The organism is Bradyrhizobium sp. 138 (genome assembly GCF_023074075.1).
Lineage (GTDB): Bacteria > Pseudomonadota > Alphaproteobacteria > Rhizobiales > Xanthobacteraceae > Bradyrhizobium.
Map to the genome: position 1 here is coordinate 56125 of NZ_JADPKT010000084.1, position 112796 is coordinate 168920.

Annotated in this window: 106 protein-coding genes and 1 pseudogene (2 of these 107 only partly in view); 55 read left to right on the forward strand and 52 right to left on the reverse strand. The window is 65.2% G+C overall.

What is annotated here, in order from left to right:
- From IVA79_RS28190 to IVA79_RS28210, 5 genes are all read left to right on the forward strand, one after another.
- Positions 1-139, forward strand: partial view of an ABC transporter ATP-binding protein gene (locus IVA79_RS28190; RefSeq protein ID WP_247559184.1) — the 3' portion only. It extends 947 nt beyond the left edge of the window; only the last 139 of its 1086 coding nucleotides appear in the window; the start codon falls outside the window, past its left edge; its stop codon occupies positions 137-139.
- Complete coding sequence (locus IVA79_RS28195; protein WP_247559186.1) at positions 139-1113, forward strand: sugar ABC transporter permease; 975 nt, start codon at positions 139-141, stop codon at positions 1111-1113. The genes IVA79_RS28190 and IVA79_RS28195 overlap by 1 nt, the downstream gene beginning before the upstream one ends.
- Positions 1113-1919: a carbohydrate ABC transporter permease gene (locus IVA79_RS28200; protein WP_194406557.1), complete on the forward strand. Its 807-nt coding sequence runs from the start codon at positions 1113-1115 to the stop codon at positions 1917-1919. The genes IVA79_RS28195 and IVA79_RS28200 overlap by 1 nt, the downstream gene beginning before the upstream one ends.
- An 11-nt stretch (positions 1920-1930) precedes the next feature.
- Positions 1931-2260 carry a DUF2160 domain-containing protein gene (locus IVA79_RS28205; RefSeq protein ID WP_247559189.1) on the forward strand — a complete coding sequence of 110 codons (330 nt, stop codon included), beginning with the start codon at positions 1931-1933 and terminating at the stop codon, positions 2258-2260.
- A gap of 130 nt (positions 2261-2390) precedes the next feature.
- Positions 2391-4133, forward strand: coding sequence for an ABC transporter substrate-binding protein (locus IVA79_RS28210; RefSeq protein ID WP_247559717.1), 1743 nt, complete (start codon positions 2391-2393; stop codon positions 4131-4133).
- Between the two features lie 217 nt (positions 4134-4350).
- Here IVA79_RS28210 and IVA79_RS28215 read toward each other — a convergent pair whose 3' ends face one another.
- The 5 genes from IVA79_RS28215 to IVA79_RS28235 form a co-directional block, all read right to left on the reverse strand.
- A complete protein-coding gene (locus IVA79_RS28215) occupies positions 4351-5451 on the reverse strand; it encodes an alkene reductase (RefSeq protein ID WP_247559191.1) in 1101 nt (366 codons plus the stop codon).
- Between the two features lie 177 nt (positions 5452-5628).
- Positions 5629-6132, reverse strand: coding sequence for a DUF1993 domain-containing protein (locus IVA79_RS28220; RefSeq protein WP_247559193.1), 504 nt, complete (start codon positions 6130-6132; stop codon positions 5629-5631).
- A gap of 108 nt (positions 6133-6240) precedes the next feature.
- Positions 6241-7536 carry a lytic murein transglycosylase gene (locus tag IVA79_RS28225; RefSeq protein ID WP_247559195.1) on the reverse strand — a complete coding sequence of 432 codons (1296 nt, stop codon included), beginning with the start codon at positions 7534-7536 and terminating at the stop codon, positions 6241-6243.
- 118 nt (positions 7537-7654) lie between these two features.
- Positions 7655-9592, reverse strand: a complete 1938-nt coding sequence (locus IVA79_RS28230; RefSeq protein ID WP_247559719.1) for a glycosyltransferase — start codon at positions 9590-9592, stop codon at positions 7655-7657.
- Positions 9592-10938, reverse strand: a complete 1347-nt coding sequence (locus IVA79_RS28235) for an HlyD family secretion protein (RefSeq protein WP_247559197.1) — start codon at positions 10936-10938, stop codon at positions 9592-9594. Before IVA79_RS28235 ends, IVA79_RS28230 begins: the two co-directional genes overlap by 1 nt.
- A 286-nt stretch (positions 10939-11224) precedes the next feature.
- On the opposite strand from IVA79_RS28235, the gene htpX reads away from it, so the two are divergent.
- The 3 genes from htpX to IVA79_RS28250 all read left to right on the forward strand — a co-directional run bounded on the left by htpX (position 11225) and on the right by IVA79_RS28250 (position 13544).
- Positions 11225-12160, forward strand: coding sequence for a zinc metalloprotease HtpX (gene htpX / locus IVA79_RS28240; protein ID WP_247559199.1), 936 nt, complete (start codon positions 11225-11227; stop codon positions 12158-12160).
- A gap of 137 nt (positions 12161-12297) precedes the next feature.
- Positions 12298-12939 (forward strand): tetratricopeptide repeat protein, encoded by a 642-nt coding sequence (locus tag IVA79_RS28245; RefSeq protein WP_247559201.1) that lies wholly within the window; start codon positions 12298-12300, stop codon positions 12937-12939.
- A gap of 212 nt (positions 12940-13151) precedes the next feature.
- A complete protein-coding gene (locus IVA79_RS28250) occupies positions 13152-13544 on the forward strand; it encodes a DUF3551 domain-containing protein (RefSeq protein ID WP_247559203.1) in 393 nt (130 codons plus the stop codon).
- Positions 13545-13784: 240 nt separating this feature from the next.
- Here IVA79_RS28250 and IVA79_RS28255 read toward each other — a convergent pair whose 3' ends face one another.
- Positions 13785-14132: a hypothetical protein gene (locus IVA79_RS28255; protein ID WP_247559205.1), complete on the reverse strand. Its 348-nt coding sequence runs from the start codon at positions 14130-14132 to the stop codon at positions 13785-13787.
- A 163-nt stretch (positions 14133-14295) separates the two neighbouring features.
- Positions 14296-15096 (reverse strand): hypothetical protein, encoded by an 801-nt coding sequence (locus IVA79_RS28260; protein ID WP_247559207.1) that lies wholly within the window; start codon positions 15094-15096, stop codon positions 14296-14298.
- Between the two features lie 229 nt (positions 15097-15325).
- Here IVA79_RS28260 and IVA79_RS28265 point away from each other — a divergent pair, with 229 nt between their 5' ends.
- Complete coding sequence (locus IVA79_RS28265; RefSeq protein WP_128955371.1) at positions 15326-15619, forward strand: antibiotic biosynthesis monooxygenase; 294 nt, start codon at positions 15326-15328, stop codon at positions 15617-15619.
- 165 nt (positions 15620-15784) lie between these two features.
- Here the strand turns inward: IVA79_RS28265 and IVA79_RS28270 are convergent, their stop codons facing one another.
- Positions 15785-17230 (reverse strand): short-chain fatty acyl-CoA regulator family protein, encoded by a 1446-nt coding sequence (locus tag IVA79_RS28270; protein WP_247559209.1) that lies wholly within the window; start codon positions 17228-17230, stop codon positions 15785-15787.
- Positions 17231-17460: 230 nt separating this feature from the next.
- On the opposite strand from IVA79_RS28270, the gene IVA79_RS28275 reads away from it, so the two are divergent.
- The 3 genes from IVA79_RS28275 (at position 17461) to IVA79_RS28285 (ending at position 20074) form a co-directional block, all read left to right on the forward strand.
- Positions 17461-19095 (forward strand): isocitrate lyase, encoded by a 1635-nt coding sequence (locus tag IVA79_RS28275; RefSeq protein WP_247559211.1) that lies wholly within the window; start codon positions 17461-17463, stop codon positions 19093-19095.
- Between the two features lie 30 nt (positions 19096-19125).
- Positions 19126-19335: a hypothetical protein gene (locus IVA79_RS28280; RefSeq protein ID WP_028134831.1), complete on the forward strand. Its 210-nt coding sequence runs from the start codon at positions 19126-19128 to the stop codon at positions 19333-19335.
- A gap of 184 nt (positions 19336-19519) precedes the next feature.
- On the forward strand, positions 19520-20074 hold the full coding sequence (locus IVA79_RS28285; RefSeq protein WP_247559213.1) for a hypothetical protein: 555 nt from the start codon (positions 19520-19522) through the stop codon (positions 20072-20074).
- 136 nt (positions 20075-20210) lie between these two features.
- Here the strand turns inward: IVA79_RS28285 and IVA79_RS28290 are convergent, their stop codons facing one another.
- Entirely contained in the window at positions 20211-21092 is an 882-nt protein-coding gene (locus IVA79_RS28290) for a metallophosphoesterase (protein ID WP_247559722.1), read from the reverse strand.
- Positions 21093-21199: 107 nt separating this feature from the next.
- Between IVA79_RS28290 and IVA79_RS28295 the strand changes: the two genes are divergently transcribed.
- The 4 genes and pseudogenes from IVA79_RS28295 (at position 21200) to IVA79_RS28310 (ending at position 23459) form a co-directional block, all read left to right on the forward strand.
- Complete coding sequence (locus IVA79_RS28295; protein ID WP_247559215.1) at positions 21200-21691, forward strand: NUDIX domain-containing protein; 492 nt, start codon at positions 21200-21202, stop codon at positions 21689-21691.
- 48 nt (positions 21692-21739) lie between these two features.
- Positions 21740-22236, forward strand: a pseudogene (locus tag IVA79_RS28300) (glycosyltransferase).
- Between the two features lie 55 nt (positions 22237-22291).
- A complete protein-coding gene (locus tag IVA79_RS28305) occupies positions 22292-22807 on the forward strand; it encodes an N-acetyltransferase (RefSeq protein WP_247559217.1) in 516 nt (171 codons plus the stop codon).
- 397 nt (positions 22808-23204) lie between these two features.
- A complete protein-coding gene (locus IVA79_RS28310; RefSeq protein ID WP_247559219.1) occupies positions 23205-23459 on the forward strand; it encodes a hypothetical protein in 255 nt (84 codons plus the stop codon).
- 233 nt (positions 23460-23692) lie between these two features.
- Here IVA79_RS28310 and IVA79_RS28315 read toward each other — a convergent pair whose 3' ends face one another.
- From IVA79_RS28315 to IVA79_RS28340, 6 genes are all read right to left on the reverse strand, one after another.
- Complete coding sequence (locus IVA79_RS28315) at positions 23693-26062, reverse strand: TonB-dependent receptor (protein ID WP_247559221.1); 2370 nt, start codon at positions 26060-26062, stop codon at positions 23693-23695.
- Positions 26063-26202: 140 nt separating this feature from the next.
- Positions 26203-26619: a DUF2946 family protein gene (locus tag IVA79_RS28320; RefSeq protein ID WP_247559223.1), complete on the reverse strand. Its 417-nt coding sequence runs from the start codon at positions 26617-26619 to the stop codon at positions 26203-26205.
- Positions 26620-26761: 142 nt separating this feature from the next.
- Entirely contained in the window at positions 26762-28825 is a 2064-nt protein-coding gene (locus tag IVA79_RS28325; protein WP_247559225.1) for a hypothetical protein, read from the reverse strand.
- 67 nt (positions 28826-28892) lie between these two features.
- Positions 28893-31706 carry a DUF4159 domain-containing protein gene (locus IVA79_RS28330; RefSeq protein ID WP_247559227.1) on the reverse strand — a complete coding sequence of 938 codons (2814 nt, stop codon included), beginning with the start codon at positions 31704-31706 and terminating at the stop codon, positions 28893-28895.
- Entirely contained in the window at positions 31703-32647 is a 945-nt protein-coding gene (locus IVA79_RS28335; protein ID WP_247559229.1) for a DUF58 domain-containing protein, read from the reverse strand. The genes IVA79_RS28330 and IVA79_RS28335 overlap by 4 nt, the downstream gene beginning before the upstream one ends.
- Positions 32647-33645, reverse strand: a complete 999-nt coding sequence (locus IVA79_RS28340) for a MoxR family ATPase (protein WP_092261549.1) — start codon at positions 33643-33645, stop codon at positions 32647-32649. Before IVA79_RS28340 ends, IVA79_RS28335 begins: the two co-directional genes overlap by 1 nt.
- A gap of 274 nt (positions 33646-33919) precedes the next feature.
- On the opposite strand from IVA79_RS28340, the gene IVA79_RS28345 reads away from it, so the two are divergent.
- Genes IVA79_RS28345 through IVA79_RS28365 form a run of 5 tightly spaced genes read left to right on the forward strand, consistent with a single transcriptional unit; the run spans position 33920 to position 37493 of the window.
- Entirely contained in the window at positions 33920-34531 is a 612-nt protein-coding gene (locus tag IVA79_RS28345) for a DUF1285 domain-containing protein (protein WP_247559232.1), read from the forward strand.
- Positions 34528-35199 carry a CoA pyrophosphatase gene (locus IVA79_RS28350; protein WP_247559234.1) on the forward strand — a complete coding sequence of 224 codons (672 nt, stop codon included), beginning with the start codon at positions 34528-34530 and terminating at the stop codon, positions 35197-35199. The genes IVA79_RS28345 and IVA79_RS28350 overlap by 4 nt, the downstream gene beginning before the upstream one ends.
- Positions 35196-35459 carry a DUF6111 family protein gene (locus IVA79_RS28355; protein WP_247559236.1) on the forward strand — a complete coding sequence of 88 codons (264 nt, stop codon included), beginning with the start codon at positions 35196-35198 and terminating at the stop codon, positions 35457-35459. The genes IVA79_RS28350 and IVA79_RS28355 overlap by 4 nt, the downstream gene beginning before the upstream one ends.
- A 10-nt stretch (positions 35460-35469) precedes the next feature.
- Positions 35470-36726: a CCA tRNA nucleotidyltransferase gene (locus tag IVA79_RS28360; RefSeq protein ID WP_247559238.1), complete on the forward strand. Its 1257-nt coding sequence runs from the start codon at positions 35470-35472 to the stop codon at positions 36724-36726.
- Positions 36723-37493 carry a sulfite exporter TauE/SafE family protein gene (locus IVA79_RS28365; protein WP_247559240.1) on the forward strand — a complete coding sequence of 257 codons (771 nt, stop codon included), beginning with the start codon at positions 36723-36725 and terminating at the stop codon, positions 37491-37493. The genes IVA79_RS28360 and IVA79_RS28365 overlap by 4 nt, the downstream gene beginning before the upstream one ends.
- A gap of 66 nt (positions 37494-37559) precedes the next feature.
- On the opposite strand, the gene IVA79_RS36855 is transcribed toward IVA79_RS28365, so the two are convergent.
- A complete protein-coding gene (locus IVA79_RS36855) occupies positions 37560-37694 on the reverse strand; it encodes a hypothetical protein (RefSeq protein ID WP_256465664.1) in 135 nt (44 codons plus the stop codon).
- Between the two features lie 207 nt (positions 37695-37901).
- Here IVA79_RS36855 and IVA79_RS28370 point away from each other — a divergent pair, with 207 nt between their 5' ends.
- Positions 37902-38144 carry a hypothetical protein gene (locus IVA79_RS28370; protein ID WP_247559242.1) on the forward strand — a complete coding sequence of 81 codons (243 nt, stop codon included), beginning with the start codon at positions 37902-37904 and terminating at the stop codon, positions 38142-38144.
- Between the two features lie 64 nt (positions 38145-38208).
- The gene (locus IVA79_RS28375; protein WP_247559244.1) at positions 38209-38556 is read left to right on the forward strand and encodes a hypothetical protein; all 348 of its coding nucleotides are present in this window, start codon (positions 38209-38211) and stop codon (positions 38554-38556) included.
- Positions 38557-38577: 21 nt separating this feature from the next.
- Here IVA79_RS28375 and IVA79_RS28380 read toward each other — a convergent pair whose 3' ends face one another.
- The 6 genes from IVA79_RS28380 to IVA79_RS28405 all read right to left on the reverse strand — a co-directional run bounded on the left by IVA79_RS28380 (position 38578) and on the right by IVA79_RS28405 (position 42735).
- The gene (locus IVA79_RS28380) at positions 38578-38994 is read right to left on the reverse strand and encodes an SRPBCC family protein (protein WP_247559246.1); all 417 of its coding nucleotides are present in this window, start codon (positions 38992-38994) and stop codon (positions 38578-38580) included.
- Positions 38995-39281: 287 nt separating this feature from the next.
- On the reverse strand, positions 39282-39482 hold the full coding sequence (locus IVA79_RS28385) for a DUF2158 domain-containing protein (RefSeq protein WP_247559248.1): 201 nt from the start codon (positions 39480-39482) through the stop codon (positions 39282-39284).
- Positions 39483-39855: 373 nt separating this feature from the next.
- On the reverse strand, positions 39856-40614 hold the full coding sequence (locus IVA79_RS28390) for an HAD family hydrolase (protein ID WP_247559250.1): 759 nt from the start codon (positions 40612-40614) through the stop codon (positions 39856-39858).
- The gene (gene hemF, locus IVA79_RS28395; protein WP_247559252.1) at positions 40605-41492 is read right to left on the reverse strand and encodes an oxygen-dependent coproporphyrinogen oxidase; all 888 of its coding nucleotides are present in this window, start codon (positions 41490-41492) and stop codon (positions 40605-40607) included. Before hemF ends, IVA79_RS28390 begins: the two co-directional genes overlap by 10 nt.
- 133 nt (positions 41493-41625) lie before the next feature.
- Complete coding sequence (queE, locus tag IVA79_RS28400; protein ID WP_247559254.1) at positions 41626-42258, reverse strand: 7-carboxy-7-deazaguanine synthase; 633 nt, start codon at positions 42256-42258, stop codon at positions 41626-41628.
- An 18-nt stretch (positions 42259-42276) separates the two neighbouring features.
- Positions 42277-42735, reverse strand: a complete 459-nt coding sequence (locus IVA79_RS28405; protein ID WP_247559724.1) for a tRNA (cytidine(34)-2'-O)-methyltransferase — start codon at positions 42733-42735, stop codon at positions 42277-42279.
- Positions 42736-43013: 278 nt separating this feature from the next.
- Between IVA79_RS28405 and petA the strand changes: the two genes are divergently transcribed.
- The 5 genes from petA (at position 43014) to IVA79_RS28430 (ending at position 49810) form a co-directional block, all read left to right on the forward strand.
- Positions 43014-43544 (forward strand): ubiquinol-cytochrome c reductase iron-sulfur subunit, encoded by a 531-nt coding sequence (petA, locus tag IVA79_RS28410; RefSeq protein WP_018323306.1) that lies wholly within the window; start codon positions 43014-43016, stop codon positions 43542-43544.
- A gap of 62 nt (positions 43545-43606) precedes the next feature.
- Positions 43607-45679 carry a cytochrome b/c1 gene (gene fbcH, locus IVA79_RS28415; protein WP_247559256.1) on the forward strand — a complete coding sequence of 691 codons (2073 nt, stop codon included), beginning with the start codon at positions 43607-43609 and terminating at the stop codon, positions 45677-45679.
- A gap of 274 nt (positions 45680-45953) precedes the next feature.
- Positions 45954-46628 carry a dienelactone hydrolase family protein gene (locus IVA79_RS28420; protein ID WP_247559257.1) on the forward strand — a complete coding sequence of 225 codons (675 nt, stop codon included), beginning with the start codon at positions 45954-45956 and terminating at the stop codon, positions 46626-46628.
- A 467-nt stretch (positions 46629-47095) separates the two neighbouring features.
- Positions 47096-49261, forward strand: coding sequence for an anthranilate synthase component I (locus tag IVA79_RS28425; RefSeq protein WP_247559259.1), 2166 nt, complete (start codon positions 47096-47098; stop codon positions 49259-49261).
- Between the two features lie 9 nt (positions 49262-49270).
- Positions 49271-49810 carry an adenine phosphoribosyltransferase gene (locus IVA79_RS28430; protein ID WP_018323310.1) on the forward strand — a complete coding sequence of 180 codons (540 nt, stop codon included), beginning with the start codon at positions 49271-49273 and terminating at the stop codon, positions 49808-49810.
- A 12-nt stretch (positions 49811-49822) separates the two neighbouring features.
- On the opposite strand, the gene IVA79_RS28435 is transcribed toward IVA79_RS28430, so the two are convergent.
- The 11 genes from IVA79_RS28435 to IVA79_RS28485 form a co-directional block, all read right to left on the reverse strand.
- On the reverse strand, positions 49823-50155 hold the full coding sequence (locus tag IVA79_RS28435) for a GIY-YIG nuclease family protein (RefSeq protein WP_247559260.1): 333 nt from the start codon (positions 50153-50155) through the stop codon (positions 49823-49825).
- An 83-nt stretch (positions 50156-50238) separates the two neighbouring features.
- Positions 50239-50907 (reverse strand): hypothetical protein, encoded by a 669-nt coding sequence (locus IVA79_RS28440; protein ID WP_247559261.1) that lies wholly within the window; start codon positions 50905-50907, stop codon positions 50239-50241.
- Between the two features lie 60 nt (positions 50908-50967).
- The gene (locus tag IVA79_RS28445; protein WP_247559262.1) at positions 50968-51720 is read right to left on the reverse strand and encodes a hypothetical protein; all 753 of its coding nucleotides are present in this window, start codon (positions 51718-51720) and stop codon (positions 50968-50970) included.
- Between the two features lie 219 nt (positions 51721-51939).
- Entirely contained in the window at positions 51940-53181 is a 1242-nt protein-coding gene (locus tag IVA79_RS28450) for a M48 family metallopeptidase (protein ID WP_247559263.1), read from the reverse strand.
- 32 nt (positions 53182-53213) lie between these two features.
- Positions 53214-53774, reverse strand: a complete 561-nt coding sequence (locus IVA79_RS28455; RefSeq protein ID WP_247559264.1) for a LemA family protein — start codon at positions 53772-53774, stop codon at positions 53214-53216.
- Positions 53775-53911: 137 nt separating this feature from the next.
- Positions 53912-54889, reverse strand: a complete 978-nt coding sequence (locus IVA79_RS28460) for a small ribosomal subunit Rsm22 family protein (RefSeq protein WP_247559265.1) — start codon at positions 54887-54889, stop codon at positions 53912-53914.
- 32 nt (positions 54890-54921) lie between these two features.
- Positions 54922-58386: a chromosome segregation protein SMC gene (smc, locus tag IVA79_RS28465; RefSeq protein ID WP_247559266.1), complete on the reverse strand. Its 3465-nt coding sequence runs from the start codon at positions 58384-58386 to the stop codon at positions 54922-54924.
- 217 nt (positions 58387-58603) lie between these two features.
- A complete protein-coding gene (locus IVA79_RS28470; protein WP_247559267.1) occupies positions 58604-59260 on the reverse strand; it encodes a DsbA family protein in 657 nt (218 codons plus the stop codon).
- Between the two features lie 140 nt (positions 59261-59400).
- A complete protein-coding gene (locus tag IVA79_RS28475; RefSeq protein ID WP_247559268.1) occupies positions 59401-59892 on the reverse strand; it encodes a DciA family protein in 492 nt (163 codons plus the stop codon).
- A 9-nt stretch (positions 59893-59901) separates the two neighbouring features.
- The gene (locus IVA79_RS28480; protein WP_247559269.1) at positions 59902-60225 is read right to left on the reverse strand and encodes a HigA family addiction module antitoxin; all 324 of its coding nucleotides are present in this window, start codon (positions 60223-60225) and stop codon (positions 59902-59904) included.
- Entirely contained in the window at positions 60197-60481 is a 285-nt protein-coding gene (locus IVA79_RS28485) for a type II toxin-antitoxin system RelE/ParE family toxin (RefSeq protein WP_247559270.1), read from the reverse strand. The genes IVA79_RS28480 and IVA79_RS28485 overlap by 29 nt, the downstream gene beginning before the upstream one ends.
- Before the next feature lie 83 nt (positions 60482-60564).
- On the opposite strand from IVA79_RS28485, the gene mutY reads away from it, so the two are divergent.
- Positions 60565-61665, forward strand: coding sequence for an A/G-specific adenine glycosylase (gene mutY, locus IVA79_RS28490; protein WP_247559271.1), 1101 nt, complete (start codon positions 60565-60567; stop codon positions 61663-61665).
- Between the two features lie 68 nt (positions 61666-61733).
- Positions 61734-62153, forward strand: coding sequence for a PaaI family thioesterase (locus IVA79_RS28495; RefSeq protein WP_247559272.1), 420 nt, complete (start codon positions 61734-61736; stop codon positions 62151-62153).
- Between the two features lie 117 nt (positions 62154-62270).
- Here IVA79_RS28495 and IVA79_RS28500 read toward each other — a convergent pair whose 3' ends face one another.
- Positions 62271-63551 (reverse strand): flavin-dependent oxidoreductase, encoded by a 1281-nt coding sequence (locus IVA79_RS28500; RefSeq protein WP_247559273.1) that lies wholly within the window; start codon positions 63549-63551, stop codon positions 62271-62273.
- A 126-nt stretch (positions 63552-63677) separates the two neighbouring features.
- Between IVA79_RS28500 and IVA79_RS28505 the strand changes: the two genes are divergently transcribed.
- Entirely contained in the window at positions 63678-64298 is a 621-nt protein-coding gene (locus IVA79_RS28505; protein WP_247559274.1) for a glutathione S-transferase family protein, read from the forward strand.
- 155 nt (positions 64299-64453) lie between these two features.
- Here the strand turns inward: IVA79_RS28505 and IVA79_RS28510 are convergent, their stop codons facing one another.
- Complete coding sequence (locus IVA79_RS28510) at positions 64454-65371, reverse strand: LysR family transcriptional regulator (RefSeq protein WP_247559275.1); 918 nt, start codon at positions 65369-65371, stop codon at positions 64454-64456.
- Between the two features lie 90 nt (positions 65372-65461).
- Here IVA79_RS28510 and IVA79_RS28515 point away from each other — a divergent pair, with 90 nt between their 5' ends.
- From IVA79_RS28515 to IVA79_RS28525, 3 genes are all read left to right on the forward strand, one after another.
- Entirely contained in the window at positions 65462-65905 is a 444-nt protein-coding gene (locus IVA79_RS28515) for a nuclear transport factor 2 family protein (RefSeq protein WP_247559276.1), read from the forward strand.
- Between the two features lie 4 nt (positions 65906-65909).
- Entirely contained in the window at positions 65910-66125 is a 216-nt protein-coding gene (locus IVA79_RS28520) for a DUF1127 domain-containing protein (RefSeq protein WP_247559277.1), read from the forward strand.
- A gap of 309 nt (positions 66126-66434) precedes the next feature.
- The gene (locus IVA79_RS28525; protein ID WP_247559278.1) at positions 66435-68444 is read left to right on the forward strand and encodes a methyl-accepting chemotaxis protein; all 2010 of its coding nucleotides are present in this window, start codon (positions 66435-66437) and stop codon (positions 68442-68444) included.
- 57 nt (positions 68445-68501) lie between these two features.
- Here the strand turns inward: IVA79_RS28525 and IVA79_RS28530 are convergent, their stop codons facing one another.
- The 3 genes from IVA79_RS28530 to IVA79_RS28540 form a co-directional block, all read right to left on the reverse strand.
- A complete protein-coding gene (locus IVA79_RS28530; RefSeq protein ID WP_247559281.1) occupies positions 68502-69188 on the reverse strand; it encodes a glutathione S-transferase N-terminal domain-containing protein in 687 nt (228 codons plus the stop codon).
- Between the two features lie 145 nt (positions 69189-69333).
- Entirely contained in the window at positions 69334-69660 is a 327-nt protein-coding gene (locus IVA79_RS28535; RefSeq protein WP_247559283.1) for a hypothetical protein, read from the reverse strand.
- 193 nt (positions 69661-69853) lie between these two features.
- Positions 69854-70984 carry a site-specific DNA-methyltransferase gene (locus IVA79_RS28540; protein WP_276577539.1) on the reverse strand — a complete coding sequence of 377 codons (1131 nt, stop codon included), beginning with the start codon at positions 70982-70984 and terminating at the stop codon, positions 69854-69856.
- A gap of 426 nt (positions 70985-71410) precedes the next feature.
- Here IVA79_RS28540 and IVA79_RS28545 point away from each other — a divergent pair, with 426 nt between their 5' ends.
- Both IVA79_RS28545 and moaB read left to right on the forward strand, forming a co-directional pair.
- Positions 71411-72346, forward strand: coding sequence for a neutral zinc metallopeptidase (locus IVA79_RS28545; RefSeq protein WP_247559287.1), 936 nt, complete (start codon positions 71411-71413; stop codon positions 72344-72346).
- Between the two features lie 223 nt (positions 72347-72569).
- Complete coding sequence (gene moaB, locus IVA79_RS28550) at positions 72570-73133, forward strand: molybdenum cofactor biosynthesis protein B (RefSeq protein ID WP_247559289.1); 564 nt, start codon at positions 72570-72572, stop codon at positions 73131-73133.
- Positions 73134-73288: 155 nt separating this feature from the next.
- Here the strand turns inward: moaB and IVA79_RS28555 are convergent, their stop codons facing one another.
- Both IVA79_RS28555 and IVA79_RS28560 read right to left on the reverse strand, forming a co-directional pair.
- Positions 73289-74248 (reverse strand): bifunctional helix-turn-helix transcriptional regulator/GNAT family N-acetyltransferase, encoded by a 960-nt coding sequence (locus IVA79_RS28555; RefSeq protein ID WP_247559292.1) that lies wholly within the window; start codon positions 74246-74248, stop codon positions 73289-73291.
- Between the two features lie 62 nt (positions 74249-74310).
- Entirely contained in the window at positions 74311-74886 is a 576-nt protein-coding gene (locus IVA79_RS28560; RefSeq protein ID WP_247559295.1) for a glycosyl transferase, read from the reverse strand.
- Between the two features lie 323 nt (positions 74887-75209).
- Here IVA79_RS28560 and IVA79_RS28565 point away from each other — a divergent pair, with 323 nt between their 5' ends.
- Positions 75210-76049, forward strand: coding sequence for an RMD1 family protein (locus IVA79_RS28565; protein WP_247559297.1), 840 nt, complete (start codon positions 75210-75212; stop codon positions 76047-76049).
- A gap of 129 nt (positions 76050-76178) precedes the next feature.
- Here the strand turns inward: IVA79_RS28565 and IVA79_RS28570 are convergent, their stop codons facing one another.
- Both IVA79_RS28570 and IVA79_RS28575 read right to left on the reverse strand, forming a co-directional pair.
- Positions 76179-77372 (reverse strand): acetate/propionate family kinase, encoded by a 1194-nt coding sequence (locus IVA79_RS28570; protein ID WP_247559299.1) that lies wholly within the window; start codon positions 77370-77372, stop codon positions 76179-76181.
- Positions 77373-77374: 2 nt separating this feature from the next.
- Positions 77375-79789, reverse strand: a complete 2415-nt coding sequence (locus IVA79_RS28575; protein ID WP_247559301.1) for a phosphoketolase family protein — start codon at positions 79787-79789, stop codon at positions 77375-77377.
- A 210-nt stretch (positions 79790-79999) separates the two neighbouring features.
- Between IVA79_RS28575 and IVA79_RS28580 the strand changes: the two genes are divergently transcribed.
- The 4 genes from IVA79_RS28580 to IVA79_RS28595 all read left to right on the forward strand — a co-directional run bounded on the left by IVA79_RS28580 (position 80000) and on the right by IVA79_RS28595 (position 84329).
- Positions 80000-81178: a PA0069 family radical SAM protein gene (locus IVA79_RS28580; protein ID WP_247559303.1), complete on the forward strand. Its 1179-nt coding sequence runs from the start codon at positions 80000-80002 to the stop codon at positions 81176-81178.
- 21 nt (positions 81179-81199) lie between these two features.
- A complete protein-coding gene (locus tag IVA79_RS28585; protein ID WP_247559305.1) occupies positions 81200-81655 on the forward strand; it encodes a VOC family protein in 456 nt (151 codons plus the stop codon).
- 75 nt (positions 81656-81730) lie between these two features.
- On the forward strand, positions 81731-82579 hold the full coding sequence (locus IVA79_RS28590; protein ID WP_247559307.1) for a ribonuclease HII: 849 nt from the start codon (positions 81731-81733) through the stop codon (positions 82577-82579).
- 241 nt (positions 82580-82820) lie between these two features.
- The gene (locus IVA79_RS28595; RefSeq protein ID WP_247559309.1) at positions 82821-84329 is read left to right on the forward strand and encodes a glycosyltransferase family 39 protein; all 1509 of its coding nucleotides are present in this window, start codon (positions 82821-82823) and stop codon (positions 84327-84329) included.
- Between the two features lie 122 nt (positions 84330-84451).
- Here IVA79_RS28595 and IVA79_RS28600 read toward each other — a convergent pair whose 3' ends face one another.
- Positions 84452-85258 (reverse strand): uracil-DNA glycosylase, encoded by an 807-nt coding sequence (locus tag IVA79_RS28600; RefSeq protein WP_247559312.1) that lies wholly within the window; start codon positions 85256-85258, stop codon positions 84452-84454.
- 134 nt (positions 85259-85392) lie between these two features.
- Between IVA79_RS28600 and IVA79_RS28605 the strand changes: the two genes are divergently transcribed.
- The 3 genes from IVA79_RS28605 to IVA79_RS28615 all read left to right on the forward strand — a co-directional run bounded on the left by IVA79_RS28605 (position 85393) and on the right by IVA79_RS28615 (position 90070).
- Positions 85393-87054: an electron transfer flavoprotein-ubiquinone oxidoreductase gene (locus tag IVA79_RS28605; protein WP_247559314.1), complete on the forward strand. Its 1662-nt coding sequence runs from the start codon at positions 85393-85395 to the stop codon at positions 87052-87054.
- A gap of 305 nt (positions 87055-87359) precedes the next feature.
- On the forward strand, positions 87360-89156 hold the full coding sequence (locus tag IVA79_RS28610) for a tetratricopeptide repeat protein (protein WP_247559316.1): 1797 nt from the start codon (positions 87360-87362) through the stop codon (positions 89154-89156).
- Between the two features lie 29 nt (positions 89157-89185).
- Positions 89186-90070 carry a 4-(cytidine 5'-diphospho)-2-C-methyl-D-erythritol kinase gene (locus IVA79_RS28615; RefSeq protein ID WP_247559318.1) on the forward strand — a complete coding sequence of 295 codons (885 nt, stop codon included), beginning with the start codon at positions 89186-89188 and terminating at the stop codon, positions 90068-90070.
- A gap of 142 nt (positions 90071-90212) precedes the next feature.
- On the opposite strand, the gene IVA79_RS28620 is transcribed toward IVA79_RS28615, so the two are convergent.
- The 5 genes from IVA79_RS28620 to IVA79_RS28640 form a co-directional block, all read right to left on the reverse strand.
- On the reverse strand, positions 90213-91085 hold the full coding sequence (locus IVA79_RS28620; protein WP_247559320.1) for an alpha/beta hydrolase: 873 nt from the start codon (positions 91083-91085) through the stop codon (positions 90213-90215).
- Positions 91078-91710 carry a LysE family translocator gene (locus tag IVA79_RS28625; RefSeq protein WP_247559322.1) on the reverse strand — a complete coding sequence of 211 codons (633 nt, stop codon included), beginning with the start codon at positions 91708-91710 and terminating at the stop codon, positions 91078-91080. The genes IVA79_RS28620 and IVA79_RS28625 overlap by 8 nt, the downstream gene beginning before the upstream one ends.
- 89 nt (positions 91711-91799) lie before the next feature.
- Entirely contained in the window at positions 91800-93062 is a 1263-nt protein-coding gene (gene fabF / locus IVA79_RS28630) for a beta-ketoacyl-ACP synthase II (RefSeq protein WP_247559324.1), read from the reverse strand.
- 1 nt (position 93063) lies between these two features.
- Positions 93064-93579 (reverse strand): helix-turn-helix domain-containing protein, encoded by a 516-nt coding sequence (locus IVA79_RS28635; protein WP_247559326.1) that lies wholly within the window; start codon positions 93577-93579, stop codon positions 93064-93066.
- Between the two features lie 401 nt (positions 93580-93980).
- Positions 93981-94988 carry a polyprenyl synthetase family protein gene (locus IVA79_RS28640; RefSeq protein WP_026202916.1) on the reverse strand — a complete coding sequence of 336 codons (1008 nt, stop codon included), beginning with the start codon at positions 94986-94988 and terminating at the stop codon, positions 93981-93983.
- 133 nt (positions 94989-95121) lie between these two features.
- Between IVA79_RS28640 and IVA79_RS28645 the strand changes: the two genes are divergently transcribed.
- The 6 genes from IVA79_RS28645 to glyS all read left to right on the forward strand — a co-directional run bounded on the left by IVA79_RS28645 (position 95122) and on the right by glyS (position 100940).
- On the forward strand, positions 95122-95349 hold the full coding sequence (locus IVA79_RS28645; protein ID WP_200495637.1) for a DUF2007 domain-containing protein: 228 nt from the start codon (positions 95122-95124) through the stop codon (positions 95347-95349).
- Complete coding sequence (locus IVA79_RS28650; RefSeq protein WP_247559726.1) at positions 95342-96106, forward strand: methyltransferase; 765 nt, start codon at positions 95342-95344, stop codon at positions 96104-96106. Before IVA79_RS28645 ends, IVA79_RS28650 begins: the two co-directional genes overlap by 8 nt.
- Positions 96107-96320: 214 nt before the next feature.
- Positions 96321-97229 carry a S49 family peptidase gene (locus IVA79_RS28655; RefSeq protein ID WP_247559328.1) on the forward strand — a complete coding sequence of 303 codons (909 nt, stop codon included), beginning with the start codon at positions 96321-96323 and terminating at the stop codon, positions 97227-97229.
- 106 nt (positions 97230-97335) lie between these two features.
- The gene (locus IVA79_RS28660) at positions 97336-97527 is read left to right on the forward strand and encodes a hypothetical protein (protein ID WP_247559330.1); all 192 of its coding nucleotides are present in this window, start codon (positions 97336-97338) and stop codon (positions 97525-97527) included.
- 243 nt (positions 97528-97770) lie between these two features.
- Entirely contained in the window at positions 97771-98709 is a 939-nt protein-coding gene (locus IVA79_RS28665) for a glycine--tRNA ligase subunit alpha (protein ID WP_247559332.1), read from the forward strand.
- Positions 98709-100940 carry a glycine--tRNA ligase subunit beta gene (glyS, locus tag IVA79_RS28670; RefSeq protein ID WP_247559334.1) on the forward strand — a complete coding sequence of 744 codons (2232 nt, stop codon included), beginning with the start codon at positions 98709-98711 and terminating at the stop codon, positions 100938-100940. Before IVA79_RS28665 ends, glyS begins: the two co-directional genes overlap by 1 nt.
- A 203-nt stretch (positions 100941-101143) precedes the next feature.
- Here glyS and IVA79_RS28675 read toward each other — a convergent pair whose 3' ends face one another.
- On the reverse strand, positions 101144-101497 hold the full coding sequence (locus IVA79_RS28675; protein WP_247559336.1) for a DUF1236 domain-containing protein: 354 nt from the start codon (positions 101495-101497) through the stop codon (positions 101144-101146).
- A 233-nt stretch (positions 101498-101730) separates the two neighbouring features.
- Here IVA79_RS28675 and IVA79_RS28680 point away from each other — a divergent pair, with 233 nt between their 5' ends.
- The 3 genes from IVA79_RS28680 to IVA79_RS28690 all read left to right on the forward strand — a co-directional run bounded on the left by IVA79_RS28680 (position 101731) and on the right by IVA79_RS28690 (position 106864).
- On the forward strand, positions 101731-101886 hold the full coding sequence (locus IVA79_RS28680) for a DUF3096 domain-containing protein (protein WP_008562090.1): 156 nt from the start codon (positions 101731-101733) through the stop codon (positions 101884-101886).
- 96 nt (positions 101887-101982) lie between these two features.
- On the forward strand, positions 101983-104907 hold the full coding sequence (ppdK, locus tag IVA79_RS28685) for a pyruvate, phosphate dikinase (protein WP_247559339.1): 2925 nt from the start codon (positions 101983-101985) through the stop codon (positions 104905-104907).
- Between the two features lie 490 nt (positions 104908-105397).
- Positions 105398-106864 carry a cell wall hydrolase gene (locus tag IVA79_RS28690; protein ID WP_247559341.1) on the forward strand — a complete coding sequence of 489 codons (1467 nt, stop codon included), beginning with the start codon at positions 105398-105400 and terminating at the stop codon, positions 106862-106864.
- Positions 106865-106907: 43 nt separating this feature from the next.
- Here IVA79_RS28690 and nadC read toward each other — a convergent pair whose 3' ends face one another.
- The 3 genes from nadC to nadA are packed head-to-tail and all read right to left on the reverse strand — an operon-like array spanning position 106908 to position 110515.
- A complete protein-coding gene (gene nadC / locus IVA79_RS28695) occupies positions 106908-107786 on the reverse strand; it encodes a carboxylating nicotinate-nucleotide diphosphorylase (protein WP_247559343.1) in 879 nt (292 codons plus the stop codon).
- 11 nt (positions 107787-107797) lie between these two features.
- Positions 107798-109399, reverse strand: a complete 1602-nt coding sequence (locus IVA79_RS28700) for an L-aspartate oxidase (protein ID WP_247559345.1) — start codon at positions 109397-109399, stop codon at positions 107798-107800.
- Between the two features lie 9 nt (positions 109400-109408).
- A complete protein-coding gene (nadA, locus tag IVA79_RS28705; RefSeq protein ID WP_247559347.1) occupies positions 109409-110515 on the reverse strand; it encodes a quinolinate synthase NadA in 1107 nt (368 codons plus the stop codon).
- A 337-nt stretch (positions 110516-110852) separates the two neighbouring features.
- Here nadA and IVA79_RS28710 point away from each other — a divergent pair, with 337 nt between their 5' ends.
- A complete protein-coding gene (locus IVA79_RS28710) occupies positions 110853-112109 on the forward strand; it encodes an MFS transporter (RefSeq protein WP_247559349.1) in 1257 nt (418 codons plus the stop codon).
- Between the two features lie 41 nt (positions 112110-112150).
- On the forward strand, positions 112151-112796 hold the 5' portion of the coding sequence (locus IVA79_RS28715; protein ID WP_247559351.1) for an MDR family oxidoreductase. Its footprint extends 341 nt past the window's final position; the window shows 646 of its 987 coding nt (coding positions 1-646); it begins with the start codon at positions 112151-112153; the stop codon falls past the right edge of the window.

Sequence of the window (112796 nt, forward strand, 5' to 3'; positions counted from 1 at the left end):
AGCGCGCTTCGGTGACGCCAAGCTCGCGGCGCGCGCGCCCGCGGGGTTCACCAGCTCGGACGGCATGGCCGGACTGAAATTCGATCCGTCGCATGTCCACGTCTACGCCGACAGCCTTCTGGTGGAGGGAGCCGTCTGATGGACAAGACCGTCAACCAAAAGGCCTGGTTCCTGGTGCTGCCGGTGTTCCTGGTCGTCGCCTTCTCGGCGGTGCTGCCGCTGATGACGGTGGTGAACTATTCGATGCAGGATACCTTCGGTAACAACCAGTTCTTCTGGAACGGGGTCGGCTGGTTCAAGGAGCTGCTCGATCCCTCGACCGATCTCGGCGGCCGCTTCCTTGCTTCCCTCGGTCGCAATCTGTTCTTCTCGCTCGTTATCCTCGCCATCGAGGTGCCGCTCGGCATCGTCGTCGCGTTGTCGATGCCGCGCCAGGGCTGGACGGTGGCGGCCTGCCTCGTCATCCTCGCGCTGCCGCTCTTGATCCCGTGGAACGTGGTCGGCACGATCTGGCAGATTTTTGGCCGGCCCGACATCGGCCTGCTCGGTTATGTGCTCAACGCCGCGGGCATCGACTATAACTACGTCTCCAACGACATCGACGCCTGGGTCACCGTCATCGTGATGGACGTCTGGCACTGGACCAGCCTCGTCGCGCTGCTCTGCTATGCCGGTCTGAAGTCGATTCCCGAAGCCTATTACCAGGCCGCCCAGATCGACGGCGCCTCGCGCTGGGCCGTGTTCAAGGCGATCCAGCTGCCGAAGATGAACCGAGTGCTCTTGATCGCCGTGCTGCTGCGCTTCATGGACAGCTTCATGATCTACACCGAGCCGTTCGTCGTCACCGGTGGCGGACCCGGCAATTCCACGACCTTTGTCTCGATCGAGCTCGTCAAGATCGCGCTCGGCCAGTTCGACCTCGGCAAGGCCGCGGCGCTGTCACTGGTCTACAACCTCATCATCCTGATCGTCTGCTGGATCTTCTACACCGTCATGACCAATGCGGGCGCCGAACGCAAAGTCCAGGCGGAGAGCGAGCCGGCAGTGGAGCCCAAGCCTTCGGTCGTGCTCAAGCCCGTGGCCGCGCTCAAGCCAAAGGAAGGAGTGGCCTGATGCACTCGATCCCCGGCCGCCGCCTCATCATGGGGCTGTTCCTGATCTTCCTGCTGCTGCCGATCTACTGGCTCGTCAACATGAGCTTCAAGACCAACGCCGAGATCGTCTCGACGATGACGCTGTGGCCGCACACCCCGACGCTGCAGCACTACAAGCGCATCTTCACCGACGAGAGCTGGTATTCCGGCTACATCAACTCGCTGGAATACGTCGTTCTCAACACCATCATCTCGATCTCGGTGGCGCTGCCGGCGGCCTACGCGTTCTCGCGCTACCGCTTCCTCGGCGACAAGCATCTGTTCTTCTGGCTGCTGTCGAACCGCATGGCGCCGGCCGCGGTCTATGCGCTGCCGTTCTTCAACCTCTATTCGGCGATTGGCCTGTTCGATACGCCCTGGGCGGTTGCACTCGCGCATTGCATCTTCAACGTTCCGCTGGCGGTGTGGATCCTCGAAGGCTTCGTCTCCGGCGTGCCGCGCGAGATCGACGAGACCGCCTTCCTCGACGGCTATTCCTTTCCGCGTTTCTTCATCAAGATCCTGGTGCCCTTGATCGCGAGCGGCATCGGCGTCGCCGCCTTCTTCTGCTTCATGTTCTCCTGGGTCGAACTCCTGCTCGCGCGCACGCTGACCTCGGTGTCGGCCAAGCCGATCGCGGCGATCATGACGCGCACGGTGTCGGCATCGGGCATGGACTGGGGCCTCTTGGCAGCCGCCGGCGTGCTCACCATCATCCCGGGCGCGCTCGTGATCTGGTTCGTCCGCAACTACATCGCGAGCGGTTTCGCGCTCGGTCGCGTCTAAAGGAGGCATCAATGGAATCCATCGCATGGATGGCCTGGACGCTGCCGACGGCGATCTTCTTCGCCGCGCTCGCCTGCACGCTTGCCGTGATGACGTGGCTTGCGGCGGTCTATCCCGAGGCTGAACGCGTCGGTGTGCTCAGTATTCCGACGACGCGCGGCGACCGCCTGTTCATTTCGCTGATATCAGCGGCGGTCATCCACCTTCTCTGGATCGGCTTCTTCGGCACCGATGCGATCGCAACGCTGCCGATCGGCGAGGAGGGCGTCGAAATCTCGCGCCTGTGGCTCGCAAGTGGAATTTCGCTGGTGACGGCCGTGCTCATATTCCGCACGGTCTGAAGCTCGCGAAGGGACGGCCAGGCCCGGGGGCAATCCGGGTCTGTATAAAAGTTTGTCGCTGCAACGGAGGAACAACATGCGACAGTTTAGGAGAAGGAAAGGTCCATTGACGAAGAGCAGTTTTCTGACCATGTCCAGCGTCGCCGCGATTGTCGCGGTGTCGTTCGCCGTCTCGGCGCCGGTCCGCGCCGCCGACGACGCCGTGATCCAGAAGTGGATCGCGGAATTCACGCCCTCGACGCTGTCGAAGGAAGACCAGAAGAAGGAGCTGGAGTGGTTCGCCAAGGCAGCCGAGCCGTTCAAGGGCATGGAGATCAACGTCGTCTCCGAGACCATCACCACCCACGAATATGAATCGCAGACGCTGGCCAAGGCGTTCTCCGAGCTCACCGGCATCAAGCTCAAGCACGACCTCATCCAGGAAGGTGACGTCGTCGAGAAGCTGCAGACCCAGATGCAGTCCGGCAAGAACGTCTACGACGGCTGGATCAACGACTCCGACCTGATCGGCACGCATTTCCGCTACGGCCAGACCGTCGTGCTGTCAGACTACATGACGGGCGAGGGCAAGGACGTCACCGACCCCATGCTCGACGTCAACGACTTCATCGGCAAGTCGTTCACGACCGGCCCCGACGGCAAGCTCTATCAGCTGCCCGACCAGCAGTTCGCGAACCTCTATTGGTTCCGCTACGACTGGTTCACCAACGCTGACTACAAGGCCAAGTTCAAGGCCAAATATGGCTACGAGCTCGGCGTGCCCGTGAACTGGTCCGCCTATGAGGACATCGCCGAGTTCTTCACCAACGACATCAAGGAGATCAACGGCGTCAAGGTCTACGGCCATATGGACTATGGCAAGAAGGACCCCTCGCTCGGATGGCGTTTCACCGACGCCTGGCTCTCGATGGCCGGCAACGGTGACAAGGGCATTCCGAACGGCCTGCCGGTCGACGAATGGGGCATCCGCATGGAAGGCTGCCGCCCGGTCGGCTCGTCGGTGGAACGTGGTGGCGACACCAACGGTCCGGCCGCGGTCTACTCGATCACCAAATATCTCGACTGGCTGAAGAAGTACGCACCGCCGCAGGCCCAGGGCATGACGTTCTCCGAGGCAGGTCCGGTGCCGGCGCAGGGCAACATCGCCCAGCAGATGTTCTGGTACACCGCCTTCACCGCCGACATGGTGAAGCCGGGCATCGCCGTGATGAACGCGGACGGTACGCCGAAATGGCGTATGGCGCCCTCGCCGCACGGTTCGTACTGGAAGGAAGGCATGAAGCTCGGCTATCAGGACGCCGGCTCCGTGACGCTGCTCAAGTCGACCCCGGCGGATCGCCGCAAGGCAGCCTGGCTCTATCTCCAGTTCATCATCTCCAAGTCGGTGAGCCTGAAGAAGAGCCATGTCGGTCTCACCTTCATCCGTGAATCCGACATCTGGGACAAGTCGTTCACCGAGCGCGCGCCGAAGCTCGGCGGCCTGATCGAGTTCTACCGCTCGCCCGCGCGCGTGCAGTGGACCCCGACCGGCAACAACGTGCCCGACTATCCGAAGCTCGCGCAGCTGTGGTGGCAGAACATCGGCGATGCGTCGTCCGGTGCGAAGACGCCACAAGCCGCGATGGATGCCCTCGCGGCGGCTCAGGACTCCGTCATGGAGCGCCTGGAGAAGTCCGGCGTGCAGGGCGCCTGCGGTCCGAAGCTCCACAAGAAGGAGAAGCCGGAATACTGGTTCGCGAAGGCCGAGAAGGACGGCACCATCGCGCCCCAGCGCAAGCTCGCCAACGAGAAGCCGAAGGGCGAGACGGTCGACTACGACACCCTGATCAAGTCGTGGCCGGCCACTCCCCCGAAGCGCGCGGAAGCGAAGTAAGCGGCGCGTAGCGTCATCAAATGCGAAAGGCCGGGAGCGATCCCGGCCTTTTTCTTTTTCGGTGAGTTCGTTGCGCTGTCTCCCCGCCGTCATTGCGAGCGCAGCGAAGCAATCCAGAGTCTCTCCGCAGAGGCAGTCTGGATTGCTTCGTCGCCAGCGCAAAATTGCTTCGCAATTTGTCGCGGGCTCCTCGCAATGACGGAGGAGAGAGCGGAAGTCACTCCGCCGGCTCGGCCGCCAGCGTCGGGTAGTCCGTGTAGCCCTTCGCGCCGCCGCCGTAGAACGTGGTCTTGTCCCAGTCGTTCAGCGCTACGCCCTGCTTCAGCCGCTCGACGAGGTCGGGGTTGGAGATGAACGGCTTGCCGAAGGCGATCAGATCGGCGGCGTTCGCGTCCAGCACCTTGCTGGCGAGATCGAAATCATAGCCGTTGTTGGCGATGTAGGCGCCGGAGAAGCGCTTGCGCAAGGACGCGTAGTCGAACGGCGCAATGTCGCGCGGCCCGCCGGTCGCGCCTTCGACGACATGGAGATAGACCGGCTTGAGCGCGCTGAGGCCGTCGACGATATGGTCGTACAGGGCCTGCGGATTGGAATCCGAGATGTCGTTGGCCGGCGTCACCGGCGAGATGCGGATGCCGGTGCGGTCAGTGCCGGCTTCGGCCACGACGGCCTTGGAGACCTCCAGCATCAGCCGGGCGCGGTTCTCGATAGAGCCGCCATAGGCATCCGTGCGCTTGTTGGTGCCGTCCTTGGCGAACTGCTCGAGCAGGTAGCCGTTGGCACCGTGGATCTCGACGCCGTCGAAGCCGGCCTCGAGCGCATTCTTCGTCGCGCGCTTGAAGTCGTCGATGATTCCCGGAATCTCGGAAAGCGCGAGCGCGCGCGGCTCGGAGACGTCGGCGAAGGTGCCGTTCACGAAAGTCTTGCCCTTGGCGCGGATCGCGCTCGGTGCCACCGGGGCTGCACCGCCGGCCTGCAGATCGACATGCGAGATGCGGCCGACATGCCAGAGCTGGATGAAGATCTTGCCGCCACGCTCATGCACGCGATCGGTGACCTTGCGCCAGCCGGCGACCTGCTCCTTGCTGTAGATGCCGGGGGTGTCCTGGTAGCCTTGCCCTTGCTGCGAGACCTGGCTCGCTTCGGTGATCAGAAGCCCTGCGGTGGCGCGCTGACCGTAATAGTCGGCGGCGAGCGGGCTGGGCACGAATGTGCCGGGCGCGGCGCGGTTGCGCGTCAGCGGCGCCATCACGAAACGGTTCGCAAGCGTGATCGGACCGAGCTTATAGGTCTCAAACAATTTGGTTGGACGGCTCATTGGCAATGTTTCCAGCGGTGAGAGGTGTGGAACAGTTGTGCATCGCGACATCAGGCGCAAGAGTGGAGCCATACTCAAAGTGCAGCCTAGCCACGCGGCAACGCCGCGTAGCATAATTCATGTGCAATTTCGGCCGCGGCAGGAGAATTCCGCTGCGCGGCCGTGCGATTTGGCAAATCAGTTCGCGCCCATGAAATCGCGCTTGCCGATCTCGACGCCGTTGTGGCGCAAAATGCCGTGGGCGGTCGCGCAGTGGAAATAGAAGTTCGGCAGCGAGAACGCGCTCAGGAATTGCTGGCCATTCATCGTGATGGATTTGTCCGGTCCGGCCGGGAAGGTGACGTCTTTGGTATCGGCGCCCTCGAACTGCTCCGGCTTGAACGACTTCACGTAGTCGATCGTCTTCGCCAGCCGCTGCTTCAATTCCGCGAAGCTGGTCTCGGTGTCGGGCGTCGAGGGCACCTCGCTGTGCGTCAGCCGCGCGCAGCCCTTGGCGGCGAAATCGCTGACGAGCTGGACCTGCTTCGACAGTGGCAGCATGTCCGGAAAGAGGCGCGAGCCGAGCAGGACGCTGGGGTCGATCTTCCTGGCCGCGCAATGCGCCTCGGCTTTGGTGAGCAGCCCGGTCACGCTGTTCAGCATTTGCAAATAGGCGGGGACGACCGCGTCGTAGAAGGACATGTGATGCTCGCTTGTGAATGGGAAATCTCAGGAGAAAACCTGAGCCACTCACATGGGAGCCTCATGGAAAAATACAATCGCGGGGACTGCTTGTGCAGTGCGAAAATTCTACCGCGCCGTCGCCTGGGGCTGTGCCAGCGCTGTGCCGCCGCGCATGCGGGCCAAGAGCTCGGCGGTCGGCCAGGAATCCGCAGGCAGGCCGTATTTGACCTGCATCGCCTTCACGGCGGCCCGGCTCTGCTGGCCCAGCACGCCGTCGACCTTGCCGACATTGAAGCCGGCGCGCACCAGCAGCTGCTGCAATTCCTTGAGTTCGTTGAAAGGTAATTGCGCGACCGGCGCCGGTGGCTTGCGCATCGGCGCGGCACCGGCAATGCGCGAGGCGAGATAGCCCGCGGTGGTCGAATAGATCAGCGAATTATTCCACTCGGTGTAGGCCGCGAAATTCGCATAGGCCATGAAGGCCGGCCCAAAGCGCCCCATCGGCAGCAGCACGGACGCCGGCAGATTGTCGTTCGGCAAGGGACGGCCGTCGGGATAGGTGACGCCGAGCTGCGCCCATGTCGAGCGCGGCTCCTTCACCGTGAGATCAGTCTTGTCCCACGGCAGGTTCGGCGGCACCTTGATCTCCTCCAGCCACGGCTCGCCGCGCCGCCACTTCAAGCCGTTGGCGATGTAGTTCGCGGTCGAGCCGATCACGTCGGCAGGCGAGCGCAACAGGTCGCGCCGTCCGTCGCCGTCATAGTCGACAGCGTAGTTGACGTAATGCACGGGCAGGAACTGGGTCTGCCCGAGCTCGCCGGCCCAGGAGCCGATCATCTCGTCGGGATGCAGGTCGCCGCGGTCGATGATCTTCAGCGCGGCGATGGTCTCGCCCACGAACATCTCGGAGCGGCGGCAATCATAGGCGAGCGACACCAGCGATTTCAGCGTCGGCAGATTGCCCATGTTGGCGCCGAAATCGCTCTCCAGTCCCCAGAACGCGGCGATCACCGCCGGCGGCACGCCATATTCCTTCTCGGCGCGCGCGAAGGCGGCAGCGTATTGCTTGATGTGCTGCTGGCCGTTCTGCATCCGATAGGGCGCGGCCATGCGTCCCGCGAATTCGGTGAAGAGCTGGCCGAACACGCGCTGGCCGCGGTCGCGGTTGACGATGCCCTGGTCGTAGACGAGATAGGGCGAGGTCTCCGCGATCGTCCGCTGCGACACGCCGGCAGCCACCGCCTGTTGCTTCACGTCGGCCAGGAAGCGATCGAAACTCGCGCCGTTGTGGCATGAGGCGGCGCGGGGCGAGGGCGCCTTGGGCGCTGCGGGCTTGGCGGGCGGTGGAAGCATTTGGGCGGAGGCGGAGGCGGCGCATGCGAGAAGCGCGACGGCCGCGATCAGAAATCGGGTCTGGACCATAGGGGTTCCGGCGGGGAGGGCAGGCGTGGATTCGCCCGAAGTTTAGGTGAAGTGATGGCCTCGGGCCATCCCTTCATGCTCTGCCAGCGCAGGAACGCAAGCGGATGTTGTGCGGGACCTAGCCGAACAGCCGCATCAGCAGAGCTTTCCCGACCGGGAGCGCCCTGACGCCCTGGAAGGCGCGAACATATTCGCCGGCATAGAACGCCCTGATCGCATGCACGCGCGTATCCATGCCTTCCTCGAACCGCACGGCGAAGCCGTCCGTGGTCCGCCGCACCACGATGGCCGCGATCGGGCGGCCATAGATCCGGCATTCGATCGTGCTGCCCGGTGCCGGCGGATCAGGATCGATCAGGCGGGCGCCGGTGATGGAGATGTCGGCGAGACGCGCGAGATGCGACCTGCCGTCCTGGCGCAGCAGGACCGGTTCATTGCGATTGAACCGCTCAGCCTTGCGCTTGCGCGGCTGCTCGATGCAGACGAAGCAGACCACGGTGAGGATGAGCGCGTTGTAGAGGCTCCAGGCCAGCGCCAGTCCGCCATACGCGATGTTCTCGCCGCGCAGATGCAGAATGAAGGCATAGGCGATGGCCGCGAGCGTGATGAAAAGTGCGCAGCCATAGATCCGCAGCAGCGGCCATTCGACGAAGCGCCTGTCGCGGTCGCCGCCTTTCGCGGTGACCTTGAACTTGTGTCCTTTCGGCTTCAGCAATCCGGTCGTCACCGCCTTGAGCACGGCGGGCGCGGCGATGAGCTGCGAGACGTCGGTCATCATCGCGAGCGAGCGACCGCGCGACAGCCACGCCATGCTGAGCCCGTTCCAGACATAGAATGGCAGAAAGACGCGCAACAGCTCGGTGAGATCGGCCCGGACCGCCTTGATGCCGAACAGCAGGAACAGCCAGGGCACCACCAGCCCCGCCACCTTCGAGGTGTAGACCGCGGACCAGCTCATGAAGGCGTCGACCAGCGAGAGCCGGTCGATGAAGGACAGCTTCGAACTCCGCGAGAGCGGTCCGCTGCGGCCGCGCACGATTTGCATCAAGCCGAGGCACCAGCGGGCGCGCTGCGTGATGTACTCCTTCAGCCCTTCCGGCGCGAGCCCGATTGTCAGGCGCTCATTGAGATAGATCGTGTTGAGGCCGTATTCCCTAAGGCGCAGCGTGACGAGATAGTCCTCGGTCACGGAATCGGTCGGAAACCCGCCGATCTGCACCAGCCCTGAATAGCGAATGAGGGACGAGGTGCCGCAGCAGAATGCGACGCCCCAGGCGTCCTTGGCCGGCAGCAGGATGTCGAAGAAGAAGCGTTGCTCGTCAGGCCAGACGTCGGTCGCGGCAAGGTTGGTCTGGATCGGGTCCGGATTGATGAAGTGCTGCGGCGTCTGCACCACGCCGACCGAAGCGTCATCCATGAGCGAGATGGTGCGTGCGAGGAAGTCGGGTCGCGGCACGAAGTCCGCATCGAGAATGGCGACGAATTCCGGCCGCTCCGGCAGCGCGCCGACGTGCTTGAGCGCGTGATTGATGTTGCCGGCCTTGGCGTGGTGGTTGTCGGGCCGCGTCAGATAATGGCAGCCGAGCTCGCCCGAAAGGCGCCGCAGCCACGGCCGCCTGCCGTCGTCGAGCACCCAGACGCGGTAATTGCCATACGCTATGCCGGTCGCGCCGATCATCGTGCGCTCGAGGATCGATCGCTCCTCGTTGTAGGTGCAGATGAAGACGTCGATCAGCGGCGCGCGCAGATCGCTGGCGCGGCCATCGATCCTCGCTGTGCCGGTGCGGTCGCGCGTCCGGCTCAGGAACAGCAGCGACAACGCGACCGCGATCAGCGAGGCCGCTTCCAGCAGCATGAAGGGATAGCCGATCACCGCATCCGCAGTCAGACGCAGCGGCGGAAGCGTCGACGTGATCCGCCAATGGAGATAACGCAGCAGCAAGGCCACCGTCACGATGGCCAGCAACGCGCGGGCCATCGTGCTGTCGCGCCGGAGCAGCGGCACGATCGCCATGAAGGCGCCGAGCGCGATCAGGCCGGGCGTCAGCGCCATCATCACGGCGCGGTCTCGTGCCGGGCAAACACGACACGGCCGGTGCGTCCGACGGTGCAGGCGCGGGCCGCGGCATCGCGCGATGCCACGGTCACGCGATAGGGCTCCTTGCTCAGTGCATCCGGATTGATGGCGAGATTGGCGGGCGCACCGGCGGCGCCGGTCAGGTTGACCACGGTGCCGGAGATCGGATCGCCGCCGTCATTCGGCTCGAACGTGGCGCGATCGCCGAGCTGCAGGCGGTTATAGACGCTCTCGGTGACGTTGGCGGTGATGACGGCGCCGCTGCAATCGAGCACCTTGAGCAGGGGCTGGCCGGCCTGCACGTCCTCACCGGGTGAGGTCATCATCTCCCAGACAGGTCCCGTGACGGGTGTCGTGATGTTGGCTTCGGACAGATCGGCGAAGCGGACCTCCTCGACGATGATTTCGTTGGCGAGCCAGGCGATCTCGGTGTCGATGCGCGCTAGATCGGCTTCGAGGTCGCCGGCCCGCTGACGCATCTCCTCCTCGCGCTGCACCGAGCTTGGCCGGTCATTGTAACTGTCGCCGAGGAACGAGCCGTTCCGCGCCGCGGTGAGCTCGACCTTGGCGGCGTCCAGGCGCTTGCGCGCGCCGAGCTCGGTTTGCTGTGACACGGAGAGCTCGCGCGTCAGCCGCGCCAGCTCGACGGTCGAGACATTGCCGGACTTGGCTAGCGAGGATGCGCGTTCGACGGCGGCACTGGCTTCGTCCCGCCGCGCCGCCGCCGCCTCGATCGAGGTCTGGATCTCGGCGATGCGGGCCTCGAGCTGGAGCACGCGTCCGTCACGGAACTGGGCCGCCTGCCGCGCCAGGTCCTTTTGCGCGGCCTGCGCCGAGGCGAGCTTGGCGGCAAGGCTCGGCCGCTCGTTCTCCAGGCGCGATTTCTGCCGCCGGAGATCATCGAGCCGGGTGCGATCGCCGCGCGAGTTGACGACGCGCAAGACGACGGTTCCGGCATCTAACCTGGCCTGATCGGTCAGGCGCTGGACGGCCGAGACGCGGCCACCGATGGGTGTGCGCAACGTGACGAGGCGGGAATTCAGCACGGCCTCGACGCTCGAATATTCCCAGATCGCGCGCAGCGGCAGCCAGCCAAATACGGCGAGGATGGCAAGTCCGATGGCAATCTTGGCGCCGCGCCGCAGGTGCGGCCACCGACGCCCTGGTTCCGGCGCCGTCTGCACATCGGACGCGCGCTCGGGCTCGTCATGGGCGAACAGCTGCTCATGCAGCGCCTCCTGCAGGCCCTTCGCGTCAGTCTTGCTCTCGCTGGGGGAGGAGGCGGATGCGGGGTCGACAGAGGCGGCGCGTGAGCGGTCCATCATGACGATCACCTTGCTGACGAGATGCCAACGGAACCGGTCAATGCACAAGAACCGTGCGACGTGCCCGGCTACCGCGGATTAAGCCGACGCTGCGCTTTCCAGGTTGCTAAGTGTCCACGTGTGTTTTTGCGTAAATCCCCGTCAAGGTTTAGCGGCGGCGGAAAGGCTGGCCGGACTGCCATGGATCTGCGGCCCGGCGACGCACGAACCTTGCGGTCGTCGGCGGCATCCATACTTCGGGGGAGCCGGCCAGAGGCTCGCCCGCGGCCGGTCCCAGGAGACGGCCATGAACTATCTTCGTACCGCAATGCTGCTCGCAGGCCTGACCGCCCTGTTCATGGGCGTCGGCTATCTGATCGGGGGCGCCTCCGGCGCCATGATCGCACTCGTCATTGCCGCGGCGACCAATCTTTTCACGTACTGGAACTCCGACCGCATGGTGCTCTCGATGTACGGCGCCCATGAGGTCGACCGCAGAAGCGCACCGGAACTGGTCGGGCTCGTCGCCGAGCTTGCGGGCCGCGCGGCCTTGCCGATGCCGCGCGTGTTCCTGATGGATGAGCCGCAGCCCAACGCGTTCGCGACCGGACGAAACCCGGAAAATGCCGCAGTTGCCGTCACCACCGGCCTGATGAACCAGCTCAGCCGCGAGGAGCTCGCCGGCGTGATCGCGCACGAGCTCGCGCATATCAAGCATCACGACACGCTGCTGATGACCATCACCGCGACCATTGCGGGCGCGATCTCCATGCTCGCGCAGTTCGGCATGTTCTTCGGCGGCAATCGCGACAACAACAATGGTCTCGGCATCGTCGGCTCGATCCTGATGATGATCCTCGCTCCGCTCGGCGCCATGCTGGTGCAGATGGCGATCAGCCGGACCCGCGAATATGCCGCGGACAACCTCGGTGCGCGCATCGCGGGACAACCGATGTGGCTGGCCTCCGCGCTGGTGAAGATCGAGGGCGCCGCGCATCAGGTGCCGAACTATGAGGCCGAGCGAAATCCCGCGACCGCGCACATGTTCATCATCAACCCGTTGTCGGGCCACGGTGTTGACAATCTGTTCGCCACCCACCCCTCGACCCAGAACCGCATCGCCGCGCTGCGCGAGCTCGCCGCCGAGCTCGGCACGCAGGCGGCGCCGTCGGTCGGAGCCAACGAGAACTATCCGCCCCGGGGCCCGTGGGGCCGCTCGTCTTCGCGCGGCCCTTGGGGCTGACGCGAAACCGCCTGGAATTTGCATCCCGCTTTGTGACCTGGCGCACACAGGATGGCCGGAGCCGGTGTTAACACCCCGGTGAGACCAATTCTTCGAAAGGGGATGCGTGGCCGGCCCAATGCCGACCACCGTCGAAGATGACCAGAACTGCCGTACCATTGCTGATCGTCCTGTGCGTACTTGTCGGCCTGTCCACGCACATGGTCGTCAATTGCGGTGACGAGGACGATCCCGACATCTGCTCGGCCGTGATCGGCTTCTCGCCGCTGCGCGGCTCGCTGATCGCCTTTGCCTATGAGGGGCGCGGACGGATCGCGCTGCGCCATGGCGACTTCAGGCGGGCGATGGCCGATTTCGACGAGGCCATTCACCTCAATCCCAACCGTGCCTCGCTCTATCGCGAGCGCGCGCTCGCTCGTCGTCAGAACGGCGACCTCGCGCTCGCCATCGCCGACTATGACGAGGCGATCGCGCATGATCCCAAGCTCGCTGCGCCCTATCACCAGCGCGGTCTCGCGCTCGCCGCCACCGGCGATCTCGATCGCGCCATCCTGAGTTACAACACGGCGATCCGCCTCGATCCCTCGGATGCCGTGGCCCGCCTCGACCGCGGCCTGGCGTTCCTCGCCCGCGGCCAGGCCGACGACGCGCGCGCCGATTTCGAGGCGGCGCTGGCGTTGCCCGTCGGCAAGGACGGCCGCGCGCACGAGACTGCGCGCGCAAAGCTGGTCGAGCTCGCGAGCGCCGAGCCGACGCAAGTCGCCGAGCCGCGAAGGTGAAGGGGTCTGGAGCAGCGTTGGCCGCCTGCAGTTCCTCGCTCCGCGTCGGAGAGGGGTGGTTCGCCCTAAAGCGGCGAGACGGGGGACGGATGCGGCCGATAACCCAGTCGCGGCCGCTCGCGGCGCGCGTTTGAAACCAATCCCCCAGAATTGATTTGGATCAATTCTGATTGCGGCCAGAGTGCAGCCGTGCGGACTTGGAGGAGGTTCCAATGCGGAAATGGGCCTTAACGATTTTGACGGTCAGTATCGCCCTGACAGCAGGGCACGCCCGGGCCCAAAGATACGACCCGGCTTTTCCGGTTTGCCTGTACGTCGTTTCCTTCGGAATGACCCCATACTATCGATGCAGCTACATGACGATGGACCAATGCAGGGCGTCGGCGAACGGTCAGATGTGCGTCCTCAATCCTTCTTACGCTGGTGCGGCGGCCAGAGAAAACAAACGGCGTCAGCATCGTCAAACCTACGCGCCACCTCAGCCGCCGGTCCACTACCGGGCCGCACCGTACAATCAATCATATGAACCGTATTATGGAGCGTCCCAAGGCTACGCGCCGGGCGAGAAGGAACGATTCCTTCAAAGTGTGAGGCGCTACATGTGACGTATGACGGATCGACAGCGTATTGACGCACGCATGCCAGCCCCAGGGCTGGGGTTGCCGCTTCGTACATCGCGGCCGATCCCTATCGCGGAGGACCTTCGGGAGCACGTCGCCCGGATGGCGAGATCGTAAGCGAACATTGCTGCGGTGGAGCGCGAGCCGATTACGCCGGAGACGACAAGAAAAGCCGGACGAGTTCTCCCGGATGACAAGCAGCGCCGGGAGCGGGAAGAGCAACGGCTACTTCGTCTTTTTCGCTTTGGTTTTCTTCGCTGCCTTCTTCTCCGGCTTTTCCTTCGCCTTCTTCTCCACCTTCACCGCAACGGGCGTGTTGGCGGCGATCCGCATCGAGCGCGCGTAGCTGTCGGCGACGTTGTCTGCGGACATCTGCAGGCGCTTGGCGGCGGCGGTGGCCTGCTCCAGGGTGGCCTTGGCCAACATCTTGAAGCGGTCGGCGGTCTCCTTGCTCTTGGCCTTGGCCGCCAGGCCGTTGAAGCGATCCCGCCGCTCCTTGGCGCGGGTCATCAGACCCGTATGCAGCTGTCTGGCCAGTTGCCGGATCACGACATCCAGGTCGGCGTCCGCCATATTCTCTTATCCCCTTCGAAAAACGGTATTGATGCGGGCGGGACTATGCAGATCGGACCCTGCCTTGGCAATTCCCGCCGGAGCGTCATCCGCAGCTTCCAGCTGATCAAAACTAAAAAAGCCGCGCATGTGGCGCGGCTTTTGAACGTTTCAGCGGGACGCCTCACTTCAGCGAGGCAACCGGGCCGTTTGCCGCCGTCGGCTCGGGGTCGAAGCCGAACACGCCGACCAGATATTTGTAATAGTCCGACATCTTCTCCTTGAGCGCCTCGCGCGACTTCGGGTCGTGGAATTCGCTCTTGCCGGAGAGGAAGATGCTGGCGGTCACGGCAAAGAACTCCATCGGGTTCTTCATCGCGTAGGACTCCTTCGGCAGCAGGTCCTTCGACTTGGCCAGGGCGTAATAGGCGATCACCCCCTTGTTGGCATAGCCGTCCGGCAACAGCCGCGCGTGGTAGGCGTGGAGGAGCTCATGCAGCAGCACGGCCTCCTTCTCGTAGCGCAGCATGTCCGGCCGCAGCATGATCACGCCGAGCCCGGAATCGACCGCGAGGTCGACGGCGTTCGGATTGGTCCAGCGCTGCTTGTTCGGGTCCCACACCGTGAGCGTCCGCGGCGCGGTGCGGTGAATCTCCGGCGTGACCCGGCCGTAGCACGCGGTCGCGGCGCCTTCGTCGAGGCAGGCCAGCTCGCTGGCGACGATCGGCACGGTATGGAAGAAGCGCAGCACGCGCGGCGAGAGGCCAGCGCCTTCGACGAGATCGATCTGCTGCTTCAGATTGTCGGTGAGCTTGTCGACGTCCTTGCGGTCGGAATTCTCCGACAGGTCGAACATGTAGCCGCGGTAGCTCTGGAAGCCCGGCGGCAGCGGCTGCGCCGCGCCGGCATCGAGCGATCCGGCATGGGATGGACTGGCGAAGAGCGCGCCGACGATGGTCGCCGTCAGCAGCAACGCAATGCGCATGATGAACCCCCTGATGTCACTTCGCCCGGCAGAATAGGGCACCGGTGTTTGCGAAAAGTGAGTGGGGCAAGACTAAGGCGCCGATGTTGAGGCGTGCTTAACCGTTGGTTGCAGATCGCAAAGGCGGATTAGGAACGGGTTAACCAAGCGTGGATCGGCGTCGCACTTCGGCGTAACATCCGCCTCCGGGCAATAGGTCCCACATCAGACAGCCGGAAGGGAGGATGCCATGTATGCCGCCATCCGTCAGGCCAAGGCGAAGAGCGGGAGCGCTGAGGAACTGGCGCGCCGCATCAAGGACGGTGCCGTCCCGATCATCAGCGACGTCGAGGGTTTCCGCGCCTATTACGTCGTCTATGCCGGCGACGACACGGTCACGGCGATCTCCATCTTCGACAAGTTCGAGCAGGCCGAGGAAGCGAACAAGCGCGCCATTGCCTGGATCGAGAAGGATCTCGGCCCGCTGCTCGCGGGGCACGCGAGCGCGGCTGCGGGGCCGGTGATCGTGCATACATTGGCGTAAGGCGCTGGCACCACGCATTCAACTGTCGCGCCCGGCTTCACCGGGCGATCCAGTACTCCGTGACAGTAATGATGGAGCCGATGGGCCGCGGCGTACTGGATGTCCCGCTTTCGCGGAGCATGAGCGCCGAGTGAGCGGCGCGTGCGTGCCACCAGGCGTGCAGCCTCACAATTCCCGCGCATTCGAGAACGCAAAACTCGACACCCGCCGCGTCGTCTCGTCGAGGATGAGCGTGCGCGTGATCGGCGGCTCGGCGCGCTGGGCGCAGTTTTCGCGCTCGCAAAGGCGGCAATTGACCCCGATCGGCGTGCCCTCGGCCTTCTCGAGGTCCATGCCGGCGGCATAGGTCAGGCGCGCGGCGTGACGGATCTCGCAGCCGAGGCCGATGGCGAAGCGCGGCTGCGGCAACGGGTGCGGCGCGACGGGACGGCGCACCATCTGCGCGATCGAGAAATAACGCGTGCCGTCGGACAGCTCGATCACCTGCTTGAGCAGGCGATCCGGCGTGTCGAAGGTCGAGTGCACGTTCCACAGCGGACAGGTGCCGCCGAACTTCGAGAACGGGAAGGTGCCGGAGGAGAAGCGCTTGGAGACGTTGCCGGCATTGTCGACGCGCAAAAGGAAGAACGGAATGCCGCGCGCATTCGGCCGCTGCAGGGTGGTGAGGCGGTGGCAGACCTGCTCGAAGCCGGAATTGAAGCGCTGCGCCAGCACGTGGATGTCGTAGTTCAGGGCTTCGGCCGCGGCGAGGAACGCCGGGTAGGGCATCATCACGGCAGCCGCAAAGTAGTTGCCAAGCGTGATGCGGAACAGGCGGCGCGGTGCGTCGTCGAGCGGTCCGGCACGGCCGATGATAGTTTCCAGGGCTTGCGCGCATTCGCCTAAGCCAAGCTGGAAGGCGAGCTGGAAGGCGCGGCCGGGAGGATCGACCAGCTCGGAGATCAGCAGCTGGCGGCGGTGGCGATCGAACCGCCGGAGCGTCTCGCGCATCACGTCGACCGGCATGATGCGGGTCTGGATCGAATGCTTTTCGCGCAAGCGCGCCGCGAGCGCCGCATAGAGGCCCTCGGCCGGGACGTTCAACTCGTCGCGAAGAGTCTCCGCGGCCTGCTCCAGCTCCGGAAAATAGTTGCGATTAGCCTCGATCAGCTCGCGCACGCGCTCGACCGGATTGGCCTCGAAGCGCGTGCCGACGTCGCGGTCGGCCATTTGCGCTGCGGCCAGCGTCTCGCCCTGGCGCGCCTCGGTATAGGCGGCGTAGAGCCGCTGCAGTGCATGGGTGACGCCGGGGCAGAGCTCGGCGAGGTCGCGCAGCTCCTGCTTGGGAACATCGATCTGGCGGAACAAGGGATCGGAGAAGATCTCGTTGAGCTCGGCGAAGAAGCGGTCCTCGTCGGCGGTGGCGAGGTCGCGCAAATCGAGGTCATACGTCTCGGCCAGCCGCAGCAGGATTTGCGCCGTCACCGGCCGCTGGTTGCGCTCAATCAGGTTGACGTAACTCGGCGAGATCCCGAGCCCTTCGGCGATCTGGGTCTGCGACAGCCCCAATTGCTGCCGAATCCTCCGGAAACGCGGGCCGACAAAGAGTTTCTTACCGGGATTGGCGGGCATCTCTCAGATCTCCTTGCGCATCAAAGGACAGTTTTGTTGACCTATAAGTTACAAACTTTACAAAATAACATCTGTTACATGTTCTGATGTTACATGACATCACCAATAAGAAACAAGCCGTCTATACGAAGTTTCTGTTTTCGCGTTTATCTCCTGACACGCATCTCGCAATGCACTGTCAAGAATGTCGATGGCCAGCCATCGCCATCGTCAGCGAAAGGATTAGGCACATGAACTACCAACCGCGCGGCATCAGCACCCTTCGGGGCCCGGGTTCGTATCAGGACGAGGTCAAGGCGGCCCAGGCGCTCCTCGAGACCCAGCCGACCTGGAACGGCGTGTCGGCCGAGGCCGTCGCACGCATGCGCCTGCAGAATCGCTTCAAGACCGGCCTCGACGTCGCCCGCTACACTGCGGCGCTGATGCGGGCCGACATGGCCGCCTATGACAAGGACCCGACCAAGTACACCCAGTCGCTGGGCTGCTGGCACGGCTTCATCGCCCAGCAGAAGCTGATCTCGGTCAAGAAGCACTTCGGCGGCAGGACCGACCGCACCTACCTTTACCTCTCGGGCTGGATGATCGCGGCGCTGCGCTCCGAGTTCGGCCCGCTGCCCGACCAGTCGATGCACGAGAAGACCTCGGTGCCGGCGCTGATCGAGGAGCTCTACACCTTCCTGCGTCAGGCGGATTCGCGAGAGCTCAACGACATCTTCCGCCTGCTCGACAAGGCGCGCAAGGAAGGTGACAAGACCCGTGAGAAGGAGCTGATCGCGAAGATCGACAACTTCCAGACCCACGTCGTGCCTGTCATCGCCGACATCGACGCCGGCTTCGGCAACGCCGAGGCGACCTATCTGCTCGCCAAGAAGATGATCGAAGCGGGCGCCTGCGCGCTGCAGATCGAGAATCAGGTCTCGGACGAGAAGCAGTGCGGCCACCAGGACGGCAAGGTCACCGTGCCGCACGAGGTGTTCATCGCGAAGATCCGCGCCTGCCGCCACGCCTTCCTCGAGCTCGGCGTCGAAGACGGCGTTATCGTGACCCGTACCGACTCGCTCGGTGCCGGCCTGACGCAGCAGATCGCCGTCAGCCACAAGCCGGGTGATATCGGCGACCAGTACAACAGCTTCCTGGATTGCGAGGAAATCACCGCGGAGAACGCCCGCAACGGCGACGTCATCATCAACCGCAACGGCAAGATGATGCGTCCGAAGCGGCTGCCCTCCAACCTCTACCAGTTCCGTCCCGGCACTGGCGAAGACCGCTGCGTGCTCGACAGCATCACCTCGCTGCAGAACGGCGCCGACCTGCTCTGGATCGAGACCGAGAAGCCGCATATCGAGCAGATCGCCAAGATGGTCGATCGGATCCGCAAGGTCGTCCCGAACGCCAAGCTGGCCTACAACAATTCGCCGTCCTTCAACTGGACGCTGAACTTCCGCTGGCAGGTCTACGACGCGATGAAGGAAGCCGGCAAGGACGTCAGCAAGTACAACCGTGCCGAGCTGATGAAGCCGGAATACGACGATACGCCGCTGGCGCAGGAAGCCGACGAGCGCATCCGCACCTTCCAGGCGGATTCGGCCAAGCGCGCCGGCATCTTCCACCACCTGATCACGTTGCCGACCTATCACACGGCAGCGCTCTCGACCGACAATCTGGCGAAGGAATATTTCGGCGAGCAGGGCATGCTCGGCTACGTCAAGAACGTGCAGCGCGCGGAGATCCGACAGGGTATCGCCTGCGCCAAGCATCAGAACATGGCCGGCTCCGACATCGGTGACGACCACAAGGAGTACTTCGCGGGCGAAGCTGCCCTGAAGGCGGGCGGCGCCCACAACACCATGAACCAGTTCGGCTAACGCAGCACGCACCGAAACAGGAGACTGACAATGACCAAAGGCAGCAATTTCTGGGTGATCGGCGGCGAGTTCGGCTCGATGAACTTCCACAAGCTCGTGGAAGGCTCGGCCCAGGTCAAAGGTCCGTTCAAGACCCGCAAGGAGGCCGAAGACTGCTGGAAGGAAGTCTCGGAAGAGAGCCGCCACAAGGCCGGTGTCCGCTTCTCGATCGTGGAAGAGCCGTCGCGCGTCTCGGCCTGACGCCCTGACTTAAGAAGACGTCCAAGGACGGATGGTCCCATCCAGGCCCTGCCTGGGTGGGATCGTCTGTTTTTGGCACAGGTGAAACGGCTGTGGGCGCCGTAAGTATCTGGAATTGTGGGGCCTTTGCGGAGGATGTGGTTGCTGATAGGTTAATGGCGGATAGTCGAGGACAAGGCCGACAATGTCAGAGCCCGAAACCAGCGGGATCCATCCCGGCCAGCCGCGCCCGGTGCGGCTGCGCGATGCGCTGCTGCGCGCCCGGATCGAGGCCGCCGACCGGACCGGCGTGGTCGTCGACTTGCGGGACGCCGAGGTGGCGCGTCTGGAGATCCTCAACGATGCGCTCGATCCGCTGTTCGCGCAGGTGCCTGATCGGATCGACCTGTTCGACCGCGGCATCAGCCAGGGCGATACGCCGAGACTGTGGATCGACGTCGTCGCCCACATCGTGATGGGGCGCGACAAGCGGATGTACCGCTTCGTCCAGGACACCCGCTTCGGCCGCATCGTGCTCGCCGAATCGCACGACACCGTCGTGATCGTCGAGGCCGTCACCGACTATGTCGCGCGCCGCATGGTCGAGCGCGAGCACGCGTTGGTGGTACCGCCCGAAGCGAAGCCCGAGGTCGCGCCGCCGCCGCGCCGCTCGCGCCTCTGGCCGTTCGTGTTCGGCTTCGTCCTCGGCGCTGCCGCCTTGTTCGGCGTCGCCGTGGTCGCGGCCTTGCGGAGCTGGTGAGGCGTTCTGCGCCGTCATTGCGAGGAGCTCGCGACAAAATTGCGAAGCAATTTTGCGCTGATGCGACGAAGCAATCCAGGCTGCTTCTGCGGAGAAATTCCTGGATTGTTTCGCTACGCTCGCAATGACAGCGGGTCTAAATCAACCTCACATGCTTGATCTGCCCGATCTGAAATCCTGCCCCGAGGCTCCGCACCGTCTGCTCGCAGCGCCAGCCGGCATTGTCCTTCTCGATCGTGAACAGATTATATGCCGCCGCGGGGGTGCGCCCGTGCGCGAGCGCGGAAGCAGAGGGCACGCCGAGCGCAGGAATGTTGCCGTTGGGGCCATCGAACCACATCGTCGAATGGATATGGTCGTGTCCGTGCAGGATCAGCTCGACGCCGTGGCGCTTGAGCAGCGCCAGCAGCGCGGCCGAATCTGTCATCCGTTTCTGCCGCGCGTGGGACCTCAGGGGATGGTGCACCAGCAGCACGCGGAAGACGTCTTCAGTCGCGAGCCGTTCGAGCACTGTTCCGAGCGAGGCGAGCTGATCGCGCCCGAGCGTGCCGGTCGCCATCAGCGGCAAGGTCGGCACCGCCGTCGACAGGCTGATCAGCGCGAGCGGTCCGCGCCGGCGCACGGACGGAAAACCAATGCTGCCGTCGTCGCCCGCAAGATAGGGGCCAAACGTCTCGCCGAAGCGATGCGAGGTGGCGCGGACATAGGCGTCGTGATTGCCGGGAATCGCAGTGACGCGGTCGGGCGGGCCGACGCCGTCGAGCCAGGCGCGGGCAGGAGCGAACTCGGCTTCCAGTGCCAGGTTGACGAGATCGCCCGTCACTGCGATGTGGTCGGGCGCCTGCGCCTTCATGTCGGCGACCAGCGCGTCGAGCACCTCGCGGCGCTGATACTTGTGGCGGTTGCGCGTCCAGTTGACATAGCCGAGCACGCGCTTGCCCGCGAGCTCGCGCAGCCGCGGCTTCGGCAGGGGCGCTAGGTGCGGATCGGACAGATGGGCGAGCGTGAAGGGGGCCAGCGTGTTGGGAGTCATGGCGCGCGATTGCCTCGCTATTGCTCAGCTGTAATGGCAAGGTCGCGAGGAACGCGCAAGCAGAGCCTGAACCGCGGCGTCGAGGAAGCGTGATGGGAGAACGTCTGAACCGGATCCGACGGAAATGCGAGCCGCTGCTGCGGCGGCTCTTCCACGCCTATTTCCTGATCGTCCGCGGCATGACGCTCGGCGTCCGCGCCGTGGTGCTGGATGCCGACAACCGGGTGTTCCTGGTCCGGCACAGCTACGTCAGCGGCTGGCACCTGCCCGGCGGTGGCGTCGATCACGGCGAGACCATGGAACAGGCGATGCGGCGCGAGCTCAAGGAGGAGGGCGACATCGACCTCACCGGAGCAGCCAGGCTGCACGGCATCTTCCTCAACAGCCACGTCTCCCGCCGCGACCACGTCGCGGTCTATGTGGTCAGGCAGTTCAGGCAGGAATGCGTCCCTGAGCCAAACCGCGAGATCGTCGAATGCGGGTTCTTCGCGATCACGGCGCTGCCCGAGGGGACGACGCGCGGTACGCTGCTGCGGATCGCGGAAGTACTTGACGGCAGCCCCCTGATTGCGACGTGGCGCTGAGGGCGGCCTGTGCTAGGAAGCGGCTGAAAAGGCCGCCATGGACACCGCATGACCTCAATGCAACTTCGCATCGCGGTGCTGGTGCCCTGCTACAATGAGGAAGCGGCGGTCGCGACCGTCATTGCCGATTTCCGCAAGGCGCTCCCCTTGGCCGAGATCTATGTCTACGACAACAATTCGCGCGACCGTACCGCCGCCGCGTGTTCTCACGCCGCTTCGTCAAATCCTTTCCGGTCCTCTCCGACGGATTCGAGATCGAGACCACCATGCTGAAGCTTTATCGCTCGGAGCGGCCGTTGCGCTTCTTCACGGCGATCGGAATCCTGCTGGCGCTGACTTCGGTGATCCTCGCGATCCCGATCGTGATCACCTTCATCGAGACCGGCCTCGTGCCGCGCCTGCCCACCGCCGTGCTGTCGATGGGCTTGATGATCATGGCCCTGCTGTCGGTGTCGTCGGGGCTCGTGCTCGACACGGTGACGCGAGGGCGGCGGGAAATGAAGATGCTGACCTATCTGCCCCAACCGACCTTGAAAAGGAGCTGAACGCCTTCGCTGCCCGATGGACCGCGCTGCGTTCAGGTGCTATCCCGCGATTGCCATGACCGATCTCTCACTGACCATCCTTCCCGAGGCCGCCGGCGACGCCCAGTCGATCGAGCGGCTGCATGAACGCACCTTCGGTCCCGGCCGCTTCGTGCTCAGCGCCTACCGGATTCGCGAGCACGTCGACCATCTGCTCGAACTTTCCTTCACCGCCCGCATCGGCACGCTGCTGGTCGGCTCCGTCAGGCAATTGCCGGTTCTGGTCGGCGACACGCCGGCGCTGCTGCTCGGACCGCTCACGGTCGAGCCGCCGTTCCGCGGCCGCGGTGTCGGCCGTCTGTTGATGGAGCGTGCGCTCAAGGACGCGAAGGCGAAGGGTCACCGTCTCGTGCTGCTGGTCGGCGACGAGCCCTATTACAGCCGCGTCGGCTTCAAGCCGGTCCCGAAGGGCCGCGTCACCATGCCGGGCCCGGTCGACGCCGCGCGCATCCTGGTGTTCGAGCTCGTCGACGGCGCCTTCGAGGGCGTATCGGGCCCGGTGGGTCCCGACTGGAGCAAGGCGCGGCGGTAGCTGCAGCGCGTGCGGAGACGTAGCCCGGATGAGCGTAGCGACATCCGGAAATCGTGTCGTCGCAGATGCACTGCCCCGGATATCGCTACGCTCTCATCCGGGCTACGACGCTAAAAATTGGATCGTCGTAAATTAAATCTGGAATGGACGTTATAGATGGGCGCGCAACGGCGAGCGACCTTGCGTTGGGCTCCGTACAATTGCGGGCGACGCTCGCCGTCGGTTGCGCATACTTGCGCCAGTTGCGTTCCAAATGCGGTTTGAAGCCCTAACGAAAGTCCATCGCGCAGCGCAGGAAAAATTAGTTCTGCGATATAATTATAATGACTCGGCGGTAAAAATTTAAATAGGCTGGGAAAGTAGAAAATTAAAAAAATAAATGGGAGGAATAGAGAGAATGGAAACCGTACGTCGCTTGCGCGCAATGGCGGCACTGTGCCGGCAGACTGCAGCGCATCGTCCCGATCGAAGCTGGAAGCTGCTCGCGGAAGCTGAGTATTGGGACCATTTGGCCAATGATGCACTTCCCGATTGTCTTGAACAGGGAACAGATAGTTCGCTCCAACCAGTCGGAGACGATCCGGGTATGGCGCAATCACCGGCCGGTATGGTGGTGAATGCTGTTCCTGTAGGCGGCCCGGTCATCGCCTGATCATGCCAACGGTTTCCATTCCCTCCGGGTTCAGGGAATCATCTCCATCTTTGGCACTCCTCTTGCTGCGCTATGTGCAGACCACGGCCCCGCAGCGGGCTGCCTTGGATTGGGGCGATCACATGCAGCCAACGCGCCGCAGCGGCGCAAACGCAAGCCGGCAAGGCCGAGATCAAAGCGAGGCGTCCCGGCCGAAGATGCAGCTGCATCTCCGACCGGCTTGCCGCGTGAGGTCAGAACTTGAAGTTCGCAAACGCCCGCACGCCGATGCCGGGCATCAACACCTCGTCCTTGGTGTAGGACACCGAGTTGCGGATGTTCTCGTTGAGGAGATTGTTGCCGACGATGCCGGCCATCATCTCGCGGGCGCCGAACCAGTTGCGGTCGAGCCTGGTCTTGTAGCTGACCTCGGCCTTCAACAGATTATAACCCGCCGTCGGCGTCTCCGCGATCACGGCGACGTTGTTCTGCGCGAAGGCGTGCAGCAGGTTGACGCGCATCAGCCAGTTGTCGTCGCGCCAGAACACGCCGCCGCCCATCCGCATGGGCGGAATCCGGGGCACGTTGGTGCCGTCGCTGAAGGTGGCGCGGACGAAGTCGAACTGGTTCTCGATGCCCCAGATGCCGCCCTGGAAGGCGCCGACGTCGAGCTGCGACTGGAATTCGCCGCCGCGGAAGTTCGCATTGCGTTGCGAGTAGACCGCCTGGTTGAGCTCGGCGCCCGGCGCGCCGCAGGATGCAAAGTCATCGTCGCAGGACATGCCGGTGAGGCGGCGATAGATGAAATTGTCGAAATGCGTGTAGTAGACCGTCGCCTCGAAGCGGAACGGCCCCGTCGCCCTGCGCACGCCGAGCTCGACCGACTTCGCGGTCTCGATGGTGAGGTTCGGATTGCCGATGTCGAACGTCGCAGTCGCATCATGTCCACCACGCGAAAACAGCTCGGCCGCCTTCGGCGCGCGCTCGACATATTGCGCGGTAATGCTGCCGACCATGCCGCCCGGCAGGTCCTGCAACAGGCCGATGCTGCCGCTCTTCGGCGTGAATGACAGATTGCGCGCGATCGCCGCCTGCGGTGCGCCATTGGGCAAATAATCGGCCGGGAAGTCCGGCGTCGTGCCGTGCAGCTCGACATGCTCGATGCGGCCGGCGATCTGCGCCCGCGTCGCCTCCGTGAATTTGAACTCGTTGAAGGCGTAACCGGCAACGCGCGTGCTGTTATTCGGGTCCCACAGGCCGTTGAACAACGTGCCGGGATTGTCCGGGCTGGACGCGCTCAATTCCTGATGGCCGACCTGGAAGCCCAGCGCCGTCGTCACCTCGGCGAAGCGGGCGTTGAACGGCATCAGCTGTACCTCGGTGCGGATCTCCTGCTCCTTGTTGGTGAAGGTCTGGCGTATGCCGGCGCTGTTGAGGTCGGCGGGATCGGCAAGGCCGATCTCGTTGTGGCGGTAGTCGGTCGCGCCGGCCCAGAAGCGGACGGTGTCAATCGCGGTCGCGTCGGGATGGTACTCGCCCTTGACGTTGATCTTGGTCTGGTGGCCGTCGATCCGCGTTTGGTGGTCGGCGCCGTCGATGCCGGGGATGTGGTAGAGCGAGTCGTTCTGCGTGATCGACGCACCGATATAGCCGCCCTGGAAGAAGTAGGAGCCGCCGATCGAGGCACCGTCCGAACGCGTCGCCGAGTTCGGCTGGCGGCCATTCACCGGCCGCGTCTGGTCGAAGAGATACGGATAGCTCGGAATGCTGTAGTCCGAGGTCGTGCGGCCATAGGCGTCGGCATGGAAGGCAAAATTGCCGCCGCCGGTGTCGAGCAGCACGCCGCTTTCGACGCCGCGGTCGACCGAAGAGAACGCGGTGCGCGTCTCGGCGGTGACGCAAGGCGATGTCGCGGCGCTCGCGAGCGGAGCTTTGGTCGGCATGCCGTAGGTCTGGAACGACGGCGCGCAACTCGGCATCGCGTCCGGGATCCGGTTGTTGGTGGCGCTGACGACGCCGCCGATCGAGGTCGAGCCATAGCGCAGCGCGGCAGGCCCCCGCACCACCTCGATCTGGTTGGTGGCGAGCGGATCGATCGGGACGAAATGATCCTCGCCGAGGTCGGAGGCGCCGCTGGCATTGGTGCCGTTCTCGACGATGCCGACGCGGTTGACATCGAGGCCGCGGATGATCGGCCGGCTGGAGGCGCCCGGCGCGAAGCTCGAGCCGGTGATGCCGGGCTTGGAGAACAGGAGATCGCCGAGCTGGCCGCCGCCCTCGCGGCGGATCTCCTCGTTCGGGACCACGGTGACCGTCGCGAACTGGTTGGTCACGACAGGCAGCACGCCCTGCTGGGGTGCGGCAGGCGCTTGGGCCGCCGGCGTTGCTTCCGCCGCTTGCTCGCGGTTGCGCACCCGCGCGGTCCGCGTGCTGCGGCCCGCGTTGCGGGACGGCACCACCGCTCTGCGCACGATCGGGCTCGGCGCCGTCACGGTGACGGCGGGGATCTCGGTCGACGATTTGTCTTGCGCAGCCGTTTGAGCGAAAGCGGGCGTGGCGGCGGCGCCGAGCAGGAGCAGGCTTGCTCCGCCAAGACGCTGCGCGCGTCGCAATTGAAATGACATGATCCTGATTCCAGCCAGGCCGTCCGCATGATTGTCTGCTGATCGGATACGGCCTGCCGTCGCAGCGCGACGGAATTCGACTTCAACTTCTCCCAGGCGTTCGCCGATGCGCGCGGCTGGGCGTGATCAAACGTTGGAGGTCAGGATGCGGGAGGAGCGCGGGGCTGGAATGCCGTGCCGGCCGATCTCAGATGGATGAATTCGGCATCTAAGGTGCGGTGGAGCAGTTCGATCGCCTGTGGCAGCAGCAGCACCGGCGGCGTTGCCGATACGACGCTGCCCGCCATCGCAATGATGGCGCAGATGGCGCAATTCTCGTCGCCCGGATGCTCCGGGCCGGGGCTTGAGGGCGATTGCTTGTGAACCGCCGTGCGGTCGATCGCAGCAATGCTCTTCGCGCTCGCCTTGGCGCTGTCGGTCTGCTGCAGCGTGGCTTGAGCAAGGGGAGCAGCCTGGGCGAACCAATGGCTGTGGCCGAACGTCAGCGCGAACTGCACCAGCATCGCGAACAACGCGAGCCGGGCGCCGTGCCTGATCTTCGACCGGAACCACTTCATCTGAAAACGCCACCCCCACGCCGGGGCGCCAATCCCAGGACGCCGCGATGTTATAGTGTAACATCGCCAGATCGGTTCACGGATGTCAACGGCGGGCGGATCGGCGCATGCAGACGGCCGACCCGATGTGTCGTTCCGGCAACTAGCGCCCCTCGCGGACCCAGGTCGCGGCGAACGCGCCGAGCAGCAGCAGAAGGCCGATCAGGCCGGCGAAGATCGGCAGCACGCCGACGCCTTTCACCACGCTGGCATCGCGCATCCGCACGCCCATCCAACCGTCGCCGGCAAAGACGCCCACTGAGCGCACCGGCAGGATGCGCGGCAGCTCGACGCTGGCGCCACTCGCCACGCGCACGGCGTTGCCGCCGGTCGCCTGCGTAAGCGGCTTCAACGTCTCGGTGGTGGAGGTGACTTCCGAAAACTCCTTCGGATTGGTCGGGCCGACATTGATCAGCGCCTTTAGCGTGCCGTCGGTGGCCTGCCAGAGGCCGAGCTCGCTCGCCGGCAGGCTGGCGCGCCATTGGCCGGGATCACCGGGGCTCAGCGTCAGATCACGCGACACGCCCGACGGCGAGGTCACGCTCACCGGCTGGACGCTATCGGCCATGGTCTGGCGCACCACGACGAGGTCCTTGCCCTGCACCTGGAGACGCAGCGCCTCCTCGTCGAGATCGGGCTGCTTCATCAGCCAATGTGACATCCGCCTGAGCAGATCGAGATGCGGGCCGCCGCCCTCATAGCCGCGCGCCCACAGCCAGATGTGATCGGACAGCAGCAGCGCGACGCGGCCCTCGCCGAAGCGCGACAGGAACAAGAGCGGCTTGCCGTCCGCCCCCGTCATCACGGGCGGGTTGACGGAATTGCGGGTGTCGACGGTGCGGAAGAACCGGCTCCAGCGCGGCGGCTCGCTCGCGGAGCCTTCCAGGCCACGCGTGACGGGGTGGCGTTTCCCAAGGTCGGACAGATGCGCGTAGAACGGCTTTTCGGTCACGCCGACGGGTTCTGCCGGCAGCACCGAGTCCAGCGGCGTGCGCCAGATGCTGGTGTTGGAGGCATAGTCGGGACCGGCCGACACCAGCACGGCACCGCCTGAACGGACATAGCGGGCCATGTTGTCGAAATAGGGCAGCGGCAGCACGCCCTGGCGGGCATAGCGGTCGAAGATGATCAGCTGGAATTCGTTGATCTTCTGCTGGAACAATTCGCGGGTCGGAAACGCGATCAGCGACAATTCGTTGATCGGCGTGCCGTCCTGTTTCTCCGGCGGACGGAGGATGGTGAAATGCACGAGGTCGACGCTGGCGTCGGACTTGAGCAGATTGCGCCAGGTGCGCTCGCCGGAGTGCGGTTCGCCCGAGACCAGCAGCACGCGCAGCTTGTCGCGCACGCCGTCGATGGCGACGACGGCACGGTTGTTCACCGGCGTCAATTCGCGTTCGAGCGGCGAGGCCTCGATCTCGACGATGTTCGGGCCGGCATGCTTGATGTCGACGTCGACGCTCGCGGCCTGGCCGCTCGAGAGCGTGCGCTCGTTGATGACCTCGCCGTCGCGGCGGACCGTGACCTTGGCGCGCTCGCCGGAGACGCCCTGGTCGTCGAGGCGGTAGCTGATGGTCTGGGGCTGCCCGACGATGCCGAAGCGCGGCGCCGCCGTGATCGCGATGCGGCGGTCGCGCTCGTCCTTCTGTCCGGTGATCAGCGCGTGCACCGGCGCCTGGAAGCCGAGCGCGGCGGCGTTCGCCGGAACGTCGTGGACGCGGCCGTCGGTGATCAGGAATGCGCCGGCGACGCGGTCGACCGGCACGTCCGACAAGGCCGAGGCGAGCGCGCCGAACATTTTGGTGCCGTCGGTCTCGCCATCGGCCTGTCCGGCGTCGACGACGCGGACTTCGAGGCCCTTGATCTTCTTCAGGCTGTCGACCAGCGCCTCCTGCGCTTGCGCGGCCTCGCGGTTGCGATTGCCGAAATTCTGGCTCGGGCTCTTGTCGACGACGACGGCGGCAACCGAGGTGAGGGGATCGCGGTCCTCGCGGGTGAAGGAGGGATTGGAGAGCGCCAGCAGGAACAGCGCCAGCGCGGCGACGCGCACGGCAGCGCCACGTGCGCGCGCGAGCAGCAGCACGAGCGCGACGATGACGATCGCGCCGAGCGCGAGCCAGAGCACGATCGCGGGGACAAGCGGCGTGAACGCGATGCCGTAATTCATGACGAACTTCTATTTGTTGTGAGCATGATCTCGCCGGAAAACCGGCTTCCACTTTTCCGGATCATGCTCATTGCCCCAGCCTTTCGATCAGGGCCGGTGCGTGCACCTGGTCGGCCTTGTAGTTGCCGGTCAGGGTGTACATCACGATGTTGGCGCCGGCGCGGTAGGCGAATTCGCGCTGGCGGGGGTCGCCGCCGGTCACCGGCAGCATGGCCTGGCCGTCGGGCCGCACGGCCCAGGCGCCGGCAAGATCGTTCGAGGTGATGATGATCGGCGAGACGCCGTCGCCGCCGCGCGCCGGCCGCTGTGCGCTGTCCTCGTCCTCGTCGCGCGGCAGGGTCTCGACCCAGGTCTGGCCGGTGGCGAAGCGGCCGGGGAAGTCGCGCAGCAGATAGAACGTCTTGGTCAGCACGTGCTCGCGCGGCACCGGCTCGAGCTCGGGCACGTCGAGCGACGACAGGATCTCGCGCAGCGTCTGCATGCCCGGGGTCTGTGCCGCGCCGTTCGCGCCGGCCGGGGCTTCGATCGCATCGCGCGTGTCGAACAGCACGGTGCCGCCCTGCTTCATGTAGGCGTCGATCCTGTTGATGGCGTCCTGCGGTGGCTTGGGCGCGCCCGGCACGATCGGCCAGTAGATCAGCGGGAAGAAGGCGAGCTCGTCGCGCGCGGGATCGACCCCGACGGGATCGCCGGCCTCGAGCGCGGTGCGCTGGGCCAGGAACAGCGTCAGCCCGTTCATCCCCGCTTTGACGATGGAATCGACATCGGCATTGCCCGTTACGACATAGGCGAGGCGGGTTTGCGATACCGCCTTCATCGCGAACTCGTCGGACGCGCCATCGGCGCGCGCCGGCGTGGGCGCGAGTGCCGGAAGGCCTGCGAGCACGAGCCCGAGTACGATCATCGCAGGCGCGGCGCGGCGGCGCAGCAGCGCGGCGATTCCGCCGCCGAGCACCGCGACGATGATGGCGTCGATCAGAAACAATGCGAGCGCCGTCGACAGCAGCCAGCCGCGCAAGTCGCGCGGCTCGGCATTGGTGTAGGTGGCGTGCCGCGCGCGCAGGCTCGCGGTATTGAGGGCCGCGATACGGTCGGCGCTGGCAAGCGTGTTCACGGCGAGCGGTCCTTCGGCCGGACCATAGAAGCCCGGCGGATGATCGGGTGTGGCGCGGTCGCGATAATCCGCGGGCAGCGGCTTGGCGGTCGCCGGCGGCGGACCGAAGGCGCCGAAACCGTCGAGCATGTGCAGCGGCGCCACTGTTTCAGTGGTCGCTTCGCTCGCAACCCCTGCGCCGGGCTTGGACGTGTAGCCGGACATATCGACGACGCGCCTCAGCATTTCGACGAAGGTGCCGGACATCGGCAGATCCGACCAGCGCATGTCGGCGCTGACGTGGAACAGGCTCACGAGGCCCTTGCCGCGATGCTCGCCGGTCACCAGCGGCGTGCCGTCTTCCAGCGAGGCCCAGCTCTTGGTGGCGAGCACCGCGTCGGGCTCGGCCAGCACCTGGCGGCTCACGGTGACGTCCTTGGGAACCGCGACGCCGGCAAACGGACCGTCGGCGGCGAAGGAGGCCAGATGCTGCGGCTTCTCCCAGGTCAGGCTGCCGCCGAGCGTGCGGCCGCCCTTGCGCAGCTTGACCGGCACGAGATCGTCCTCGGCCTGCGCCAGCCGGGGACCTGCGAACCGCACCAGCACGCCGCCCTGGTCGATCCAGGCATTGACGCGCTCGCGCAGCTCGGGGGCGATGGTGCCGACATCGGCAAGGATGATCATCGGCAGCTTCTGGTCCAGAAATTGTGTGATGCCCTGCTGCGGCGAGCCCTTGTCGGCGAGCCTGACGTCGGCGAACGGCGCCAGCGCGCGGGTGAGGTAGAAGGTCGGCGCCAGCAGCGGCTGTGCGGTCTCGCTGGTCGCGCCCGAAACGATGCCGATGGCGCGGCGGCGCCAGCGCTTGTCGAGCAGCTGCACCGCGCCGGCGGAGCGCTCGCCCGATATCTCCAGCCGCGTGATGTCGTTGCGCAGCTCGACCGGCAGATCGAACGCGGCGTCGGTCTCCTTGTCCTGCGGGCCGAACGTATAACGGGCTTCTCCGATCGGGGAGGCCTTCTGGTCCAGCGCGCGCACGGTGCCGACGGCGATGCCGCTGTCGGTACGCAGCACTTTCACCGTCATCCTGGCGGCGGCGTTCTCGGCCGCAACCAGCGCCAGCGGCGAGGAGGTGCCGCCTTCGAACACGGTCAGGCTGCGATCGCCGATGGTCTTGCCGAGGCCTTGCACGAAGTCCTCGCCGCGGCCGGTATCGACGCCGTCGGACAGCCAGGCGATCTCGCAGTCGCCGGTGGCTTTCAGGAAACGGTCGATCGCGGTCAGCGTCTCGACGCGGTCGATCGAATAGGGTTTTGGTGCGAGCTGGCGCAGCGCGACGCGCGCGGCGCCCGCCGGCATCAGGGTGATGTCGCGGTTCGGCTCGGACAGCGGCACCAGCGCGATGGCGCGGCGGTCGTTGTCGGCGTTGGCAATCAGCTCGTCGGCGGCCCTGATCCTGACGTCCCAGTGCGATGCGGCGCTCCAGCCGTCGTCGAACATGATCATCAGCGGCGCCTTGCTGCCGGCGAGGCCTGTTTGCGGATTCCAGATCGGGCCGGCGGCGGCGAAAATGACGAGCGCCGCCGCCAGGAGCCGCAATGCGGTCAGCCACCATGGCGTCCGCGAGGGCGTCTCTTCCCTTGGCGCAATGTCGAACAGCAGGCGGGTCGGCGGAAACTCGATGCGGCGCGGCCGCGGCGGCATCACGCGCAGCAGCCACCACAGCACCGGAAGGCTGACGAGCCCGATCAGGAGCAGCGGTTCGGTGAATGCGAGCGGCAATCCCATCATGCGGCCGGCCCCGCCTTGATGATCGTGGTGCGGGCACCCGACTTGCTCACCTGCATGCCGGCATGCAGGAACAGCAGCAGTTCGGCGGCGGAGCGATCGGTGGCGTGCGTCGTGAACAGCCAGTCGAGCTTGCCCGTTTCGGCGCGGATCTGGTCGCGATGCAGCGTGAGCCGCGCGGTGTAATCCTGCGCCCAGCTCTCGGCGCGGCCGGCTGTGATCACGCCGAACCCTTCCGGCTCGACGAACTCGACGCGGCCGGAATAGGGGAACGACTCTTCGGCGGGATCGACGATTTGCACCAGCGTGCCGTGCGCGCCCGAGCCGGACAGCCCTGCGAGCGTGGCCCTGATCTCGGAGATCGGCGACCAGAAATCCGACAGCACGATCGTCTCGGCGAGCGCAGCCGGCACGAAGGACGGCGGCAGGCTGAGACGATCGGCATCGTCATGCAGCATTGCCTGCGCCATCTTGTCGATGACGCTGCGGCTCGCCGTCGGCGCCATCAGCCCGGGAATGCCGACCCGTTCGCCGCCGGAGACCAGCAGCTCGGCCAGCGCGAAGGCGACGATCAGCGTGCGTTCGAGCTTGGACTCGCGCGCGGACTTCGAGGCGAACGTCATCGAGGGCGAGCGGTCGGGCCAGATCCAGACCGTGTGCGAGGCTTCCCATTCGAGCTCGCGGACATAGAGATGGTCGTCGCGCGCCGAGCGGCGCCAGTCGACGTTCTGGGCCGGTTCGCCGGAAACGAAACGGCGATATTGCCAGAAATTCTCGCCGGAGCCGGCGCGGCGCCGACCATGCAGGCCGTGGATCACGTTGGCGGCGATGCGGCGGGCTTCGAGCACCAGGCGCGGCAAGGAAGCTGCGAGCGTGCGGCTTTCGCCATCGGCACGTCGGATCGCAATGATCTCCTTCGCCGTGTGCCCGTTCTCCGCTGCCATCAACCGATCCGTGTCTTCAATTGCCGGATCACGTCCGGAATCGTGCGGCCTTCGGCGCGCGCCTGGAACGTCAGCGCCATGCGGTGCTTCAGCACGGGCTCGGCGAGGTCGAGCACGTCGTCGACCGAGGGCGCCAGGCGTCCGTCGATCAGCGCACGCGCGCGCACCGCCAGCATCAAGGATTGGCTGGCGCGCGGGCCGGGGCCCCAGGCGATGAACTTGCCGGCTTCACCGGCGTCCGGACCCGGGCGGGCCGAACGCACCAGCGACAGGATCGCCTCCACGACGGAATCGCCGACCGGCAGGCGGCGGATCAGCCGCTGCGCGGTGATCAGCGCATCCGCGGTCATCGATCCCCTCGCCAGCGTTTCCTCGGCGCCGGTGGTCTCGAACAGGATGCGGCGCTCGGCGTCGCGATCGGGATAGTCGACGTCGATCTCCATCAGGAAGCGGTCGAGCTGCGCTTCGGGCAGCGGATAGGTGCCTTCCTGCTCCAGCGGATTCTGCGTCGCGAGCACGTGGAACGGCTTTGGCAGATCGTGGCGCGCACCGGCGACGGTGATGTGCTGCTCCTGCATCGCCTGCAGCAGCGCCGACTGCGTCCGCGGGCTGGCGCGGTTGATCTCGTCGGCCATCAAGAGCTGCGCGAACACGGGACCGGCAATGAAGCGGAAGGCGCGCCTGCCCGCGGTGCTCTCGTCCAGCACTTCGGCGCCGAGAATGTCCGACGGCATCAGGTCGGGCGTGAACTGGATGCGCTTGGCATCGAGACCGAGCGTGACGCCGAGCGTCTCGACCAGCTTGGTCTTGGCAAGGCCGGGCACGCCGATCAGCAGCGCATGGCCGCCGGAGAGGATGGTGACCAGCGTATTCTCGATCACGCGATCCTGGCCGAAGATGACGGACGCGATCGCCTCTTTCGCCGCGCGGATCTGGCTCGACACCTGTTCGGCCGAACGGACGATCCCGTCCTCGAGTTTCTCGACACTCTCCGCCATTCGCTCGCTCCTTCAGCCTGCCACGCGGCTTGCGTCGTGAAGTCATCGCATCACGCCACGCCGCGTCATCACGCTAGATCATGGGCCCTATGCTAGACTTGCAGGAAGGCCATGTATTCGTTGAATTAACCTATCCCCACCTTATCGGCTTCGGGTTATGTACGGCATCACGAAGTGGCGACCTCCCACACCGGACCAATCCGGGATGGAACCGACCACCAATGCACAACGTAGACCTGCACCAATCGTGCCAACGACAAAGTCAGGGCAAACCATGGCGAACCAAGGGCAAGGCGCCGATCGCGGTCTCGAGGGGCTGACTGCCGCGGCCAAAAGCGCCGCCAATGCCGAAGGCGCCAAAAAGGGCCTGCCTCCGGTGCATCTGTGGAATCCGCCGTTTTGCGGCGATCTCGACATCCGAATCGCTTCCGATGGTACTTGGTTCTACATGGGCACGCCAATCGGGCGTCCCGCACTGGTGCGGCTGTTTTCGACCATCCTGAAGCGCGAGGGCGACAAGCATTTCCTGGTCACGCCGGTGGAGAAGGTCGGCATCCGCGTCGATGACGCGCCGTTCATGGCGGTCGAGATGCTGAGGGATGGCGAGGGCAGCCATCGCGTGCTGCGCTTCCGCACCAATGTCGACGACTGGGTCCCTTGCGATGCCGCGCACCGGCTGCGCTTCGAGCAGGCCAGGGACGGCGGCCTGACGCCATACTTGCATGTCCGCGCCGATCTCTGGGCCAAGGTCACGCGGGCGCTCTATTACGATCTGGTTGACATGGGTGAGGAGCGGATGGTCGATGACCAGCCGATGTTCGGCGTCGAATCATCAGGCGAATTCTTCGCCATGGCCGATGCGGAGCAGGTGAGGGCCGCGCTTTGAACAAGCCTATCTTGAAGGATGATCCGGTCGCGATCGGCGCGGCGGATTTCTTTGCGCGCTCCCGGGCCAAGCTTGATTTCGACGTGCCGGCCGGTCTCTACGATCCCAACATCATACCCGCCTCGGGTGATCCCGGCACCGACAAGATGCTTGAGATCATCGCGCGCGAGCAGCCGGTGCGCCCCGCAGCGGTCCTGATCGCGGTGGTCGACCATCCCGAGCCGACCATCCTGTTGACGCAGCGCTCGGCGCATCTGAACGACCATGCCGGCCAGATCGCCTTTCCCGGCGGCAAGATCGACGCGACCGACTCTTCGCCGCTGGACGCGGCGCTGCGCGAGGCCGAGGAGGAGGTCGGGCTGTCCAGAGACTTCGTCGAGCCGCTCGGCTATCTCGATCTCTACGGCACCGCATTCGGCTTCCGCATCCTGCCGACGGTCGCAAGGGTGCGGCCGGGCTTTTCGCTCACCATCAACCATTCCGAGGTTGATGACGCCTTCGAGGTGCCGCTATCCTTCCTGATGAATCCGGTGAACCATCAGGTGCACAGCAAGGAATTCCGCGGCACGCCGCGCTCCTACTACGCGATGCCGTTCGCGGAACGCTACATCTGGGGTGCGACGGCCGGAATGCTGCGTGTGCTGTATGAGCGGATCTATTCGTCATGATCCGGACGGTTCTGACCGAGATCGGAATCTTCCTCATTCCCTTTGCCGTCTACGCGCTGTTCCTGGCCGCGACGCGCTCCGGCCTGTTCGCGCGTTCGTCCTGGCCGGTTGCGATCGTCGCACGCCTTGCGCTGGCGGCGATCGTGCTTGTCATCGCGGGCCTGATCGGGCTTGCGCACTTCTCCGGCGCGCCGCCGGATTCGACCTACGTTCCCGCCCATATCGAGAACGGCAGGCTCGTGCCCGGCGTGGAAAAATAGGGGCAGCACGATGAGCGCGGAGCCGATACTTGCCGATGCGCCCTGGCTGATCGCAGGCGGGACCGCGCGCGTCCTGCAATTGCTCAATGCTGATGGCGAGGAGGCGCGGGTGGTCGGCGGCGCCGTGCGCAACGCGCTGCTCGGTCTTGTGCCCGGCGACATCGACATCGCGACCACGGCGCGGCCGGAGGAGGTGATGCGGCGCGCCAAGGCTGCCGGCATCAAGAGCGTGCCGACCGGCATCGATCACGGCACCGTCACCCTGGTGATCGACAGCCACCCCTATGAAGTCACCACCCTGCGTGAGGACACCGAGACCTTCGGCCGCAAGGCCAAGGTCGCGTTCGGCCGCGACTGGGTGAAGGACGCCGAGCGGCGCGACTTCACCATGAACGGCCTGTCGGTCGATGCGGCGGGCGTCGTCCACGACCATGTCGGCGGCATCGCGGATGCGAAAGCGCGCCGCGTGCGCTTTATCGGCGATCCCGACCAGCGCATCGCCGAGGATTACTTGCGCATCCTGCGCTTCTTCCGCATTCACGCCGCCTTCGGCGCCGGCGAGCCCGACCGCGACGGCTATCTCGCCTGCATCCGGGGACGAGCGGGCCTCGCCAGCCTGTCGGCCGAGCGGGTGCGGATGGAGATGCTGAAGCTGCTGGTGACATCAGGCACATCCGCGGCCGCGCTGGCCATGGCCGATGGCGGATTGCTGCAGGCGCTGACCGGTGGTGTCGTCTATACCGGTCCGCTGACGACGATGATTGCGATCGAGCGCGAGCTCGGCCTCACCGCGAGCACCACGCGACGCCTCGCCGCGCTGACCGTCGCCGTGACCGAAGATGCCAAGCGCGTCGCCGCGCGCTTGCGGCTCTCCAATGCCGAGACCAAGGCGCTGGATTCGATGGGCCATCGCTGGTGGCGTCTCGCCACCAAGGACGAGGCCAACGCACGGCGGCTGCTCTACCGGCTCGGCGCGGAGCGCTATCACGATCGTGTGTTGCTGGGATGGGCGCGGGCCGGCGGCGACGTCACCTCAATGCGCTGGCGCGCGCTCGCCGAGCTGCCGCAGCGCTGGACCGCGCCGAAATTTCCGTTGAAAGCCGCGGATTTCATCGCGCGAGGCCTCGCCGAAGGACCTGCGCTCGGACATGTGTTGACGCTCGCCGAGGACGCTTGGCTTGCGGCGGATTTTCCCCTAGATGAAGCCGCGCTCGCTTCCATCGCCGATCAAGCTGCGGCCCGCATCAGCCGCGACGAGAGAACGTGACCATCGTCTCAGGCTTCGCCGATATCTCGATTTTCCAGCTCCTGCTGGTAGCAACGATGGCGTTGTTTGCTTCGATCATCGGTGGTCTCGCCGGCTACGGTACCGGCGCCCTGATGCCACTGGTGCTGGTGCCGCTGGTCGGCGCCGAGCCCGTGGTGCCGATCATCGCGATCTCCGCGATGCTCACCAATTCGAGCCGTGCGCTCGCCTATATTCGTTACGCCGACCGCCGCCGCGCGCTGATCGTGCTCGCTTGCGCAGGCGTGACGACGGCGCTCGGCGCTTACGGCTATACGCGCCTCACCAATGCCGGCGCGGCGCTCGTGATCGGCGCCATGCTGATCCTGAGCGTGCCGCTGCGCCGCGTGCTTCGCCGCCGAAAGGTCAAGATCGGAGACAGCGGCCTTGCCGCCGGCTCGGTCGGTTACGGCGTCTTGGTCGGCGGCACCTCCGGCTCCGGCGTGATCCTGCTCTCGCTCTTGATGGCCGCCGGCTTAGAGGGCGCCGCCGTGATCGCGACCGACGCGATGATCTCGCTCGGCACCGGCCTCATCAAGATCTCCGTGTTCGGTCTCGCCGGCGCGGTCACCGCGCAGGTGCTCGCCTTCGCGCTGCTGATCGGCGCGATCGCGATCCCCGGTGCATTCCTGGCAAAAGCCTTCGTCGAGCGGATGCCGGTGCACACCCACACCGTGATCCTCGACGTGGCCGTCATCACCGGCGGGCTGGTGATGATCTCGGCTGCGGTGAGGCAACTGATCGCGTAGATATCCCTGCTCAGCGACGACAATGAATCGCAAGGAATGGTTCGCTCGTCGTTCGTTTTATGGTGGTCAACGCGCCTGTCCGACGGTCGCGGTCTTGTTGGGCTCGCCGTGACTCGCGGTATGCACGTCGCTGTCACCGACCCAGCGTGCAAGCATGATGGCCAGGGCAAACATGAACGCGATGATCGCTATGCGCTGCATGCGATGTAAATGCCGAATGGCCCTACAAGGGTTGCGTTCCCCGCCGTGTCGGAGGTTGTAGGAACCGGTAGGCCGTCCACTATCGGAAGTGCAATCAAGGCAAAAGGAGCTTTGTTCCAAGCGGAGCCTTTCACCGCGCAAGGTGTTGCGGAGAGGAACCAGGGAGATCGGAGCAGGTTGCTTCGTCAACGACATGGGAGGACGCGCATGGATATGAAGGAAGCCTCGGCAATGACGGAAGCGTCTGGGCTGACGAACGAGCCCAGTGCCGTCAAGCAGTCGTCCGGCCGACCGTCGGCCTCGTCGCCGGAAACAACGGGCCGTCGGCCGTCTTCGTCGGACTTCGCGATGAAATGGGCCGACCAGTTGCGCGAGACAACTGTGAAGGCGCCTTTGCGCTCGCTCCTTGTCGCATTTCTTCTTGGCGCCTGGTTCGTGCGCCGGCACTAGGTTGCGAGCCTTCAAGGCGAGACGATCGACGACCTCGAAACTTGCTGGTGATGTGGAGGGGAGGATGAAGCTCTTTGTGATCACGGCGGCCATCCTGCTAGGCGGCATCTCGTTCGCGATTGCGCAGAGTTCAGGAGGCGGTTCGGGTGGTTCGTCATCCGCTGGCGGTGCAACCGGGACTAGCGGCACCAGTGGTTCGACGCTTTCGAATGGGACCACGCTCAACGGAACAGGCGGTTCGCCAGGCCCCAACACGTCCAATGCGAAAAGCCACCGCACCACGGGTGAGAAACTCGGCGCAGCGGCTCCCGATCAGGACGGCGGTGGCTCTCGATCGACGTACAACACTCCAGCTGCAGACGCCGCCGTCCGGCAACTTGGAAACACCAACCCTGGCATCCTGAGCAAGTAGAGCAGTGGGCTCCACGCGCCCTCACGATTTGTTCTGGTTCGCCTCGACATATCGTGCGAAGTTGTCGAGGATCGCCTGCCAACCGCCTTGCTGCTGCTCGACCGAGTGCGTCGGCTCGCTATCGAAGACGACGCGGACGACGATGCCCTTCGGGCCGGGCACGAACTCGATCTCGGCTTTTCGATCGCCAAATACGTATTCGATCCGCTCGTGTTCGACGATTTTCGTGTAGGTGCCGGCGAAGTCAAAGCCCATGCTGCCGTCCTTGGCCTCCATCCGGGACGAGAAGGCACCACCTTCTCGTAGCTCGACGGTAGCCTTGGTCGTATGCCAGTCGTCGGACGCGGTATTCCACGTCACGATGTCGGCCGGCGTCGTATAGGCCTGCCAGACCTGATCGATAGGGGCCGCTACGCTGGTTTCGACGGTGATCCTCATGGGCATTGCTCCAGTTCGATTTCGACAGCTCGAGGTGACGACATCACGTCACGTTTGCAGGGTCCATTGTCGGCACTTCCGAGAAGTGTCCATCCAAGGACGGTCGAGGCCAACTCGTGCCGACATGGTCGAGCCATCAATGCGTCAGAAAAATACAAAAAGAGTGGGTAGTGGGTAGGATGGGTTGAGCCCTTGCGAAACCCATCGTTTCCTTCTGTGGGCGGAGAAGCGGACATCAGGCGCGCCGGAGCCGGGCAGTCCGGATCAGGATGCGGTCGTAGGCGTGCCTACTCTTCGTCCGCGTCGTCTTCTTCTTCGTCCTCCTCCTCTTCCACCTGCACGAGCGCGGCCAGCGGCAGCGTTTCGCGGAAGAGGTCGCCTTCCATGCCCATCCAGAGGCAGAGCACGTCGTTCTCCTTCACCTCCGCGACCGTCAGCGGTTGGCCGCCGGATTTCAGCATCACGACATCGCCGGCTTTCAATTCCATGGATTATTCCTTTCGAGTGATCGACCCGGAAGGGAACCTAGCAAGCGGTCATGACAGGCCGATCACGCAGGCCGGCTACGACGGGAAATTCCGCCGAAGAGTTGGCGGCGCGGAGGGGCCACGAAGTCCTGTTCAAATCAGAAGAGACGTGAGGCATCGATGCTTGAACAACAACCTGATCGCATCACAGCGCGCTGAGAAGGCGGATGCAGGTCACACGGAAGCTTGTCCATCGCGAACGTCGACGATGACATTATGCCCCTGTTTTGCCCGACGCATCAAGCGGATTTCGCAAAATCAGCAAATCCTTGATCTTGCAGCGGCCGGCTACTGTGCATGGGGTTGTTTTTCAGTTTTTGTTTGGCGGCCCCGGTCAGGGCCGGCCCGGTACCAGTTCGGTCAGCGAGCGGATGATGCGGTCGGGCTTCACGGTCGAGCCTTCCGGCAGGCCGTCGCCATGCACGTCGATCCAGATCGAATAGATGCCGAGGCGCTGCGGGGTCACGACTTCCCATTCCAGATTGTCGCCGATCATCCAGGTGTCCTCCGCGGTGACGCCGAGCGCCTCCATCGCGTGCAGATAGGCGCGCTCCTCGGGCTTGCCGAAGCCGTGCTCGCCCTCGATCTGGATGTGGTGGAAGCGGTGCGCCAGCTCGAAGCGTTCGACCTTGGCGCGCTGGGTGTCGGCGGCACCGTTGGTCACCAGCGCGAGCTTGATGCCGAGCGCCTTCAATTCGTCGATCGCTTCATGCGCGCCGGGGAAGACGAACATCTCCTCCTCGCGATAGGCGGTGAAGCGGTCGGCGAGGCGAATGGCGAGCTCGTCGGGCAGGGGGCGATGGCCGGCGGCTGCGAGCGCGGCAAAACCGCCCTTGACCGTCAGGTGCCGCGCCTCGGCGAGCTTCATCCGCCATGCGGCTTCGGCATTGGCCCAGAAGTTTCGCGCGAAGGCGAGCACGGCGGTTGCGACCAGCGCTGGCGGCAGCGGCGCAAGCTCCTCGGCGAATTCGTTCGCAATCGTGTTCCAGGCGATCTCGGGCCGGCCATAGGCCGACAGGATGGTGTCGTCCATGTCGATCAGCATGGCGCGGGGGAGCAGCTTGGAGGCGGGCCGCATCGTCGTCATGGCCATTTCACCTCGGGCGGCATCGACGACAGGATCGACTCGACATTGCCGCCGGTCTTGAGCCCGAAGATGGTGCCGCGATCATAGAGCAGGTTGAACTCGACATAGCGGCCGCGCCGGATCAATTGCTCCTCGCGGTCCGCAGCGGTCCAGGCGCTCGCGAAATTGCGCCTGACGATGTCAGGGTAGATCTTCAGGAAGGCGCGGCCGACATCCTGCGTGAAGGCAAGGTCCGCGTCCCAGTCGCCGCTGTCGTGCCAGTCGTAGAAGATGCCGCCGATGCCGCGCGCCTCTTTGCGGTGCGGCAGGTAGAAATACTCGTCGCACCATGTCTTGTACTTGTCGTAATCGGCAACGCCGCTGTGCTGGTTGCAGGCCTGTTTCATCGCGGCGTGGAAGGCGATGGTGTCGGCGTCCTCCTGCGTCCGCCGACGATCCAGCACCGGCGTGAGATCGGCGCCGCCGCCGAACCAGGCTTTTGTGGTGACGACGAAGCGGGTGTTCATGTGCACCGCGGGCACGCTCGGATTGCGCATATGCGCGATCAGCGAGATGCCGGAGGCCCAGAATTTTGGATCGTCCGCGGCGCCGGGGATCTGGGCCCGAAATTCGGGCGCGAACTCGCCATGCACGGTCGAGCAGTGCACACCGACCTTCTCGAACAGCCGGCCATGCATCATCGACATCACGCCGCCACCTCCGGCCGCGCCGGTATGGTCGGTGCGCTGCCAAGGCGTGCGCTTGAAGCGGCCGGCTGCGCCCGGATAGAGGCTTTGCGGGGCGTCGTCCTCGAGCCGCTCGAAGCTCGCACAGATGTCGTCGCGCAAGGCTTCGAACCAGGCGCGAGCATGGGCCTTGCGGTCTTCGATCGTCGAACTGTCCATCTGCATTCCCGGTCGCGTCCCAAGCGGAGTGTGCCGTAGGGTGGGCAAAGGCGCCCTTGCGCCGTGCCCACGTCTTTTACCGTCATCTCGAAGGGTGGGCACGCTACGCTTTGCCCACCCTACCAACCTGTCCCTATCTGATGCCGAGCGACTTATGCGTCTGTACGCTGAGCCGCCATTGCGGATGGTGCAGGCAATAGTCGATCGCGCGCGCGGTGTTCTCGATGACCTCGGGGCCGTCCATCGGCTGCAGCGAGAAGCGTTCGAAGGCGAGATGCTCGAAGGCTTCAGGCGCGGCGAGGGCCTGCGGATAGACCAGCTTCAGCTCGTGGCCCTGGCGCAGCACCAGCTCGCTGCCGCCCTTGGGGCTGACGCAGATCCAGTCGAGGCCCTCGGGGGCTTCGATCGTGCCGTTGGTCTCGACGCCGATCTCGAAGCCGCGCGCATGCAGCGCCTCGATCAGCGCGGCGTCGACCTGGAGCAGCGGCTCGCCGCCAGTGAGCACCACGTAGCGGTTGGCGGTGGACGCCGTCCATTGCGCGGCAATGGTGTCGGCGAGGTCCGCGGCCGAGGCATAGCGGCCGCCGAGCGTGCCGTCGGTGCCGACGAAATCCGTATCGCAGAATTTGCAGGTGGCCTCGCTGCGGTCCGCCTCGCGCCCGCTCCAGAGATTGCAGCCGGCAAAACGGCAGAACACGGACGCGCGCCCGGCATGGGCGCCTTCGCCTTGCAGGGTCAGGAAGATTTCCTTGACCGCGTAACCCAATGGTCTCTCCTTAAACCTTCAAACTTGCGGGACCCGGATCTGCCGCAGCGCCTCGCCGGCGGCCATCGCCGCGGTCATGGCCACGTTGAGCGACCGCAACCCCGCTTTGATCGGAATCACCAGCCGCGCATCGGCGGCCTCGACCACCGCGTCGGTGACGCCAGCGCTCTCGCGCCCGAATAGCAGGATGTCCGACGTCTGGTAACGGAAATCGCGATAGTCGGTGGCGGCCTTGGTGGTGAACAGCAGCAGGCGGTAGCCATGCGCGGCGCGCCAGTCCTCGAATTTCTCCCAGGAGTCGTGCCTGACGATGCTGACATGCCCGAGGTAATCCATTCCCGCCCGGCGGAACGCGCGGTCGGAGACCGGGAACCCCGCCGGTTCGATGATATGGGCGTCCAGTCCCAGGCAGGCGCAGAGCCTGAGAATCGTGCCGGTGTTCTGAGGGATGTCGGGTTGGAAAAGCGCTATCTGCATCGGTGGCGGCGGTTCGGTTGTGGAGCGGAAATGTCTCAATAAAACATCGCCTGCCCGGGAATTCGTGCATTGCACGCTCCCGCGCCGATAGCGGGCTTGCGCTCGCCCGGCAAGGGTGCCAATAGAACGATTCTGGACTGCTGTTTCGCCTGTTTAGAGGTGGATAAGCGAAGTTCTGCCGCCGCGGGGGGCCGCGGGCGCCGGCAGCCTTTCCGGGGACCTCATGGGCGCCCCCTGGAGCGGTTCCACCGGTCGCATAAGAAGAAAGGGTTGGAATCGTGACGACAGCGTCTTCGGCGGACCATCCGACACGCCGTGATTTCTTATTCGTTGCAACCGGGGCAGCTGCAGCAGTAGGCGGCGCTGCCGCGCTCTGGCCCTTCATCTCCCAAATGAATCCTGACGCCTCGACCATCGCCGCCGGTGCGCCGATCGAGGTCGATCTCAGCCCGGTCGCCGAAGGCCAGGACATCAAGGTGTTCTGGCGCGGCAAGCCGATCTACATCAGCCACCGCACCAAGAAGCAGATCGACGAGGCGCGCGCCGTCAACGTGGCGAGCCTGCCCGATCCGCAGTCCGACGAAGCCCGGGTCAAGTCCGGCCACGAGCAGTGGCTGGTCGTGATCGGCATCTGCACCCATCTCGGCTGCATCCCGATCGCTCATGAAGGCAGCTACGACGGCTTCTTCTGCCCCTGCCATGGTTCGCAGTACGATTCGTCCGGCCGCATCCGCCAGGGGCCCGCGCCCGCAAACCTGCCGGTGCCGCCGTACCAGTTCGTTTCCGACACCAAAATCCAGATCGGCTGAGCTTCGGGCCTTCGTCCGAAGCTTCGCGCCGTCTCGTCGTACTATTTCCTCAGGATCGCATCATGAGCGGACCATCCGACTACCAGCCGAGCAATCCGGCCCTGCAATGGATCGAGCGGCGCCTGCCGATCCTCGGCCTCATGCACTCCTCGTTCGTCGCCTATCCTACCCCGCGCAACCTGAACTATTGGTGGACCTTCGGCGCCATCCTCTCCTTCATGCTGGGGATGCAGATCCTGACCGGCGTGATCCTGGCGATGCACTATACGCCGCATGCCGATCTCGCCTTCAAGTCGGTCGAGCTGATCGTCCGTGACGTGAACTACGGCTGGCTGCTGCGCAACATGCACGCGGTCGGCGCCTCCATGTTCTTCGTCGCGGTCTACGTCCATATGTTCCGTGGCCTCTACTACGGGTCGTACAAGGAGCCGCGCGAGGTGTTGTGGATCCTCGGCGTCATCATCTACCTCCTGATGATGGCGACGGGCTTCATGGGTTACGTGTTGCCGTGGGGCCAGATGAGCTTCTGGGGCGCCACCGTCATCACCAATTTGTTCTCCGCCATTCCCTACGTGGGCGAGAGCGTCGTGACGCTGCTCTGGGGCGGCTATTCGGTCGGCAACCCGACGCTGAACCGCTTCTTCTCGCTGCATTACCTGCTGCCGTTCCTGATCGCGGGCGTCGTCGTGCTCCACGTCTGGGCGCTGCACGTCGCCGGCCAGAACAATCCTGACGGCGTCGAGCCGAAGACGGAAAAGGACACGGTTCCGTTCACGCCGCACGCCACCATCAAGGACATGTTCGGCGTCGCCTGCTTCATGCTGCTCTACGCCTGGTTCATCTTCTACATGCCGAACTATCTCGGCGACGCCGACAACTACATTCCGGCGAACCCGGGCGTGACGCCGCCGCACATCGTGCCGGAATGGTATTACCTGCCGTTCTATGCCATCCTGCGCTCGATCCCGAACAAGCTCGCGGGTGTCATCGCGATGTTCGGGGCGATCATCATCCTGTGCTTCCTGCCCTGGCTGGACGCAGCGAAGACGAAGTCGTCGAAGTATCGCCCGCTCGCCAAGCAGTTCTTCTGGATCTTCGTCGTGGTCTGCATCCTGCTCGGCTATCTCGGCGCACAGCCGCCGGAAGGCATCTACGTCGTTGCCGGCCGGGTCCTGACGGTCTGCTACTTCGCCTACTTCCTGATCGTGCTGCCGCTGCTCTCGCGCATCGAGAAGCCGCGGCCGGTGCCGAACTCGATCTCGGATGCGGTGCTGGCCAAGACCGGCAGCAGGTCGACGCCGATGGTCTCGACCGCGATCATGCTGGCGCTCGCCGGTTCGTTGTTCGCGGGCTCCATCGACAGCGCGAAGGCGTCCGAAGGCAGCGACACGCCTCCGGGCAACAAATGGTCGTTCTCGGGCCCTTTCGGTAAGTTCGACCGGGGCGCGCTGCAGCGCGGCCTGAAAGTCTACAAGGAAGTCTGCTCCAGCTGCCACGGCCTGTCCTACATCGCCTTCCGCAACCTCGCCGAAGCAGGCGGACCAGGCTATTCAGTGGCGCAGGCGGCAGCCTTCGCTTCCGAGTACAAGGTCAAGGACGGCCCGAACGATGCGGGTGACATGTTCGAGCGTGCGGGGCGCCCGGCGGATTATTTCCCGTCACCGTTCCCGAACGAGCAGGCCGCGCGTGCGGCGAACGGCGGCGCCGCGCCGCCCGACCTCTCCCTGATCACCAAGGCGCGCTCGTACAAGCGCGGCTTCCCCTGGTTCATCATCGACTTCTTCAGCCAGTATCAGGAGCAGGGCCCGGACTACGTCGCGGCGGTGCTTCAGGGCTACGAAGACAAGGCGCCGGAAGGTGTGACCATCCCGGAGGGTTCCTACTTCAACAAATACTTCCCCGGCCACGCCATCAAGATGCCGAAGCCGCTGAGCGATGGCCAGGTCACCTTCGACGACGGCTCGCCTGCCACAGTGGCGCAATATGCCAAGGACGTCACCACGTTCCTGATGTGGACCGCCGAGCCGCACATGGAAGCGCGCAAGCGCCTCGGATTCCAGGTCTTCGTGTTCCTGATCCTGTTCGCCGGCCTGATGTACTTCACCAAGAAGAAGGTCTGGGCCAGCTCGCACTGAGCGGCGCGAGACGAGATATAAAGAAGCCCCCGCAAGGGGGCTTTTTTGTTGCGCCCGTGTCCCGGACGCGCGAAGCGCGAGCCGGGATCCAGAACGGTCCTGGCTGGGCCCCGGATCAGCAACGCATCACGCCGCACTGGACGATGCCTCGCATCGCCAGGGCGCGCTGCATTGCATCCGGGGCACGAGAGTGTGTTGTTCGGCGCGATTGCCTATCTGCCGCTCACCGGCCAAAATACCGCCAACCGCTCCCCCAAACTCATCGGAGGACACCATGGGAACCGCCATCACCTTCAAGCGCCCGGACGGCAAGGACGCCTCGGGCTATCTCGCCAATGCCGCGCGCGGCAATGCGCCGGGCGTGGTCGTGATCCAGGAATGGTGGGGGCTGTCGGACCAGATCAAGGGCCTGTGCGATCGCTTCGCGCTGGCCGGCTTCGATGCGCTGGCGCCCGATCTCTACAAGGGCAAGGTGGTGCCGTATCACGACACGGACAGCGCCAACAAAGAGATGAACTCGCTCGACTTCATGGATGCCACCACGCAGACGGTGCGCGGCGCCACGCAATTTCTGTCGCGCAATGGCGCCAAGGTCGGGCTGACAGGCTTCTGCCTCGGCGGTGCCGTCACCATCATCGGCGCCACCAAGATCCCGGAGCTCGCGGCCGGCGTCGTGTTCTACGGCATCCCGCCCGAACAGGCGGCCAAGCCCGCCGACGTCAAGATCCCGCTCCAGGCCCACTTCGCCAACAAGGACGATTGGTGCACGCCGGAGCTGGTCAGCGGCTTCGAAAAGGCCATGAAGGCCGCCGGCAGGTCGCTGGAGCTGTTCCGCTATGATGCCGAGCACGCCTTCGTCAACGAGCAGCGCCAGGCCGTGCACGACCGCGAAGCCGCCGAGCTCGCCTGGGGTCGGGCGACGGAGTTTTTCCGGAAGCATCTGGGGTAGATCAGTGACGGACGAATCTGAAGCCGATGCGCGGTCGGAGCGTCAGGGCTTCAAGGTCCCTGAGGGCCATCGAGCAGCCGTTCTTGAGGGGATCCGCGAGGCGGATCGAGGCGAGTTCGCTACCGACGCAGAGATGGCCGCGCTTTGGAAGCGGTGCGGCCTCTAGGCCGTCGCCCGGATGGAGTGCGGCGTAGTCCGGGACCCTCCCATCGTGGCACGAACCCCGGATGCGCTTCGCTCCATCCGGGCTACCTCCTTGACGCCGCCGCCGCGCCATGGTGAGTATCCGCCCATGAGCACCGCCGTCCGCCCAGTCCGTCTTTGGTGGCGCACCTCCTAACGAGGTGGCCGGTGCGATTTTCCTTTCCCAAATCGTCTGAGGTCGCCAACGCAGTGCGGCGGCCTGATCGTTTGTCCTGTGTGGCGTTTCCTCGGCAAGTCTCGTAAGAGGACCCCAAGAGGATCACATGAACAGGACAGTCTTTGCCCTCCCGGCCAAAAGCGACTACGTGACCCGCGCAGGTCTTGCGATCACGCGCGTGGCCGAGCAATTCACGGGCGGCGCCAGCCGGCTCGACGATCTCATCAACCTGCTCGATCGCCGCCGCGGCGTGGTGCTGTCTTCGGGCACCACCGTGCCTGGCCGCTACGAGAGCTTTGACCTCGGCTTCTCAGACCCCCCGCTCAAGCTCGAAACCACGGGGGTCAATTTCAAGCTCGAAGCGCTGAACGGGCGCGGGCAGGTGCTGATCGCCTTCCTCACTGACGTCCTGCGCGAGCCCTGCGTCGTGATCTCCGAGAAGAGCGCGACGCGCCTGGCCGGCCACATCCTCCGCGGCGATGCGCCGGTCGAGGAGGACCAGCGGACGCGGCGCGCCAGCGTGATGTCGCTGGTGCGCGACATCGTCGCCGCCTTCTCCGCCAATGACGATGGGTTGCTCGGCTTGTTCGGCGCCTTCGCCTACGACCTCGTGTTCCAGATCGAGGACCTCGTGCAGAAGCGCCCGCGCGAGAGCGACCAGCGCGACATCGTGCTCTACGTGCCCGATCGCCTGCTGGCCTATGACCGCGCCACCGGCCGCGGCGTCGTGCTGAGCTACGACTTCGCCTGGAACGGCAAATCCACCGCAGGCCTGCCGCGCGAGACCGCTGAGAGCCCTTACCTGAAGACGCCGCGGCAGGGCTTTGCCGACCACGCGCCCGGCGAATATCAGGCGACGGTCGAGACCGCGCGCGCCGCCTTCGCCCGCGGCGATCTGTTCGAGGCTGTGCCAGGGCAGCTGTTCGCCGAGCCTTGCGAGCGCTCGCCGGCTGAAGTCTTCCAGCGCCTCTGCGTCATCAACCCGTCGCCCTACGGCGCGCTGATGAATCTGGGGGAAGGCGAGTTTCTCGTCTCCGCTTCGCCCGAGATGTTCGTGCGTTCGGACGGGCGCCGGGTCGAGACCTGCCCGATCTCCGGCACGATCGCGCGCGGCCTTGATGCGATCGGCGATGCCGAGCAGATCCGCCAGCTCCTGAACTCGGAGAAGGACGAGTTCGAGCTCAACATGTGCACCGACGTCGACCGCAACGACAAGGCGCGCGTCTGCGTTCCCGGCACCATCAAGGTGCTGGCGCGCCGGCAGATCGAGACCTACTCAAAGCTGTTTCACACCGTCGATCACGTCGAGGGCATGCTGCGCCCCGGCTTCGACGCGCTCGATGCCTTCCTCACCCATGCCTGGGCGGTCACCGTAACAGGTGCGCCGAAGCTGTGGGCGATGCAGTTCGTCGAGGATCACGAGCGCTCGCCGCGCCGCTGGTATGCCGGCGCGATCGGTGCGGTGAATTTCGACGGCAGCATCAACACCGGCCTCACCATCCGCACCATCCGCATGAAGGATGGTCTGGCGGAAGTGCGCGTCGGCGCCACCTGCCTGTTCGACTCGGATCCCGCCGCCGAAGACCGCGAATGCCAGGTCAAGGCTGCTGCGCTGTTCCAGGCGCTGCGCGGCGATCCGCCAAAGCCGCTGTCGACTTTCGCGCCGGATGCGACCGGCTCGGGCAAGCAGGTGCTGCTGATCGACCACGACGACAGTTTTGTGCACATGCTCGCCGATTACTTCCGCCAGGTCGGCGCCAGCGTTACCGTGGTCCGCCATGTGCATGCGCTCGACATGCTCAAGCAGAAGAGGTGGGATTTGCTGGTGCTGTCGCCGGGTCCTGGACGCCCTGAGGATTTCGCGATCAAGACGACGATCGACGCGGCGCTCGAGAAGAAGCTGCCGGTGTTCGGCGTCTGCCTCGGCGTGCAGGCGATCGGCGAATATTTCGGCGGCGAGCTCGGCCAGCTCACGCATCCCGCCCACGGCCGGCCCTCGCGGGTGCAGGTGCGCGGCGGGCGGCTGATGCGCAATCTGCCGAACGAGATCGTCATCGGCCGCTATCACTCGCTCTTTGTCGAGCGCGAGAGCATGCCGGAGGTGTTGTCCGTCACCGCAAGCACCGAGGACGGCGTCGCCATGGCGCTGGAGCACAAGACTCTGCCGATCGCCGGCGTGCAATTCCACCCGGAATCGCTGATGTCGCTCGGCAATGAGGTGGGACTACGTATTGTCGAGAATGCGTTCCGGCTGGATGCGCGTGTTGATTGAGAGGAACCAATGACCTTCGACCACGATATAAAGGCGAGCGTCCGCACCATCCCGGACTATCCGAAGCCCGGGATCATGTTTCGCGACATCACGACCCTGCTCGCGGACGCGCGCGCCTTCCGCCGCGCGGTCGACGAACTCGTCAATCCCTGGGCCGGCAACAAGATCGACAAGGTCGCCGGCATGGAGGCGAGGGGCTTCATCATCGGCGGCGCGGTGGCGCACCAGCTGTCGGCCGGCTTCGTGCCGATCCGCAAGAAGGGCAAGCTGCCGCACACCACCGTGCGCATTGCCTATTCGCTCGAATATGGCATCGACGAGATGGAGATGCATGTCGACGCGATTCAGCCCGGCGAACGCGTGATCCTGGTCGATGACCTCATCGCCACCGGCGGCACCGCGGAAGGCGCGGTGAAGCTGCTCCGCCAGATCGGCGCCAACGTCGTCGCCGCCTGCTTCATCATCGACCTGCCCGAGCTCGGCGGCGCCGCCAAGCTGCGCGCTATGGACGTCCCGGTGCGCACGCTGATGACGTTCGAGGGGCACTGAGCCGCGCAGCGGTCAGATCATCTCCGCCTTGAGCTCGGTCCGCCAATGCAGCAGGCGCTCCTTCAGGAGCGCATTCCTGACATAGGCGCTGTCCTCGTCGTCCAGACGCTCGCATTCGGCAAAGGTCAGGCCCGCCTCGCCGTGCGTGGTCCACGCGGCCTGTAGGCTGCGGCAGGTGTGGCTGCCCTGGCGTAGCGAGAACCAGATGCGGTTCTGGATGGTCTCCAGGTTCGGCGCCTGGCCGACCCAGGCCTCGCCCGAGGCCGCGCAGCGCACGACGAAGATGCCGGCGATGGTCTTTCGCTCCTTGTAGGCGGCGATCGCTGCTTTCCGGTTGATGCTCATGGTGACGGGCCTGTTGAGGGACGTTGCTGCGCAAACTCCTAGCGTCAAGACCGTCGCCCGTCAATATTACCCGGATAAAATGTTCAGGACCGCTGCAGGATCAGGCTGAGCTCGAGCTCGCGGAAGGCGAGGTAATTACGCCGGGTCCACTGATGCAGCTCGGTGGATGAATCCTTCTCCTGACGCAGATAGCGGGTGAAGGAGAAGTTCAGCCGGTCGATATAGGTCTTGAGGAAGCCCGGCAGCGCGGGCAGGCGGAGCAACCGGCCGCCGGCCATCGCGGCCGGCAACTCGCCACGCACCACATATTCGTTGTCCACCGTGATCAGGTTCATGCGCGGGATCCGCTCGCGGAGCATCTCGTGGGCGCGAATTGAGACGCGGTCGGTGTCGGCGATGAACAGGATCTGGGGCGCGACGTGGCGGCGCGCGGCCTCCTTCAACAGGCCGATCTCGTCGGTCATCTTGAAGAACTCGTCGAAGGCGTGGAAGCCAAGGTCGATCACCTTGGCAAGCCCGTCGTCGACGATGACGCGGTCCATCAGCTGCATCTTGCCGTAGGTGTCGATCACGTCGGCGGTCTCGGTGACGCCAGGCAGGTAATCGAGCAGCGACGGCTCCTTCAGATTGACGTCGAAGGCCGCGACATTGCCGTTCTTGAGCAGCAGGAATTCGGCGAGCAGCCGCGCCAGCAGGGTCTTGCCGACCTGCGGGCGGGGCGAGCAGATGATGTAGACGGGCGTCACGGGCATTGACAGCTATATCAGGCCAACTCACCGCCCAATCCAGCCGTATCAGCCCTGCTTGCGCAACTATTTTTCGCTGTTGCGGGTCACGGGTTTCGAACCGACGATGTCGGTCAGGCGGATGCGGTCGAACTCGCTCCAGACATTGGCCAGCCAGTGCCGGACATAGCCGCGCAGCACGAACGAATAGTTCGCGGCCTCGTCGCTGATGCCCTTGTTGGCGACGAATTTCAGGAACGGAACGGAGGAGACCTCGACCTGCTCGTAGGCCATTTCGTTGAGCTTGGGGATGGTCAGCTCGGTCGCGTCCTTGATGCGGTGGAAGTAGGAATTATAGGTCGCCTGATCCCACTGGAAGAACTGGGTATCGTTGATGAAGTTCTTCACCAGGAAATATTTCGCGCCGGTCATGAAGCCCGCGGTCTCCGCGATCTCATCGAGCGAGGCGATCGACGGGCCGAGGATGTGGAACACGGCAAAGGTGATCTGGCCGGCTTTGGCGGCGTCGAGGAAACCGATGTCGCGCAAGGAGGCGAGTGCCGGCGACAGCAGGCCGGCGCGGACGTCAATCACGGTCACCGACGGGCTTGTCGCATTGAGCGTATCGAAGATCTTCATCTGATCCGATGTCGTCGTCATGTCGACGATTTCGGTGATGTCGGGGTGGAAACGCTTCAGGGTTCCGCGCGGCGACTCCGTGTCGAAGGCGCGCGTCGGCACGTTGTTGGCTGAGAAATAATCGAGCAAGGTACGCGACACCGTGGTCTTGCCAACCCCGCCCTTGTCCGCGCCCACCACAACCACTGCCGGCTTTGCCATTGCTGTCCCCTAACGCGCGCCCCCGATCGCGAGGTCGCAATCGGCCGGGCCCCAAATCGATGTCCCAAGGATGGTCCCAAGGATTGTCCCGAGTCTGCTGTTGGGCGCGAACATGGCAGAAACAAGGGAGAATTCAATTCCTCGGCATGTCGATACGGCAATTCCCGAAGTTTTTCCCGATCGCGGCGAAACTGCCGCGCATGGCGGCACATCGCGCGCTCAATGACGGCCCCAAGGGCCTATGGAATCGCCCATGGGATTGCCGACCGGATTGCCCATCGGGTTGCTGTTCGTGGTTCCGGAGGGGCCGGGCGCAGGCACGGGCGGCGGAGTGGCTGCGCCGTTGGCATCGTCCCAGGGGCCATGACGCAGCGGCGGTGGGGCATCCTGCTGGACGGCCGGTGCCTCGGGCTCGTCCGTTTCCTCGCTCGGCAGCAGCGGGCCCGGATCGTGGCCGCCGGCAAACTTGACCAGCGCATCGACCCTGGATTGCACTGAGGGGTGGGTTGCGAACAGGTCGGCAAAGCCCTCGCGGGGATTGTCGACGCAGAGCTCCATCACGGCCGAGGTTGCGCCCGGCAGCTCGCCGCGGTTCTCGATCTTGCGCAGCGCCGAGATCATCGCATCGGGATCTTTCGTCAGCTCGACCGAGCCCGCGTCGGCCAGATATTCGCGCGAGCGGGACAGCGCGAGCTTGACCACCTGGGACAGCAGCCAGGCCAGCACGATCAGCACGATCGCGATGATGATGACGATGATCGCGCCGCCGCCGGAGCTCTTGCTGTCGCTCGACGATGAGGACGACCGCGACGAGGAGGAGCCCGAGGACCATGAGCCGCCGGAGCCGGAGCTCCAATTGAAATTCGTGAACAGGCGGAAGAACATTTCGCCGAAGAAGCCGACCACGCCGGCGATGATGACGGCGACCACCATCAGCTGCACGTCGCCGTTCTTGATATGGGTCAGCTCGTGGCCCAGCACGGCCTCGATCTCTTTGTCATCAAGCGCATCGAGGAGACCCGTGGTGACGGTGATGGAATATTGCCTGGGATTGAGGCCGGTCGCGAACGCGTTCAGCGCCGGGCTCTCCATGATCTTCAGCTTCGGCATGGTGATGCCACGCGAGATGCAGAGGTTTTCGAGCAGGTTGTAGAGCCGCGGCTGCTCCTGCCGGGTGACGTCATGGCCGCCGGTCACGGCATCGATCATCGACTGGTGGAAGAAATAGGCGATCACGATCCAGGCCAGAGCTGCGATCGTCGCGACGGGCGCGGCTCTGAGCAGGTCGGCGAAGGCGCGGCTCAGATAGTAGGCGACGGTGCCATTGCCGTTGATGACGACCTCGGCGACCAGCGCGCCGGCATAGACCAGCACGTAGACCAGCATGAACAGGCCGCCGAGCAATAGCATCGAACGAAACTTGTTCGAGGCGATATGCGTGTAGAGACCATACGCGGCCATGACGCGGGTGCCCTGCGGCCTATCGGCTCAACTCAGAATTTCACCTGCGGCGTCGCCTCGACCTCGGTGCGGCTGGCGCCGAGATCGAAGAAGTCCTTCCTGGTGAAGCCGAACATGCCCGCAAACAGCGCCGCGGGCAGTTGCTGGATGCCGGTGTTGTATTCCTGGACCGCGTTGTTGAAGAAGCGGCGGCTCGCCGCGATCTTGTTCTCGAGGTCGGAGAGCTCGGATGCGAGTTGCTGGAAATTGGCATTGGCCTTGAGGTCCGGATAGGCCTCCGACAGCGCGATCAGCCGGCCGAGCGCGCCCGAGAGCTGGTTCTCGGCCGCGGACACCTGCGCCGGTCCCTGCGCCGACATCGCCGAATTGCGCGCCTTGATGACGTCGTCGAGCGTGCCGCGCTCATGCGAGGCATAGCCCTTCACCGTCTCGACCAGGTTCGGGATCAGATCGTGGCGCTGCTTGAGCTGCACGTCGATATCGGCAAAGGCCTGACCGACGCGCTGGCTCAGCGCCACCAGGCGGTTGTAGGCGCTGAACGCCAGGATTGCGAGGACGACGATGACGCCGAGGACGATCCAGCCGGTCGACATGGAGAACTCCTGAAGGGGGAAGAAGGCGGGCGCTAGGGTAAACCAAATTGGCGCGAAACGAGAGCCCGTCGCGGAGGGGAGGTAAGACTTGGTCGAATGGGGAGCCGCCCGCGTTCAAGGCAAAACGCCGGACGAGGTTAACTTTCGGCAATGACGGCATCGCCCCAGCGCCAACGCCGGGCACTTGCATAGGCGGCCTTGTCGCGCCGGGGGACCTTCGTCAGCGCGACATCTTGCTCCATGCAGAGCTTCGCCGTGATCTCGGCCTTGCCGACATTCGGCGGCGCCAGCACGCGGGCGGCGCGGCTTTCGGGTGGCGTGCGGGTCAAGGCGACGTAGATGAAGCGCTCGTCCTCGAACGGCACCTCGGCGCCCTTGATCTGGCGGTGCGCCTGCGAGCGCGGCAGGCGTTGGGAGAAATGGCACCAGTCGGGCGCGATGAGCGGGCAGGGCTTTTCGTGCGGGCACGGTGCGGCGACATAGGCGCCCTGTGCGATCAGGTGCTGGCGCAGCGCGAGGATGCGGGCGTAGCCGGCGGGCGTGCCGGGCTCGATCACGAGCAGCGCGTGGCGCGCTTTGGCCCACATCGCCTCGCTGAGGCCGCGCTGGTCGCTCTCGCCGAGCTCGCCGATGATGTAGCTCGCGATGACGAGGTCGGCTTGCGCGACCTCGGCCAGATTGCCGCCGGCATCGCCCGGCAGATAGCGGCACCCCGCCAATCGCGTGCTGTCGCGCGCCAGCTCGAGCGCGAGCCGGCTCAGCGTGGCGTTGGCGTCGAGCAGTGTGAAATCCTGCAACGACGGGAATGCTTCCGCGGCGGCCCAGCTCGCGGTGCCCGGGCCTGCGCCGACGTCGAGCAGTGTCTCCGGGGCGAGGCTTGGCGCGATCTCGGTCAGCGCATTGAGGCTGGCCGCCACCGCCGCGTAGGTTGCCGGCATGCGCGCGAGCGCGTAGGCGAGGGCATCAGCCTCTGACTTGATCGTGCCGGAGCCGCCGCCGGTGCGATAGCTGGTCGAGATCTTCTGCGACCGCTGTGCCGCGTCGGTGCGGGAGAAGCCCTGTAGCTTGGCGTCGAGGGCGGCCTTCAGTTCGGCGGGGAGGGTGGGCGAGATCATATCCGCCCACCCTCATTCCTGGGCCAGCGGTGTCACGCCACGTTCTGGTCAAGAATGTCCACGGCCTCGGCCAGGCTCACCGACACCAGTTGGGAGACGCCGCGCTCGGCCATGGTGACGCCGAACAGACGGTTCATCCGCGCCATCGTGATCGGGTTGTGCGTGATGATGATGAAGCGCGTGTCGGTCGACCCGGTCATCTCGTGCAAGAGGTTGCAGTAGCGTTCGACGTTGTGGTCGTCGAGCGGCGCGTCGACTTCGTCCAGCACGCAGATCGGCGAGGGGTTGGTCAAGAACACCGCGAAGATCAGCGCCATCGCGGTCAGCGCCTGCTCGCCGCCCGACAGCAGCGACAGCGTCTGCGGCTTCTTGCCCGGCGGCTTTGCGATGATCTCGAGGCCGGCTTCCAGCGGGTCGTCGCTCTCGATCAGATGCAGCGCGGCCTCGCCGCCGCCGAACAGCTCGACGAACAGGCGCTTGAAGTGGTTGTTGACGACCTCGAACGAGGTCAGGAGCCGCTCGCGCGCCTCCTTGTTGAGGCTCTGGATGCCCTGGCGCAGCCGCTTGATGGCTTCGACCAGATCGTCGCGCTCGGTGACGAGGCCATTGTGCTGGGTCTCGACCTCGCGCAGCTCTTCCTCGGCGCGCAAATTGACGGCGCCGAGGCGCTCGCGGTCGCGGCGCATCTTTTCGAGATCTTCCTCGATGTCATGCAGCGGCGGCAGCTCCGCACCGGGCTCGAGCTCGGCGAGGCCGGCGACGGCCTGTGGCTCGACCTCGAGCATGTCGCGGATCTCGCGCTCGATGTCCTCGAGCCGGCGCCGCGCGCCTTCCATGCGCTCCTCGGCGCGGGCGGTCGCCTCGCGCGAGCTGGAAAGCGCTTCGAGCGTCAGCTTGGCGACGCGATCGGTCTCCGCCATCGCTGTCTCCGCGGTGGCGAGCGCGTCGGCGGCCATGCGGCGGTCGTTCTCGGCGTATTCGATCTCGGTGATCAGCGCGCTGCGCTTCTCGGCGAACACTTGCGGCGCGTTTTCGAGCTCGCTGCGCTCGATCGTGAGCTCGGCGATACGCGCCTGGATGGTGTCGATGTGGGAGGCCGCGCTCTCCTTGCGGTTCTGCCACTCGGTGCGCTCGGCCAGGATCGCCTGCACGCGGCGGTCGGCGAGCTCGGCCTCGCGCGCCAGCGCCTGCGCCTCGGCGCGGACCTGAGCGGCCATGCGGCGGTGGCCTTCGATGTCGCTGCGGACGGCGGCGAGACGCGTCTCGGTGTCCTCGCTCGATGGCAGCTCGCTGATGCCGGCCTCGGCATATTCATAGGCAGCTTCGGCCTCGGCGCGGTCGGCGGCGAGGCGGCTGTGCGCCTCCGATAGCGTCGCCTTGCGCGCGGCGTGGCGGCTGATCTCGCGCTCGGCATTGGCATGGCGCTCACGCGCGACGTTCAGCTCACGCTGCGCAGCGCGCCACGCTTCGCGGCTGGCGCCTTCGGTGCTGGCCGCCATCTGCAGCTCGGACTCGGCGTTCTCCAGCGCCTGGCGCTTGATCTGCGCGTCGATACGGGCCTGCTCCAGCTCGTTCTCGATGTCGACGAGGCGGGCGCGCTCGGCAAGGCGCCGCGCGGCCCCGGTCGGGGCATGAGCGGCCGCGACAAAGCCGTCCCAGCGCCAGACGTCGCCCTCGGGCGAGACCAGCCGCTGGCCGGTCTTGAGCTGCGAGACGAGCTCAGCGCCGCGCTCGCGCGGCACCACGCCGATCTGGGCCAAGCGGCGGGCCAGTTCGGCCGGCGCCTGCACGTGATTGGCGAGCGGGGTGACGCCCTCGGGCAGCTCCGGATCGCCGTCGGTGACGCCCGCATTGGTCCAGCGCATCGGCGCCGACGGATCGACCGGCGCATCGAGATCATCGCCGAGTGCGGCGCCGATGGCCTTTTCGAAGCCCTTATCGACGGTGATGCCGTCGATGATCGGCGGCCACAGATTCTTGGTCTCGCCGTTGACGATCTTGGAGATCGTGCGCGCCTCGGTCTCAAGCCGCTGCACGCGCTTGTCGGCTTCGACGAGCGGCGAGCGCGAGGATTCCAGCGTCTGGCGCGCCGCGACATGGGCGGCTTCGCTGGCCTGCGCAGCGGCTTCCGAAGCGGCAAGCGTCTGCTCCGCGCTCTCGACCGTCGCGGTCAGCTCGTCGAGATCGCCGAAACCGCCGGTCTCGGCGGCAAGCTTCTGCTCTTCGGCGGTGACGTTCGCGATCTGCTGGTCGAGCCGGGCGAGCTTGTCGCGGTGGGTGCGGACGTTGGCTTCGAGCTGATTGCGCTTGGCGGTGAGGTCGGCCAGCGCAGTGGTGAGCTCGGCGAATTGCTGCTCGGTTTCGGTCAGCACCGCTTCGGCTTCGCCGACACGCTCGTCGACGCCGGAACGCTTCTCGACGCGCGACTTGATCTCTTCCTTCAGCTCGGCATCTTCGGTGTCGAGCCGCTGCAGCGCGACGTCAGCATCCATGGTCTGCTGCTGGGCGCGCGAGATGTCGCCCTCGAACTGGGCAAGGCGGCGTTCGAGCTCGGCAACGCGCTCCTTGGCGCGCTCTTCCTCGCGGTCGAGCAACTCGCGGGCATTGGTCAGGCGCTGGAGCCCGGCAGCAGCGCGTGCTTCGGCATCGCGCAGCGCCGGCATTTCGGCGGCGCGGATCGCCTGGATGCGGGCGGCCTCGGCTTGGTGCTGTGTGCGTTCGGCCATCTCGCGGACGGCGAGATCGTGGGTCTGGCCGGATTCGTTGACGTCGGCATGCGCGCCGATCCAGCGCAGGTGGAACAGGGTCGCCTCGGCCTTGCGGACCTTGGCGGCGACCTCGCGATAGCGCACGGCCTGGCGGGCCTGCTTCTTCAGGCCTTCCATCTGCCCTGCGAGCTGGCCGATCACGTCCTCGACGCGGGTGAGGTTGGTTTCGGCCGCCTTCAGCCGCAGCTCGGCTTCATGGCGGCGTGCGTGCAGGCCGGCGACGCCGGCAGCGTCTTCCAGCACGCGGCGGCGCTGCTCGGGCTTGGCCTGGATGATCTCGCCGATCTTGCCTTGGTGGACGAGGGCCGGCGAGCGCGCGCCGGTGGCAGCATCCGCGAACAGGATCTGCACGTCGCGGGCGCGCACGTCGCGGCCGTTGATGCGGTACACCGAGCCCGCCTCGCGCTCGATGCGGCGGGAGATTTCGAGCAGCTGGCTGTCGTTCATCGCCGCCGGCGCGGTGCGATCGGCATTGTCGATCGTCATCGTCACTTCGGCGTGGTTGCGCGCGGGACGGTTGCCGGAGCCGGCGAAGATCACCGCATCCATGTCGGCGGCACGCAGCGACTTGTAGGAGGTCTCGCCCATCGCCCAGCGCAGCGCCTCGACGAGATTCGACTTGCCGCAGCCGTTGGGGCCGACCACGCCGGTCAGGCCGGGCTCGATGACGAAGTCCGTGGGCTCAACGAAGGACTTGAAGCCGTGAAGGCGCAGGCGGGTGATTTTCATAAACACGCATCTCTTTTGGCAGGCGCGAATCCCCCTGCCGGGACAATACCATGGAAGGCATTGTCGCTATCCGGGCGAGTCGCGCGAGGCGCCTCATGCGGCTGGACAATGGCCGCGGTGCGCCGCGAGGGCAACCGGCGAAAGCCGCTTTTCCCAAGGGATTTATGCCGGGAAAGATACGGCTTTCGAGATGCGAATCAGGATCTTGACGAGCGAATCAGCTCTTCAGCAGCGGATTGATCTTCTTGGCGAAATCCTCGAACGAGGTCTCGCCCTTGATCTTCTCGCCGTTGATGAAGAAGGTCGGCGTCGAATCCACCTTCAACACGTCGCTGGCATATTTCTGGTCGGCGGCGATCTTGTCGAGCAGCGCCTGGTCCTTCAGGCAGGCCTCGACCTGCTGCTGGGTGAGGCCGGCCTGCTTGCCGATCCGCGTCAGGGTCTCGGTGGTGTTCTTCATGACCCAGTCGTTCTGCTGGCGGAACAGCATGTCGGTGACCGCGAAGTATTTCGGCGCGTCGTCCTTGGCGATGCAGCGCGACAGCATCGAGCCGGCGGCGGCTTTGATATCGAGCGGGAACTCACGGAAGATGTAACGCACCTTGCCGGTGTCGATGTATTCTTTCTTGATCTTGGGGAACACCTGCTCGTTGAAGGCGGCGCAGTGCGGGCAGGTCATTGAGGCGTATTCGGTAATGGTGACGGCGGCATCCTTCGGGCCGAGCGCCATGTCCGGCAGTGACACGGGCTTCGCCACATCGCCAGCCGACTGTGCCATTGCTTCGGAGACGAAGCGCAGCGGCGAGAACCCGGCGACCGCGGCAAGCCCGGTCAGCGACAGCATCGTGGTGAAGGCGCGGCGGGTGATGATCAAGGTCGGCTCCCGAATTGCGAAAATCTCAGCCCCAGGGGGCGATCAAGTTCCCGCCCGGGCGGCCCTGTCGCTAGCTTGAAACGTCGATTGAGGCAATGGCACGCGGCCGGGACAGGTCCAGATTGCCCGTTGAATGAGGCTCAATTTCGCTTGATGGCCGCCCCGAGCCGGGCCAGCGCCGTCTTCAGTTGTTCATCTTCGATATCGCCGAGGCTCTCCGCCACCTTGGCGACGCTCTTGGGATCTGGCGGGCCGGGCCGCTTGCGGGCCTGGGGCCGGGACAGAGGCGCCTGGCGGAAGGCCAGCTTGCCGACCGCGCTCCAGCCGAAGAAGCGGTTGACCCGCTCCAGGATCACATCGGCGGAATGCTGGATCTCCAGCGCCATCGGCCCCTCGACCCGCAGCACCAGCGTCGCCGGCTCCTGCGGCTGGCCCTCCACCGGCCGCGGCCATTGCATCTTCAAGGGCTCGGCATGAGCTGCGATCTCCGGCCCGGCAATCTGCGCCCACCGCGTCACCAGCTCGCGCGCCGCGAACCCCTGCTTGGCATAGGCCTCGGCAAAGACGTCATTGAGCAGGATCCCGAGCGGCTTGGCGCTGATGGGGCCGGGCTTGGGAGGGAATTTGGACATGGGCCGGAACTACGCTGCCGCGCGGGGCCGGATGGCCTTGAGGTCGCGATCGATCTCGCGCCGTCGCTGCATCAGATCATAGTCCATCTGCAGCCCCAGGAAAAAGCCTTCCGACAGACCAAAATAGCGGGCGAGCCGCAAATCGGTGTCGGCGGTGATGTCGCGTTTGCCGAGAACGATCTCGTTGATGCGCCGCGGCGGCACCCGAACGGCGCGCGCCAGCGCGTTCTGGCTGAGATCCATCGGCTCCAAAAACTCCTTCAGGAGGATCTCGCCCGGATGAGGATTGCGGAGGAGCCCGTTCCTAGTCGTGGTAGTCGACGATTTCGACATCTCTTGGTCCTCCGTCGTCCCAAACAAAGCAGATGCGCCACTGATCGTTGATCCGGATCGAGTGCTGACCCTGGCGGTCCGCCTTCAGGGATTCGAGCCGGTTGCCCGGCGGAACCCTGAGATCGGCCAACACCCGCGCTTGATTCAACAAACGCAGCTTCCGCAAGGCTGCATTTTGAATGTCGGGCGGCAGTTTCCTGCTTCGCCGCCCGGACCAGATCAACTCTGTCTCGGAGTTGGCGAAGCTCTGGATCATGCTTGTGTATAACGCAAGGCGTTATAGCCCACAACGGTCCGGCCGCGCTGGCCACAACTGGAATCCTCCTCTAGTAAAGGCGAATGTCCTCCACGATCGCGCGCAAGAAGGAGCGGAGCACGACGGCGACCACGCCATCGGCTCGCCCCTCATTGCTGCTGGCCTGGTATGACCGCCACCGCCGCCGATTGCCCTGGCGCGCGGCGCCCGGAGAGGCATCGGATCCTTACCGCGTCTGGCTATCGGAGATCATGCTGCAGCAGACCACAGTGAAGGCGGTCGGGCCCTATTTCGAAAAATTCGTCGCGCGTTGGCCTGACGTCACAGCATTGGGAAACGCCTCGCAGGATGACGTGCTGCGGATGTGGGCCGGGCTCGGCTATTACTCCCGCGCACGCAACCTCTATGCCTGCGCAATTGCCGTGGCGCGCGACCATGGCGGCGTCTTTCCCGATACGGAGGAGGGCCTGCGCGCGCTGCCGGGGATCGGGCCCTACACGGCGGCGGCGATCGCGGCGATCGCCTTCGACCGCCGCACCATGCCGGTCGATGGCAACATCGAGCGCGTGGTGTCGCGGCTGTTTGCGGTCGAAGAGGAGCTGCCGCAAGCGAAGCCGCGGATCCAGCAACTGGCGGCGACTCTGCTTGCCGATACGCGCGCCGGCGACAGCGCACAGGCGCTGATGGATCTCGGCGCCTCGATCTGCACCCCGAAGAAGCCGGCCTGCTCGCTGTGCCCGCTGAACGACGATTGCATCGCGCGCGCGCAAGGCACGCAGGAGAGCTTTCCGCGCAAGGCGCCGAAGAAGAGCGGCACGTTGCGGCGCGGCGCCGCCTTCGTCGTCACCCGCGGCGGCGAGCTGCTCGTGCGCTCGAGGCCCGAAAAGGGTCTGCTCGGCGGCATGACGGAAGTGCCCGGCTCGGACTGGCTTGCCGGCCAGGATGATGCAACCGCAAAGCAGCAGGCACCGAAGCTGAAGGGTTTGTCGCGCTGGCAGCGCAAAGTGGGTGTCGTCACCCACGTCTTCACCCATTTTCCGCTCGAGCTCGTGGTCTATACGGCGAAGGCGGAGGCGGGCACGAGTACGCCTGACGGCATGCGCTGGGTGCCGACCGCGACTCTTGCCGGAGAAGCGCTGCCCAACGTCATGCGCAAGGTCATTGCGCACGCGCTGGACCTTTGATCAGGCCATCCTCCTGACAGCACGCTGGCAGCAGCGCTGGGCTAGGGAATTGCGAAACGGAGCTGCCAATGGTCAAGACCGCACTCGACAACTTTCCACGGCCGCCCTGCGCCGAACTGCTCGGCTGGCGCCTGCTCGATGCCCGTCCGGAGGAGGGCTGGATCAAGCTCGCCTTCGAGGGCAAGCCGGAGTTCTGCAATCCGGCGGGCTTCATCCAGGGTGGCATGCTCTCGGCCATGCTCGACGACACCATGGGCCCGGCGGTGCTGGTGATGAGCGAGGGCCGGCTCTACACCACGACCATCAGCATGACCGTGAATTTCCTCTGCCCCGCAAGGCCCGGACCGATCGTCGGCGAGGCCAAGGTGACGCAGCTCGGCAAGACCATTGCGTTCGTCGAGGGCAAGCTGATGGCGGAGGACGGCACGGTGCTGGCGACGGCAAGCGCGAGCGAGCGATTGCTGGAGGCGGCGAGGGTGGTCAAGTAAGCAGCTCGCCGCACATTCCTCTTCCCTTCTCCCTTCATGTCCGCCGAAGCCTTGGCCAGCGGAACTGCCCTCTCCCGCAAGCGGCGAGGCACATCAACGCGCACCGCTTCGAGAGCATCACGTCCCGGACAGCCGTGCGTCCTTGCTGACGATCGGTGGCTTGGCGTTCAGCGCCTCCACCTGGAATCCCGCGACGCGCTTGTAGTTCGCGGCGATGTCCTCCAGCTCCTGCTGCGACAGCACGTCGGTCACGACCTTATACCCGTCGGGCGCGCGCTCCTCGACCAGCTGCATCACCTGCTCCGGGCCGTTCTTGCGGTTGAGCAGGACGAGGTCGGTGGTCGCGGGCCGGCGCTCGGCCTCATAGGCGAGCAGCGCCGCCGTCGTTGGTCCATGTGCGAGAATCTCGCGGGTGATGGTGCGGGCATCGAGGATCGCCTGCGAGGCGCCATTCGATCCGATCGGGTACATCGGGTGCGCGGCATCGCCCATCAGCGTGACCTTGCCGAAGGTCCATTGCGAGACCGGATCGCGGTCCACCAGCGGATATTCATAGGCGTGCGGACAGTTCTTGATCAGGCCGGGCACGTCGAGCCAGTCAAACTGCCAGCTCTCGAACCAGGGCAGAAACTCCTCCAGCCGCGCGGTGCGGTTATAATCCTCACGCCGCCACTGATAGGTCGGCGGCATGTGGCGCTCGGCGACCCAGTTGATCAAATGGTTGCCGGACGCGTCCGGGGTCTTGCTGATCGGATAGCAGACGAATTTCAGGATCTCGTGGCCGGCCATGATCATGGTGCGGCCGGTGAGGAAGGCTTTTGCCGGCGTGACGCCGCGCCAGAGGATGCGGCCGTTCCAGATCGGCGGGCCCTCATTAGGATAGAGCTTTTCGCGCGCGGCGGAATGGATGCCGTCGGCGGCGATCAGGATCGCGCCGTCATACGTCCCCGCGGCCTTGCCGGTTGCCCTGTCGATGAAGTCGGCGCGGATGCCCTCGGCCGTCTCGGTCCAGCCGGTCAGATGGTGGCTGGTGAGGATGTTGTCGCGGCCGAGCCGCTCGACCGCGGTGTCGAGCAGGAGCTGCTGCAGGGTGCCGCGATGGATCGAGAATTGCGGCCATTTGTAGCCGGCTTCCAACCCGCGCGGCTCGCTCCAGATCGGTTTGCCGTGCTTGGAGAAATAGGCGAGTTCGTGCGTCCGCACGCCGGCGGCGTCCAACTTGTCCATCAGGCCGAGCTCGATCAGCTCGCGCACCGCATGCGGCAGCACGTTGATGCCGACGCCGAGCGGCTTCAGCTCAGTGACGCTCTCGAACACTTTTACGGGAACGCCGATTCCGTGCAGGCTGAGCGCAAGCGTCAGCCCGCCGATGCCGCCACCGGCGATGAGTACCGTCATGACAAATTCCCCCTCCGATCGACGCGTCTTCGCATGGCCGGGCGGCGGTGGGCAACTGCGAAGAGGTCGCCTATGGACGGCGCGGCGAGGGGCCGTTAACCTCTGCTTTTCCTCATGAGGTCCACCATGCTCAAGCTCTACTACGCCACCGGCACCTGCGCGCTCGCCACCTACGTCACGCTGGAGGAGGCCGGCGCCGATTACACGGCCGAACGGCTGAGCTTCAAGGACAACCAGCAGACCAGCCCGGACTATCTCGCGATCAACCCGAAGGGCCGCGTGCCGGCGCTGGTGACCGATCGCGGGGTCCTCACCGAGACGCCGGCGATGCTGGCTTACCTCGCGCAGACGTTTCCGAAGGCGAAGCTCGCGCCGCTCGACGATCCCTTCGACTTCGCCCAGGTGCAGTCGTTCAACTCCTATCTCTGCTCGACCGTGCACATCAACCATGCCCACAAGATGCGCGGCGCGCGCTGGGCGACGCAGGAAAGCTCGTTCGCCGACATGAAGGCGATGGTCCCGAAGACCATGGCGGCCTGCTTTTCTCTGATCGAGCAGAAGATGTTTCGGGGCCCCTGGGTGATGGGCGATCAGTTCACGATCTGCGATCCCTACCTCTACACACTCTCGACCTGGCTCGAAGGCGACAGCGTCGACATCAACGCGACGCCGAAGATTGCCGATCACTTCAAGCGCATGTCCGACCGTCCCGCGGTGGCAAAGGTGATGGCCGCGCAGAAGGCGTAGAACATCGGGAACGTAGGGTGGGTTAGCCGCGCGACTGCGCGGAGCGCTGTCACGCGGCGTAACCCACCTCTTTGGTTTCCACTGAGACAGAAGTGGTGGGTTACGCCCAGCGGACTGCGCTTCGCGCAGCCGCAGGGCTAACCCACCCTACGAAGTTACGAAGCCTTTCGCTTCTCCAATTCCCGTCCCGTCTCCAGCATCAGCCGCCGCAGCCAGATCGAGCCGGGGTCCATCTGCGCGCGGGTCGGATGGAACATGAACTGCTCGTCGATCCCAGGGTCGAGCGGCGGCGTCACCGTGACGAGGCCGAGCTGCTTCGACAGCGCGGCGATCAGCCGGCGCGGCACGAAGGCGACGAGGTCGGTACGGGCGGCGACGTGCAGCGCTTCGAGATAGCCTGACACGACCAGCGAAATATGCCGTTCGATGCCCTTGGCGCGCAGCCATGTGTCGATCAGATCCTCGGGCTGGCCGCGGATGACCACGCCGACATGGCGTGCGGCCAGGAACGTCTCCCGCCGCTTCAGCTTGGCGCCGATGGGATGGCCGCGCCGCACCGCCAGCGCGTCACGGTCGATGTAGAGCAGCTGGCGGTGAAAGCCTTTGAACGCGTTGCCGATCGAGATCACGAGATCGATGGTGCGGGCGAATTCGGCGTGGAAGATCGCAGGTCCCCGCCACGGCACGATGTCGACGCGGACGTTGGGCGCAAGACGCGTTACCTTCTCCATCAGCGGCGGCATCAACAGCTCGACCGCCAGGTCCGGCATCATCAGGCGGAATTGCCGCTCGCTGCGCGCGGCGTCGAAATCCTCGGGCACGAACAGCCCGCGCACCTGGTCGAGCGCCTGGGCCAGTGGTGCGCGCAGCGCCTGAGCTCGTGGCGTCAGCTCCATCCGCGCGCCGGTTCGCACCAAGAGCGGATCGCCGAAGATGTCGCGTAGGCGCTGCAGCGCGTGGCTCGCCGCCGGCTGCGACAGGCCGATCCGAAGCGCGGCCCGACTGACATTGGCCTCACGCAGCAGCGCGTCGAGGGCGGTCAGCAGGTTGAGGTCGAGCGAATTCAAATTCATGAGGTGAATATATATCATATTCGCTATCGATTTGAAGAATGACGATGTCGCGGCGATGATGTTCGTGTTGCCAACAACGGAGATGCCGCCATGAGCGCTGCCGCCAACAAGAAACTGCTGCAGGATATTTTCGCCGCCGCCGCCAATCCCGATCCGGCCGCGCGCGACCGCGCCCTGTTCACCACGAGCTTAGCCGAGGATGCCAGATGGGTCGTGACCGGCCAATATTCCTGGTCCCGCACCTTTGCGGGCAAGGAGGCGATCCTCAACGATCTGCACGGCTATGTACGCACCCGTCTGCGCGACCGCACGCGCACGGTCGCGCACCGTTTCATCGCCGACGGCGACATCGTCGTGGTGGAAGCCAAGGGCGACAACGTCACGCCTGAAGGCGTGCGCTACGACAACGACTATTGCCTGGTGTTTCGTATCGAGGACGGCAAGATCAAGGAAATCCGCGAATATTGCGACTCGATCCTGACCGAGAAGGCGCTGGGCCCGTTTCCACAAACGGCCGCGCGCGCCGCGGGCTGACGGCTTGAGCGCGATCTGGCCTGCCAACGGGCGGTGCCCATCCCGATTTGCACGGGTCGCGTCGGTCTGGCGAACGCTGGCGGAGATTGTCCGGACCCGACGGCAGCGCTCTCGCCAACGCTGCCAACTCGCCGCCATGAGCGAGCGGGAGCTTCAGGACTGCGGGATGACTCGTTCGGAAATCGAGTATGAGCTGAAGATGCCCACCCGGCGAAGATGACAATCGAGAGGGAGGGAAATTGCGAGCAGGACACCGGCAGACAAGCCCGCATCAGGGCGCCCCCATGCAGGCAGCTGCATGGGGGCGCGCGCCTCGCGCATAGACCTAGCAACTGGCTATAAAATCAGCAGATTTTATCCGCGCCAGTTTGGCGCGCGCGAAAAATGGGAAGGTTCAATTAACGAGTGTCCCCCATTGTGTCGCAGTGCAGCGTGGGTCGCAAAGACGCGCGGCTGCCAGGGTGGCCGTGACGATTTGCCGGAATTGTTCGGCCGCTCGAAGTGAAATGCATCTGGGTGGACAGTGGGAATGCCGAAGTTTCGTTTGCGGATCAGGGGACGCCTGTACGCAGGCTTCATGGCCTTGGTCGTGGTTGGACTTGTGATGGCAGTGGTTGCCGTCTGGAATTTGCGGGCGGTGCAGGATCAGGTCGCAAGACAATCCGCGCTTTCGGACAGCACGGCGCGGGTCTTGGAGATATCGACCCATCTTCAGGCGATCCAGCGGGCCAATCTGCGTTACGTCTACGACGCCGATGAGTCCGCGATGAAGGAGGCGCAAGAGCGGGAAACGGCGGCGATCGAGCTGTTGCGGGTCGGCGCGAAGGGGACGCTTTCGGAGGAGCGGCGAGCGCTCTACAACGGCCTCGTCGAGGACATTGCCAAGATGCGACGCCTGCGTGACAACCTCGGAGACGCCGTCAACGAGGCGAGAACGGGCAAGGCGACGTTGCTGCCGAGCGGGGAGGAGCTGGCCGTCAAGATGGGCAAGCTGGTCGATGCGGCGCGCGCGGCCGTCGACGAAGACACCGCAGCCCTGGTCGCCGACCTCGAATCCAGGACCCTGCTTGTTCGCGTCGCAAACTGGCGTTTTCTGGCACTGCGCGACGCGCAGGGGCCTGCGAATTTCAGGGCGAGTGTGGACAGGGCAGCGCAACGGCTCGCGGCGATCGAGAAGAGCCCGCAGGCGGCCAATTTGCGAGCCACCCTTGCGCCGGTGAAGACCTCGCTCGGAATCTACAAATCGGCGTTCGAGACGACATCCGCTGCGATGCTTCAGGCCGACGAGATCTATCACAAGAACCTCGCGCCCCTCATCGTCGACAGCATTGGCAGGCTCAAGGCCGCGGAAACGACCCTGAAGAAGGACTATCAGGACTCGCGCAGCCAGGCCGAAGCCGTGATCGCCAGCACGACGACTGTTCAGGAGATCGCAGGCGGGCTTGCCATCGTGTTCGGCGGCATCGTCGCCTTCCTGATCGCCCGCAGCATCGTCGGTCCCCTGGCCTCGATGACGCGCGCGATGGGGCAGCTTGCCGGCGGCAATCTCGAGATCGAGATCCCCGGCCGCGGTAAGGCCGACGAGATCGGCGACATGGCCAAGGCGATCGAGGTGTTCAAGGACAACATGATCGACACCGAGCGCATGCGCGCCGAGCAGAGCGAGCTCGAGGCGCGGCAGGCGGAAGGTCGCAAGAAGGACATGGTCAGGCTCGCCGACCAGTTCGAGCAGGCGGTCGGCGAGATCGTCGACACCGTGTCGTCGGCATCGAGCCAACTCGAAGCCTCCGCCGGCACCTTGACCGCGACGGCCTCGCGCGCCCGGGACCTGTCGACCGAGGTGGCCTCCGCATCCCAGGAAGCCACCGCGAATGTCCAGGCGGTCGCCACCGCGACCGAGGAACTGTCATCCTCGGTCGGCGAGATCGCGCGCCAGGTGCAGGAATCTGCCCGCATCGCGGTCGACGCCGTCGGTCAGGCGAGCCGAACCAACGACCGCGTCGGCGAGCTCTCCAAGGCCGCGGCCCGGATCGGCGACGTCGTCGAGCTGATCAGCACCATTGCCGGTCAGACCAACCTCCTCGCACTCAATGCCACCATCGAGGCGGCACGTGCGGGCGATGCCGGCCGCGGCTTCGCCGTCGTCGCCACCGAGGTCAAGGCGCTCGCCGAGCAGACTGCGAAGGCGACCGGCGAGATCGGCCAGCAGATCGCGAACATCCAGGCGGCTACCGAGCAATCGGTCGGCGCCATCAGGGAGATCAGCGGCACCATCGAGCGGTTGTCGGAGATCTCCTCTGCGGTCGCCGCTGCGGTGGAGCAGCAGGGGGCGGCCACGCAGGAGATCTCGCGTAACGTGCTGCAGGCCGCCCAGGGCACCCAGCGCGTCTCGACCAATATTGGCGACGTGCAGCGCGGGGCGTCCGAGACTGGCTCGGCCTCCTCGCAGGTGCTCTCGGCGGCGCGCTTGCTGTCGGCCGACAGCAACCGGTTGAAGCAGGAAGTTGCCAAGTTCCTGAACTCGGTCCACGCCGCCTGAGCTGAAAAGCAAAGGGCCACGCGCACGCGCGTGGCCCTTCATTGTGTTGTGGCGCGATCAGGCGACCTTGGTCGTCATGTGCTTGAACATGTTGGCGCGCGCCTCATCGTCCATCTCGGCCTTGAACGTGAATTTGTCCTTCAGGGCGATCGCGCGCGCCGCTGCCGGGCGCGCCGAGATCTCGTCCACCAGCCGCTTCACGTTCGGGTATCGCGCAAAGGCGTCGTCGCCGAGCTTGAACGGCACCATCCGCGCCCAGCCCCACAACGCCATGTCGACGATCGAATAGCTGTCGCCGACCATGGTGCGGCGGCCTTCGAGGTGGCTGTCGAGAATCCTGTAGTGGCGATCGGTCTCGTACTGGTAACGGTTATGGGCGTAGTCGTGGTTCTGATCCTTCGGCGCAAAATGCTTGAAGTGCACCGCCTGGCCCGAATACGGCCCGACCCCGGTGGCGATGAACATCAGCCATGACAGCATCTCGCCGCGCGCGCTGGCCGAGGGCAGGAACTTGCCGGTCTTTTCGGCGAGGTAGAGCAGGATGGCGTTCGAATCGAACACGATCGTCCCATTGTCGTCGATCGCCGGCACCTTGGCGTTCGGATTGACCTTCAGATAGTCCGCCGTGAATTGCTCGCCCGTGCGGGTGTCGATCTTCACCGGTTCGTAGGGCAGGCCGGACTCTTCGAGATAGAGCGCGACCTTGGTCGGGTTCGGCGATCCGTTGAAATAGAATTTGAGCATCACACATCTCCCCAGTGTTTCTTGCCAATGTCTCTTGCCAAGTGCGAACGCAGCGCCATCGCCGCGGGGTCGTCTTCTCTTGCCCGAACCTCCTTAGGGAGAGCAACCGGCGAGTTTGCCGGGCGGTATCTGCGCCCTGCGCAGATCAGCCGGCGTAACAAAGGCCGATCGCCGCCGTAATGACCATCGCCGCGCCGACCGCCTCCAGGCGCAGCCCGAGCCGCGTGGCGAGATGCATGTCGCCGGCCCGCGCCTTGCGCTCCGATCCGCGCGAATAGCCATGCACAATGACGTCGTGATTGAAATTGTCGTGAGCCTCGTTGCTGCTGGCGAGCCCGACACAGATCACGAGCACGCCGAACAGCGCGAGGCCGAAGAATCCGAGCAGGGCGATCAGGAACATCGGAAACATGCCGACCAGGAAGATCGGCAGCAGCGGCACCAACAGCAATGTCTCGGACTGTCGTCGCATGGGACTAGGCCGGCCAGGACGGGGCTGATGGGACGAATCTAATCCTGGATGTCGCCCCATTCAAGGTGCCGTAGGCGCCGTAGGGTGGGCAAAGCGAAGCGTGCCCACGATCTCCGTGCAATCCGGAAAGATTGGTGGGCACGGCGCAAGAGCGCCTTTGCCCACCCTACGAGGGCGGTGAGATCGGAAGCGACTACTCCGCCGCCATGCCCGCGCGGATTTCGGCGCGCAGCTCGTCGATCAGCTTGAGACCCTTCTTGGTCTCGATGTGCCAGAACGTCCAGCCATTGCAGGCTTGCGCGCCTTGGGCCACCGCACCGATGCGGTGGATCGAGCCGACCTTGTCGCCGAACATGATGGCGCCGTCGGCACGCACCAATGCGCCGAGCTTCTTCTTGGCGTCAAACAGCTTCGTGCCGGGCATGATCATGCCGCGCTCGATCAGTTCGGAGAACGCGACCCGCGGCGCTTCACGCGCGGTCATGAACGGGGCGAGGCTTGCCTCCGGCAGCGGCTCGACCGCGGCGATGCGCGCCTCGGCGGCCTTGGCATAGATCTTGTCGCGCTCGAAGCCGATATAGGAGCGGCCGAGGCGTTTTGCGACCGCACCGGTGGTGCCGGTGCCGTTGAACGGATCGATCACGAGATCGCCGGGCTTGGACGAGGACAGCAGCACGCGCGCGAGCAGGCCTTCCGGCTTCTGCGTCGGATGCACTTTCTTGCCGTCGGCGCCCTTGAGGCGCTCCTCGCCGGTGCAGAGCGGGATCAGCCAGTCGGAACGCGCCTGCACGTCCTCGTTGGCGGCCTTCAGCGCCTCGTAATTGAACGTGTAGCCCCTGGCCTTTTCATCGCGCGCGGCCCAGATCATGGTCTCGTGCGCGTTGGTGAAGCGGCGGCCGCGGAAATTCGGCATCGGGTTCGACTTGCGCCAGACGATGTCGTTCAGGAGCCAGAAGCCGAGGTCCTGCATGATCGCGCCGACGCGGAAGATGTTGTGATAGGAGCCGATCACCCAGATCGTCGCCGACGGCTTCATCGCGCGGCGGGCAGCAAGCAGCCAGGCGCGGGTGAAATCGTCATAGGCGGAGAACGAATCGAACTTGTCCCAATCGTCGTCGACGGCATCGACATGGGATTCGTCGGGGCGCTTGAGATCGCCCTTGAGCTGGAGATTGTAGGGCGGATCGGCGAACACGAGATCGACCGAACCAGCCTGAAGCTTCGACATCTCGGCGACGCAATCGCCGAGGATGATGCGATGCGACGGAGACTCGAAATTTGTGCGGGGCGCCCTTGCAGACGCCCCGCGACGCGACTCTACCATGACTCAAGAACTCTGACTCAGGCGACGCTGTCGGCGACGCGGGACCAAACAACCGACTGACCGTTACATTGAAGCGGCAAAGTAAAAATCGACTTAACCCGCCGCTTTCGTGAGCAGGCCTCGCGTCGCGGTTTGCACGTGCGTTGTCGTGCGCATTCGCCGTGTTTTACAGTGTGTTTCGTAATTCCCGGCGTCGCGGGAGAAGCTCCGGCTGCAAAAAAGCTCCAAAATTCTCTCGGAAAAAATTGCTCGACCCTCGGAAAAAATTGCTGGCATCGGCATGTTGCCGCACTAGGCAATTTTTGCCGGCCACGATATTGATAAAGGCAACGGAAATTTTACGTATGTGGCGCGTTGAGCCTTGGTGTTCTTGCGCCCACGAGAATCAAGGCCCCGGACATCGGGGACTCCAAAGGGAATGCCGCCATGCGTTACGATGACTTCCGCCGCAGCGACGACATCGAGGATCGTCGCGACGATGGTGGCGGCGGCGGTGGAGGGGGCGGGTTCGGCCTGCCGATGGGCGGCGGCGGGCTCGGCATCGGCACCATCATCGTGCTTGGCCTCGTCGGCTACGCTTTCGGCATCGATCCGCGCATCCTGATCGGCGGCGCCGAGATTCTCACCGGCGGCGGCCATGCACCGACCTACCAGACCGATCGCCAGGCGTCCTCGGGCAAGCGCGGCGCGCCGACCGACGAGATGGGCAGCATGATCTCCGGCATTCTCGGCGAAATCGACGACCGCTGGAGCGAGATCTTCCAGGCCTCGGGCCAGTCCTACACCGGTCCGAAGATCGTGTTGTTCCGGAACGCCACCAATGGCGGACGCTGCGGCATGGCGCAATCGGCGATGGGCCCGTTCTATTGTCCGCCGGACCGCACCATCTTCCTCGACACCGGCTTCTTCCGCGAGGTCGAGACGCGCTTCCGCGGCTGCTCCGGCAAGTCGGCGTGCAATTTCACCACGGCCTACATCATCGCGCATGAAGCCGGCCATCACATCCAGAACCTGCTCGGCATCATTCCGCGGGTGACGCGGCTGCAGCAGCAGGCCGGCTCGAAGGCGGAGGCGAATGCGCTCCAGGTGAAGGTCGAGTTGCAGGCCGACTGCCTGTCCGGCGTCTGGGTCAATCGCGAGGCGAAGAAGCGTCCGAACTTCCTCGAGCCCGGCGACATCGACGCCGCGCTGACCACGGCCAGTGCGATCGGCGACGATACGTTGCAGCGTCAGGCCACCGGACGGGTGGTTCCTGACTCCTTCACCCATGGCTCGGCCGCGCAACGCAAGCAATGGTTCATGACCGGCTACCAGCAGGGCACGGTCCAGGCCTGCAACACGTTCGGCGCCGGGGCGTTGTAACGAAGGTTCGTGCCCCGGACGCAGCGCGAATTATGATGCGCGATTGCGCATTTCGGAATCCGGGAGTAGTGCCGTCATCCTGAGGTGCTCGCCTCTTCGGCGAGCCTCGAAGGATGGCGGAGCCCGTGGTTCATCCTTCGAGGCTTGCCCTGCGGTGCGCTTGCACCGCACGGCGCGCACCTCAGGATGACGGTGGTGGGTGTTGAGAGAAGGGTGCAGCGCTATGGCCTCTATCGACGAATCCAAACAGTTCATCCCGCTCAACATCGCGGTGCTCACCGTGTCAGACACGCGCGTCCTCGCGGATGACAAGTCGGGCCAGACGCTGACCGACCGCCTGCTGGCGGCCGGCCATCATCTCGCCGCGCGCGAGATCGTCACTGACGACGTCGAAGCGATCCGCGCCGTGATCCGGCGCTGGATCGCAGATAGCGGCATCGACGTCGTCATCACCACCGGCGGCACCGGCTTCACCGGGCGCGACGTCACGCCGGAGGCGATCGAACCGCTGTTCGAGAAGCGCATGGACGGTTTCTCGATCGCATTCCACATGTTGAGCCACGCCAAGATCGGGACGTCGACGATCCAGAGCCGCGCCACAGCGGGCGTCGCGGCTGCCACCTATATCTTCTGCCTGCCAGGCTCTCCCGGCGCCTGCCGCGACGGCTGGGATGGCATCCTTGCAGCCCAGCTCGACTACCGCACGCGGCCCTGCAATTTCGTCGAGATCATGCCGCGGCTGGACGAGCATCTGCGAAGGCCGAAGGCGCAGGGCGCGACGGTCTAAGGACGGATCGTTCTCGCAAGTCTCGCCGCATCATCAGTATCGTAGGGTGGGCAAAGCGAAGCGTGCCCACGATCTCTGTCCGCAATGCAGGGTCCGTGGGCACGGCGCTTATGCGCCTTTGCCCACCCTACGATTCCTTACCAATAGCGACAGCGCTACAGATCCCGCTCCCACGTCTCGCCAATCAGATCCTGACCGAAGCTGTGGTGCTTCTCTTCCTTCACGAGCTTGAAGCCTGCACTCTTATAGATGCCGCGCGCGGCGACCAGGATGCTTTGCGTCCACAACGTCATCTTGCTGTAGCCCCGCTCGTGGGCACCCTGAATGCATTGTTCGACCAGCGCGCGGCCGACGCCGAGGCCCCGCGCTTTCTTCTCGACCTGCAACAGGCGCAGCTTGGCGATCTCGTCGGTGGCCTTGACCAGAAAGATCGAGCCGACCGGCTCGCCCCCGACTTCGGCGATCCAGCAGTGCTCGCGCGCGGGGTCGTAATTCTTGATGAACTGCGCGCAGATCTCGGCGACCAGCGCCTCGTAGCTGATGTCCCAGTTGTAGTCCGCGGCATAGGCGGCGGCCTGTCGGGAGATGACCCAGCCCATGTCGCCGACGCGATGGCTGCGCAGCATGAAAGAAGCGGGCTGGCTTCGACGTTGCTCCAGCACGGCCTCGATGGTCGCCATGGCGTGCGTGAGCCGCGTCGCATCGCTGGCCGAAAGCGGAGCCAGCATTGCGCCGACTTCGTTTTGCGAACTCAAGTTCAGCTTGGCGTAGGTCTGGCGGCCCTTGGCGGTGAGGCTGAGCTGGTATTGCCTGCGATCGGCGGGCAGGGGGCGTCGCGTGATCAGCCCTTTCTCGTCGAAGTTTTGGACGATGCGGCTGAGATAGCCAGGGTCGAGACCAAGCTCGAGTCCGATCTGTTTTGCCGCCAGGTCGTCGCGATGCGCGAGTTCATAGAGCACCCGGGCCTCGCTGAGCGAAAACGGGGTCTTTCCAAGGTGCTGGTCGAGCACACCGAGCTTGCGGGTGTAGAAGCGGTTGAAGGCGCGGACCGCTGCGATTTGATCGTCGGCGACCGGTTCGGCTGCAGGGGTTGATGGCGAAGACTGGGATGGCATGGGACACCTCGATATTTGCCATTGTCAATTAATTATTTGACGTTGGCAAGTATCAGGTGGCGTCAGCCGGCCATGACGATGCGGCTGCGCAACATGGTCCGGGACGAGCGGCCGAGCCGCCGGAGCAGCCGCGCCTCGGAACGGCGAGCCTGCGGCGGGTAACCGCCGATCCGGTCGTAATGGTCTCGCGCGATCAAAAGTCCCTGATCGCTGAGCGGTCCGACAAGCTTGCGCACCACGGCGCGGATGATGTCGCGCAATCCGGTATCGGTGTAAGGGGCGCGCGCATAGCGGAACACCGCAGCACGGTCCCGTCCGCTGGTCGCGACGGCCTGGATGAACTGGGTGGTTTCCTCGATCCAACCGGTTTCCAGCACGGCGCCCGCGGGCAGGAACATCAGCCACGGCGAGCGGGCCTGGAGTGCGCCGGCCGCGAGTGCGGCACCTTGCGAGGGTCCCTCGAAGCCGATGAAACGGCAGCCTGCAACATCGGCAACGCGCTCGATGACGCCGTTGCGGGTGCCGTCGACCAGGAGCACCTCACTGATGATTCCGGCGGTGGCGCCGGGGACCAGCGCGGCGAGAGTCGCCACCGCTGTCTGCTCGACGCCTTCGGTCGGAATGATGACGCTCAGCATGATTGAGGCTTCAATGTCCGCACTTCGGGAGAAGCGTAGCTCGTTATGATGTTGTCATAAACACGTGGCGTTGCCGAGCGCAACTTTCTCGCGGGCCTTCGGCGTGCGATGGTAAACTGCAGCAGCTATCCCAGCCAAATGTGTCATGGGCCGGCTTGCAAGGTTGCCAAATGTTTCGGCACAAGCTCATCCCGAGCGGGTTAACCCGTAGTTTCACGGCAGCATCGCGCGGCGCGCGGGCAGTTGGCTCATGCAAGGAGGATGCGCCTTGCAGGAAAGGTCGAACGGGAAATGTGTGACTTTGGTGCCAGCGGAGGCTTCACATGAACGCCGATCGACTCTCCGTTGGTACGGCGCCAACATCGCCGAAGCAGGCGGTTGCGCCGACCTTGCGGATCCGGGCGCTGATGCTGGGTGACCGCATCAATGCCTCCGGCTTGGAGATCGGCACGCTGGTCTCGTCCACCCCGGCCGCCTTCCGCGTTCATGCCGGTCTTGCCGTGATCTTCCGCTACGGCGTCGTGGTGCTGATCGGCCTGCTCCCTTCGGAGGAGAAGGTTCTGGTCGACAACTTGAAGTCACGCGTGACCGGAGAGTTCAGTCCCTTTGAGGAGGAGATCGCGCACGCGCAGCTTTGCAACGATGAGGCCGCCGAGGCGATCCAGCCGGGCGGGCCGATCTGCCTCGCCAAATTCTCCGACGACCGGCTGTTGCTGGTTGCGGATGCGCTCGCCAAGAGCACGTCGCTGGCGCGCGACGAACGTCGCGTCGCCGCGGTCTTCGATGTGATCGAGCCCTTTGCGCGGCAGCTCGCCGAACGCGGCCGCACGCCGCGCCGGCGCCGGGGTATCCTGCAACTGATCGGCAATGCACTGCTGGTGCAGCAGCGCGTCGCCGGCCGCGTCGCGATCGCCGAGAAGCCCGACGTGCTCTGGGAGAAGCCCGAGCTCGACCGGCTCTATTCCCGTCTCGAAGACGAATACGAATTGAAGGAGCGCCTCGACACGCTCGAACGCAAGCTCACCGCGGTGTCGGAGACCGCCAACGCGCTCGCCGACATCATCGACACCCAGCGCTCGCTGCGCCTCGAGATCGCGGTGGTGGTGCTGATCGTGATCGAGGTCGCGATCGGGTGTTTCCAGATATGGTCGGGCACGCATTAGGACCGAGAGCGGGCGATTTCTCCGCGGTTCGGACATCGTAGGGTGGGCAAAGGCGCTCTTGCGCCGTGCCCACCACCTGTCGCCGCCGGAGAAAGATCGTGGGCACGGCGCTTTGCGCCTTTGCCCACCCTACGATATTGTTTCTGTAGCTCGTAGCACCGCCATGCAATGCCGCGCGATCGTCAGCTCTTCATTGGTCGGAATGACGAGCACATCGACGGCGCTGTCGCTGCCGTTGATCCGCTCGCGCGCGCCATCGTTCGCAGCCGCATCGATCCGCACACCGAGCCAGCCGAGCCGTTCGCCGATCCCGCTGCGGATCTCCTTGGCATGCTCGCCGATGCCGCCGGTGAAGACCAGACAGTCCAGTCCTTCAAGTGTGGTCGCCATTATCGCGATCTGCTGTGCCGCACGGAAGACAAACAGATCAACCGCCTCTCGCGCAGCAACCTCGCTGCTCGCCAGCAGCGTGCGCATGTCCGCGGAGAGGCCGGAAACGCCGAGGAGGCCAGACTCGTGATAGAGCAGGTGCTGGACATCCTCGACCGACATGTTCTCGTGTTGTTGCAGATAGAGCAGGACGCCGGGATCGATCGTGCCTGAGCGCGTGCCCATCACGAGGCCGTCGAGCGGCGTCAGTCCCATCGTGGTGTCGATGCTGCGGCCGTCGCGCAGCGCACACAGGCTGGCGCCGTTGCCGAGATGCGCGACGACGGTGCGCTTGGCCGCGAGCTCGGGCGCGATCTCGGCCAGGCGCCCCGCGACATATTCGAAGGAGAGGCCGTGAAAGCCGTAACGCCGGACGCCGCGCTCCTCGAAACGCCTCGGAATCGCGAAGCGGCTCGCGGGCGGCGCGAAGCCGTGGTGGAAGGCCGTGTCGAAACAGGCGATCTGCGTCAGCGCCGGCCGGATCGCCGTGAACGTGCGAATCGGCGCGAGGCATCGTGGCTGGTGCAGCGGTGCCAGCGGCGTCAATGCCTCCAGCTTTGCGATCACGTCGTCCGTCAGTGCGACCGGGCCTGAATAATCCGGCCCGCCGTGAACGATGCGGTGGCCGACGGCGCGCAGGCTGCGTTCGCCGAACCGATCCTCGATGAAGGCGAGCATTTCGGCGAACAGATGGCCGCCGTCCGCATCCGCGGCTTCCCTTTGCGTCTCGAACAGGTCGTCACCCGCGGGGCTCCTCACCACGAGCCCAGGCTTTGCCTCATGCTCGTCGAGCAGGCCCTTGCAGAGCAGGCTGGGCTCAGTCGCCGCGATATCGAACAGGCCAAACTTGATGCTCGACGATCCCGAGTTGAGGACGAGGACCGTGTCCGACATGGCTAGTTGCCGGCTTCCGCGGGGGTATTGCCGCCGGAACTGTTGGGCCAGACCCAGTCGCGGATCTCCGGCATGTCCTCGCCGTGCTCCCTCACATAGCGCGAATGCTCGATCAGCTTGTCACGGAATTGCTGCTTGGCCTGCGCGGCCCTGGCCGCGAGCCCGGGCACGCGTTCGATCGCTTCGATCGCGAGGTGGTAGCGGTCGAGCTCATTGAGCACGACCATGTCGAACGGCGTCGTCGTGGTGCCTTCCTCGGCAAAGCCGCGCACATGCATGCCGGCATGGTTGGTGCGGTTATAGGTCAGCCGGTGAATCAGGTAGGGATAGCCGTGATAGGCAAAGATGACGGGCTTGTCCGATGTGAACAGGCTATCGAAGTCGCGGTCCGAAAGACCATGCGGATGCTGCGCCTTCGGTTGTAGCGTCATGAGATCGACGACGTTGACGACGCGGATCTTCAGGTTCGGCAGCGCCTTGCGCAAGAGGTCGACGGCGGCGAGCGTCTCCAGCGTCGGTACGTCGCCGGCGCAGGCCATGACCACGTCGGGCTCCTGGCCCACATCTTCCGTCCCCGCCCAGGTCCAGATGCCGATGCCGGCAGCGCAATGGGTGGCTGCTTCCTGCATCGAGAGCCATTGCGGCGCCGGCTGCTTGCCGGCGACGATCACGTTGATGCGGTTGTAGGTGCGCAGGCAGTGGTCGGCGATCCACAGCAGCGTGTTGGCATCAGGCGGGAAGTAGATGCGGACGATGTCGGCCTTCTTGTTGGCGACGAGATCGACGAAGCCGGGGTCCTGATGGCTGAAGCCGTTATGGTCCTGGCGCCAGACATGCGAGGTCAGGAGATAGTTGAGCGAGGCGATCGGGCGCCGCCACGGCAGCTCGCGCGTCACCTTCAGCCATTTGGCGTGCTGGTTGAACATGGAATCGACGATGTGGATGAAGGCCTCGTAACACGAGAAGAAGCCGTGCCGGCCGGTGAGCAGATAGCCTTCGAGCCAACCCTGGCAGAGATGCTCGCTCAGCACCTCCATCACGCGGCCGTCCTGCGCGAGATCCACGTCGTCAGGTTCGATCGGCTCCATCCAGACCCGTTCGGTCGCCTCGAACACCGCGTCCAGGCGGTTTGATGCGGTCTCGTCCGGGCCCATGATGCGGAAGTTGCGCTCCTTCGCGTTGAGGCGGATGACATCGCGCAAAAATTTGCCGAGCTCGCGCGTTGCTTCGGCCACGACGCCGCCGGGCCGCGGCACTTCGATGGCGAAGTTGCGGAAGTCCGGCAGCTTCAACTCTTTCTTCAGGAGGCCGCCATTGGCATGCGGATTGGCGCCCATGCGGCGGGGGCCTTCGGGCGCGAGCGCCTGAAGCTCGGGGATGAGGGCCCCGCTCGCGTCGAACAGTTTTTCCGGCTCGTAGCTGCGCATCCAGTCTTCGAGCACTTTGAGATGCGCCGGATTTTCACGGCAGCCTGCGACGGGGACCTGATGCGCGCGCCAAAAGCCCTCGACCTTCTTGCCGTCGACCTGTTTTGGACCGGTCCAACCCTTTGGGCTGCGCAGCACGATCATCGGCCAGCGCGGGCGCTCGACGCTTTCGCGCCCGTCCCGTGCGTGCTGCTGGATCGAGCGGATGCTGGCGAGCGCGACGTCGAGTGCATCCGCCATGGCCTGGTGCATCAATTTGGGATCATCACCCTCAACGAACAGCGGCTCGTGGCCGAACCCGCGGAAGAGATCGCGGATCTCCTCGTCGCGCATCCGCCCGAGCACGGTCGGGTTGGCGATCTTGTAGCCGTTCAGATGCAGGATCGGCAGCACCGCGCCGTCATGGGCGGGATTCAGGAACTTGTTGGAGTGCCAGGACGCGGCGAGCGGACCGGTCTCGGCCTCGCCGTCGCCGACCACGCAGGCGACGATCAAATCAGGATTGTCGAAGGCGGCGCCATAAGCATGCACCAGCGCGTAACCGAGCTCGCCGCCTTCGTGGATCGAGCCCGGCGTTTCCGGCGCCGCATGGCTCGGAATGCCGCCGGGGAAGGAGAACTGCCTGAACAGCTTGCGCATTCCGTCCGCATCGCGCGCGATGTCGGGATAGATCTCGCTGTAGCTGCCTTCCAGATAGGTGTTGGCGACCATGCCCGGCCCGCCATGGCCGGGGCCGCAGACATAGATCACGTCGAGGTCCAGTGCGCGAATGACGCGGTTCAGATGTGCGTAGATGAAGTTCAGGCCGGGCGTTGTGCCCCAATGGCCGAGCAGACGCGGCTTGATGTGCTCGGGCCGCAAGGGCTCGCGCAGCAGCGGATTGTCGAGCAGGTAAATTTGCCCGACGGAGAGGTAGTTTGCGGCGCGCCAGTAGCGATCGAGCAGATTGAGGTCGCCGCTCGCAGCGGCTGTTTTTTGTTGGATTGTCATATTCCTGCGCACCTTCACCCAGCGATCGTCATCAACCCGGTTCCGGCGAGATCGATCCGTCGGTCATGAAACGGGATAGTGGTGACGCCGGTGTTGCGGGAGGCCAAAGGCGGGCGCGCGAAGTCTGGGCAGCTCTACTTTGCATGGGGTTGTTTTCGAGTTTTTTGTTTGTGTTCTTGATTTGTTCCTTTGGCGTGCTATCTTGGCTGCATGAGTCCAGCAGCATCCTCTCACGCTCTCAAGCACCCGCCGGTCAAGGCGCCCTCCGAGCCGGCGGGTGCGGACTCTGATTTTCCAGCCGGTTTTCCAGAGCTCGGCGTCGCCATCGACCGCGCGCGCCGGCGAGGGCGGGGGGCCCAGTCCAATGCCAGCGGCCGTTACGAGGCCGAGGCGCGCGTCGCTTTCGACGACGGCTGGCAGAGCCTGGAAGAGCTGCCGCCGTTCAAGACCAGTGTCGGCGTCGATACCTCGCGCAAGGTGATCACCCGCAACGATTCCCCCGATATCGGCTTCGACCGCTCGATCAATCCCTATCGCGGTTGCGAGCACGGCTGCGTCTACTGCTTCGCGCGGCCGACCCATGCCTATCTCGGCCTGTCGCCGGGGCTCGATTTCGAATCGAAGCTGTTTGTGAAACCTGAGGCGCCAGCGCTGCTCGAGAAGGAGCTTGCCGCCACCGGCTACGAGCCCCGGATGATCGCGATCGGAACCAACACCGATCCCTACCAGCCGATCGAACGCGAGCGGAAGATCATGCGCGGCATCCTCGAAGTTCTGGAGCGTGCCGGCCATCCCGTCGGCATCGTCACCAAGTCGGCGCTGGTTGTGCGCGACATCGACATTCTCGCGCGGATGGCCAAGCGCAACCTCGCCAAGGTCGCGATCTCCGTCACCTCGCTCGATCCAAAACTGGCGCGCAGCATGGAGCCGCGGGCCTCGACGCCGCCGAAGCGGCTGGAGGCGCTGAAGCAGCTCTCGGATGCCGGCATTCCCACCACGGTGATGGTCGCGCCCGTGATCCCAGCGCTGAACGATTCCGAGATCGAGCGCATTCTCGATGCCGCCGCCCATGCCGGCGTCAAGGAAGCCTCCTATGTGCTGCTGCGGCTGCCGCTGGAGGTGCGCGATCTCTTCCGCGAATGGCTGATGGCCAACTATCCTGATCGCTATCGCCACGTCTTCACCCTGATCCGCGACATGCGCGGCGGGCGCGACTACGATGCGAAATGGGGCGAGCGGATGAAGGGCACGGGACCGATGGCCTGGACCATCGGCCGCCGTTTCGAGATCGCCTGCGACAGGCTCGGCCTGAACAAACGGCGCTCGAAGCTGACGACGGATCACTTTGCGCGGCCGAAGCGGAACGGCGATCAGCTGAGCCTGTTCTGATCGGAGTGGAAGAGGCGCAGCATGCCCAGGGAACTCACAGCGCCGGTGCCGCGGCTCACGGTCATCACGATCGGCGTCAGCGATATCCGTGCCAGCATCGCCTTTTACGACGCGCTCGGTTTCCAGCGCCGGCTGAAGGCGACCGGCGAAGCGGTCGCGTTCTACGATACCGGCGGTCCGGTGCTCGCGCTGTTTCCGTGGGATCAGCTCGCGGCGGACGCCGCGTTGCCGGACCAGCCGAGGCCATCGACCTTTCGCGGCATGACGCTCGCCTGGAACTGTCGCGCGCGTGATGAGGTCGACGCGGTGCTGGCGTTCGCGCTCGGCAAGGGCGCGAAGCTGATGAAAGCCGCACACGAGACCGATTACGGCGGCTATTCCGGCTATTTCGCCGACCCCGATGGCCACCCCTGGGAGGTCGTGGTCGCGCCCGGCATCGAGGTCGGCGAGGACCGGCGGGTGCATCTGACGGAATAGAGCGGGCCTGAATAACGGGAATAGTCTGGGGTTCCCGGTTGCGCGGGCCAGTCCTGCGTGCGCACGATCCCGCCCATGATTCGGGACAAGTCCGCTACGAAGTCAGCCAAAGACGCGCCTAAGAAGGCTGCTGCGAACAAAGCAGCCTCCGCCAAAGCGGCTGCGGCCAAAGCAACGGCCGCTCCCGCCGGCAAGAAAGGCATCATTGCCGTCACGCCCCCGAGCTTCCGCCGCGAGCGCGCGCTGATCAAGCGCGGCGTCTGGCCCGTCGCCGGCTGCGACGAGGCCGGCCGCGGGCCGCTGGCAGGTCCAGTGGTGGCGGCCGCGGTCATTCTCGATCCCAACCGCATCCCGCGCGGCATCGATGATTCCAAGCGCCTGACGGCCGAGGAACGCGAAAGGCTGTTCGACAAGATCTGTGCGACCGCGCAGGTCTCCGTCGTCGTCGCTTCGCCCGCGCGAATCGATCGCGACAACATCTTGCGCGCCTCATTGTGGGCGCTGAAGCGCGCCGTGGTGGCGCTGCCGGAGACGCCGAGGCACGTCTTCGTCGACGGCCGCGACCGGCTCGACACGGAATGCGACTGTGAGGCCGTGATCGGCGGCGACGGCATCGTTGTGTCGATCGCCGCGGCCTCCATCATCGCCAAGGTGACGCGTGACCGGCTGATGTGCGCGCTGGCCCAGGACTGTCCCGGCTACGGCTTCGAGCAGCACAAGGGCTATGCTGTCCCCGAGCATCTCGACGCCCTCGACCGCCTCGGCCCCTCCGTCCACCACCGCCGCTTCTTCGCGCCGGTCGCCGCCGCCCGGGCCAAGCACATGCCCTGGACCGTCGAGCCGGTGCAGGACCTGTTTGCGGTGACCGAGGTCGAGGTGCAGGTGGATGCCAGCGTCGAGATCGACGCCTCGGCAAATCTTTAAGGCTTAGCGCTGCTGCCCCTATATCGTCATGGCCGGGCTTGACCCGGCCGCCTTACGGACGGCGCGAAGAACGTGGATGCCCGGGCCTTCGCCGCGCCGAAGCGGCTTCGGCCGCGCAGGCGGGACAAGCCCGGGCATGACGAGCAAACCGTCGTTGCCACGACGCGCAGCGCCCATTATCAAAACAGATATGAGCGAATAGGGCCGGCTGGACGGGTTGGCTGCATCTTTCGGGCGTTGCATGCGGTTTACCTCCCTGGTCATCGAGCTCATTCGCGCCCGGCCGCGGCTGATCGTCTGGATCGTCGTGCTGCTGCAGGCCGCGATGTGGCTGTTCGTGGCGCTGGTGTTCTACCGCAGCCCGCCCGGCAGCCTCGCGACGCTGCTGGCTTTCGGACGCGAATACCAGGTCGGCACTGATCTCGGCCCACCCTTGCCGGTCTGGCTCGCCGATATCGCCTATCGCGCCGCCGGCGGCCATATGTTCGGCGTCTATGTGCTGGCCGAGCTCTGCGAGATCGCGACCTTCATCGCGCTCTATCATCTGTCACGCGCCGTGGTTGGCTCGCAGCAGGCGGTGCTCGCCGTGCTCTTGACCATGACGGTGCTCGCCTTCTCCTCGTCAGCGCTCGATTTCGGCCCCCTCGTCCTTGCCCGGCCGCTCTGGGCGCTGCTGCTGCTGCACTCCTGGCAGATCATCGGCCAGCGCCGCGGTAATGCCTGGTTCGCCTGGTCGATCGAGGCCGGTCTCTTGTTGCTGACGACGCCCGCGGCCATTTTCCTGCTGCTGCTGCTCGCCGTGTTCGCGGTCTCGACCGCCGGCGGCCGCCGCACGCTGCGCGCGCTCGATCCGCTGTTTGCGCTGATCGTCGTGGCGGTGCTGGCGCTGCCCTATGCGGTCTGGCTGATGCGGGCCGGGACGCTTGCGATGCCGGCCCTGCCGCAAGTCGCGGAGCTCGGTGCCCGCGCCCTGCATGCGGCCTGGCTGCTCGGCGGCCTCGTGCTCGGGGCGGCCGCGATCCCGGCGCTGACCTTCCTCAACACCGGTCTGTTCGCCACCAAGGGCGAGGAGCCGCCGATCATCTTCCGGCCCCCGGTCGCGCCGCTCGCGCGCAACTTCGTCTATTTCTTCGCATTGGCGCCGACGCTCGGCGCGGTGCTGATCTCCGGCCTGCTCGGACTCGAATCCGTCGTCGGCGGCGCCGGCGCCGTGCTGGTCATGTCCGGGCTTGCCGTAGTGGTCGCGGCCGGGGATCTCATTGCGATGCGCCGCGCGCGGATGCTGCGCATGGTGTGGGCCGCCGCTGTCGTGGCGCCGGCCGCGGGCGTCGTGCTCGCCGTCCTGCTGCTGCCCTGGACCGGGACAAACGAGATCGCGACCTCGATGCCGGCGCGTGCGATCTCGGATTTCTTCGACGAGAGTTTTGCCCGGCGCACCAACCATCGGCTGCGCGCGGTTGCCGGCGAGACCCAGCTGGCAAGCCTGATCACGCTGCATTCCGGCCGGCCGCATCTGTTCATCGACGCCGCCCCCGCGCGGACGCCGTGGATGAACCAGACGAAATTCGCCGAGACCGGCGGCGTCGTGGTCTGGCGCGCCTCCGATACCGCCGGCACGCCGCCGCCGGAGATACTCAAGCGCTTTCCCGGCATCGTGCCAGAGGTGCCGCGCGCCTTCGAATGGCTGGTGACGGGTCGGCAGCAACTGCTGCGTATCGGCTGGGCCATCGTACGGCCGAAGGGGACGTAGCGACAAACGCAGAAATCGTAGGGTGGGCAAAGCGAAGCGTGCCCACCACCTCTATCGCTGCGCGGGAACGACTTGATGGTGGGCACGGCGCTTTGCGTCTTTGCCCACCCTACGAGAGCTCGCTAACCCGCCAGCACCTTCGCGATCGCCCGCAGATCCTGCCAGGCCAGCCGCTTGTAGGACGGCGAGCGCAACAGATAGGCCGGATGGAACGTCGGCAGCGCGCGGATGGTGCGCCCACCCGCGTCGTAGTCGAACCAGCGCCCGCGCGTGCGCATGATGCCCTCGCGCGTCCCGAGTAGCGTCTGCGTCGAGGGGTTGCCGAGCGTCACCAGCACATCAGGATTCACCAGCTCGATCTGGCGCTGGATGAAGGGCAGGCACACTTGCGTCTCCTGCGGCGTCGGCGTGCGGTTGCCTGGCGGCCGCCAGGGAATCACGTTGGCGATATAGGCGGTGCCGCGGTTGAGCCCGATCGCGCTGATCATCAGGTCGAGCAACTTGCCGCTGCGGCCGACGAAGGGCAGCCCCTCGATGTCCTCGTCGCGGCCCGGCGCTTCGCCGACGAACATGATGCGCGCCTGCGGATTGCCGTCGGCGAACACCAGCCGCGTCGCCGTGTGCTTCAGCGCGCAGCCCTCGAAGCTTTGCATCAGCTCGCGCAGCGCCTCCAGCGTCGGCGCAGTGCGCGCGGCCTCGCGCGCGGACGCGATCGCGACGTCGGGGGCAGGGGCAGCCTCGCCGCGCATGACCGCCGGCGCGGCGACCGGCCGCGGCGCCTCGACCGGCGGCGCCACGCGCGGGGCCGGCGGTGGGGCATCCAATTCCGCCAGGCGGTCGATCGGTTCCTCCGCGAGCGCGCAATCGACGCCGGCCTCCAGATAGAAGGCGAGAAGCTCACGGACGCTGGGTGCGGGTTCGGGTATCATGGGAAAGTCCGACGTTAGTTCAGTTTAAGGCGCCTTGCACCCCGGCGGAACGCATTTCCGTGGTTGTCCTACCCGGAAAAATCGGAAACAAGAGGGCGCAATCGACCAAGGACCGTCTCGAGGGCTGAGATCAGATGAGCACCGAAGAACTTCCTCCGCGCGAATCCATGGAATTCGACGTCGTCATCGTCGGCGCCGGCCCCTCGGGCCTGTCCGCCGCGATCCGGCTGAAGCAGCTCAACGCCGATCTCAACGTCGTCGTGGTGGAGAAGGGCTCCGAGGTCGGCGCGCATATTCTCTCCGGCGCGGTAATCGATCCGGCCGGGCTCGACAAGCTGATCCCGGACTGGCGCGAGGATTCCGACTGCCCGCTGAAGACGCAGGTGAAGGACGACCGCTTCTATTGGATGACAGCCGGCAGCGCGATCAAGTTGCCGGGCTTCATGATGCCGCCGCTGATGGACAATCATCACTGCTTTATCGGCTCGCTCGGCAATGTCTGCCGCTGGCTGGCACGGAAGGCCGAGGCGCTCGGCGTCGAGATCTATCCAGGCTTTGCCGCGGCCGAGGTGCTCTATGACGAGGAGGGCAAGGTCAAGGGCATCGCCACCGGCGATATGGGCATCGGCCGCGACGGCAAGCCGAAGGACTCTTTTACCCGTGGCATGGAATTGCTCGGCAAGTACACGCTGTTCGCCGAAGGCGCCCGTGGCAGCCTGACCAAGCAGCTCATCAACAAATTCGCCTTGGACGCCAAGAGCGAGCCGGCGAAGTTCGGCATCGGCCTCAAGGAGGTCTGGCAGATCGATCCCGCCAAGCACCAGAAGGGCTTGATCCAGCATTCATTCGGCTGGCCGCTTGACCTCAAGACCGGTGGCGGCTCGTTCCTTTATCACTACGACGACAATCTCGTCGCCGTCGGCTTCGTCGTGCATCTAAACTACGATGATCCCTATCTGTCGCCGTTCGATGAGTTCCAGCGCTTCAAGACCCATCCGTCGATCCGCAGCACCTTCGAAGGCGCCAAGCGGCTCGCCTACGGCGCGCGCGCGATCACCGAGGGCGGTTATCAGTCGGTGCCGAAGCTGAGCTTCCCGGGCGGCGCGCTGATCGGCTGCGCGGCCGGCTTCGTCAACGTGCCGCGCATCAAGGGCGTGCACAATGCGATGGGCACCGGCATGCTGGCTGCCGAACATGTTGCGGCCGCGCTCGCCGCCGACCGCGCCAATGACGAGCTCGTCGAATACGAGAACGCCTGGCGCTCCTCATCGGTCGGCAAGGACCTGTTCCTGGTGCGCAACGTCAAGCCGCTGTGGTCGAAGTTCGGCACCGTGCTCGGCGTCGCGCTCGGCGGCCTCGACATGTGGTGCAATACGCTGTTCGGCGCCTCACTGTTTGGCACGCAGTCGCACGTCAAGCCCGACCGCGCCACGCTCGATCCGGCCAAAAGCCACGCGCCCAGGAACTACCCGAAGCCGGACGGCAAGATCTCGTTCGACAAGCTGTCCTCGGTGTTCCTGTCCAACACCAATCACGAGGAGGACCAGCCGGTCCATCTCAAGGTCATCGACATGAACCTGCAGAAGACCTCCGAGCATGACGTGTTCGCCGGTCCTTCGAATCGCTATTGCCCGGCCGGCGTCTATGAGTGGGTCGAGGAGGGATCGAGCCCGCGTTTCCAGATCAACGCCCAGAACTGCGTTCACTGCAAGACCTGCGACGTGAAGGATCCCAATGGTAACATCACCTGGGTTCCCCCGGAGGGCGGCGGCGGTCCGAACTACGAGGCGATGTAGGAGCGGGCCAAGCAAGCGGCCTGATCCCGAAGGCGATCCGGCGCACGTTCGCGTGAGGATGGGGCCGCGACCACCGGTCGCGGCCACGATAAGGCCATAGTAGCGGCGTCTTGGGCTGCAACGGACCGGTTACTTGCCGATTTGGGGCGTGCGGAGGGGATCGTCCGGCCCGAATCCTTGCGGCGAAGCGCCAAAAGCGGCATTGTTGGCCCGACGGTTCCGGGTCCCGATGCCACCGGCCGCGTTCGCATGCGATACGGCCCTCTGCTGCAAACCCAGGCACTACCAACTCAAGGCGAGCCCTGATGTTTTCAAATCGTTTCAACCGCTGGACTGTTGCCGCCATCGCCCTCATGGGCACAGCGATCGCGACCGTCCCGGGCAGGGTCCTGGCGCAGACGCCGGATCACCCGGAGAACACGGCGGCGCAGTTTCCGACCCGAAACGATCTGAAGTCGCTCACCGGTGCCGGCAGCTATCTCGCCGCCCGCCATGCCAGCGTCGAGCGCGACGCGGCCTCTGCCGCTGCGTTCTACCGCTCGGCCCTGCGCACCGATCCCAAGAACAACGAGCTGCTCGACCGCGCCTTCATCTCGTCGGTCGCCGACGGCGACATCGAGGAGGCGGTCAAGCTCGCCGAGCGCGTCCTTACCATCGACAAGACCAACCGCGTCGCGCGTCTCGTCGTCGGCGTGCATGATCTCAAGGTGAAGAAGTACGCGGCCGCGCAGACCAACATCAACCAGTCGATCCGCGGTCCGATCACCGATCTCGTCGCAACGCTGCTGTCGGGGTGGGCCGCCTATGGTGCGGGCGATGCCAAGGGCGGTGTCGCCACCATCGACAAGCTGGCAGGTCCGGAATGGTATCCGCTCTTCAAGGACCTTCACGCCGGCATGATCCTCGAGCTTTCCGGCAAGGAAAAAGACGCTGGCACCCGCTTCGAGCGCGCCTACAAGCTCGACGATTCCATGCTGCGCGTGACCGAGGCCTATGCGCGCTGGCTGTCGCGCAACAAGGATTCCGCCGCCGCGACCACCGTCTATCAGGCCTTCGACAAGAAGCTGGCGCGTCATCCGCTGATCCAGGAAGGCCTGCGCGACACCAAGGCCGGCAAGAAAATGTCGCCGCTGGTCGATTCCGCCCAGGCCGGCGCCGCCGAAGCGCTCTACGGCATCGGCGCCACGCTGACCCGCCGCGGCGGCGAGGATCTGGCGCTGGTCTATCTCCAGCTCTCGCTCTACCTCCAGCCGACGCATCCGCTGGCGCTGCTTTCGCTCGCCGATCTCTACGAATCGGTGAAGCGGCCGCAGATGGCGATCAAGGTCTATGAGCGTGTGCCGTCGAGCTCGCCGCTCAAGCGCAACGCGCAGATTCAGCTCGCCATCGATCTGGATTCCGCCGACCGCACCGAGGAGGCGATCAAGATCCTCAAGGGCGTCACCACGGAGGATGCCAAGGACCTCGAAGCCATCATGGCGCTCGGCAACATCGAGCGCGGCCGCAAGAAGTTCGGCGACTGCGGCGCGACCTATTCGCAAGGCGTCGATGTGCTGCCGGCCGGCAACGACAAGGCCAACAGCGTCTGGTACTATTATCGCGGCATCTGCCAGGAGCGCTCCAAGCAGTGGGCCAAGGCCGAGGCCGACATGAAGAAGGCGCTCGAGCTGCAGCCCGACCAGCCGCACGTCCTCAACTATCTCGGCTATTCCTGGATCGACCAGGGCGTGAACCTCGACGAAGGCATGAAGATGATCAAGCGTGCCGTCGAGCAGCGTCCCGACGACGGCTACATCGTCGACTCCCTCGGCTGGGCCTATTACCGCATCGGCAACTACGAGGAAGCGGTGAAGAATCTCGAGCGCGCGATCGACCTCAAGCCCGAAGATCCCACCATCAACGATCACCTCGGCGATGCCTATTGGCGCGTCGGCCGCACGCTGGAAGCCAAATTCCAATGGTCGCACGCCCGCGATCTCAAGCCCGAGCCGGAAGAGCTGCCGAAGATCGAGGCCAAGATTGCCAACGGTCTCGCCGACGACAATTCGAACTCTTCGGCGGCGCAGGCCGAGAAGAAGAAGGACGACGGCAAGGGCGGCTAATCTGAGCGAAGTTGGGGGGCGTGTCGCCGATGTCGGCGTTGATTGAAGAGGGGCGGGCGAAGGTCAATCTCAGCCTTCGCGTCGTCGGCCGTCGTGCCGACGGCTATCATGATCTCGAAAGCGTTGTCGCGTTTGCCGACTGCGCCGACCGGCTGACGCTGGAGCCGGGCGGCGAGCTGAAGCTCAGCACCACCGGGCCGCTGGCCGCCGCCTGCGGCGATCCCGGCGACAATCTCGTGTTCAAGGCCGCCAAGCTGCTCGCCGAGGCGGTGCCGGGCCTGAAGCTCGGCGCGTTCGCGCTCGACAAGGTGCTGCCGGTTGCCGCCGGCATCGGCGGCGGCTCGGCCGACGCCGCGGCGGCGCTGCGGCTCCTGGCGCGTCTCAACAATCTGTCGCTCGATGATCCGAGGCTCCAGAAGGTCGCGCTCGCGACCGGCGCCGATGTGCCGGTGTGCCTCCTCTCGCGCGCCTGCGACATGACCGGCGTCGGCGAGCAGCTGCTGCCGCTCGCGCTGCCGAGCATGCCTTGCGTGATGGTCAATCCGCGCGTGCCTGTTGCCACCAAGGACGTGTTTAAGGAATTGGGCCTGCGCAACGGTCAGCTCCTGGTCGGTGTCACCGACGTCATCCGTGCTCCGGCCTGGCCGGACGAGGGCGGGTCGATTGCCGATTGGGTCGACGTGCTCGAAAGCGTCCCCAACGATCTCGAAGCGCCCGCACTGCGCATCGAGCCTGTCATCGACGAGGTGCTGGAGGCCTTGCGCTCTTCCGCCGGCGTCAAGCTCGCCCGCATGTCCGGCTCGGGTGCAACCTGCTTTGCGATCTACGGCGCCTCGGCCGAGGCGCATGCTGCCGCGGAAAAGATCCGGCGCGACCATCCCGGCTGGTGGGTACACGCGGGGACGTTGAGCTGAGGTCTTTCTCCGGCGTCGGCGCCGTAGGGTGGGCACAGCGACTTGTCCGCCGTAGCTCGACGAGCGAAGGCGGAAGCGTGCCCACGCAATTTGTGTGACCGAGAGAGGTGGTGGGCACGGCGCTGACGCGCCTTTGCCCACCCTACGGCGTCGGAGCCAGCCCCAGAAACCGCCGGATCTCGCCCAATACTTCTTGCGGCTTGTCGTGCTGCAGCCAATGTCCGGCTCCGGCGATGGTCTCGACGCGGGCGTTCTGGAAATATCGCTCCAGGCCCGCTGACCTGGCACCGGCGAGAAAGCTCTCACCGGCGTTCAGCAGCAGCGTCGGGCAGGCGATGCGCGACCACAGCGCGACGTGATCATCAGGCCAGAGCCGGTGCGGCGCAGAGGCGCGCTGATAGGGATCGAATTTCCAGCTGTAGCTGCCATCCTCATTCTGCCGCGCGCCATGCGTGGCGAGATGCAGCGCGAGCTCGCGCGACAGACGTTTGTTGTGAAGCACCATCTGCGCCGCCGCGTCCTCGAGCGTCGCATAGCGGCGGGGTGTGCGGTCATGCAGTCTGTCGAGCTGGCCGACCCATTTGCCGATGCGCTCGTGCACCGGGGCCTTCGGCGTATCCGGCAGCATCGTCACGCCGTCGAGCACGACCAGCTTCGAGACCTTTTCAGGGAATGACCCTGAAAAGATCAGGCTCACCATGCCGCCCATCGAATGACCGATGAGAGTTATCTGAGGCCCCGCGACAACGCGGATGAGCTGGGCGAGATCGTAGACATATTCGGTCAAGGCGTAGCTGCCGCCTCGGGTCCATTCGGAATCACCGTGGCCGCGCAGATCGGGCGCGATGATGTGGAAATGCGGTTGCAGCGAGCGGGCGATGACGTCCCAGCTCCGGCAGTGATCGCGGCCGCCATGGACCAGAATGAGAGGCGGCGCGCTCTCATTGCCCCAATCGGCGTAGTGCAGCCGCAAGCCGTGGGATTCATAGAAGCGGTCCTGCGGGGTGCTAGCCATTCGCCGGCTGCCGCGCCAGTGCGAGCGAGAGGCCAAGGCCTGCAATGAAGACGCCGGAGCCCTGGGTGAGGCGCCGCATCAGATGCGGCCGTTCAACCAGCTGCGTGCGCGTTGCGGAGGCCATCAGCACCACGACGATATCGGCAAACGTGTTCAACGCCACCGAGATCGCGCCGAGCATGATGAATTGCAGCGTGGGGTTCGATCCCGTGGGATCGAGGAATTGCGGAATGAAGGCGAGGAAGAACGCGGCGGTCTTCGGGTTCAGCGCCTCGACCAGCACGCCGTCGCGGAACGCGCGCTTGTCGCCGACAGGTTCGCTCTCGAGCGACAGCGCGCGGCCGGCACCACGAAAAGTCTTGATGCCGAGCCAGACCAGATAGAGTGCGCCGCCGAACTTGACGGCAGCGAATAATTCCGCGCTCGCAAGGATGATTGCGGAGATGCCGAGGCTGCCCGCCAGCACATGAACCAGCCCGCCCAGCGCCGTGCCCGCGGTCGATGCGAACCCGCTGGCGCGCCCCTCGGACAAGGTCCGCGCTGCGACGTAGAAGATGCCGGGGCCGGGAACGGCGGCAATGAGGCAGGCTGCAGTCAGGAACAGCCAGAAATTGGTTTCGATCATCCTGTTTTGGTAGCGCAGCGCACCGCGATTGCAAGTCTTCTGGTGACAAGCCTTCTGGTGACAAGTCTACTGGTTCGAAGGCCCCTGGCTTAATCCATGCGGCGGAAGATCGCGCTGGCATTTACTCCGCCGAAGCCAAAACCGTTGGAAATCGCATGCTGCATCGGCATCGGCCGCGCGGTGCCGGCGACGATGTCGATGCCGTCAGCGCCCGCATCGGGGTTTTCGAGATTGAGGGTCGGCGGCGCGATCTGGTCGCGCAAGGCGAGCACGGTGAAGATCGCCTCGAGGCCGCCGGCGGCGCCGAGCAGATGGCCGGTGGCCGATTTGGTCGCGCTGACGGCGATGGCGCGATTGCGGCCGAACAACGCGCCGATCGCGCCGAGCTCGCTCTCGTCGCCGGCCGGCGTCGAGGTCGCATGGGCGTTCAGGTGCTGCACATCCGCCGGTGCAAGGCTAGCCTGGCGGAGCGCGATCTCCATGGCGCGGCGGGCGCCGCTGCCGTCGGGCGGACCCGACGTCATGTGATAAGCATCCGCCGTCGTGCCGTAGCCGACGATCTCCGCGATCGGCGTCGCGCCGCGCGCCAGCGCATATTCCAGCGCCTCGATCACCAGAATGCCGGCACCTTCGCCCATCACGAAACCGTCGCGCTTCTGATCGAACGGACGCGAGGCGCGCGCGGGCTCCTCGTTGAAGCCACTCGACAGCGCACGGGCCGCCGCAAAGCCGCCGAGGCTGACGATGTCGATGCAGGCCTCAGCGCCGCCGCAGATTGCGACATCGGCTTCGCCTGATCGGATCATGCGCGCGGCATCGCCGATCGCCTGGACGCCTGCGGCACATGCGGTGACCGGTGTGCCCAGCGCGCCCTTGTAGCCGTACTTGATCGAGACCTGGCCGGCGGCGAGGTTGGCCAGGAACGAAGGAATCGTGAAAGGCGAGAGCCGGCGCACGCCGCGCTGCTCGGTAATGCGCACCGCCTCCGCTATCGCCGGGAAGCCGCCGATGCCGGAGGCGATGATCGTTGCGGTCCGCTCCAGCGCACTTGCGTCCTGCGGCGTCCATTTGGCCTGCGCGACCGCTTCCGCCGTGGCGAGCAGCGCGAACAGGATGAAGCGGTCCATCTTGCGCTGGTCTTTTGGCGCGGCGGCCTGCGCCGGATCGAAGCCGCCCTCGGCATCGTCAGCCTTGTCGGGCACCTGCCCTGCGATACGCGCCGGCAGCACCTGCGCCCATTCCGGCAGCGGGCGCAGTCCGCTTTGGCCGGCGAGCAGCCGGCGCCAGGACAATTCGACACCGCAGCCGAGCGGCGACACCGCACCCATTCCCGTCACGACGATACGACGCATATCAGTCTCCAGCCGGCGCAACGGCCGGGTTCATGGCTTTGAGCGAAGCGAGCCGCGCGCGCATTCCGCGGCTGGCGCGCGGTCCCGCGATGACGACCGCATTGGCGAGCGTGATCGGACGCAGATCGGCGGCATCGACCACGATCGGATCGAGCGGGCGAACGTCACGTCGGTTCGCCAGCACGATGGACTCGCCCTTGGCGGCGAGATGCCTGTTGCCCCAGGCGAGCAGCGCCACGATCACGGGAAAGAAATCGCGCGCCTTGTCCGTCAGCACATATTCGTAGCGCGGTGGCCGCTGATGGTAGCGGCGGCGCTCGAACATGCCTGATGCGGTGAGATGGGCGAGCCGCCGCGACAGGATGTTCGGCGCGATGCCGAGGCTTTGCGAAAACTCGTCGAATTTCGTCGCGCCCTGGAACGCATCGCGCAGGATCAAAATGCTCCACCATTCGCCGACCGTCTCCACGGCGCGGCCGATCGGGCATTCCTGGATGGAAGGGGATTTGGGCTGCATGGGCGGAAAATAGGTAAGTAGCTTGCAAAATGCAAGTTACTGGGTGGCGGCGGTTTGGTGTCGAGAAGATGCATCAGTGAGGCGATGTAGGGCGGGCCCGCGTCCTGAACCGCTCTCGTGCCCCGGACGCAGCGCAGCGCCTCCGGCGATGCGAAGCATCGTCCGGTGCGGTGCGCTGCAGAGCCGGGGCCCATGCTGCGGGACGCGCGTGTCGCGTGGGTCCCGGCTCTGCGCAGCAGCGTTTCACGCTGCGGCGCGTCCGGGACACGAGGGAGGGAGTGGTGTCGTCGCGTCACACTCCGTCATTGCGAGCGCAGCGAGCAATCCAGAGTATCTCCGCGGAAAGATTCTGGATTGCTTCGCTGCGCTCGCAATGACAATGGGGAAAGAGCGCCAGTCGCTCAATGCGACCGTGCCAGACAAAACGCCACCACCTGCTCCAGCGCGCTCTTCATCGGCGAGGACGGGAACAGCGCCAGTGCGTCCACGGCCATGGCGCCATAGTGCTGAGCGCGGCTCAGCGTGTCCTCGAGCGCGCGGTGCTTGTTCATCAACCCGATGGCGTGATCGAGATCGGAATCGCCGATCTCGCCGCGCTCCAACGCGCGGATCCAGAACGCGCGCTCGGTGTCGTTGCCGCGGCGGAAGGCGAGCACGACCGGCAGGGTGATCTTCCCCTCGCGGAAATCGTCGCCGGTATTCTTGCCGAGCTTTGCGCTCTTGCCGCCATAGTCGAGCACGTCGTCGACGAGCTGGAAGGCGATGCCGAGATTCATGCCGACCGAGCGGCAGGCGGTCTGCTCGGCCTTCGGGCGGTTGGCGATGACGGGGCCGACCTCGCAGGCCGCGGCGAACAGCTCGGCGGTCTTGCCGCGGATCACGGCGAGATATTCGTCCTCGGTGGTCGCGGTGTTCTTGGCAGCGGCGAGCTGCATCACCTCGCCCTCGGCGATGGTGGCGGCGGCCGCGGAGAGGATGTCGAGCGCGCGGAGCGAGCCGACCTCGACCATCATGCGGAAGGCCTGGCCGAGCAGGAAGTCGCCGACCAGCACGCTGGCCTCATTGCCCCAGAGCATGCGCGCCGACAGTTTGCCGCGGCGCATCTCGCTCTCGTCGACGACGTCGTCATGGAGCAGGGTGGCGGTGTGCATGAACTCGACGCTTGCCGCGAGCTTGATGTGGCCGTCGCCGGTGTAGCCGGCGAGGTTGGCCATCGCGAGCGTCAGCATCGGCCGCAGGCGCTTGCCCCCGGAGGAGATCAGATGGTTGGCAACCTCCGGGATCATGGTCACATCCGAACCGGTCCGCGACAGGATCGTGGCGTTGACGCGCTCCATATCAGGGGCGACAAGGGCAACCAGCTCTTCGATCGACGCGCCGGGAGTTTCGAAAGGTACGATGACGGCCACGCCGGTCTCCAATATTTGCCCCGGAAGGGCTATTCTGACGGAAAGACAATAGAAACTGGCGGCGAATGCGGCAAGTGCCGCGGAACCATTGACATTTGGCGCTTTTAGCCTCTTCAGGCAGGAGACCTGTATTTTGCGTGAACTGGTTCGGACCAACGACATGGTGCTGGTGTCGGCGATCGGCGCGCTGCTCGACGGCGCCAATATCCATCATCTGGTGCTGGACCAGAACATGAGCATCATCGAGGGCTCACTCGGCATTTTGCCGCGGCGGATCCTGGTTCATGAGGACGACGCCCAGGAGGCGCGAGCGCTCCTCACCGAGGCCGGCCTCAGCCACGAACTGCGCGGCGATGAGTGAGGCCGCAAACATTACCGAGGATGCCTTTCTCGGAGGGCAGTTGCGGCTGAGGCAGAAGCGGTCCGGCCATCGCGCCGGGCATGATGCCATCCTGCTTGCGGCAGCGACCGAGGCCCGGATCGGAGATCGCGTGGTCGATTTCGGCGCCGGTATCGGCACGGCGGGACTGGCGCTGGCCCGGCGTATTCCCGGTGTCATGCTTAGCCTCGTCGAGATCGATCCGGAGCTGGCCGCGCTCGCGCGCGACAACGCGGCGGCGAATGCGATCGCCGCCGAGACGATCGTGCTCGACGTCACGGCTGGCGCCGAGGCCTTTGCGGCGAACGGGCTGTCGCCCGACAGCGTCGATGTGGTGCTGATGAATCCGCCGTTCAACGATCCGGCCCGGCATCGCGGGTCGCCGGATCGGCTGCGTCACGCTGCGCATGTGGCGACGGAGGAGACGCTGCATGCATGGGTGCATGCCGCGCGGCGCGTCCTTCGATCGAATGGTGTGCTGACATTGATCTGGCGTGCAGATGGCATCACTGACGTGCTGGCGGCGCTGTCGCGCGGCTTCGGCAGCCTCGCGATCCTGCCGGTTCACGGCGAGGTGGGGCGGCCCGCGATCCGCGTGCTGGTGCGTGCGGTCAAAGGTGGCCGGGCCCCGACGCGATTGCTGCCGGGCCTGACGCTCAACGACGCGGCACGCGCGTCAGGAAACGAGATGACGGAGATCTTGGAGGGGAGAGCGGCCTTGCCGCTGGTGGAACCGTGACGCTTACTGCGGAAGCGATTCCGACTGCTGCTCTTGCGGCGACGTCAGGCGGATCGCCATGAACAGCGCACCGATTAGAAGCATCAGCAGATAGATTTTCATGGTGTTCTCCGCTGCCCTCATTGCAGCCTTCCAACGGGAAATCTGCAAAACACGTTCCAGGCACTTCCAATGACAGTCGCGTGATAAGAAATGGTTAATCAGAGGTAACGGCATGGCCGAACAATTGAACGATCGTGAGAGTTCCGGCTTGGCCGACAAGCTCATGCAATATCTTCCGGCGCGGTTCCGCCCGGGCACGGCGGTGGTGCCGGTGGTGCGACTCTCAGGCGTGATCGGCGCGGTGACGCCGCTGCGCCCGGGCATGACGCTGGCGGGAGTCGCGCGCGTATTGGAGCGGGCGTTTTCGTATCGGAACGCCAAGGCGGTGGCGCTGGTGATCAACTCGCCCGGCGGCTCGCCGGTGCAGTCGCGCCAGATTTACCTGCGCATCAAGCAGCTCGCGGCGGAGAAGAAGCTGCCGGTGCTGATGTTCGTCGAGGACGTCGCGGCCTCGGGCGGCTACATGATCGCCTGCGCCGGCGACGAGATCATCTGCGATCCCTCCTCGATCCTCGGCTCGATCGGCGTGGTCGGCGGCAGCTTTGGTTTCCAGGATGCGATCAGGCGGCTCGGCATCGAGCGGCGCCTCTACACCGCCGGGGCGCACAAGGCGATGCTCGACCCCTTCCTCCCGGAAAACCCTGACGACGTCGCCAAGCTGAAGGCGATCCAGCGCGAGATCCACCAGATCTTCATTTCGCTGGTGAAGGACAGCCGCGGCGCGCGGCTGAAGGGCGACGAGGACACGCTGTTCACGGGCGAATACTGGGCGGGCGAGAGTGCGATCGCGCTGGGGCTGGCCGACAGCATCGGCGATCTCCGCTCAACTCTTCGTGCCCGCTATGGCGAGAAGGTTCTCACCCCCGTGATTGCCCAGCCGACCGGGCTGCTCTCAGGTCTCTTGGGGCGGAAATCGCCGGGCGCAGGCCAGCTTTCGGCTCTGGAATCAATGGCCGGCTTGCCGGACGAGCTGATCTCGGCGGTCGAGACGCGGGCGATTTGGGCAAAATTCGGGTTTTAGGCGGAGGCCCTTCCGCGCCATTTGGTCCCTTAGCCTGCCGATTGCGGCGCAAGCCCATCTGCGCAACAATGCATGTGGGGGCTGAGCACTCAACAAGGATCGACCGATGCCGCCGTTCGTCGCTTTTGCGGGCGTCCTGGGTGGGCTTGCCGTGGTCCGCTGGGCCTACAAGACCGCTGTCCGGATCAACCAGGAGCTGGAGGAGATGCGCCTGTCGCGCGTCGCCGAAGCCGCCCATGTGGGGAACATCCCAACGCTGAAACGTGATCCCGTGACCGGAGCGTACCGGCCGGGCTAGCCGGTGCTGGGCAAAGGCGCCCTTGCGCCGTGCCCACCAACTCCCTCGGTGGTGACAGGTGGTGGGCACGCTTCCGCCTTCGCTCTCTTTGAGCTACGGCGGACAAGTCGCTTTGCCCACCTACGGCACCGTCCGGGATGAGGGACTGATTGGCCCGAATCCGCCCGCCTCGCCTTGATTCCCACCCCCGCCGTCGATACGGTCCCGCGCGATTCAAAACCCCCGCGAGAGCCTGATCTGACGATGGACGCCTCATTGCCCGCCCATATGCGCCCGGAACGCTCGTTCCAGGGCTTCATCCTCGCGCTCCAGCGGTTCTGGGCCGAGCAGGGCTGCGTGATCCTGCAGCCCTACGACATGGAGATGGGCGCAGGCACCTTCCATCCGGCGACCACGCTGCGTGCGCTTGGGCCAAACCCCTGGAACGCCGCCTATGTGCAGCCCTCGCGTCGGCCCAAGGACGGCCGCTACGGCGAGAACCCGAACCGGATGCAGCACTACTACCAGTTCCAGGTGATCATGAAGCCGTCGCCGCCGAACCTTCAGGAGCTGTACCTGAAGTCGCTCGCTGCGATCGGCATCGATTCCGCCGTGCACGACATCCGCTTCGTCGAGGATGATTGGGAGAGCCCGACGCTGGGTGCCTGGGGTCTCGGGTGGGAGTGCTGGTGCGACGGCATGGAGGTCAGCCAGTTCACCTATTTCCAGCAGGTCGCCGGCTTCGAATGCGCGCCGGTCGCGGGCGAGCTCACCTACGGGCTCGAGCGCCTCGCAATGTATGTGCAGGGCGTCGATCGCGTCTACGATCTCAACTTCAATGGCCGCGAGGGCGACGCCAAAGTGACTTATGGCGATGTCTTCCTGCAAGCCGAGCAGGAATATTCGCGGCACAATTTTGAAGTTGCCGACACCACGATGCTGTTCGAGCAGTTCAAGATGGCGGAAGCGGCCTGCAAAAAATATCTCGACGCCGGCTGGCGCGAAGGCGGCAACAAGAAGCAGCACCTGATGGCGCTGCCCGCCTATGACCAGTGCATCAAGGCGAGCCATGTCTTCAACCTCCTGGACGCGCGCGGCGTGATCTCTGTGACGGAGCGGCAGAGTTACATTCTGCGTGTACGCGAATTGGCAAAAGCCTGCGGCGAGGCCTGGATCCACACTGAAGCGGGCGGAGCGGCCTGATGCCCGATCTTTTGCTTGAACTATTCTCCGAAGAAATCCCCGCGCGCATGCAAGCCAAGGCGGCCGACGATCTGCGCCGCATGGTCACCGACAAGCTCGTCGCCGAAGGCCTCGTCTACGAGGGCGCCAAGGCGTTCGCGACGCCGCGCCGTCTTGCGCTCACCGTGCACGGCATCCCCGCGCGCCAGCCCGACCTGAAGACCGAACGCCGCGGTCCGAAAATCGGCGCGCCCGATGCGGCCGTGCAGGGCTTTCTGAAGGCGACGGGATTGAAGTCGCTGGATGAAGCAAAAATCCAGCGCGACCCCAAGGGTGATTTCTACATCGGATTGATCGAGAAGCCCGGCCGCGATGCGATTGAGGTGCTCGCGGAAATCCTGCCCGTCATCATCCGCACCTTCCCCTGGCCGAAATCGATGCGCTGGGGCGCGCGCTCCGGCAAGCCGGGTTCGCTCAACTGGGTGCGTCCGCTGCATGCGATTACCGCGACGTTCGGGCTGGAGACCGAAGAGCCCGATGTCGTGAAGTTCGAAGTCGACGGCGTCGCGGCCGGCCAGACCACCTACGGCCATCGCTTCATGGCGCCGGACGCGATCCAAGTGCGCCGGTTCGAAGACTACGAAGCGAAGCTGCTCGCCGCCAAGGTCGTGCTCGATCCTGAAAGGCGCAAGGATGCGATCCTGACCGACGCCAAGCAGCTTGCCTTCGCGCAAGGCTTTGAGCTGGTCGAGGACCAGCCCCTGCTCGACGAGGTCGCGGGCCTGGTCGAATGGCCGGTCGTGCTGATGGGCTCGTTCGAACCGGATTTCCTGGCGACGCCAGCAGAGGTGATCCGCGCCACCATCCGCAACAACCAGAAGTGCTTCGTCGTGCGCGACCCCAAGACGGGCAAGCTCGCCAACAAGTTCATCCTGGTCGCCAACATCGAAGCCACCGACGGCGGTGCGACCATCATCGCCGGCAACGAGCGCGTGATCCGCGCGCGGCTGAGCGACGCGAAGTTCTTCTACGAGACCGACCTGAAGACAAAGCTCGAGGACCGGCTGCCGAAGTTCGAGCAGATCGTGTTCCACGAGAAGCTCGGCACGCAGGCGGAGCGGATCGAGCGTATCAAGCATTTGGCGGGTCTAATCGCGCCGCGCGTGGGCGCCGACGTCGTGAGAGTAGAGCGCGCTGCGAACTTGGCCAAGGCCGACCTGCTCACCGAAGTCGTCGGCGAATTCCCTGAAGTGCAGGGCCTGATGGGAAAATACTACGCGCTGGCGCAGGGCGAAGATGCTTCTGTCGCTGCAGCCTGCGAGGAGCATTATAAGCCACAAGGGCCTGGCGACCGTGTGCCGACCGACCCGGTCAGCGTGTCGGTGGCACTTGCCGACAAGCTCGATACGCTCATCGGCTTCTGGGCGATTAACGAGAAGCCGACGGGATCAAAGGACCCGTATGCGCTGCGCCGCGCTGCACTGGGTGTGATCCGGCTGATCGTCGAAAATAAGCTCCGGCTTGATCTCTACGTGCCAGCAATATTCCAGTCGCTCTTCTTCGCCGATCGAACAATCTCCGCCTTTGAGAAGGATGTTGCAAAAAAGGCTGCGTCACTCGACTTTGTTGAGCCGGGTCTGGCGGAGAAGTTGGCGGAACGTGCCCGCGAGATTGCTCGTTCGGATAGGGTGTTGGAGGGCGGCTTCGATCATTACCACGCGCTAATCCAAGACCTCCTCGCCTTCTTCGCCGACCGCCTCAAGGTCCAGCTCCGCGAGCAGGGCGCGCGCCACGATCTCGTCGATGGCGTGTTCGCGCTCGGCGGCCAGGACGATCTCCTGATGATCGTCCGCCGCGTCGAGGCGCTCGGAAAGTTCCTCGAGAGCGACGACGGCAAGAACCTGCTCGCCGGCACCAAGCGCGCCAGCAACATCCTCTCCATCGAGGAGAAGAAGGACAAGCGCACGTTTGACGGCGCGCCCGATGCTGCGCTCTATGGCCTCGCCGAGGAGAAGGCACTGGCGAAAGCGATCGGCGAGGTGAAGACCGAAGCAAGCGCCGCTGTCGCCAAGGAAGACTTTGCCGCCGCGATGAGCGCGATGGCAAAGTTGCGGCCGCCGGTCGATGCGTTCTTCGACAAGGTTCGCGTCAACGATGACGATGCCAAGGTGCGCGAGAACCGCCTGAAGCTGCTGAACGAGATCCGCAGCGCCACGCGGGCGGTGGCGGATTTCTCGAAGATCCAGGATTGAGGCGCAGTATTGCGGCTCGCGTGCCCCGGACGCAGCGCAGCGCTTCTTCAGCGTTGCGCCTTGTCCGGGACACGAGGGTGCCGCTCAAAAAAGTGCCCCGCCCGGCGGGGGGAAGACCAGGCGGGGCCTGATGTCCGATTTACACTGCTCGCGCCAGCCTGATGTGGCGCGCCGGACATCTAGTCGATGTCAGCTATTCGATGTCAGTCCAGCACCTCGACGATGCGGCGCGAGCGCGGCTCGACCAGCACGGTCTCTCCGTTCACGACGGTGTAGCGATATGTCGTGGCGCCGAAGCGTTGCGGCACGTCATAATACGTAACGCCGCTTTCAGGTAAGGTGGCACCGACCACGACGCGATCCGGAATCCGGAAGGGCGGCACACGTTGTTCGACGACATACTCGCGGAAGGCCGGCCGCTGGTCGGCGTCAATGGTCGGGGCGCTGTCGACCACGGCGGGCGCGCGTCCGACGGTGACGCCGTTTTGCGCCTGCGCCGCAAGGGGCGAGCCGATCGCGGCCGCGAGCGCTGCAAGAGCAAGAATCCTGTTCCGCATGGACAACTCCTTCGACGTGGAATTTATTTTTTCGGACGCGCCAGTGGCGCAGCCGATTGGCCAATGCATGCACCCTTCGCAATGTTCCGGAAAAGGCCCGCCGCATTCGCGGCAATTTCAGGCAGTTTTCATGGGTGCCGGAACTCGCACTGCCTGTTGCGCGTCTCTACTCGCGGAACCGGGAGGGCTATGATCCGCCCGCGATTCGCCTCACCCCCACAGAAAGATGGTTCATGCACATCACCGTCGCCCACATTTCGCCGATCCTGTCGTTGATTGCGGGCGTGCTCATCCTGATCATGCCGCGGCTGCTCAATCTCATCGTCGCAATCTTCCTCATCGTGAACGGCGCGATCGGGCTCGGGCTCCTGAAGTGGCTCCGGTTCTAGGCGTTCACTTTTCGGAACTGTCCGACTTGCGCGGGCCCGCCCAAAATGGTGTAAGGCCCGCGATTTCCCATTCCTCTCGCAGGTTGTGTGCAAGCTATGGCCAAAGCCGCCTCGAAGCCCAAGAAAATCCCGGCGAAAATCCCAGCGAAATCAAAGTCCTCGGCCGCTGCTAAGGCCGCGCCGCCGGCCCGCAAGGCGCTGGCCAAGAGCGCGCCGAAGCCGATCGCCAAATCTGCTGCCAAACCCGCTGCAAAGCCGGCGGCAAAGGCCGTGACCAAGGCGGCTCCGCCGAAGGTCGCCGCCAAGCCTGCGCCGAAGAAGGCTGCGCCAGCAGCCATCAAGGCCGGCAAATGGGTGTACACATTCGGTGACGGCAAGGCCGAGGGCCGGACCGAGATGCGAGATCTGCTCGGCGGCAAGGGCGCGAACTTGGCCGAGATGGCCAATCTCGGCCTTCCCGTGCCTCCCGGCTTCACCATCCCGACCTCGGTCTGCACCTACTTTTACGCCCACGACAAATCCTATCCGAAGGAGTTGCAGGCACAGGTTGAGAAGGCGCTCGACCATGTCGGCAAGTTGACCGGCAAGGTGTTCGGCGACACCAGGAATCCGCTGCTCGTCTCGGTGCGCTCCGGTGCGCGTGCCTCGATGCCGGGCATGATGGACACGGTGCTCAACCTCGGCCTCAACGACCAGACCGTGGAAGCGCTGGCGGAATTGTCGGGCGACCGCCGCTTCGCCTATGACAGCTATCGCCGCTTCATCACCATGTATTCGGACGTGGTGCTCGGCTTCGAGCATCATCACTTCGAGGAAATCCTCGACACCTTCAAGGACAGCCAAGGCTACACGCTCGACACTGATCTGTCGGCCGACGACTGGGTCGACCTGGTCGGCAAGTACAAGGACGCGGTCGCGCGCGAGATCGGCAAGGACTTCCCGCAGGATCCGCACGACCAGCTCTGGGGCGCGATCGGTGCCGTGTTCTCATCCTGGATGAACGCGCGCGCGGTGACCTACCGCAAGCTGCACGACATTCCGGAATCCTGGGGCACCGCAGTCAACGTGCAGGCCATGGTGTTCGGCAACATGGGTGAGACCTCGGCGACCGGCGTTGCCTTCACCCGCAACCCCTCGACCGGCGAGAGCAAGCTCTACGGCGAGTTCCTGATCAACGCGCAAGGCGAGGACGTGGTGGCGGGCATCCGCACGCCGCAGGACATCACCGAGGAAGCGCGGAAAGAATCGGGCTCCGACAAGGCGTCGATGGAATCGGCGATGCCGGAGGCCTTCAAGGAGCTAACGCGGATCTACACGCTGCTCGAGAAGCACTACCGCGACATGCAGGACATGGAGTTCACGGTCGAGCAGGGCAAGCTGTGGATGCTCCAGACCCGCGGCGGCAAGCGTACCGCGAAAGCGGCGCTGCGCATCGCGGTCGAGCTCGCCAATGAAGGCCTGATCTCGAAGAAGGAAGCCGTGACGCGGATCGATCCGGCTTCGCTCGACCAGCTCTTGCATCCGACCATCGATCCCAACGCCAAGCGCGACGTGATCGCGACCGGCCTGCCGGCCTCGCCCGGAGCTGCCTCTGGCGAGATCGTGTTCTCCTCGGATGAAGCGGCCAAGCTTCAGGCCGACGGGCGCAAGGTCATCCTGGTCCGCATCGAGACCAGTCCGGAAGACATCCACGGCATGCACGCCGCCGAAGGCATTTTGACCACGCGCGGCGGCATGACCTCGCACGCGGCGGTCGTCGCGCGCGGCATGGGCAAGCCCTGCGTCTCCGGCTGCGGCACCATCCGCGTCGATTACGGCCGCGGCACCATGAGCATCGGCTCGCGTACCTTCAAGACCGGCGACGTCATCACCATCGACGGCTCGCTCGGCCAGGTGCTGGCCGGCCGCATGCCGATGATCGAGCCGGAGCTGTCCGGCGAGTTCGGCACGCTGATGGCCTGGGCCGACCAGGTCCGCAAGATCGGCGTCCGCGTCAATGGCGATACGCCTGAAGACGCGCGCACCGCGATCAAGTTCGGCGCGGAAGGCATCGGCCTGTGCCGCACCGAGCACATGTTCTTCGAGGAGACCCGCATCCGCACGGTGCGCGAGATGATCCTCTCCGAGGACGAGCAGTCCCGCCGCGCCGCGCTCGCAAAGCTGCTGCCGATGCAGCGCGCCGACTTCGTCGAGCTGTTCGAGATCATGAAGGGCCTGCCGGTCACGATCCGTCTGCTCGATCCGCCGCTGCACGAGTTCCTGCCGCATACCCACGCCGAGGTCGAGGAAGTGGCGCGTGCCATGAACACCGACCCGCGGCGCCTGGCCGACCGCGCGCGCGAGCTCTCGGAGTTCAATCCGATGCTCGGCTTCCGCGGCTGCCGCATCGCGATCGCTTACCCTGAGATCGCCGAGATGCAGGCGCGTGCGATCTTCGAGGCGGCGGTCGAAGCCGAGAAGCGCACCGGCAAGGCCGTGGGCCTCGAGGTGATGGTGCCGCTGATCGCGACCAAGGCCGAGCTCGACCTCGTCAAGGCGCGGATCGATGCGACCGCACAGGCCGTGATGCGCGACACGGGCACCAAGCTGCCCTATCAGGTCGGCACCATGATCGAGCTGCCGCGCGCCTGTCTGCTCGCGGCCGAGATCGCGCAGTCGGCCGAGTTCTTCTCGTTCGGCACCAACGACCTGACGCAGACGACCTACGGCATCAGCCGCGACGACGCGGCGAGCTTCCTCGGCCCCTACGTCGCGAAGGGCATCCTGTCGGTCGATCCCTTCATCGCGCTCGACCAGGAGGGCGTCGGCGAGTTGGTCAAGATCGGCGTCGCGCGCGGCCGCAAGACGCGTCCGAAGCTCAAGGTCGGCATCTGCGGCGAGCACGGCGGCGATCCCGCCTCCGTCGCCTTCTGCCACAATATCGGCCTCGACTACGTCTCCTGCTCGCCCTACCGCGTGCCGATCGCCCGCCTCGCCGCCGCGCAAGCCGCGCTCGGCAAGGCGGTCGCAAGCCAGGCATAAGAAAAACTAAAATGCTTGAATGAAAGAGGCGGGGCGAAAGCTCCGCCTCTTTTGCTTTGGGCGATGCTCTCTCCATTCGCCATTGCGAGGAGCCCTTGCGACGAAGCAATCCAGACCGTCTCTGCGGAGGGATTCTGGAGTGCTTCCGCCTTCGCCAAGGCTTCGGCTGACAAGTCGCTGCGCTCGCAATGACGGGATTGTGGAAGCATTCCGCGCCAACAACGGGAACCCCGCGCATCCCGCAATAATACGCGCCGGCAAGAGTTCCTTCACCATTCGCGTTGACCGGTTGTTTACCGCTTCACATCAGCTCGCATTTACCACCGTGCGCGATCGCCCCGTGAAAACACCTGTGTTCGCTTGAGTGTGCCGCACGCGCAACGCGAATTAACGCCCCGGCAACCTAAATTAGATACTTACGATAAAGATCGAATTGCACGGATGTACTGCGGCTCGATTTTTCCGGCGTAAGCGTAGCGTGAGCGTAACGATGTCAGTGTTGCGTAACCATCCGAAGGGCGCGCGGTTCGCGTCCTTCGGCATCGGTCTCTGCATCTTCGCATTGATGCCGAGAGAGACCGGCTATCAGGACATTGCCTCCTTGCTGGCGCGCCAACCCGGCGTCGCCGAGCGGTGGCAGAAGCAGGTGTTCTCCGCGGCGTCCTCCATTCAGCTCGCCACCTACAGTTTCTCGCGCCCCATCGGCACCTCGGTTCCGCAGAGCGCGATGGTTCGCCTCGCGAGCATCGATGGCCGCGACGTCACCGGCGCGATCGGCCGCAATCCGGCGCTGCAGGCGCCGCCGCGCTACCAGGCTTCCGACTTTCCCAAGGTCGATCGCTCCATGAAGGGGGATCGCCTCGCAACGGTCACCCCGGCCCAGGCTCCCGAAACGGCCGCACCTGCTGCGGCACCGGCGCAGGAAGATCCCGCGACGTCGAACAGCTCGGTGTTCGGCACCAAGACGGCTGAGCTGCCCGCCGCGTTGCCACCGGTGATGTCGCCGGAATCGGCGGCCGCGCTCGATCCGGAGCTGCAGGAAGCGCTGCGCGCGCCGCCGCTGCCGCAATACACCAATCCGCCGCAGGCCAGCGACGCCGCGCGCGCGTTCGCGGTCCAGCCGCTCGAAGCACTGAAGCAGGCGACTGTTCCGGCCGCACCGGCACGCGATCCTTTCCGCGTCAAGACCTCGAACCTGTTCTTCGGCAGCTCCTCGCTCGGCGGCAATCTGGAGAGCATCGAGAGCTGGCAGCCCGGCGCCGAGCCGCTGATCGTGATGCCCGACCCCGACATGAAGGTGACGGTCTCGCTGTCGCCGCCCACAGTGGATATTGGCAAGGGCATCGAGAGCGGCGAGAGCGTCGCGCCGAAGGGCGAGGTCAACGCCGACAACCAGCGCACCAGATCACCGGCGGAACGACTCGCGCTCGACGACAAGTCGCGCGCGAAGTCCGAGAAGTGCCTCGCGGAAGCGATCTATTTCGAGTCCCGCGGCGAGGCCGTCCGTGGCCAGATGGCGGTGGCGCAAGTCGTGATGAACCGCGTATTCTCCGGCAAATATCCCGACACCGTGTGCGGCGCGGTCTATCAGAACAAGCACCGTCATCTCGCCTGCCAGTTCACCTTTGCCTGCGACAACAATGCCGACGTGATCCGCGAGCCCGAGATGTGGGAGCGCGCCAAGAAGATCGCCAAGGCCATGCTCGACGGCCAGATCTGGCTGCCCGAAGTCGGCAAATCCACGCACTATCATGCCTATTGGGTGCGCCCGTCCTGGGTCGCCGAGATGAAGAAGATGTACAAGACCGGCGTGCACACCTTCTACCGCCCGCGCGCCTGGGGCGACGGCAGCGAGGAACCAAGCTGGGGCACGCCGGCCCAGACCGCCGCGCTCTCCGCCGAGCTCGCGCAGCAAGCGAAGAGCTCTGCTGAAATGGGCAGCACTGAGCGGCGGTAGTTGTCCTTCACCTTGCCCCCACTTGTGGGGAGAGGCGAAGAAATCACGCCTCGATATCGAGCGCGCAGTCGAAGTTCGGCGCCGAATGCGTCAATGCACCCGACGAGGCGTAGTCCACACCTGTCGCCGCGATCGCGGCGATCGAGTCCAGCGTGACGCCGCCCGACGCCTCCAGCTTGAGGCGGCCCTCGTTGATCCGCACGGCTTCACGCAGCGTCGCAAGGTCCATGTTGTCGAGCAGCACGGCGTCAGCCAGCCCGGTGCCGAGCACCTCGCGCAGTTGCGACAACGTGTCGACCTCGATCTCGATCTTGACGAGATGGCCGGCGTGGCTGAGGGCGCGCTCCAGCACCGCACTGATGCCGCCGGCAACCGCGATGTGGTTGTCCTTGATCAGGATCGCATCGTCGAGGCCGAAGCGGTGATTGAAGCCGCCGCCGCAGCGCACCGCGTATTTCTCCAGCGCCCGCAAGCCCGGCGTGGTCTTGCGCGTGCAGCAGATGCGCATTCTCGTGCCTGCGGTGCGCGCAACATAATCCGCCGTGAGCGTGGCAACGCCCGACAGGCGGCCGACGAAGTTCAGCGCGGTCCGCTCCGCGGTGAGAATGGCGCGCGCGGGGCCCGTGATCGTCAGCAGCTGCTGTCCGCGCGCCACTCGCGCGGCATCGCGGACATGCGCGCGGACCTCGATGTCGGGTGCGAGCTTTTGCAGCGTCGCCAGCGCCAGCGGCAAGCCGGCCATCACGCCGGACTGGCGCGCGACCAGAATCGCCTCTGCTTTGGTCGCTTCCGGGATCGTCGCTAGCGAGGTGATGTCGCCGGCGCGGCCGAGATCCTCGTCGAGCGCGCGCTGCACGGCTTCGTCGATGACGAGCGGCGAAAGGAAGGCGTCGGGGTAGAGCAATGATGTCGAGGTGATCATGGGGGACTCCATCAGGCGATCATGGGACGGACCGCGCGGGGCAGCGGGCTCAGACTTTCTGCGATCTCGCGCACCGCGGCGAGCGAGGTCATCGTTCGCTGCGCCAGCGCAGGGATTTCGGCCGGATGGTCAGCGCGGAAATGCGCGCCGCGGCTTTCGCATCGGCTCCACGCCGAGGCTGCGACGAGCAGGGCCGACGTCGCCATGTTGCGGAGTGCGATGCTCGTCGCCTCCCGTTCGAGCGCGGCGAAGTGATGCAAGGCATCAGTGAGACCGTCGCCCTCGCGGACCACGCCGACATGCGCGCTCATCATCGCCCGCAGCCGCTGCACGATTACGGCATCCGGCGTGCCACCGCGCGGTGCCACCAATGCGTCGGGCAGGCGGGCAGGCGAGGGCAGCGTACGGCCGGCGATGTCGTCGGCGATGCGTGCGGCGTAGACCACTGCCTCGAGCAGCGAATTCGAGGCAAGCCGGTTGGCGCCGTGTGCGCCGGTCGACGACACCTCACCGCCGGCCCAGAGCCCGTCGATCGAGCTGCGGCCGCGTTCGTCCACCGCGATGCCGCCCATATGGTAGTGTGCGGCGGGCGCGATCGGGATGATTTGCGTCGCCGGGTCGATGCCGGCGGCGATGCAGCTCGCATGCACGGTCGGAAATCTGTCGGCGAAGCGCGTGCCCAGCGCCTGGCGCGCATCGAGAAAGGCGCCGCGCCCGGCCGCGATCTCGGCGAACACGCCGCGGGCCACGATGTCGCGCGGCGCGAGCTCTGCGAGCGGATGGCGCGACAGCATGAAGCGTTCGCCGCTGCCGTTGATCAGCGTCGCGCCTTCGCCGCGCAACGCTTCGGTCGCGAGCGGCGCCGGATCGCGTCCGACCCTGATGGCGGTGGGATGGAACTGGACGAATTCGGGGTCGGCGATCACGGCACCGGCGCGCGCGGCGATGGCAAGGCCGGATCCGCTGGCCTCGAGCGGATTGGTGGTGACGGCATAGAGATGCCCGATGCCACCGGTGGCCAGCACCACCGCGCGCGCGGCCAGCAGGAGCGGGCGTGCCGACGAGTTGACGGCTTCGCGCAGTTGAAGCCCGGCGACGGCACCGTCCTCGATCAAGAGGGCTTCAGCGGCGAGACCTTCGATGACGCGGATCGACGGCGTGCGGCGCACCGCATCGCTCAAGGCGGCGATGATTGCGGCACCGGCGCCGTCGCCCCGCACATGCACGATGCGCCGGGCGGAATGTGCCGCCTCGCGTCCCACGGCGAGCCTGCCTTCGAGATCGCGATCGAAAGGGACGCCATAGGCCAGGAGATCATGAATGCGCGGGCCGGCCTCGCGGGCGATTCCGAGTGCGACCGCCTCGTCGACAAGGCCGCCACCGACCGCGATCGTGTCGGCGGCGTGTGCTTCGGGCGTGTCGCCCTCGGCCACCGCCGCCGCGATGCCGCCTTGCGCCCATGCCGACGATGCGCCCTGTCCAAGCGGCGCGGCTGAGATCAAGGTCACCCGCCGGGGCGCGAGCTTCAGCGCACAGAACAGTCCGGCAAGGCCGCCGCCGACGATGACGATGTCGTCGGTGCTGCGGCTGAGATTGTGGATGTTGTCTTGCATGCTGTGCTCTCAATTCTTCAGAGTGATCATCCGCTCGACCGAACGCCGCGCGCGCACCGCAAGCGCGGGATCAATCGTGACTTCTTCGCGGAGCGTCAGCAGGCTCTCCAATATGTTGGCGAGCGTGATGCGCTTCATGTGCGGGCAGAGATTGCAGGGGCGCAGCATCTCGACGTCAGGCAGCTCGGCGCGGACATTGTCGGCCATCGAGCATTCCGTGATCATCACCAGTCGTCGCGGCCGCTTGTCGCGCACCCAGTTGATCATGTGCGCGGTGGAGCCGGTGAAGTCGGCTTCCGCCAGCACGTCCGGCGGACACTCCGGATGCGCGATGATCTGCACCGAGGGATCGGCCTCACGAAACTCGCGCAGCTCTTGGCCGGTGAAGCGCTCGTGCACTTCGCAGGCGCCCTTCCAGGCGATGATCTTCACGTCGGTCTTCGAGGCCACGTAAGTTGCGAGATAGCGGTCGGGCAGGAAGATCACGCTTGCCGCGCCCAGGCTCTCGACCACTTGCACCGCGTTCGAGGAGGTGCAGCAGATGTCGACCTCGGCCTTCACCTCGGCCGAGGTGTTGACGTAGGCGACGACGGGCACGCCAGGGAATTTTTCGCGGAGCAGACGGACGTCGGCGCCGGTGATGCTGGCCGCGAGCGAGCAACCGGCGCGCGAATCCGGGATCAGCACCGTCTTGTCCGGGTTGAGCAGCTTTGACGTCTCCGCCATGAAGTGCACGCCGCACTGGACGATGATGCCGGCCTTCACCTTGGTGGCTTCGACGGCGAGCTGAAGCGAATCGCCGCCGATATCGGCGACGCAGTGAAAGATCTCCGGGGACTGATAATTGTGCGCGAGAATCACCGCGCCCCGCGCGCGCTTCAACTCGTTGATCGCCTGGATCGTCGGCGCCATCAGCGGCCACTCGATCGGCGGGATCACGTGCTTCACACGCTCATAGAGCGGCGCGGTGGCGCGCGCGACCTCCGGCGTCCATGCCAGCGCGGGCGTCGGCAGCGCGGGTCTCGTTCTTGCCGGTGCGGCACGGGGGAAGGCGGTGACGTCTCCCTGGGGCCGGTTAGCAAAGTCGTCGGGGCCGTAAATTCCAGCGATCGGCATCGAAGCCTCCCTTACATGTCAATTATACTCATATTGAGTATATCTTGGGCCTAGAGGATCCGGCCGAGGGGCCAGTACGGACTTCATCGAGGTCATATATACTCAGTATGAGCAAATCAAAGATAACACGCTGTGCCGAGCATCGCCAGATCCTGCCACACACATTTTCGTCAACCCCGGCTTGAGACGGCGCGAGGCCACACCGAAATGCAGTGCTTTCGCGGCAGCTCCCCGTGGAATGCAATGGTTTTTGACTTGGGATTTTCATGCAAGTGCATTAAGTGGCATGTTCGCGGTCGCCGCTTTGCGAGTCCGCCAACGACAGACGAGGAACACCATGTCGACATCAGTGGGCGAACTTGCTCCGGCCTCACGTTCCTCCAACTGGCGCACCCCGGCCGTCATCATTCTCTGCGGGTGTGCGATCGGCATGCTCGGCTTCGGTCCGCGATCGGCGCTCGGCTTCTTCGTGCAGCCGATGAGCCACGAATTCTCCTGGGGCCGCGACGTGTTTGGTCTCGCGATTGCCGTGCAGAACCTGTTGTGGGGCTTGGGCCAGCCGTTCGCCGGCGCCGTCGCCGATCGCTTCGGCCTGTTCCGGGTGATGTGTGTCGGCGCTCTGCTCTATGCCGGCGGCCTGCTGTTGATGCGCTATTCCTCGACGCCGTTGTCGCTCAACATCGGTGCGGGCGTCATGGTCGGCTTTGGTCTTGCCGGCTGCTCGTTCAATCTGGTGCTGTCGGCGTTCACCAAGCTGCTGCCGGCCGAGAAGCGCGGCCTTGCGCTTGGTGCCGGCACGGCGGCGGGCTCGTTCGGGCAATTCCTGTTCGCGCCAATCGGCGTCGCCTTGATCGACAATTTCGGCTGGCAGCAGGCGCTTTCCGTATTCGGCTTCCTGATGTTGCTGATCATCCCGCTGTCGCTGGCGCTCTCGACGCCGCCGGTCGCACATGCCGCGAACGCGACGCCGGCGGATGATGATCAGACCTTTACGAGGGCGCTTGCCGAAGCCTTCGGCCACCGCTCCTATGTGCTGCTGGTGCTCGGCTTCTTCACCTGCGGATTCCAGCTCGCCTTCGTCACCGTGCATCTGCCAGCCTTCCTGGTCGATCGCGGCATCTCCGCGCAAACCGGCGGCTGGGTGATCGCGGCGATCGGCCTGTTCAATATCGTGGGATCGCTGAGCGTCGGCTACCTCCAGAATTCCCTGCCCAAGCGCTACATCCTCTCGACCATCTACTTTACGCGTGCGCTGGCGACGCTCGCCTTCATCTCGTTCCCGATCACGCCGTTTTCGGCGATCGCATTCGGCGCGATCTCCGGCCTGACCTGGCTGTCGACCGTGCCGCCGACCTCGGCGCTGGTGGCGCTGATGTTCGGCACGCGCTGGTTTGCAACGCTCTACGGCTTCGCCTTCGTCAGCCATCAGGTCGGCGGCTTCCTGGGCGTCTGGTTAGGGGGCGTTGTGTTCGAAAAGTTCGGTTCCTACACGCCAATCTGGTGGCTCTCGATCCTGTTCGGCGTGCTCTCGGCGCTGATCAATCTTCCGATCGTCGAGAAACCAGTCCAGCGGGCAGTTGCGCAGCCTGCCTGATCGGCTAAACATCCCCGACAAACAAGTCAGGGAGTTCAGTCGTGGCCACATTCAAGGCGATCCGGGTCGATAAGGCGGACAAGGGCACCACCGCCGCACTGACGCAGTTCGACGACGCCGAGCTGATGGACGGCGACGTCACCGTCCGCGTCGAATGGTCGACGCTGAACTACAAGGACGGCCTTGCGCTCACCGGCAAGGCGCCGGTGGTGCGCCGCTTCCCGATGATCGCGGGCATCGACTTTGCCGGCACCGTCGAGCAATCCTCGCATCCGCAGTGGAAGGCCGGCGACAAGGTCGTCTGCACCGGTTGGGGCATGGGCGAGACCCATCTCGGCGCCTATGCCGAGAAGGCGCGGGTGAAAGGTGATTGGCTGGTCGCCTTGCCGCAAGGCCTGTCGGCGCGCGATGCCATGGCGATCGGCACTGCCGGCTTCACCGCGATGCTTTCGGTGCTGGCATTGGAGAAGCACGGTCTGTCGCCGAAGAGCGGTCCCGTGGTGGTGACGGGTGCTGCCGGCGGCGTCGGCTCGGTCGCCACCGCCGTGCTTTCGAAGCTCGGCTACCACGTCATCGCTTCGACCGGCCGCGCCTCGGAGGCGGACTATCTGAAACACCTGGGAGCGGCCGAGATCATCGACCGCAACGAATTGTCGGCACCGGCCAAGCCGATCGCAAAGGAGCGCT

Coding starts and splice junctions, on each gene's coding strand:
- IVA79_RS28195 (WP_247559186.1), top strand. CDS start 139: ATGGACAAGACCGTCAACCAAAAGGCCTGGTTCCTGGTGCTGCCGGTG.
- IVA79_RS28575 (WP_247559301.1), bottom strand. CDS start 79,789: ATGACAATCCAACAAAAAACAGCCGCTGCGAGCGGCGACCTCAATCTG.
- IVA79_RS28390 (WP_247559250.1), bottom strand. CDS start 40,614: ATGGCCATGACGACGATGCGGCCCGCCTCCAAGCTGCTCCCCCGCGCC.
- IVA79_RS28305 (WP_247559217.1), top strand. CDS start 22,292: ATGACCGATCTCTCACTGACCATCCTTCCCGAGGCCGCCGGCGACGCC.
- IVA79_RS28420 (WP_247559257.1), top strand. CDS start 45,954: ATGGGAACCGCCATCACCTTCAAGCGCCCGGACGGCAAGGACGCCTCG.
- IVA79_RS28690 (WP_247559341.1), top strand. CDS start 105,398: ATGTCAGTGTTGCGTAACCATCCGAAGGGCGCGCGGTTCGCGTCCTTC.
- IVA79_RS28635 (WP_247559326.1), bottom strand. CDS start 93,579: ATGCAGCCCAAATCCCCTTCCATCCAGGAATGCCCGATCGGCCGCGCC.
- IVA79_RS28555 (WP_247559292.1), bottom strand. CDS start 74,248: ATGCCATCCCAGTCTTCGCCATCAACCCCTGCAGCCGAACCGGTCGCC.
- IVA79_RS28440 (WP_247559261.1), bottom strand. CDS start 50,907: ATGCCCGTGACGCCCGTCTACATCATCTGCTCGCCCCGCCCGCAGGTC.
- IVA79_RS28320 (WP_247559223.1), bottom strand. CDS start 26,619: ATGAAGTGGTTCCGGTCGAAGATCAGGCACGGCGCCCGGCTCGCGTTG.
- smc (WP_247559266.1), bottom strand. CDS start 58,386: ATGAAAATCACCCGCCTGCGCCTTCACGGCTTCAAGTCCTTCGTTGAG.
- IVA79_RS28480 (WP_247559269.1), bottom strand. CDS start 60,225: ATGTCGAAATCGTCGACTACCACGACTAGGAACGGGCTCCTCCGCAAT.
- IVA79_RS28345 (WP_247559232.1), top strand. CDS start 33,920: ATGGCGAACCAAGGGCAAGGCGCCGATCGCGGTCTCGAGGGGCTGACT.
- IVA79_RS28380 (WP_247559246.1), bottom strand. CDS start 38,994: ATGAGGATCACCGTCGAAACCAGCGTAGCGGCCCCTATCGATCAGGTC.
- ppdK (WP_247559339.1), top strand. CDS start 101,983: ATGGCCAAAGCCGCCTCGAAGCCCAAGAAAATCCCGGCGAAAATCCCA.
- IVA79_RS28675 (WP_247559336.1), bottom strand. CDS start 101,497: ATGCGGAACAGGATTCTTGCTCTTGCAGCGCTCGCGGCCGCGATCGGC.
- IVA79_RS28535 (WP_247559283.1), bottom strand. CDS start 69,660: ATGCGACGACAGTCCGAGACATTGCTGTTGGTGCCGCTGCTGCCGATC.
- IVA79_RS28540 (WP_276577539.1), bottom strand. CDS start 70,984: ATGGTAGAGTCGCGTCGCGGGGCGTCTGCAAGGGCGCCCCGCACAAAT.
- IVA79_RS28270 (WP_247559209.1), bottom strand. CDS start 17,230: ATGCCCGCCAATCCCGGTAAGAAACTCTTTGTCGGCCCGCGTTTCCGG.
- IVA79_RS28610 (WP_247559316.1), top strand. CDS start 87,360: ATGTTTTCAAATCGTTTCAACCGCTGGACTGTTGCCGCCATCGCCCTC.
- IVA79_RS28650 (WP_247559726.1), top strand. CDS start 95,342: ATGAGTGAGGCCGCAAACATTACCGAGGATGCCTTTCTCGGAGGGCAG.
- IVA79_RS28405 (WP_247559724.1), bottom strand. CDS start 42,735: ATGCAGATAGCGCTTTTCCAACCCGACATCCCTCAGAACACCGGCACG.
- IVA79_RS28570 (WP_247559299.1), bottom strand. CDS start 77,372: ATGTCGGACACGGTCCTCGTCCTCAACTCGGGATCGTCGAGCATCAAG.
- IVA79_RS28615 (WP_247559318.1), top strand. CDS start 89,186: ATGTCGGCGTTGATTGAAGAGGGGCGGGCGAAGGTCAATCTCAGCCTT.
- fabF (WP_247559324.1), bottom strand. CDS start 93,062: ATGCGTCGTATCGTCGTGACGGGAATGGGTGCGGTGTCGCCGCTCGGC.
- IVA79_RS28385 (WP_247559248.1), bottom strand. CDS start 39,482: ATGGAATTGAAAGCCGGCGATGTCGTGATGCTGAAATCCGGCGGCCAA.
- IVA79_RS28665 (WP_247559332.1), top strand. CDS start 97,771: ATGGACGCCTCATTGCCCGCCCATATGCGCCCGGAACGCTCGTTCCAG.
- IVA79_RS28565 (WP_247559297.1), top strand. CDS start 75,210: ATGAACGCCGATCGACTCTCCGTTGGTACGGCGCCAACATCGCCGAAG.
- IVA79_RS28605 (WP_247559314.1), top strand. CDS start 85,393: ATGAGCACCGAAGAACTTCCTCCGCGCGAATCCATGGAATTCGACGTC.
- IVA79_RS28215 (WP_247559191.1), bottom strand. CDS start 5,451: ATGAGCCGTCCAACCAAATTGTTTGAGACCTATAAGCTCGGTCCGATC.
- IVA79_RS28275 (WP_247559211.1), top strand. CDS start 17,461: ATGAACTACCAACCGCGCGGCATCAGCACCCTTCGGGGCCCGGGTTCG.
- IVA79_RS28580 (WP_247559303.1), top strand. CDS start 80,000: ATGAGTCCAGCAGCATCCTCTCACGCTCTCAAGCACCCGCCGGTCAAG.
- IVA79_RS28340 (WP_092261549.1), bottom strand. CDS start 33,645: ATGGCGGAGAGTGTCGAGAAACTCGAGGACGGGATCGTCCGTTCGGCC.
- IVA79_RS28455 (WP_247559264.1), bottom strand. CDS start 53,774: ATGTCGACCGGCTGGATCGTCCTCGGCGTCATCGTCGTCCTCGCAATC.
- hemF (WP_247559252.1), bottom strand. CDS start 41,492: ATGGACAGTTCGACGATCGAAGACCGCAAGGCCCATGCTCGCGCCTGG.
- IVA79_RS28485 (WP_247559270.1), bottom strand. CDS start 60,481: ATGATCCAGAGCTTCGCCAACTCCGAGACAGAGTTGATCTGGTCCGGG.
- IVA79_RS36855 (WP_256465664.1), bottom strand. CDS start 37,694: ATGCAGCGCATAGCGATCATCGCGTTCATGTTTGCCCTGGCCATCATG.
- IVA79_RS28445 (WP_247559262.1), bottom strand. CDS start 51,720: ATGGCAAAGCCGGCAGTGGTTGTGGTGGGCGCGGACAAGGGCGGGGTT.
- IVA79_RS28245 (WP_247559201.1), top strand. CDS start 12,298: ATGACCAGAACTGCCGTACCATTGCTGATCGTCCTGTGCGTACTTGTC.
- IVA79_RS28475 (WP_247559268.1), bottom strand. CDS start 59,892: ATGTCCAAATTCCCTCCCAAGCCCGGCCCCATCAGCGCCAAGCCGCTC.
- IVA79_RS28525 (WP_247559278.1), top strand. CDS start 66,435: ATGCCGAAGTTTCGTTTGCGGATCAGGGGACGCCTGTACGCAGGCTTC.
- mutY (WP_247559271.1), top strand. CDS start 60,565: ATGTCCTCCACGATCGCGCGCAAGAAGGAGCGGAGCACGACGGCGACC.
- IVA79_RS28495 (WP_247559272.1), top strand. CDS start 61,734: ATGGTCAAGACCGCACTCGACAACTTTCCACGGCCGCCCTGCGCCGAA.
- IVA79_RS28295 (WP_247559215.1), top strand. CDS start 21,200: ATGGGAGAACGTCTGAACCGGATCCGACGGAAATGCGAGCCGCTGCTG.
- htpX (WP_247559199.1), top strand. CDS start 11,225: ATGAACTATCTTCGTACCGCAATGCTGCTCGCAGGCCTGACCGCCCTG.
- IVA79_RS28435 (WP_247559260.1), bottom strand. CDS start 50,155: ATGAGCATCAACCGGAAAGCAGCGATCGCCGCCTACAAGGAGCGAAAG.
- IVA79_RS28450 (WP_247559263.1), bottom strand. CDS start 53,181: ATGGCCGCGTATGGTCTCTACACGCATATCGCCTCGAACAAGTTTCGT.
- IVA79_RS28585 (WP_247559305.1), top strand. CDS start 81,200: ATGCCCAGGGAACTCACAGCGCCGGTGCCGCGGCTCACGGTCATCACG.
- IVA79_RS28330 (WP_247559227.1), bottom strand. CDS start 31,706: ATGATGGGATTGCCGCTCGCATTCACCGAACCGCTGCTCCTGATCGGG.
- IVA79_RS28370 (WP_247559242.1), top strand. CDS start 37,902: ATGGATATGAAGGAAGCCTCGGCAATGACGGAAGCGTCTGGGCTGACG.
- IVA79_RS28235 (WP_247559197.1), bottom strand. CDS start 10,938: ATGATGGACCGCTCACGCGCCGCCTCTGTCGACCCCGCATCCGCCTCC.
- IVA79_RS28700 (WP_247559345.1), bottom strand. CDS start 109,399: ATGCAAGACAACATCCACAATCTCAGCCGCAGCACCGACGACATCGTC.
- IVA79_RS28255 (WP_247559205.1), bottom strand. CDS start 14,132: ATGGCGGACGCCGACCTGGATGTCGTGATCCGGCAACTGGCCAGACAG.
- IVA79_RS28355 (WP_247559236.1), top strand. CDS start 35,196: ATGATCCGGACGGTTCTGACCGAGATCGGAATCTTCCTCATTCCCTTT.
- IVA79_RS28600 (WP_247559312.1), bottom strand. CDS start 85,258: ATGATACCCGAACCCGCACCCAGCGTCCGTGAGCTTCTCGCCTTCTAT.
- IVA79_RS28590 (WP_247559307.1), top strand. CDS start 81,731: ATGATTCGGGACAAGTCCGCTACGAAGTCAGCCAAAGACGCGCCTAAG.
- IVA79_RS28310 (WP_247559219.1), top strand. CDS start 23,205: ATGGAAACCGTACGTCGCTTGCGCGCAATGGCGGCACTGTGCCGGCAG.
- IVA79_RS28625 (WP_247559322.1), bottom strand. CDS start 91,710: ATGATCGAAACCAATTTCTGGCTGTTCCTGACTGCAGCCTGCCTCATT.
- IVA79_RS28335 (WP_247559229.1), bottom strand. CDS start 32,647: ATGGCAGCGGAGAACGGGCACACGGCGAAGGAGATCATTGCGATCCGA.
- IVA79_RS28325 (WP_247559225.1), bottom strand. CDS start 28,825: ATGAATTACGGCATCGCGTTCACGCCGCTTGTCCCCGCGATCGTGCTC.
- IVA79_RS28200 (WP_194406557.1), top strand. CDS start 1,113: ATGCACTCGATCCCCGGCCGCCGCCTCATCATGGGGCTGTTCCTGATC.
- IVA79_RS28515 (WP_247559276.1), top strand. CDS start 65,462: ATGAGCGCTGCCGCCAACAAGAAACTGCTGCAGGATATTTTCGCCGCC.
- IVA79_RS28680 (WP_008562090.1), top strand. CDS start 101,731: ATGCACATCACCGTCGCCCACATTTCGCCGATCCTGTCGTTGATTGCG.
- IVA79_RS28375 (WP_247559244.1), top strand. CDS start 38,209: ATGAAGCTCTTTGTGATCACGGCGGCCATCCTGCTAGGCGGCATCTCG.
- IVA79_RS28595 (WP_247559309.1), top strand. CDS start 82,821: ATGCGGTTTACCTCCCTGGTCATCGAGCTCATTCGCGCCCGGCCGCGG.
- nadC (WP_247559343.1), bottom strand. CDS start 107,786: ATGATCACCTCGACATCATTGCTCTACCCCGACGCCTTCCTTTCGCCG.
- IVA79_RS28510 (WP_247559275.1), bottom strand. CDS start 65,371: ATGAATTTGAATTCGCTCGACCTCAACCTGCTGACCGCCCTCGACGCG.
- moaB (WP_247559289.1), top strand. CDS start 72,570: ATGGCCTCTATCGACGAATCCAAACAGTTCATCCCGCTCAACATCGCG.
- IVA79_RS28560 (WP_247559295.1), bottom strand. CDS start 74,886: ATGCTGAGCGTCATCATTCCGACCGAAGGCGTCGAGCAGACAGCGGTG.
- IVA79_RS28260 (WP_247559207.1), bottom strand. CDS start 15,096: ATGCGCATTGCGTTGCTGCTGACGGCGACCATCGTCGGCGCGCTCTTC.
- IVA79_RS28210 (WP_247559717.1), top strand. CDS start 2,391: ATGTCCAGCGTCGCCGCGATTGTCGCGGTGTCGTTCGCCGTCTCGGCG.
- IVA79_RS28225 (WP_247559195.1), bottom strand. CDS start 7,536: ATGGTCCAGACCCGATTTCTGATCGCGGCCGTCGCGCTTCTCGCATGC.
- IVA79_RS28315 (WP_247559221.1), bottom strand. CDS start 26,062: ATGTCATTTCAATTGCGACGCGCGCAGCGTCTTGGCGGAGCAAGCCTG.
- IVA79_RS28530 (WP_247559281.1), bottom strand. CDS start 69,188: ATGCTCAAATTCTATTTCAACGGATCGCCGAACCCGACCAAGGTCGCG.
- IVA79_RS28655 (WP_247559328.1), top strand. CDS start 96,321: ATGGCCGAACAATTGAACGATCGTGAGAGTTCCGGCTTGGCCGACAAG.
- IVA79_RS28430 (WP_018323310.1), top strand. CDS start 49,271: ATGACCTTCGACCACGATATAAAGGCGAGCGTCCGCACCATCCCGGAC.
- IVA79_RS28620 (WP_247559320.1), bottom strand. CDS start 91,085: ATGGCTAGCACCCCGCAGGACCGCTTCTATGAATCCCACGGCTTGCGG.
- IVA79_RS28360 (WP_247559238.1), top strand. CDS start 35,470: ATGAGCGCGGAGCCGATACTTGCCGATGCGCCCTGGCTGATCGCAGGC.
- IVA79_RS28220 (WP_247559193.1), bottom strand. CDS start 6,132: ATGTCCTTCTACGACGCGGTCGTCCCCGCCTATTTGCAAATGCTGAAC.
- IVA79_RS28500 (WP_247559273.1), bottom strand. CDS start 63,551: ATGACGGTACTCATCGCCGGTGGCGGCATCGGCGGGCTGACGCTTGCG.
- IVA79_RS28280 (WP_028134831.1), top strand. CDS start 19,126: ATGACCAAAGGCAGCAATTTCTGGGTGATCGGCGGCGAGTTCGGCTCG.
- IVA79_RS28285 (WP_247559213.1), top strand. CDS start 19,520: ATGTCAGAGCCCGAAACCAGCGGGATCCATCCCGGCCAGCCGCGCCCG.
- IVA79_RS28460 (WP_247559265.1), bottom strand. CDS start 54,889: ATGATCTCGCCCACCCTCCCCGCCGAACTGAAGGCCGCCCTCGACGCC.
- IVA79_RS28710 (WP_247559349.1), top strand. CDS start 110,853: ATGTCGACATCAGTGGGCGAACTTGCTCCGGCCTCACGTTCCTCCAAC.
- IVA79_RS28205 (WP_247559189.1), top strand. CDS start 1,931: ATGGAATCCATCGCATGGATGGCCTGGACGCTGCCGACGGCGATCTTC.
- glyS (WP_247559334.1), top strand. CDS start 98,709: ATGCCCGATCTTTTGCTTGAACTATTCTCCGAAGAAATCCCCGCGCGC.
- nadA (WP_247559347.1), bottom strand. CDS start 110,515: ATGCCGATCGCTGGAATTTACGGCCCCGACGACTTTGCTAACCGGCCC.
- fbcH (WP_247559256.1), top strand. CDS start 43,607: ATGAGCGGACCATCCGACTACCAGCCGAGCAATCCGGCCCTGCAATGG.
- IVA79_RS28265 (WP_128955371.1), top strand. CDS start 15,326: ATGTATGCCGCCATCCGTCAGGCCAAGGCGAAGAGCGGGAGCGCTGAG.
- IVA79_RS28250 (WP_247559203.1), top strand. CDS start 13,152: ATGCGGAAATGGGCCTTAACGATTTTGACGGTCAGTATCGCCCTGACA.
- IVA79_RS28545 (WP_247559287.1), top strand. CDS start 71,411: ATGCGTTACGATGACTTCCGCCGCAGCGACGACATCGAGGATCGTCGC.
- IVA79_RS28660 (WP_247559330.1), top strand. CDS start 97,336: ATGCCGCCGTTCGTCGCTTTTGCGGGCGTCCTGGGTGGGCTTGCCGTG.
- IVA79_RS28505 (WP_247559274.1), top strand. CDS start 63,678: ATGCTCAAGCTCTACTACGCCACCGGCACCTGCGCGCTCGCCACCTAC.
- IVA79_RS28230 (WP_247559719.1), bottom strand. CDS start 9,592: ATGATGGCGCTGACGCCCGGCCTGATCGCGCTCGGCGCCTTCATGGCG.
- IVA79_RS28425 (WP_247559259.1), top strand. CDS start 47,096: ATGAACAGGACAGTCTTTGCCCTCCCGGCCAAAAGCGACTACGTGACC.